Genomic DNA, 112,278 nt, shown 5'->3' with positions numbered 1-112,278 from the left:
TCACCGCCGTCCTGCACCGCGGCATGCCGATCAAGGAGGCGGCCGTCTCGCTGATCTCGCGCTCCCCGAAGCCCGAGCGGTACGGGGTGTGATGTGGGGCCGCGCCCGGATCGCTCGTGGCCGATCCCGGCTGATCACCGGTAGGGTCGGACGTCATGTCCCAGGTTTCTAAGATCCGCGTGGCCGTGGTCTTCGGCGGGCGCAGCTCCGAGCACGCGATCTCGTGCGTCACCGCGGGCGCCGTCATGGCCGCCATCGACCGGGACCGGTACGAGGTGGTGCCGATCGGCATCGCCCGCGACGGGCGCTGGGTCCTCCCGCCCGGTGATCTGCGGCTCGCGATCGAGGGCGGCGCGCTGCCCGAGGTGACCGGCGCCGGCGGCGCCCTCGCGCTGCCGTTCGACCCCGACAGCCGCGGGCTGATGGTCGTGCGGCCGGGCGAGGTCCCCGAGACGCTCGCCGAGGTCGACGTCGTCCTGCCGCTGCTGCACGGCCCCTACGGCGAGGACGGCACCATCCAGGGCCTGCTCGACCTCGCGGGCGTCCGGTACGTCGGCGCCGGGGTGCTGGCCAGCGCCGTCGGCATGGACAAGGGGTACATGAAGCTCGTCTGGCAGGCGCGCGGCCTGCCCGTCGGCCCGTACGTCCTGGTCGGCGACCGGGAGTGGCGGCGCGAGCGCAAGCGCAAGATCGACGAGATCAAGGAGCTGGGTCTCGCCGGCGGTGCCCCGGTGTTCGTCAAGCCGGCCCGCGCCGGGTCCAGCATGGGCATCACACGCGTCGCCGACGAGGCGGACCTGGAGGCGGCGGTCGAGGCGGCCCGCGAGCACGACCCGAAGGTGATCGTGGAGGCCGCGATCGAGGGCCGCGAGATCGAGTGCGGCGTCCTGCAGGGCGAGGACGACGGCCCGGCCGAGGCGAGCCTGCCCGCCGAGGTGCTGATGGCGGGCGAGCACGACTTCTACGACTTCGAGACCAAGTACCTCGACGGCTCCACCCGGATGGCGATCCCGCCGGACCTGCCGCCCGCCGCGATCGAGGAGGTCCGCCGCGTCGCCGTGCAGGCGTTCGAGGCGCTCGACTGCGAGGGCCTCGCCCGCGTCGACTTCTTCCACACGCCCGACGGCCGCTGGATCCTCAACGAGATCAACACCATGCCGGGCTTCACGCCGGCGTCGGCGTTCCCGCAGATGTGGGCGGCGACCGGGCTGGACTACCCGGCGCTGGTCGACCGGCTCATCCAGACGGCGCTGCAGAAGCACCCGACCGGCCTGCGCTAGCCGTAGGGGAGCCAGCCGGCCTTCCTGAGCGTGGACGCGTCGGCGGCGTGGGCGCCCTCGTCGGAGAACGTCCAGAGGGTGTCGCCGACGACGAGGGAGCGGACGATGCCGCCGCGCGGCTGCCGGACGGTCCCGACCTTCGTGATGGACGTCCCGGTGACCTTGAGGGCGAGGGCTTCGGCGGGCGTGCCGTCCCCCCGCGCCGCCGGGACGACGGTGAGACCGGACTTCGGCCAGTACAGGAACGCGTGCGAGTCGAACTCCACCTGGGCGGTGGCTCCGGGCAGCTTGTAGGCGTCGACGCGGCGGGGCGCGCCGGACACGTCGAAGAGCGAGATCTGGAGGCCGGTCGTGCGGCCGGACGTCTCGGCGTCCTGGCCGACGCCGAGGAGCTTGCCGTCCGCCGTGGGGTGCAGGTACGCCGAATAGCCGGTGATCTTGAGCTCGCCGGTGCGGCGGGGACGTCGCGGGCCGGTCAGGTCGAGCACGTACAGCGGGTCGGTCTGCCGGAACGTCACCACGTAGCCGGTGGGCCCGATGAACCGGACGGAGTGGATGCGCTCGCCCTTGCCGAGCCCGTCGATCCGTCCGATCTGGTCGAGGCGGGCGCCGTGCTGGGCGAGGACGTACGCCGAACTCTGGGACGTGGCGCCGTTCCGGTCGGTGGTCGTGGCCAGGCGAAGGTTTCCGTCGTGCTCGGACATGGAGTACTGGTTGAGCAGGAAACCCTTGACGGACCCGTATGCGACGTATCGCGGACGTCCGCTGCCGCTCAGGTCGAACTTGTAGATGTCGGTGTCGGGCTCGGCGGGCTTCTTGGCCGGCGGGCTGAACGGTTGCTGGGGCCTGCCCGTGACATACAGACTCTTGCCCGTGCCGTAGACGGTGGACCCGTCGGCGGTGACCGCGATGGGCTGCGCGTCGCCGAGGCCCTTGCCCATGTCGACGGTCAGCACGGTCAGCACGGACGAACCCTTGTACGCGGACGGGCGGCTGACCTGGTCGCAGGGGATGCGATACGACGTTCCGTCGTCCAGCCGGAATCGCGGCAGCCAGGAGTCGAGCGGGGCCTTCCACACCTCCACCCGGTTCTCCTCGATCGCATCCTCCCGGTCCGTCCCGCCCGGAAAGTCGATCTTCGGCTCGGACCGCACCACGACGCGCACTGTCGAGCCGTTCTGCCTCGCGTCCAGGTACCCGGTGTCGGACGTCATCGTGCCGATGATCCTCGGGGCGCCGGAGAGGTCGACCAGCGTGAGCCGCGTCGCCCGGCCCGTGGATCCCGGCGCGGGCCGGCGGTCGAAGGGGACCGCGGGCGTGCGGTCCGTCAGCACGAGGGCGCGGTCGCCGCTGAGCAGCAGCTCGTCATGGTCGAACCGGTCGGAGCCCGGCAGCCTCAGCGTGTGCGTGATCTCGCGGGTGGCGGGATCGATGACGTGCAGGCGCTGCTTGGCGACCGCCACGATCCGGCGGCCGTCGGTCTTCACGAGGTCGGGCTCGTCCGCGCCCGGCTCGTGGGAGTTCGTCGTGGAGTGCTCCTGCGGCCCGGCGGCCCTGGCGGGCAACTGGCCCTTCTCCAGCGCCCAGATGCCGTCGTTCGGCAGGGTGGGCGCGCCGTACAGCCCGGTCGGGCCGACCCTGTCGGCCGTGGCGCCGCGCAAGTCCTGGAGGAGCTCGGCACAGCCGTCGTAGGCGATGAGCCGCGCCGCCGCCGGCTGATGCGGCGGACTCCCGGAAGGGGGCGATCCGGAGCAGCCGGCCAGCAGCAGCATCACCGCGGCCGGTGCGGAGATTCGACCACGCATGGACGTTGGACGCCCGCCCCGCCCGTCCGGTTTCCATGATCTTTGGATTTTCCGGTGATGCCGGTCTAACGCGGGTGTGAGGCAGGCGAAACCGCCCGGTAACAGCGCCTCGGCACGATCGGGGCATCGCCTGGTCATGACCCGGAAGGAGCACGTCCCGATGCCGTCACCCGCCGTGTTCGATCTCGACGACGAGAGGACGCGGAACGTCCTCGGCCACGACCACTGGCATCCCGACGTTCCCGGCGTCGCGGAGATCATCACCGGCGGCTCCGTCCGGCTCGAATGCTCCGGCCGCGAACCCGGCGCCGGCGTCCTGCTGTGCGGCCCGCTCATGGTCGTCGGCGCCGAGCCCGGCGACGTCATCGTCGTGGACGTCCTCGGCGTCGGACGGCCCGGCGGCACGCGCGACGCCGGCGGGCATCCCGGGATCATCGGCTGCGCGCCGCCCGGCCCCGTGCCCGTGCCCGGCGACGGGCGCGGCCGGGACGTCGGCGGCTGCGGCATCGCCCGGCTCGGCGCGGGCTCGCGCGTCCTGCTGCCGGTACGGGTACGCGGCGCCAAGCTGTCCGTCGGCGACCTGCACTTCCCGGCGCGCCGTTTCCACGACTGCGGCGAGTCCGGGCAGGCCGGCTGGATCGACCTGCGCGTCCACCTCACCCGGCGGGGGGCCGAGCGCTTCGGGGTGCACGGGCCGATGCTGATGCCCGGCCCGTCCTAACCCTCCCTCCGCTTCCGCTTCTCGTGCTTGGCGATCAGCGTGTCGATCTGGACGCTCAGCCGGGAGCCGAGCGGCCAGCCGATGTAGTGGGTCACGAAGATGCCGATCTCGCGCAGCTCGTCCGGCGAGATCTCCCCGTTGGCGAGGGCCGCGGGGATCTGGATGTCGAGGACGTCGTTCAGCCCCTGGCCGGCGAGGACGCCGATCAGCAGCAGGCGCCGCTCGCGCATGCTGAGGCCCGGACGCGTCCAGATGTCGCCGAACAGGTGATCGACGGTGATGCCGAAGAACTCGCCCGGCGCGTCCTCGATGTCCCAGCCGTAGACCCGCCGCATCATCTCCAGGCCGCGCTCGCGCCGCTCACTCCGCTCATTCTGGTTTCCTGTGGGGGGGCGACCCCCCACACCCCCCGGTTCGCTCCGCTCATTCATGGCTATCCCCAGGGCCGAGGCCAAGGCCAGGACCGAAGCGTTCGCGGGCGATGCGGGCGAGCGGCACGTCCACGCCCAGCTCGTCCGCCAGCTCCAGGGCGAGGGACAGGTCCTTCTCGCCGAGGTCCCGGGTGTGGCACAGGATGTCGTACAGGTCGTCGCCCGGCTCCAGCGGCGCCGTCGTCGGGCGGAGCATGATCGAGCCGGCGCCGCCGGTGATCGCGTCGGTGTGCCGGACGACCCGGCCGAGCTTGCGCAGCGACACCCCCGACGCCTCCGCGAGCCGCTGCGCTTCGGCGGCGGCCGTGAACGAGATGAAGTGCAGCATGTTGCGGGCCAGCTTCGTGCGGGTGCCCGCACCGACCGGCCCCATGTGCAGGACGAGTTCCGCCCACGCGCCGAACGGCTCCCGGCAGCGCTCGAACGCCTCGTCCGTCCCGCCGACCATCACCGCGAGGGTGCCCGCGCTCGCCCCCATGAACCCGCCGCTGACCGGGGCGTCCACGACCTCGATCTCGTACCGCCGGGCCCGTGCCGCGAGATCCTCGGCCGTCTTCGCGCGGATCGTCGAGTGGACCGCCAGGACCGTGCCCGGACGGGCGCTGGCGAGCACCTCCTCGCCCACCTCGTTCACCTGGTCGTCGTCCCGCACCATGATGGAGACGAGGTCGGCGTGCGCGGCCACGTCGGCGACGCTCCTGGCCGCCCGCGCGCCCGCCTTCACCAGCGGCGCCATCGCCTCCGGGCGCGCGTCGTAGACGGCCAGGCCCCTGCCGGCCAGATGCCCGGCCATGGGCGCGCCCATCTGGCCGAGCCCGATGAACCCGACCGTCATGCGCGGAACACCTCGCCCCCGTCGACGTTGACGATCTGGCCCGTGATCCAGGCCGCCTCGTCCGACAGGAGGAACAGGCACGCGCCGACCAGGTCCTCGGGCGATCCCATGCGCTTCAGCGCCATCTTGTCCTTGACGATCTTCTGCGACATGTTGCCCGGCACGACCGTGCGGTTGGCCTCGGTGTCGATCGGCCCGGGTGCGATCGCGTTCACGCGGATGTTCATGCTGCCGAGCTCGTGCGCGAGCTGCTGGGTCAGCCCGTTGACGCCGACCTTGGCCAGCCCGTAGAAGCCGGAGTACTGCCAGGCCGCCGTGGACGACTGGTTGACGATGGAACCGCCCCCGCGCTCCTGCATGTGGGGGTAGCAGGCGCGCGCGCACAGCAAGGCGCCGTCCATGTTCACGGACATGAACTTCTTGTAGTAGTCCCAGTCGACGGTGAACAGGAAGTCCAGCTTCATCGTCCCGAAGATGGCCGCGTTGTTCACGAGATGGTCGATCCCGCCGAACCGCTCCTTCGCGGCCGCCGCCATGGCCTCGACCGACGCGGGGTCGGACACGTCCGTCCGGACGAACAGGCCCTTGACGTCGTCGGCCACGGCCTGCCCGCGCTCGTCCACGTCGGCGACGACCACGTGGGCGCCCTCGGCCGCGAGCGCCCGCGCGTACGCCTCGCCGATGCCCTGCGCGGCCCCGGTGACGACCGCGACCTTTCCCTCGAACCTCATGCGCCCTCCGCGATCGACTTGGTCTCCAGGTACTCCTCGAAGCCGGCCACGCCCATCTCGCGGCCGATCCCCGACTGCTTGTAGCCGCCGAACGGGACGTCCGCGCCGTACCAGACGCCGCCGTTCACGCTCACCGTCCCGGCGCGCAGCCGGTGCGCGACCCCGCGCGCCCGCTCCACGTCGCCGCCGTGCACCGCGCCCGACAGCCCGTAGGGCGAGTCGTTCGCGATCCGCACCGCGTCGTCGTCGCCGTCGTGCGGCAGGAGCACCAGCACCGGGCCGAAGATCTCCTCCCGGGCCGCGCGGGCGTCGTTGGTCAGCCCGGTGATCAGCGTGGGCTCGATCCAGAAACCCCTGTCGCGGCCCTCCGGACGCCCGCCGCCGCACGCGAACGCGCCGCCCTCCTTGACGGCCAGCTCCAGATAGCCCTCGACGCGGTCGCGCTGCCGCGCCGAGATGACCGGGCCGCAGATCGTCCGGTCGTCGCCGGGGTCGCCGGCCCCGAGCTTCGCCAGCGTCCCCGCCGTGATCTCGGCGGCCTCGTCGTACCGGGCGCGCGGGACGAGGATGCGGGTCGTGATCGCGCATCCCTGCCCGGCGTGCGCGACCCCGGAGAACGCCGCGTACGAGCACGCGGCCCGCAGGTCGGCGTCGTCCAGCACCACGAACGCGGACTTCCCGCCGAGCTCCAGGAAGACCCGCTTGAGGCTGCCGGCGGCGGTCGTCATGACGTCCCGTCCCGTCGCCGTGGACCCGGTGAACGAGACCAGGTCGACGCGCGGGTCCCGGGTGAGCTGGGCGCCGAGCCCGTGGTCGGACGATGTCACGACGTTGACGACGCCCGGTGGAATGTCGGTCTCCTCGGCGATGACCTCGCCGAGCACCGCCGCGCACCAGGGCGTGTCGGGCGCCGGCTTCAGCACCACCGTGTTCCCGGCCGCGAGCGCCGGGCCCAGCTTGGCCAGGTTGATCTGGTGCGGGAAGTTCCACGGGGTGATGGCGCCGACGACGCCCGCCGCCTCCCGGCGGACCCGCCGGTGGCTCGGCATCCCCATCGGCTCGGCCCGGCCGAGATCCCGTTCCCACTCGTAGGACTCGGCGAGGTCGGCGAACCACCCGAGATCGTCGACGGGCGCGTCCAACTGCGCCCCGAAGGTCAGGAACCGCGGCGCGCCCACCTCCTCGATCGTGAGTTCGCGCAGCTCGTCGGCCCGCCGCCGCAGCCCCTCCCGGAGCTGGCGCAGGCAGCGCACCCGGAAGGCGTGGTCGGTGGCCCAGGCGGTCTCGTCGAACGCGCGGCGGGCGGCGCCGATCGCGCGGTCCATGTCGGCGGCGGTGCCGTCGGCGGCGGTGCCGAGCACCTCCTCGGTCGCGGGATTGATCGTCTCGAAGGCGGCGCCGTCCGTTGCGGGGACGAGTCGGCCGTCCAGCAGCAGCAAGCGATCGGTAGTTCTGGACACTTGTCCAGACTACAGTTCAGGGCACGGCCGAACGCAAGGACTATCCCGGCGAATTCCCCCGAACTTCGGTGTCGGCAGGCGAGGGACCGGCACCGTCAGGCGAGCGTCCGTAACGCACAGAGTGTGTGGGAAAAGCTGAGCGTCCGGAAAACGCGTTGCGGTCCCCGGGCCGCCGATGGCACCGTGAACGACGTCGGCCCGCACGCGACGTTCGAGAGGAGGACCGGCCATGGCTCTGGAGCAGTATCGACTCCGACTGCCCTCGGCGTCGCACGCCCGCCCCGGCCGGTATCCCGCCTCGTAACGAGACCCCGGCCGGGCCGCCGCGCAGTGACGCCGCCTCGCGGGTTCCCGCGGCTCTACCCCAACCGGCAGAGGGGCCACGTTCAGGACGTGGACGTTCCGGGTTCGAATCCCGGGAGCCGCACGCACGCCTCCGTAGTCCAACGGCAGAGACGGCAGCATGAGGTGCTGCGCGCTGGGGGTTCGAATCCCTCCGGAGGTACGTGAGCGGGCCGCCGTGCCCGCGCACGGGGCGGCGCCGACGCTCGGAGAGTCGGGCCTGGCTGTAACCCAGGTGCCTCGCGCTGAGTGGGTTCGAATCCCACCCGCCCCACCGCCCGGTCCGCCGGGTGCGGCCGATGCTCGCGGCCGGCCGTCCGGCGGCCTCGCGCCGCGCCCCCGGTTGTTGCCAACGGGCTGTTGCTGAACTAATGTCTGGACACGTGTCCGGTAAAGAGCAGCTGACGACCGAGCCCACGCGCCGCCGCCTCACCGAGCGGCAGGCCGACACGGTGCGGCGGCTGACCGACGCCGCCGTGGTGGAGGTCGGCGAGAGCGGCTACGAGGGGCTGACCGTCCGCAACGTGGCCAAGCGCGCCGGCGTCGCGCCCGCGACCGCCTACACCTACTTCGCGTCCAAGAACCACCTGATCACCGAGGTGTTCTGGCGCCGGCTCAGCGCGCTGCCCCCGGTGGAGGCGGACGGCACGCTGCTCGAACGCGTGGTCGAGGTGCTGCGCGAGATCGCGCTGCTGGTGTCGGACGAGCCGGAGCTCGCGGCGGCGTGCACCACCGCGCTGCTCGGCACCGACCCCGACGTCCGCGAGCTGCGGGTGCGGATCGGCGTCGCGATCCGCGAGCGGCTGCAGGCCGCGCTCCGCGACCACGACGACCCGAGGATCCTCGGCGCGCTGGAGCTGGCCTACACCGGCGCGCTGGTGCACGCGGGCATGGGCTACACGTCCTACGCCCGCATGGCCGACCGGCTCGCCGAGATGGCCGAGCTCATCCTGCCCGAACCCGCCGAGTGAGGTGACGGCCGTGGACCCTGCCGCGCAGGTCTCCTACAGCCCGTTCGACTACGCCGTCCATGAGGACCCCTACCCCATCTACGAGCGTCTCCGCGAGGAGGCGCCCCTGTACCGCAACGACGAGCTCGGCTTCTGGGCGCTGTCCCGGCACGCCGACGTCTCGGCGGCGTTCCGCGACCACGCGACGTTCTCCAACTCGCACGGCGTCTCGCTGGAGCCGAGCGCCTGGGGCCCGCACGCGCACCGGACGATGTCGTTCCTGGCGCTCGACCCGCCGCGCCACACGCGGATGCGGGCGCTCGTGTCCAAGGGCTTCACGCCACGGCGGGTCAAGCAGCTGGCGGACGGCATCCGGGCGCTGACCCTGCGCCATCTGGAGCCCGCCCTGGACAAGGGCGAGTTCGACTTCGTCGCGGATTTCGCCGGCCTGCTGCCCATGGACGTCATCTCCGAGATGATGGGCGTCCCCGAGGCCGACCGGATGGAGGTCCGCCGCCTCGCGGACATGGTCGTCCACCGCGAGGAGGGCCTCAACGACGTCCCGCCGGCCGGGATGGACGCGGCGCTCACCCTCGTCGGCTACTACCAGGACATGGTCGCCGAACGCCGCCGCAAGCCGTCCGACGACCTGACGTCGGCGCTGCTGGACGTGGAGACCGACGGCGACCGGCTGGACGACACCGAGATCATCGCGTTCCTGTTCCTGATGGTCGTCGCCGGGAACGAGACCACGACCAAGCTGCTCGCCAACGCCCTGTACTGGGGCGCGCGGAACCCCGGCCAGGTCGCCGGGCCGCTCGCCGACCCGGCCCGGGTGGACGACTGGGTGGAGGAGACGCTCCGCTACGACACCTCCAGCCAGATGCTGGCCAGGAAGGTCGTGCGGGACGTCGAGTTGCACGGGCGGCGCGTCCCCGAGGGCGACCGGGTGCTGCTGCTGGTCGGGTCGGCCAACCGCGACCCGCGCGTGTTCGAGGACGCCGACGCCTACGACCTCGACCGCGACACATCGCAGCTCGTCAGCTTCGGCGGCGGCCGCCACTTCTGCCTCGGCGCGAACCTGGCGCGGCTCGAGGCGCGCATCGCCCTGACGGAGTTCGTGCGCCACGTCGGGGCCTACGAGGTCGACTTCGAGCGGTCGGAGCGGGTGCATTCGGTGAACGTCCGCGGTTTCGCGGCCCTGCCCGTGCGCGTGGAGGTGCGGTAGAGATGCCCCGATTCGATCCCCATCCCGAGAGGCGCGTGGCCGTGGTGGCGGGCGCGTCGTCCGGGATCGGCGCGGCCACGGCGACGGCGCTGGCGCTGGCCGGGCACCCCGTCGCGCTCGGCGCCCGCCGGGTCGGCAAATGCGAGGAACTGGCCGCCACGATCCGGGCCGGCGGGGGAGAGGCGCTCGCCCACCCGCTCGACGTCGCCGACCCCGACTCCGTCAAGGCGTTCGCGGCCGCGGCGGCCGACGCGCTCGGCCCGGTCGAGGTCGTCGTGTCCGGCGCCGGAGACCTGTCCGCCGGGCGCCTCCACGAACTCGACACCGCCGAGTTCCTCGCGCAGGTGCAGGTCCACCTCGTCGGCGCGCACCGCCTCGTGTCGCACTTCGTCCCGCAGATGGTGGCGCGGCGGCGCGGCGACATCGTGTTCATCTCCTCCGACACCGTCCCCGCCCCGCGCTCCTGGACGGGCGCCTACGTCGCGGCGAAGAACGGCGTGGAGGGCATGGCCCGCACCATGCAGATGGAGCTGGAGGGGACGGGGGTGCGGGCGTCCATCGTCCGGCCCGGACCCACCGCGACCGGCATGGGCATGACCTGGGACGCGGAGACGACCGGCGCCGTCCTGGAGGACTGGGCGAAGTGGGGCCACGCGCGCCACCCGTACTTCCTGCGCCCCTCCGACGTCGCCGCCGTCGTCGCCGCGGTCGTCGCGACCCCCCGCGGCGCCCATCTGCGGCTCGTCGAAGTACAGCCCGAAGCCCCCCTGGAGGAATCATGACCGCTTTGGTGGAGCCGCGCGTTGTGTCGGGCGGGCCCGACCACCTGGAGGAACTGCGCACCGACCCGATCGGGCTGATGCGGCGCGTCCGGGAGGAGTGCGGCGACGTCGGCGAGTTCCAGATCGCGGGGCGCCGCGTCGTCCTGCTGTCCGGCGCCGAGGCCAACGAGTTCTTCTTCCGCGCCCCGGACGAGGAACTCGACCAGGCCGAGGCGTACCCGTTCATGACGCCGATCTTCGGCGAGGGCGTCGTGTTCGACGCCACCCCCGAGCAGCGCCGCGAGGCGCTGCACAACCAGGCGCTCAAGGGCTCGTTCATGAAGGGGCACGCCGCGACGATCGCCGCCGAGGTCGACCGGATGGTCGCCCGGTGGGGCGACGAGGGCGAGATCGACCTGCTCGACTTCTTCGCCGAGCTGACGATCTACACCTCGTCCGCGTGCCTGATCGGGCGCAAGTTCCGCGAGCAGCTCGACCGCCGGTTCGCCGACCTTTACCACGACCTCGAACGCGGCACCGACGCGCTCGCCTACGTCGACCCGTACGCCGACATCGAGAGCTTCCGGCGGCGGGACGAGGCGCGGGCGGCGCTCGTCGCCCTCGTCCAGGGGATCATGGACGCCCGGCCCCCGAAGCCGCCGAAGGAGGACCGCGACCTCCTCGACGTCCTCATGTCCATCAAGGACGCGGACGGGACGCTGAAGTTCGACGCCGACCAGGTCACCGGCATGTTCATCTCGATGATGTTCGCCGGGCACCACACCACGTCCGGCACCGCCGCCTGGACGCTCATCGAGCTGCTCTGCCACCCCGGCGTGCTGGACGGCGTCGTCCGCGAACTCGACGAGATGTACGACGACGGCCGCGAGGTGTCGTTCCAGGCGCTGCGCGCCATCCCGAAGCTGGAATCGGCGATCAAGGAGGCGCTGCGGCTGCACCCGCCGCTGATCCTGCTGCTGCGCGTCGCGCAGTCCGACCAGGAGGTCCTCGGCCACCGGCTCCCGGCCGGGACGATGGTCGGCTGCAGCCTCGCCGTCTCCAACCGGATCGAGTCCGACTTCCCCGACCCCGACGCGTTCGACCCGGACCGCTACGTCACGCCCCGCGAGGAGGACCTCCTCAACCGGTGGACGTGGGTGCCCTTCGGCGCCGGGCGGCACCGCTGCGTCGGTGCCAACTTCGCGATGATGCAGCTCAAGGCCATCTTCTCGGTGCTGCTGCGGGACTTCGAGTTCGAGCCCGCGCAGCCGCCCGAGACCTACCGCAACGACCACTCGAAGATGGTCGTCCAGCTGGCCCAGCCGTGCGCGGTCCGCTACCGCAGGAGGCGCCGATGAGGGTCGAGGCCGACCTGGACCTCTGCCAGGGACACGCCATGTGCGAGATGGAGGCCCCCGACGTCTTCGAAGTCCCGCGCAAAGGCAAGGTGCGGGTCCTCGACGCCGAGCCGCCCGAGGACATGCGCGCCGAGGTGACCGCCGCCGTCCGCTACTGCCCCACCCAGGCCCTCAGAATTCAGGAGACGTGATGCCGTCCTTCCCCCGAGAAGAACTCGACGCGATGGTGGAGCACTGGCTTGCGGAGAACCGCCGGTGCGAGGAACTCGGCGACTGGCGCCCCCTCGCCGACCTCTACACCGAGGACGCCACCTACGGCTGGAACATCGGCCCCAAGCAGGACTTCATGGCCGTCGGCCGGAACGAGATCCGCGACATCGCGCTCGGCTCGGAGATGGGCGGCCTCGACGGCTGGACGTACCCGTACCAGAGCATCCTGATCGACGAGGTCAAGGGCGAGGTCGTCGGCTTCTGGAAGCAGATCGCCGACGCGGCCCGTCCCGACGGGTCGCCCTACGAGGTGCTGGGGATCGGCGGATCCTGGTTCCGGTACGCGGGGAACCGGCAGTGGTCGTGGCAGCGCGACTGGTTCGACCTCGGCAACGTCACGTCCGTGTTCGTCGAGATGATGAAGGCGGACGTCCTGTCGGACGGGATGAAGCGCCGCCTCGACCGGGCCGCCGCCGGCGAGCCGATCCCCGGCTACTACGCGCGCGGCGAGAGCCCGGTCCCGATCTGGTGATCGGCGGCCCGGTGATCGGCAGCCGCACGATCAGCTTCCCGGTGGGCTGATCAGATCTGGCCCTCGGGCTTGGGCGGGATCGTCGCCTTGATCGACGGCCCCAGCTCGATCAGCACGTCCCCGGCCGGGTTGTACTTCGGCGGCACCGTCACCTCGACGTACGCCTGCCGGCCGACCGCGGTGAAGGTCACCGGGCGGTCGGCGGGCACCCCGAACCAGTCGATCCCGTTGATCGTCACGAGTTCGGACGTGGCCCGCAGCGCGGCGGGCCGGGGCACGCCGCAGCGCAGCGCGATCGCGGGCGAGCCCCACGCGGCGGTCAGCGGCGAGCTCGGGGAGGTGTCGCGGCGCTCCTGCCCGTGCACCTTCTCGGGCAGCCGCAGGCCCTGGCACAGCCGGGTGATCGCCGCGTCCGGGCTCGGCACGGGCACCTGCACGGCCCCGCCGCCGCACCCCGCCGCCAGCGCCGCCACCCCGGCGAGCGCGAAGAACCGCGGGATCCGCCCGGGAGGACGACCCCCCGGCACAAGCCCGTTAGATGTGGACAATCGGGCAGGTGAGGGTGCGGGTGATGCCTTCGACCGCCTGGATCTGCGCGACGACGAGCTTGCCCAGCTCGTCCACATTGCGCGCCTCCGCTCGGACGATCACGTCGTAAGGTCCCGTGACGTCCTCCGCCAGGGTGACGCCTGTCACGCCGGAGATGTGGGCCGCGACCTCGGCGGCCTTACCGACTTCGGTCTGGATGAGGATGTAGGCCTGCACCATCACGTCCTCCCCAAGCGGAGAATCAACCGTCGGACGGTTCACCGTATCGTGTTACCCGCCGCCGCGGGGGCCCGAGGCCCCGGGCGTCGCGGCGGTGCAGGCCGGACGGGCGGACACGGGGGACGGGCGCGGATGGGCACGATCGGCGAGCTGGGCGAGTTCGGGTTGATCGGCCGGCTGACGCGGCGGCTGCCGCAGGGCCCGGCGGTCCGGCTCGGCCCCGGCGACGACGCCGCCGTGGTCGCCGCGCCGGACGGGCGCGTCGTCGCCACCACCGACCTGCTCGTGGAGGGACGGCACTTCCGCCGCGACTGGTCCGGCCCCTACGACATCGGGCGCAAGGCCGCCGCGCAGAACCTCGCCGACGTCGTCGCGATGGGCGCCCGCCCGACCGCCCTCCTCATCGGCTTCGCGGCGCCCGCCGCGACCGGCGCCGGCTGGGCCGAGCGGCTCTACGACGGGTTCGCCGACGAGTGCCGCGCCGCGGGGGCGTCCGTCGCGGGCGGCGACGTCGTGTCCGCGCCGCAGATCACGCTCGCGATCACCGCGCTCGGCGACCTCGGCGGCGCGGCCCCGCTCACCCGGTCCGGGGCGCGCCCGGGCGACGCCGTGGCCGTCCGGGGCAGGCTCGGCTTCGCCGCCGCCGGGCTGGCGCTCCTCACCGAGGGACGCGGCCGGCCAGAAGAGCTGATCGCGGCGCACCGGCGTCCCGAACCGCCCTACGCCGCCGGGGACGAGGCGCGGGGCCACGGCGCCACCGCGCTGCTGGACGTGAGCGACGGGCTCGTCCAGGATCTCGGGCACATCGCGGACGCGAGCGGCGTCCGGATCGAGATCGACTCCGCGGCGGTCCCCGTCCCGGAGATCCTCGGCCCGGACGGGCTGCGGCACGCGCTCACCGGCGGCGAGGACCACGCGTTCGCCGGGACGTTCCCCGGGGACGTGCCGCCGTCCTGGGCGCGGATCGGCGTCGTCGCGGAGGGGGCGGGGGTGCGCGTGGACGGGCGCGAACCGCCGTCCGGGGCATGGGATCATTTCGCCTTCTGAGCGGTGCGCCCCGAACTACGGGTGTCCCTCAACTACCGTGTGCACGCAACTACCGTGTGCACGGAGCGCGTACGGCCGTGTGCGTTGACGCATCCGGTAGGCAGGTTTGGTACGGATTTGGTATACATCCTGTGATCGAAGAAGGATGGGATGGGACGACACACGAGGCACGAGCAACCGGACGACGAACCCGTACCGGGCGCCCCGACGTCCCAGGGTCCGTACTTCGGGGCTCCCGCCGCCCCGTCCTTCGACGCCTTCTCCGGGCCGACCGACGACCGGGTGTTCGTGTCGTCGTACGAGCGGCCGCGGCCGGGCCCGCCGCCCACCGCGGGACACCGGCAACGCCCGCCCGAGGGGTACCGGTTCGACCCCCTCCCCGGGGGCCGTCCGGCTGACCGTCCCGGTGTCCCCGACCCGGCTCCCGGCTCCGCTCCCGCAGGCGCCGCCGCACCCGGGAAGCCGCCTGAGCGGTCGCGCGACCGGGCGAACGAGCCGACCCTCGACGAGCCGTCCGGCGAAGGCGGCTGGGCGAGGCTCCTCTCGAAACTGCCGCTCCCGCTGCTGCCGATCGTCGCGCTCGTCATCGCGGTGGGGATCGTCTCCTACGCGCTGAGCACGCAGCAGATATCGCTCAACTTCGCGGGCGGCGCGCCCCGCGAGACCGTGACCAACCCGCGCGACAGCCAGGTCTCCCAGCGCGGACCGGGCGAGCGCGCGGGCCGGGGCGCCGGCCGTGCCGACGGCCTCATCATCGCCTTCCGGGTCGCCGCCAACGTGCCCGGCGGCTTCAGGGCCACCGCCACCATCGCCAACAAGGGCACGCAGCCCGTCCAGAAGTGGGCGCTCGCCTTCAAGCTCCCGAACGCCTCGGTCACCGCGATCAGCGGCGCCACCGTCGTCAGGACCGGCGGCCTCGCCTTCGTCCGGGGCCGCAGCGCGATCGCGCCGGGCGACACCGTCCGGATCGTGTTCACCGCGCGCGGCACCGCGTCCAGGCCGTCGGCCTGCATCCTGAACAAGCTGCCCTGCGCCCTTGTCTGACCCTGCGCCCTGGTCTGACGACGCCGGCCGGTCCGCGTCGCCATAGGGTGGAGGGCATGTCGCGCATTCCGTCCTCGCCGCAGGCTCCGCCCCTCGTGCTGACCATCGCGGGCTCGGACTCCGGCGGCGGCGCCGGCGTCCAGGCGGACCTGAAGACGATGCTCGCCCACGGCGTCCACGGGATGAGCGTCATCGCCGCCGTCACCGCGCAGAACTCCCTCGGCGTCCAGGGTTACTGGGAGCTGCCGCCCGAGGCGGTGCGCGCGCAGCTCGACTCCGTCCTGTCCGACATCGGCGTGCACGCGCTCAAGACCGGGATGCTGGCGTCCACGGTGCTGGTCGAGATCGTCGCCGAGGCTCTGGCCGCCTCCGACGCGCCCTCCGTCGTCGACCCGGTGGGCGTCTCCAAGCACGGCGACTCGCTGCTGGCGCCCGACGCCGTCCACGCCGTCCGCGAGGCGCTGCTGCCCGCCGCGACCGTCGTCACGCCCAACCTGTACGAGGTGGAGCAGCTCACCGGCGTCAAGGTGGTGGACGAGGCGGGTCTGCGCGAGGCCGCCGAGGCCGTCAAGGCGCTCGGCCCGCGGTGGGTGCTGATCAAGGGCGGGCACCTCCCGGGCGAGCCCGCCGACCTGCTGTTCGACGGCGAGCACGAGCACCGCTTCACCGCGCCCAGGCATGACAACCGCCACACCCACGGCACCGGCTGCACGCTGGCGTCGGCCATCGCGTCCAACCTTGCGCTGGGCGACGACGTCCCCGCGGCCGTGGGGAAGGCCAAGGAGTACGTGACCGGCGCCATCGCCGCCGGCTTCCCGCTCGGCGCGGGCATAGGCCCGGTGGACCACGCCTGGCGGCAGCGGTGACCACCCCGGCCGGCCGAAGGCCCCCGGACGCACAAAAGTCGGCTCACCGGATCACACCGATGAGCCGACCGAAGTCCGCGGGGCTCAGACCGTCGGCTTGACGATCTTGCCGGCCTTGATGCAGGACGTGCAGGCGTTGATGCGCTTGGTGCTGCCGTTCACGACGGCGCGCACGCGCTGGATGTTGGGGTTCCAGCGGCGCGGGGTGCGGCGGTGCGAGTGGGAGACGCGCATGCCGAAACCGGGTCCCTTGCCGCAGACGTCGCAGACGGAAGCCACGGGAAACTCCAAGTGGTGTCGATGCTCTGACCGGAGCGCCGCCCGGTGCCGCCGACGGGGCGGGCCGGGCATCATGGGTGCTCACTGATGAGCGCCTCGGACGAGGCGCACGGATCAGACTAGCCGACAGCCCGCTCGTAGGCGAATCACCCAGGGCGGACCGCGGGCGGCGGTGAGCGAGCAGGGGAGCGGGTTCTTGGGCGAGATGCTCGACGATGCGGCGGTGCGGCGGTGGTGCAGGCTGGCGGCGGACGCGCTCGGCCGCACCAGGGGCGAGATCGACGCGCTCAACGTGTTCCCCGTCCCGGACAGGGACACCGGCGCCAACCTGCACCTGACCGTGGTCGCGGCGGCGGACGCGCTGGACGAGCTGCCGGACGGCGCCGGCCCCGCCGAGACGTGGCGGGCGCTGGCGCGGGGCGCGATGCTCGGCGCCCGGGGCAACTCCGGCGTGATCCTCAGCCAGGTGTTCCGCGGCCTCGCGGACGTCCTCGGCCCGCTGGAGGCGCCGCCGGACGGCGTGGCCTTCGCGGGGGCGCTGGCCCATGCGTCCGGGCTGGCCCGCGACGCCGTCGAGCATCCCGTGGAGGGGACGATCCTCAGCGTCCTCGCCGAGGCCGCCGCGTCGTGCGCGGCGTCCGGGACCGGGCTCTCCGGAGCGTGCCGGTCCGCGGCGGGCGGGGCGCGGCGGGCGCTGCACCGCACGACCGCGCAGCTGGACGTGCTGGCCCGCAGCGGCGTGGTCGACGCGGGCGCGGCCGGGCTCTGCGTGGTCCTCGACGCCCTCACCGCCGTGATCACCGAGGAGTATCCCGAGCGGTACGAGGTGCCCGCCCGCGCCGCCGGGACGGCCGCGCCCGCGCCGGAGCGGCCGGAGCCGCAGGGCCCCGGCTACGAGGTCATGTACCTGCTGGACGCGCCGGACGGCGCCGTCCACGCCCTGCGCGAGCGGCTCGACGCCCTCGGGGACTCGCTCGTCGTGGTGGGCGGCGACGGCCTGTGGAACGTCCACGTCCACGTGGACGACGCCGGGGCGGCGATCGAGGCGGGAATGGCGGCGGGCCGCCCGCACCGGATCCGGGTCGGCTACCTGCGCGCGGGGGAGGGGCCGCACGCGCCGCACACCGGCCGCGCGGTGATCGCCGTGACCGCCGCCGACGGGCTGGCCGCGCTGTTCGAGGAGTGCGGCGCGCGGGTCGTCCGCCGGGAGCCGGGCGCCGTGCCGCCGCTCGCGGTGCTGTCGGAGGCGATCCTCGCGGCGGGCGACGAGGTGACCGTCCTGCCGAACGAGCCGGAGGTCCTTGCGCTCGCCGAGGCCGCCGCGGAGCGTGCGCGTGACGCCGGCGCGCAGATCGCGGTCGTGCCGACGAAGGCGTCGGTCCAGGGGATGGCGGCGCTGGCGGTGCACGACCCGCTGCGCCGCTTCGGCGAGGACGTGATCGAGATGACCCGCGCCGCGGGCGCCACGCGCTTCGGCCATCTGGAGGTCGCCGAGCAGGAGTCGGTGACGAGCTCCGGGCTGTGCCAGGCGGGCGACGTGCTCGGCCTGATCGAGGGCGACGTCGCGACGATCGGCGCGGAGATCACGGAGGTGGCCCGGCGGGTCCTGGACCGGATGCTGTCCGGCGGCGGCGAACTCGTCACGCTGATCGCCGGCACGTACGCTCCGCCCGGCCTGGCGGAGGCTCTCGAAGAGCATCTCCGCCGGGAGCACCCCGATGTGGAGGTCGGGGTCTACGAGGGCGGGCAGGCACGGTATCCGTTGCTCATCGGCGTTGAGTGATTCCCGTCGTCCGCATGGGCTAGAAAGAGTGCGTGGCGAATCTCGACGAGCCGTTGCGCAAGGTCCTCGGCGACAAGACGGCCAAGGCGCTGGAGAAGGGCCTCGACCTGCGGACGGTCGGCGACCTGCTGCACCACTACCCGCGCCGCTACGCCCACCGCGGTGAGCTGACGCAGCTGAGCGGGCTGGAGGACGGCGAGCACGTCACGGTCATGGCGGAGGTCGTGAAGGTCCAGGGCCGCACCCTGACCCGCAATCCCGGCTACGTCCTGGAGATCACCGTCACCGACGGAACCGGGGAGCTCAAGCTGAGCTTCTTCGGCCGCAAGGGCTCCTACCGGGCCGAGAAGGAACTATCGCCCGGCACCCGCGGCCTGTTCGCCGGGAAGATCAGCACCTACCGGCCGCGCAGCGGGAACGTCGTCCGGCAGCTCACCCACCCGCAGTACAAGGTCGTCCACGAGCGGAGCGCCGAGCAGGCCGCGCAGGAGTGGGCGGACGAGATCATCCCGATCTACCCGTCCACGAAGGCCCTGCCCATCGAGACGATCGGCACGTCCGTCGAGACCGTCCTGACGCAACTGGACCTCCCCGCCGACCCGATGCCGGAGGCCCTGCTCGGGCGCCGCGGCCTGATCGGCCTGCGGGAGGCGTACGAGGGCATCCATCGTCCGAAGAGCTGGGACGAGCTGGGCCGTGCGAAGAAACGCCTCAAATGGGACGAGGCGTTCGTCGTCCAGGTCGCTCTCGCCCAGCGCCGCCTCGCCGCCGCCGCGCTCCCCGCCAAGCCGCGCCCGCCGGTCTTCGGTGGCGTCCAGGCGGAGTTCGACGCGCGGCTGCCCTTCGAGCTCACCAAGGGCCAGCGCGAGGTCGGCGACGAGATCGCCGCCGACCTGGCCAAGGAACACCCCATGCACCGCCTCCTCCAGGGCGACGTAGGCGCGGGCAAGACGGTGGTCGCGTTGCGGGCGATGCTCCAGGTCGTCGACGGCGGCGGGCAGGCCGCGCTGCTCGCGCCCACCGAGGTCCTCGCCCAGCAGCACTACCGGTCGATCACCGGGATGCTCGGCGACCTCGCGCAGGCGGGGCAGCTCGGCGGCGCCGAGCACGCCACCCGCGTCGCGCTGCTGACCGGGTCGCAGGGCGCGAAGGCGCGCAAGGAGGCGCTGCTGGACGCGGCGTCCGGCGCGGCCGGGATCGTCGTCGGCACCCACGCGCTGCTGCAGGAGAGCGTCCAGTTCGCCGAGCTCGGCCTCGTCGTCGTGGACGAGCAGCACCGCTTCGGCGTCGAGCAGCGGGACGCGCTGCGCGAGAAGGTCGGCGGAGGGCGCCCGCACGTGCTGGTCATGACGGCGACCCCGATCCCGCGCACGGTCGCGATGACCGTCTTCGGCGACCTGGAGACGTCCGTGCTCGGCCAGCTCCCGGCGGGACGGTCGGAGATCCAGACCCATGTGGTGCCGCCCGAGCGACCCGCCTTCTTCGCCCGCATCTGGGAGCGCATCAAGGAGGAGTCCGCGAAGGGGCGGCAGGTCTACATCGTCTGCCCGCGCATCGGTGAGCAGGAGGGCGACGAAGGCGACGCCGTCGCCGCGGAGGCGGCCGCGGAAGAGGGGGAGCGCAGGTCGCCGCTCGGCATCATGGAGGTGCTCCCGAAGCTGGAAGAACTCCTTCCCGGCCTGCGCATCGGCGTCCTGCACGGCAAGCTGCACCCCGACGAGAAGGACGCGGTGATGCGCCGGTTCACCGAAGGGGAACTGGACGTCCTGCTCGCCACCACGGTCATCGAGGTCGGCGTGGACGTCCCCAACGCCACCGTCATGGTCATCATGGACGCCGACCGGTTCGGCGTCTCCCAGCTCCACCAGCTGCGCGGACGCGTCGGACGCGGCTCGCTGCACGGCCTCTGCCTGCTCGTGACCGACGCCGAGCCCGGCGGCAAGGCCCGCGAGCGGCTCGACGCCGTCGCGTCCACCACCGACGGGTTCAAGCTGTCGCGCCTCGACCTGGAGCAGCGCCGCGAGGGCGACGTGCTGGGCGCCGCCCAGGCGGGCCGCGCGTCCAGCCTGCGGCTCCTCACCCTCCAGCGGGACGAGGACGTGATCCGCGACGCCCGCGAGGAGGCGACGGCCCTCGTCGAGGACGATCCCGACCTGGCGGAGCATCCGGGCCTGGCGACCGTGCTGGCCTCCCTCCTGGACGAGGACCGCGCCGACTTCCTGGAGAAGGCGTGACGCGGATCATCGCGGGCAGCGCGGGTGGACGCCGGCTGGCCGCCCCTCCGGGACGGGACACCAGGCCGACCAGCGACCGCGCCAGGGAGGGCCTGTTCTCCACCGTCCTCGCCCTCCTCGGCCCGCTGGACGGGCTGCGCGTCGCCGACCTCTACGCCGGGTCCGGCGCCGTCGGGTTCGAGGCGCTCTCCCGGGGCGCCGCGCACGCGCTGCTCGTCGAGTCGCATCCCCGCGCGCTGAAGGTGATCCGCGAGAACGCCGGGGCGCTCGGGCTGCCCGGCGCCGTCCCGTGCCCGGACAAGGTGGAGCGTCTCGTCCGGAAGAAGCCCGACGAGCCCTATGACCTGATCTTCGCAGACCCGCCGTACGCGCTGGCGGACGCGTCCGTCACCCGCCTGCTGGAGGACCTGCGCGACCATGGCTGGGCGGCCCCCGACGCGCTGGTCGTCGTGGAGCGCGCCGCGCGCGGGCCCGAGCTGCGCTGGCCGGACGGGTACGGGGCCGAGCGCGACCGGCGCTACGGCGAGGCGATTTTCTGGTACGGCCGTGCGAGCCGTTGACACAGCGGAAGATCGGGTAAAGGCATCCCCATGAAGCCCGGCATAGATCGCGCCGTGGGACGCACCTGGGTCGTCACCCTCGTGCTGGCCGTCGCGCTGATGGCCAACATCACCTATGTCCAGGGCTTCGAGGCGCAGGACCTGCGCGACGACTCGCTCAACGCCCGCCAGTTCGAGGACCGCTTCAAGATCGACCGTGGCCCGATCGTGGCGGACGGCGAGCGCCTCGCCTGGTCGGAGAAGCTCGACGACGACCGCTACCAGCGCCATTACAAGGACGGCCCGGTGTTCGCGCCGATCACCGGCTACTTCTCGGTGTTCTCCCAGACCGGGCTGGAGGCGGCCGAGAACCACTTCCTGGACGGCACCGACGACCGTCTCGCCACCTCGAACCTCGTCGACAAGCTCATCGGCGACCACGTCCCCGGCGGGACGGTCGAGGCGACCGTCGACGTCCGGGCGCAGCGCGTCGCCTACCAGGCGCTGGCGTCCAGCACGGCCCGCCGCGCGGCGGCCGTCGTCCTCGACGCCCGCACGGGCGCGGTGCTGGTGATGGCGTCGACGCCCTCCTACGACCCGGACGAGGTGTCGACCCTCAACCGCGCGAAGGCGACGAACGCCTTCGAGCGGCTCAACCGGGAGAGGCTCAAGCCGCTGCTCAGCAAGGCCACGGGTGAGCTCTTCCCGCCCGGCTCCACGTTCAAGACCCTGGTCGCGGCGTCGGCGCTGGGGGCCGGCGCCACCGCAGACTCGCAGGTCAGGGCCGGACGAAGCTACCGGCCGCCGGGCGCCGGGCAGGCGATCAACAACGACGCGGGCGACATCGGAGGCTCCTGCGACCTGAGCCGGATCCCGCTGGCCGAGGCGTACGCGCAGTCCTGCAACACCACGTTCGCGTTCATGGGCGCGGAGAAGCCCGGCAACGGTGCGGTCCACAAGGAGGCGGGCGAGTTCGGGTTCGGCGACCGGATCGAGTACGCCGACGGCCTGCTGAGCGCCGCCAGCGCGTTCCCGGCGACCGACCAGCCCTCGCTCAGCGCGCTCGGCTCCATCGGGCAGGGCAGCACGGTCGCCAGCCCGCTGCAGATGGCCATGGTCGCCGCCGGCGTCGTCAACGACGGGGAGGTCATGCAGCCGCACCTCGTCGACAGGCTGCGCGCCCCGAACGGACGCACGGTGGACACGATCTCGCCGAAGCGGAGGTCGCGGGCGCTGACGTCCGGCCAGGCGGCGCAGATGCGGGAGATGATGAAGGCGGTCGTCGAGAGGGGCACGGCCAAGTCGCTGAGGGGAACGTCCATCCTCGGCGGGAAGACCGGCACCGCCGACGTCGAGGGCGCCGCCTACAACGACCGCTGGTTCATCGGCTTCGGGCCCCGGCGCGACCCGAAGTACGCGGTCGCGGTGATGACCGAGGCGCCCGGCTACGGCATCGAGTCCGGCCCGATCGCCGCCAAGATCATCGACGCGCTGGGGGACTGAACGGCCCCCGGGCGGGGACGGAACCGGGGCGGTGTGCCGGTCCCGGGTGAAACCGGGCCGAATGCCATTTGGTACGTTCACGCCGCAGGTCAGAAACCGGGACCGAAGGGGTTCGCGCCGTGCGCCGTGTCGTCTGTCCGGGATCGTTCGACCCCGTCACCAACGGGCATCTCGACATCATCATCCGCGCCTCCCGTCTGTACGACGAGGTGGTCGTCGCGGTGCTGATCAACAAGAACAAGAAGAGCCTGTTCACCGTGGACGAGCGCGCCGACATGATCTCCGAGGTCACCCGGGAGTACGGCAACGTCAAGGTGGACAAGTTCTACGGGCTCACCGTCGACTACTGCAGGGAACAGGACATCCCGGTCATCGTCCGCGGGCTGCGGGCCGTCAGCGACTACGAGTACGAACTGCAGATGGCCCAGATGAACCACCGGATCGCCGGCGTGGAGACGCTCTTCATGGCGACGAACCCGGAGTACGCGTTCCTGTCGTCCAGCCTGATGAAGGAAGTCGTGAAGTTCGGCGGGGACATCTCCGGGCTCGTCCCCGACAGCGTCCACGCCCGGCTGGTGGAGCGCCTCCAGCAGCAGAGCTGACCGCCGTCCGGCCGGACGGGCCCGCCGGACGGATCCGCTGGACGGGCCGTGAGTTGGGTCAGTGGTCCGGGGGCGGTACCCTGGGACATCGGCCATCACAGGCGGCCGCCGTTCACCATGCCTCACGAAAGCAGGAATCCGCTGACTCGCCTCGACCCCAACGCTCCTCTCGTGCTCGACACCCGAGCACTGGGCAGGCAGGCCGGGTCGTCGCGGGAGGAGAGCCTGACCGTGCCGGCACCGGAGAACTTCGGCGTCGAGATGGTGGGCGTCCCCGAGGGCGCCGCGATCGAGCTGGACCTCCGGCTCGAGGCGGTCCTGGAGGGGGTGCTCGTCACCGGCACGGCGACGGTCCCCCTGGAGGGGGAGTGCTCCCGCTGCCTCGACCCGATCGCCTCGTCCTTCGAGGCGGACTTCCAGGAGCTGTTCGTCTACGACGACACCCGCTCGGGCGGGAACGCCGAGGACGACGAGCTCCGCCTCGAGGGCGATCTCATCGACCTCGAACCGGTCCTGCGGGACGCGGTGGTGCTCGCGCTGCCGCTGTCCCCGCTGTGCCGGGACGACTGCCCGGGCCTGTGCCCGGACTGCGGTGCACGGCTCGCCGACGTCGGGCCGGGGCACCACCACGACGTCGCCGACCCCAGGTGGGCGGCGCTGCAGGACCTCGCCGGCGACATGGCGCCGGCCTTCCCCGAGAGGGGGAACGGGAGCTCCGGCCCCCGTGGTTCATTCGACCGACGAGAAGGAAAGCAGGAGGGCTGACGTGGCCGTCCCCAAGCGGAAGAAGTCGCGCAGCAACACGCGGCACCGGCGCTCGCAGTGGAAGACCGCGGCGCCCAACCTGGTCGAGTGCCCGACGTGCCGCGACCACAAGCTGCCGCACACCGCGTGCGCGACATGCGGAACCTACGACCGGCGGCAGGTCATCGCCCCGTCGGCCTGAGTACTTCTCGCATCCTGGGGGGCGGATCCGCGCGGACGGCGCGGCCCGCCCCCCAAGGTGCGGGACGGACTTCCCAACCCGACCACCCCGGCGCGCGACGTCGGCGTGGTGACCGGCGCGGAGACCGCGCCCGGAGCCGTGGTGCACGCCGGGATCAGCAGACCGGCGCGCACCTCGTCTTCGCGGACACCCTCCCCGCCGCGCGTCCTCGCCGTCCCGGCCCTCTCGGCCGGCGCGCCGCATCAGCGACCGCGCCATGCGCGGTGCACGGCCTGCGAGGAGGGCCAGTGAGCGCCAGGAAGAGCGAACCCGCGCCGGACCGCGCGGAACTGACCGCCGCGCTCGGCGTCGACGTGGACGCCGAGCTGCTCGAACGGGCGCTGACGCACCGTTCGTACGCCTACGAGAACGGCGGCCTGCCCACCAACGAGCGCCTGGAGTTCCTCGGCGACTCGGTGCTGGGCCTCGTCGTCACCGACACCCTGTTCCGGGGCCACCCCGACCTGCCCGAGGGCCAGCTGGCGAAGCTGCGCGCCGCCGTGGTCAACATGCGCGCCCTCGCGGGCGTCGCCCGCGGCCTCGGCGTGGGCGCCCACATCCGGCTCGGCCGCGGCGAGGAGGGCACCGGGGGCCGCGACAAGGCCTCGATTCTCGCCGACACGCTGGAGGCGCTGATCGGCGCCGTGTACCTGGACCGCGGCCTCGGCGAGGCGTCCGAGCTCGTGCACCGGCTGTTCGACGGGCTGATCACCCGGTCGGCCGGCCTCGGCGCGGGACTCGACTGGAAGACCTCGCTGCAGGAGCTCACCGCCGTCGAGGAGCTCGGCGTCCCCGAGTACCACGTCGCCGAGAGCGGCCCCGACCACCAGAAGACGTTCCGCGCCTCGGTGCGGGTCGGCGGGAAGGCCTACGGGTCGGGCGAGGGGCGCAGCAAGAAGGAGGCCGAGCAGCACGCCGCCGAGGCCGCCTGGAACGAGATCCGCGCGATCGTCGTCCAGCGGGAGGCCGCGGCGCAGGGCGAGCAGGCGGCCCAGGCCGGTGCCTGAGCTGCCCGAGGTCGAGGTCGTCCGGCGCGGCCTGGAGCGCTGGACGACCGGCCGGACGATCGCGTCCGCCGAGGTCCTGCACCCCCGCTCGGTGCGCCGCCACGAGGCCGGTCCGGCCGACTTCGCCGCCCGCCTCGCGGGCCGGACCATGCTGGCTCCGCGCCGCCGCGGCAAGTACCTGTGGATACCCCTCGACGACGGCTCCGAGGCGGTGCTGGCCCACCTCGGCATGAGCGGGCAGCTGCTCGTCGGGGAGCCGGACCGGGAGCGCGAGAAGCACCTCCGGGTCCGGGTCGTCTTCGGGGACGGCGGCCACGACCTGCGCTTCGTCGACCAGCGGACGTTCGGGCACCTCATGCTCACCGGCCTCGTCCCGGACGCGTTCGACGCGGGCTCGCTCGTCCCCGGGCCGATCGGGCACATCGCCGCCGACCCGCTGGAGGACGCCTTCGACGCCGAGGTGTTCTTCCGCGCGCTGCGCCGCCGCAGGACCGGGATCAAACGCGCCCTGCTCGACCAGTCGCTGATCAGCGGGGTCGGCAACATCTACGCCGACGAGGCGCTGTGGCGGGCGAGGCTGCACTGGGCGAGGCCCACCGACACGATGACGCGCGCGGAGGCCACGCGCGTCCTGGAGGCCGCACGGGAGGTCATGGGGGCCGCTCTGGCGGTCGGCGGGACGTCCTTCGACAGCCTCTACGTCAACGTGAACGGTGAGAGCGGCTACTTCGAGCGCTCCCTGGACGCCTACGGGCGCCGCGACGAGCCGTGCCGGCGCTGCGGCGCGCCGATCCGCCGCGACGAGTTCATGAACCGCTCGTCCTTCAGCTGCCCGGTGTGCCAGCCGCGCCCGAGGCGCGCACGCCAGTAGGGTTCCTGAGCGTGACGGACGACGAGGAGATCGTGCGGATCACGGCCTGGGTGCGCGGACGCGTCCAGGGCGTCGGGTTCCGCTGGTGGGTGCGGTCGCGGGCGCTGGAGCTCGGCCTGGCCGGCAGCGCGGCGAACCTGGGCGACGGCCGCGTGGAGGTCGTGGCGGAGGGGCCCCGGTCGAGGTGCCTCCGGCTCCTGGAGCTCCTGGACGGCGACGCACCCGGACGCCCCGGCAAGGTGACGGGCGTCGTCGAACGCTGGAGCGAGCCGCGCGGGGAGGGCCCCGGTTTCCTGGAACGCTGACCGGGTACGGCGCTGCGGTTCGCACCTGCTAAACTAGTAGAGGAAGGTTGTTACCGGCCTGTGATGTTCGGCTTGACCGCGACACCGGCCGGTGCGACTCTAGACGATACGCGCACCGACTTCAGTTGATTCTCGTGCGCGATCCCTGCTGGTTACTCAGCGTGGAGGACCCTTAGTCATGGCGAAGGCTCTACTCGGCCACGTCGGCGGTCCCGACCCCCGGATGGTCGCGGAGATGCGGCGCCTGCAGCAGCGCGTACGTGATCTGGAAGCCGAGCTCGTACGGCTTCAGGCGGAGAACGACGCGCTTGCGACGGCGACGGACGACGATGTGATGTCGCTCGCGGTGAAGGACCGCGAACCCGCGCTGACCTGACATTCGGCGCTGTCATCACCGCTGCACTCATGCTTCGCTCCCGGCGTCGGGCGCCAGGGCGCCTTCCCGCAACGGGCAGAGCGGCGATCGTCGTATCGTTCCGGCTCACCCAGGGGGTCGCTGCGCGATCAGGTTTCTCGCACTCTCGGAACCTGCCTGCGCACGCGATCGCAACGCTCGGGGCTCAGCGAGGCTGAGCTGAAAAACCCATGGCCCAGATGCCGCCTTACCGGGTGGCTCTGGGCCTACGCACGTCGGGCCTGAGCACGTCGGGCCTGAGCACGTCGGGCCTGCACACGCGTCGGGTCTGAGCGCGTCCCGATGGCACGCCCCGGCCGTCCCGTGGCCGGGCGGCCGGCCGGTCAAGCGGCAGTAAGGGTTTCCCTGGTTTCGGGTCGGCCGTATCCGGTCGTGCCGGGTCGATGTTCAAAATCGTGGCATCCAACGGGTGCGGCGGCCGGCGGAGCGCGGCGGCGCCGGCGACGGACGGGCCGTCGGCGCAGGTACGCGATAGCCTCTAGCGTTGCGTTCGAGCTTGGGCCCGGTGCTCGCCGAGGGGGCGCTTCGGGGGCCCGGCGCCGAGGCGGGGCAGGGAGGGTGGCGAGGGTTTGTACCTGAAGACCTTGACGTTGCGCGGCTTCAAGTCCTTCGCGTCCTCCACCACGCTCAAGTTCGAGCCGGGGATCACGGCCGTCGTGGGGCCGAACGGGTCGGGCAAGTCCAACGTCGTGGACGCGCTGGCCTGGGTGATGGGGGAGCAGGGCGCCAAGTCGCTGCGCGGCGGCAAGATGGAGGACGTCATCTTCGCCGGCACGGCGAACCGGGCGCCGCTCGGACGCGCCGAGGTCGTGCTGACGATCGACAACTCCGACGGGGCGCTGCCGATCGACTACACCGAGGTGACGATCAGCCGGCTGATGTTCCGGTCGGGGTCGAGCGAGTACGCGATCAACGGCGACTCGTGCCGGCTGCTGGACATCCAGGAGCTGCTCTCCGACTCCGGCATCGGCCGCGAGATGCACGTCATCATCGGGCAGGGGCAGCTCGACCGCGTCCTGCACTCGGGGCCGGAGGGGCGCCGGGCGGTGATCGAGGAGGCCGCCGGCGTCCTCAAGCACCGCAAGCGCAAGGAGAAGGCGCTCCGCAAGCTGGACGCCATGCAGGGCAACCTCACGCGCGTGCAGGACCTCACCGGGGAGTTGCGGCGCCAGCTGAAGCCGCTCGGGAAGCAGGCCGAGATCGCGCGGCGCGCGGCGGCGATCCAGGCCGACCTGCGCGACGCGCGACTGCGGCTGCTGGCCGACCACCTGGTCACCCTCGGGACGAAGCTGGAGCAGGAGGCCGCCGACGAGGCCGCGATCCGGGAGCGCCGCACCGAGACGGAGCGGGCGCTGGCCGAGGCGCAGCGGCGCGAGGCCGTCCTGGAGGCGGAGGAGGCCGAGCAGGCCCCGAGGCTCGCGCAGGTCCAGGACACCTGGTTCCGGCTCTCCGCGCTGAAGGAGCGGCTGCGGGGCGTCGCCGACCTCGCCGCCGAGCGCCACCGCAACGCCGCCGAAGCCCGCGAGGACGAGCGGCGCGGGCGCGACCCCGAGGACATGGAGCGCGAGGCCGCCGAGATCCGCGAGCAGGAGGAGATGCTCCGCGCCGCGCTGGACGAGGCGCAGGAGGGCCTGGCCGACGCCGTCCAGGAGCGGACGGGCGTCGAGGAGGCCCTGGCCGCCGAGGAGCGCCGGCTGCAGGCCGCCGCGCGGGCCGCCGCCGACCGCCGCGAGGAGCTGGCCCGGCTGCGCGGCCGGGTCGAGGCGCTGCGCAGCAAGGCGCAGGCCGGGCGGTCGGAGATCGGGCGGCTCGCCGACGCGCGCGAGGAGGCGGAGCAGCGCGCCGAGGACGCCCGCGTGGAGTTCGAGGCGTTCGAGGCCGAGGTCGTCGAGGATCCGGCGCTCGCCGCCGAGCACGAGGTCGCGCAGGAGGCGCTCGCGACCGCCAAGGACGCCGCCGAGTCCGCCCGCGCGGCCGTGGACGGTCCGCGCCGGGCCTTGAAGGAGGCACGGGCGGCCGTGGGTTCGGCGCGGTCCGCCGACCAGGGCGCGCAGAAGAAGGTCACGGCGCTGCAGGCGCGGATCGAGGCCCTGAACCTGACGCTCGCCAGCGCCGCCGACGGAGGCGAGGCCCTGCTGTCGGCGGGCGCGGACGGGTCGCTCGACGGGGTGCTCGGCACCGTCGCGTCGCTGCTGAACGTCCGTCCCGGATACGAGACGGCGATCGCCGCGGCGCTCGGCAACGCCGCCGAGGCCATCGCCGTCGGCTCGCTGGACACGGCCGAGGCCGCGCTGGCGCTGCTGCGCTCCCGGGACGCCGGACGCGCCGGGCTGCTCGTCGGCGGGGGAGCGGCGGCGCCGCCGGCGCGGACGCCCGGCGTCGACTACGCGATCGACGCGGTGAGCGTCCCGGACGCGGTGCGTCCCGCCGTCCAGCATCTCCTGCGGGACGTGGCCGTGGTGGACGACGTGCCGGCCGCCGCCGCGCTCGTCCGCCGGGAGGCGTCGCTGCGCGCGGTGACCCGCGAAGGCGAGCTCGTGGGCGCGCACTGGGCCCAGGGCGGCGCGGCGGGCGGCGGCCAGAGCCTTCTGCAGATGCGCGCGACGCTCGACCAGGCCACCGAGGACCTCGCCGCCGCCGAGACGGCGGCCGGCGTGGCCGCCGGCGAACTCGGCGCCTCGGTGGAGCGCGAGCAGTCCGCCCAGACGGCGCTGGAGGCCGCGGAGGTCGCCGCCGGCGAGGCCCAGTCGAGCGTCAACCAGGCCCAGGCCGAGCTCGACCGCGTCCGCGCGCGCCTGCGCGAGTTCGACGCGCAGGCCGCGCAGGAGGCCAAGCGCGCCGCGCGCCTGGAGGCCGATGTCCGTGCCGCGCGCGGCGAGGTGGAGCGGCTGACCAAGGCGCTCGACGCGGCGACCGAGTCGCTGGAGCGGGACGCCCAGGCGGCCGAGGAGCTGGCCGTGCGGCTCGCCGAGTCGGAGGAGGCCGCCGAGGTCGCCGACGAGGCCGGGCACGACACCGAGGCGCGCGACGAGCTGAACGCCCGCTGCCAGGAACTGCGGTCCGCCGAGATGGAGGCGCGGCTGTCGGTCCGCACCGCCGAGGAGCGCGTCCAGGCCATCACCGGCCGCGCCGACGCCCTCGAACGCGGCGCCCGCCGCGAACGCGAGGAGCGCGCCCGCGCCGCTCAGCGCCGCGCCCGCCGCGAGGAGCAGGCCCGGGTCGCCAAGGCCGTCCACCGGGGCGCCCTGACGGCCCTCGACCGGATCGAGCACTCCCTCGCCGCTGCCGTCCGCCGCCGGGAGGCCGCCGAGCAGGCCAAGGCGGCGCGCGAGGCCGAGCTGAAGGTCGTCCGGACGCAGGTCCGCGAACTGTCCGCCACCCTGGAACGCCTGGTCAACGTCGTGCACGGCAACGAGGTCGCGCGTGCCGAGCAGCGGCTCCGGCTGGAGCAGTACGAGCAGCGGGCGCTCGAGGAGTTCGGCCTGGAGGTCGAGTCGCTGGTCGCCGAGTACGGGCCTGACCAGCTCGTCCCGCCCGACCCCGAGAAGGGGGAGGACGCGCGGCCCGTCCCCTACGACCGGACCGTCCAGGAGAAGCGCGCCAGGGCCGCCGAGCGGCAGCTCAACCAGCTCGGCAAGGTCAACCCGCTCGCCCTGGAGGAGTTCGCGGCGCTGGAGGAACGGCACGCGTTCCTCACCTCGCAGCTTGAGGACCTCAAGAAGACCCAGCGTGAGCTGCTGGGCCTCGTCAAGGAGGTCGACGAGCGCGTCCAGGAGGTGTTCGGCGCCGCCTACGAGGACACCGCCCGCGAGTTCGAGCGGATCTTCGCGCGGCTGTTCCCCGGGGGCGAGGGCAGCCTCTCCCTCACCGAGCCCGACGACATCCTCACCACCGGCGTCGAGGTCGCGGCGCGTCCGCCCGGCAAGAAGGTCAAGCGCCTGTCGCTGCTGTCGGGCGGCGAGCGCTCCCTGGTCGCCATCGCCTTCCTCGTCGCCGTCTTCAAGGCCCGCCCGTCCCCGTTCTACGTCCTGGACGAGGTCGAGGCAGCGCTGGACGACACCAACACGCAGCGGCTGATCACCGTCTTCGAGGAGCTGCGGGAGTCGTCCCAGCTGATCGTCATCACCCACCAGAAGCGGACCATGGAGGGCGCCGACGCCCTCTACGGCGTCAGCATGCGCGGCGACGGCGTGACCCAGGTCGTCAGCCAGCGGCTGCACTGATCCGCGCGCCGGTTGATCATCTTGGATGTTGCTGACTTTAAATATCCGTAATATCCGTCATGGATTCCTTGGGGCGTTGCATCGCTCAATCACCTGCAATTCGGGCGGGCAGAAAATATTTGCGCCGAGCGATAACCGATGCATCACGGCGCGTCCTCGCCGGTGGGCGCAATAGGCGCGATCGATGCTCACAGAGTGTGGCATTATGGTTACGCTGGCGGACTTGTGCGGGCCCGCAGACATTCACAACCCATGTGCACCGTGGTTCTCCGGCCCCTCGACGGGCCCGCCTCGCCCGGTACGGAGGACCGGGAGAGGAGTGACGCCCCGTGGACGCCCGGAAACTCAAGGACAATTTCGCCCTGGTCGGCGCGAACGGCGTGGACGTCGCCGAATATTTCTACGCCGACCTCTTCTCGCGTTCTCCGCAGCTCAGGTCGATGTTCCCGGTGGCGATGTCCAGGCAGCACGAAGTACTGCTCGCCGCGCTTTCCCAGATCGTCTCCTCGGTCGACGATCCGGACGCGCTCGTCCCGTTCCTGCGGGACCTCGGCCGGCGCCACCGCGGCTTCGGCGTCGCCGCCGACCACTACGCCCCCGTCGGCGCGAGCCTGCTCGCGACCCTCGGCCACTTCAGCGGCCCCGCGTGGAACGCCGACCTCGAACGCGATTGGACGGCCGCCTACGGCGTCGTCTCGAAGGTCATGACGGAGGCCGCCGCGGAGCCCGTCTCCTGATCCGGCGTGGACGCCCAGCGCCTGAAGGACAGCTTCGACCGGGTCGCCGGGCAGGGCGACGCCGTCGCCCTGTTCTTCTACTCCGACCTGTTGCGCGGGCCGTCGGCGATGGTCGGGCACACCGTCGAGCAGCTGGCGCGGCTCGGCGTCGCGCGGGACCGCATCCGCCTGGAAACCTTCGCAGACGCACAGAGGTGAGCGCGTTGATCTCCCCGAACCTTCCCGTCGTCTCGGCGGGCTCGCGGCTGACCCCGGGAGAACTCCACTCAGTAGTGTTCTCCCGCGCCGCCCTCGGGCGCCGCGGTTACGACGAGGAGCAGGTCCGCAACTTCCTTCAGTACGTCGAGGGCGAGCTCGTCCAGATCTTCACCGACAAGGCCGCCCTCGCGGAACACCTCCTGGAGGACGCCCACCGCAAGGCGGCCGCCGTCGCGGACGCGGCCGTCCGCTCTGCGGGGGAGACGCAGCCGGCGCGCCCTGCGGCACTGCCGGACGACGAACGCCGCGCGATGGAACGGGAGATCGCCTACCTGCGCACCTACAGCGACGTCTACCGGACCCACCTGCGCTCCTACCTGGAGGCCCTCCTCCGCAACGTCGACGAATGGGAATCCTCCGAACGGGCATCGCTACCAGGCGGGACACCGGACGCACTCTGAGCTCCCGGTTCCCGGACGAGTCACACCACCCTCTTGGAGCAGACCTGAGCCGGCGGTCACGGGCAGGCACGCGGAGCGAGCGCCGGCGAGCGCAGCGGGCATGCCCGCCGACGCAGGCGACCGCAGCGACACCGCGCACGCCCGCACGGGCGAGACAGACCGCAACGGCGCGAGGATCGCCTGCGTCGCCGACGGGGGTTCCAGGGGGCCGCCCCCCTGGGGAACATGGAAAACTGGGGGCGCTATGGAATATCTGATCGTCATCGCCGCGCTGGCCGCCGTCGCTTTGATCATCGGCGGGATCACGCTGCTGCGGCCGCGCCGTACACGTCCGCGCCCGCCGGTCGAGCGGGAGGCCGAGAGGTCCGGCGGCGCGACCGCCGCCGGGGAGGCCGAGGCCCCGACCGTCGAGCGGGCGCCGCCGACGGAGGTGCCCGCGCCGCGGCCCACGCTGGAGATCGAGAAGCCGCCGCCGGGCGCGGGCCGGCTGGTCCGGCTGCGGGCGCGCCTCGCGCGTTCCCAGAACACGTTCGGCAAGACCCTTCTCGGTCTGCTGTCGCGCGACACGCTCGACGAGGACGCCTGGGAGGAGATCGAGGACACCCTGATCACCGCCGACATGGGCACTGCCGTGGCCCGCCAGGTCACCGACGACCTGCGGACCCGCGTCCAGGTCCTCGGCACCCGCACCCCGGAGGAGGTCCGGGCGCTGCTCAAGGAGGAGCTGATCAAGCAGATCGGCCCCGACCTGGACCGCTCGCTGCGCACGCAGGCGCACGGCGACCGTCCGGCGGTGCTGATGGTGGTCGGCGTCAACGGCACCGGCAAGACCACCACCTGCGGCAAGCTCGGCCGGGTCCTCGTCGGCGACGGCAACACGGTGCTGCTCGGCGCCGCGGACACCTTCCGCGCCGCCGCCGCCGACCAGCTGGAGACCTGGGGGACGCGCGTCGGGGCGCAGGTCGTCCGCAAGGACGAGGGCGCCGACCCGGCGAGCGTCGCGTTCGACGCGGTCAAGCAGGGCATCGAGACCAAGGTCAACGCGGTGATCATCGACACCGCGGGCCGGCTGCACACCAAGACCGGGCTGATGGACGAGCTTGGCAAGGTCAAGCGCGTCGTGGAGAAGCAGGCCGAGGTGGACGAGGTCCTGCTCGTCCTGGACGCGACCACCGGGCAGAACGGCATGCAGCAGGCGCGCGTCTTCGCGGAGGTCGTGAACGTCACCGGCGTGGTGCTGACCAAGCTGGACGGCACCGCGCGGGGCGGCATCGTCGTCCAGGTGCAGCGGGAACTGGGCGTTCCGGTCAAGCTGGTGGGCCTCGGGGAGGGGCCGGACGACCTGGCCCCGTTCGAGCCCGAGGCGTTCGTGGACGCGATTTTGGGCGACTGAAATGACTGGTTAATCGGTCAAAGGCGGCATGTGAGGATTTAGTAACACCCGCGAAACACCCCGGGGCCGGTTTTCACACCTGCGAAACGTGGGAGCCCCGCGCGCGAAACCGCCGAGGTCGAGTCTCTGAGCAGTTCGAAGTTCCTGGCGAGGAGGGACTCTCTCAGAGATGAAGATCGATAGCGGTAGTACCGCATGGATGCTGACGAGCACGGCGCTCGTCCTGCTGATGACACCCGGGCTGGCCTTCTTCTACGGAGGCATGAGCCGCGCGAAGAGCGTGCTCAACATGATGATGATGAGTTTCGTCAGCATCGCCGTGGTGGGCATGGCCTGGGTCGTCTACGGCTACTCCCTCACCTTCGGCGACGGCGGCGCGCTCAGCTCGTTCATCGGCGGGTTCGGCGACTGGGGGCTCGTCGGCCTGGAGAAGGTGGCCACCGCCGACGACGGCACGGGCATCCCGCAACTGGTGTTCGTGGCCTTCCAGGCGACGTTCGCCATCATCACCGTCGCGCTGATCAGCGGCGCAGTCGCGGACCGCGTCAAGTTCGGCGCCTGGGTCGTGTTCACCCTGGTGTGGGTCACGCTCGTGTACTTCCCGATCGCGCACTGGGTGTGGTGGTCGGACGGTGAGGACGGCGGCAAGGCGGGCTGGCTGTTCGACCTCGGCGCGCTCGACTTCGCGGGCGGCACGGTCGTCCACATCAACGCCGGTGTCGCGGCGCTCGCGCTGGCGCTCGTCGTCGGCAAGCGCAAGGGCTGGCCGAAGGAGCCGATGCGCCCGCACAACCTGCCGTTCGTCCTGCTCGGCGCCGGGCTGCTGTGGTTCGGGTGGTTCGGGTTCAACGCCGGGTCCGCGCTGGCGGCCGGCTCGACCGCGGCCGTCGCGTTCATCAACACGCTCGTCGCGACCTGCGCCGCCGCGTTCGCCTGGATCGTCGTCGAGAAGCTGCGGGACGGCGCGTCCACCACGCTCGGCATCGCCTCCGGCGTCGTCGCCGGGCTGGTCGCCATCACCCCGGCCTGCGCGTACATCACCCCGCTCGGCGCCATCGCCCTCGGCCTCATCGCCGGCGCGGTGTGCGCGTTCGCGGTCGGCCTGAAGTACCGGCTCGGCTACGACGACTCGCTCGACGTGGTCGGCGTCCACATGGTCGGCGGCATCGTCGGCGCCCTCCTGATCGGCTTCCTGGCCACCACCGCCGTCAACGACGGCGGCGCGGACGGGCTGTTCGCCGGCGGCGGCGTCGAACTGCTCGGCAAGCAGGCCGTCGCGGTCGTCGCGACGCTCGTCTACTCCTTCGTCGTGACCTACGTGATCGCGAAGGTCCTCGACCTGGTGATGGGCCTGCGGATCAGCGAGGACGACGAGGCCACCGGCATCGACAGCACGGCGCACGCGGAGACCGCCTACGACTTCGGCACCATCCGCGCGGGCATCGGCTCCGGGGCGACCGCGGCGGCGCCCGCCGCCCCCGCGAAGAAGGTTGAGGCGTAGGGATGAAGCTCATCACGGCGGTCATCAAGCCGTTCAAGCTGGACGAGGTCAAGAAGGCCCTGGAGACCTTCGGGGTCAAGGGCATGACGGTCAGCGAGGCCAGCGGCTACGGACGGCAGAAGGGCCACACCGAGGTCTACCGGGGCGCCGAGTACCAGGTCGACCTCGTGCCCAAGGTGCGGGTCGAGGTCCTGGTCGACGCCGCGGACGCCGACGACATCATCGACGTCATCGTCCGCGCCGCCCGCACCGACAAGATCGGCGACGGCAAGGTGTGGGCGGTCCCCGTCGACACCGTCGTCCGGGTCCGCACCGGCGAGACCGGCCCGGAAGCCCTCTAGGGGACACGGTGAGCCTCGCCCACCCGCCGGCCGGAGAGCGGGCGCCCGCGCCCGCTCCGGCCGGCGGCACCGGAGCGGTGGAGACGGCTCGCGCGGCCCTCGCGGCGGCGCGGGCCGCGCGGGCCGACGATCTGGACCGCAGCCTGGCCGCCCTGCTGACCACCGGCTCCGCTCCGGAGCCGGATGCGCCCGCGCCGGGGAACGGCGCCGCCCGGGACGGCGTGGCCCGGGACGGCGTGACCCGGGGTGGTGGGACGGTTCCGTCCGGAACGACCCCGGCCGGGGCCGTTCCGGACGGGGTCGCGCTCGTCGCGGTCGGCAGCCACGCGCGCCGCGAGCTGACGCCCGGCGGCGACCTCGACCTCGTCCTGCTGCACCGCGGCCGGGCCGACGTCGCCGGGATCGCCGACCGCGTCTGGTACCCGCTGTGGGACTCCGGGATCCGGCTCGACCACTCCGTCCGCACCGTCCACGAGGCCCGGACCGTCGCGCGCGGCGACATGAAGGCCGCGCTCGGGCTGCTGTCCGCGCGCCGCATCGCGGGCGACCACACGCTGGTGGACGAACTGCGCGCCGCCGTCCTCACCGACTGGCGCGCCGACGCCACCGTCCGGCTGCCCGAGCTGTCGGCGATGTGCCGGGAGCGCTGGCAGGCCCAGGGCGAGCTCGCCTTCCTTCTCGAACCCGACATCAAGGAATCCCATGGCGGGCTGCGCGACGTGCACGTGATGCACGCCGTGGCCGCGTCCTGGGTGGCGTCCGCCCCCGACGGCCGGGTCCGGGCCGCCCATGACCTGCTCCTCGACGTGCGGCACGCGCTGCACGAGGTCACGGGCCGCTCCACCGACCGTCTCGTCCTCCAGGAACAGGAGGCGGTCGCCCGCCTCCTCGCCCTGCCGGACGCGGGCGTCCTGCAGCGCTCGATCGTGGAGGCGGCCCGCACGATCACCTACGCGGGCTCCAACCTGTGGCGCCGCATCGACCGTCTCAGCAGAGCCAGGACCGTCCACCCCGCGCCGCTCCCCGCCGGCGGCGCGGGGCGGCGGCGGGGGGTCGAGCGGCGTCCCGTCGGCGACGGCGCCGTCGAGCACGAAGGCGAGGTCGTCCTCGCCCGGAACGCCGATCTCGGCGACCCCGTCCTCGTCCTCCGGGTCGCCGCCGCCGCCGCTCAGGCCGGCCTGCCGCTCGCTCCCGCGACGGTGGCCAGGCTCGCCGAGCACGCCGCGCTGCCGCCGGTGCCGTGGCCCGCCGCCGCCCGCGACGCGCTCATCTCCCTGCTCGGCGCCGGTCCCGCCGCCATCGCCGTCTGGGAGGCCCTGGACCAGGCCGGGGTGATCGTCCGCCTCCTGCCCGACTGGGAGCATGTCCGCAACCGGCCGCAGCGCAGCCCCGTCCACCGCTTCACCGTGGACCGCCACCTCGTGGAGACCGCCGCCGGCGCCGCGGCCCTCACCCGCGAGGTCGCCCGCCCCGACCTGCTCCTCGTCGGCGCGCTCCTGCACGACATCGGCAAGGGACGGCCCGGTGACCACTCCGCCGCCGGTGCCGCCGCCGTCCGCGACATCGGCGCGCGCCTCGGCCTCGACCGGGACGACGTGCGCGTCCTCGAAACGCTCGTCCGCCACCACCTCCTGCTCCCCGACACCGCCACCCGCCGCGACATCGACGACCCGGTGACCATCCAGACCGTCACCGCCGCCCTGTCGGCGGTGCCCGGCCGCGAGCGCGAGATCCTCGACCTCCTCGCCGCGCTCGCGATCGCCGACGGCACCGCCACCGGCCCCGCCGCCTGGACGACCTGGAAGGCCGGCCTCGTCGCCGAACTCGTCCGCCGCACCGCCGCCGCCCTGTCCGGCGGCACGCCCCCGCCGTCGCCCGTCCTGGACCCCGCCCACCTGGCTCTGGCCCGCCACGACGGCGCCGCCGTCCGCGTCACCGGCTCCCGCATCACCATCGCCGCCCCCGACCGTCCCGGCCTCCTCTGGCGCGCCGCCGGCGTCCTGGCCCTCCACCGCCTGGCCGTACGAACCGCCCGCACGATCTCCGCTCCGTCGGCCTCCGCCCCGTCGGCGTCCGCACCGCCCGCCGAGGGGCCCGCGCCCGCCGGCGGGGGCGCGGCCGGTGAGGTGAACGGGTCTTCCGGAGCGGTGCTGACCTCGGACGCGGATCCGCCGGGAGGCGATCCGCCCAGCCGAGGCGGAGAGACGGCCGTGCTGGACTTCACGGCGGTGCCGGAGTACGGGACGCCACCGGATCCGGCCGGCCTGGAGGCGGACCTGCGGCGCATGCTCGCGGGACGGCTCGACGTCGCCGACCGCCTCGAACGGCGAGCACGGTCGGTGCGGGTCCGCCCAGGGGTAACCGTTCCGCCGCCACGCGTCATGGTCCTGAAGGACGCTTCGCGGACGGCGAACGTCATCGAAGTGCGCGCCCACGACCGTCCCGGCCTCCTGTGGAGGATCGGGCAAGCGCTGGGCGCGTGCGGCCTCCAGATCCGCGCCGCCCAGATCGACACCCTGGGAGCCGAGGCCGTGGACGTCTTCTACGTGGTGGACGACGACGGACACCCACTCGATGATCTCTCCGCCCTGGACGCCGTCCGAGCCCAGATCCTCGAATCCCTCCACTGACCGGCCCACGGCGCCGAGCCCGGTCAGTGAACGGAGCGGGGTGCTCCCAGGGCCCGGCGGCGAGGGCGACACAAGCAACAGGGTGACCCGATACGCTGATAGGCGATCCCAGAAGCTTTCCAAGGACGGTCCAGACACGTGTTCGAGACGCTCTCCGACCGGTTGACGACGGTCTTCTCGTCGCTGCGAAGCAAGGGCCGGCTCTCCGAGGCCGACATCAACGCGACGGCCCGCGAGATCCGGATCGCGCTGCTTGAGGCCGACGTCGCGCTCCCCGTCGTCAAGGACTTCATCGCGCGCATCAAGGAGCGGGCGGCGGGCGCGGAGGTCTCGCAGGCGCTGAACCCGGCGCAGCAGGTCGTCAAGATCGTCAACGAGGAGCTCATCGCCATCCTCGGCGGCGAGACCCGGCGGATCCGGCTGGCCAAGACGCCGCCGACGGTGATCATGCTCGCGGGCCTGCAGGGCGCCGGCAAGACCACGCTCGCGGGCAAGCTGGCGCGGTGGCTGAAGCAGGAGGGCCACACCCCGATGCTGGTGGCCGCCGACCTGCAGCGGCCCAACGCCGTCCAGCAGCTCCAGGTCGTCGGCGAGCGGGCCGGGGTGCCGGTGTTCGCGCCCGAGCCCGGCAGCGGCGTCGGCGACCCGGTGGACGTGGCGCGCCGGTCGATCGACCAGGCCCGGCACGCCCAGCACGACGTCGTCGTCATCGACACCGCCGGCCGGCTCGGCGTCGACACGGAGATGATGCAGCAGGCCATCGACATCCGTGACGCCGTCCAGCCCGACGACATCCTGTTCGTCGTCGACGCCATGGTCGGCCAGGACGCGGTCAACACCGCCCAGGCGTTCATGGACGGCGTCGGCTTCGACGGCGTCGTCCTCACCAAGCTCGACGGCGACGCGCGCGGCGGTGCGGCGCTGTCGGTCCGGCACGTCACCGGACGTCCGATCATGTTCGCCTCGACGGGCGAGAAGCTGGAGGACTTCAGCGTCTTCCACCCGGACCGCATGGCGGGCCGGATCCTCGACATGGGCGACATCCTCACCCTGATCGAGCAGGCCGAGCAGGCGTTCGACGCCGAGCAGGCCGAGAAGATGTCCACCAAGTTCGCCTCGGGCGAGGACTTCACGCTCGAGGACTTCCTCGAGCAGATGATGATGATCCGCAAGCTCGGCCCGATCGGGAACCTGCTCGGGATGATGCCGGGCATGGGGCAGGTCCGCGACCAGATCAGCCAGATCGACGACCGGGACCTGGACCGCATCGCCGCGATCATCCGCTCGATGACCCCGCAGGAACGCGCCCAGCCCAAGATCATCAACGGCTCCCGCCGGGCCCGCATCGCCAAGGGCTCGGGCGTCGGCGTCGGCGATGTCAGCAGCCTCGTCACCCGGTTCTTCGACGCGCAGAAGATGATGCGCCAGATGGCCGGCGGCATGGGGCTGCCGGGCATGCCCGGCGGACGCAAGAAGGCGGCGAAGGCGGCCGCGAAGAAGAACAAGAAGGGCAAGCAGCGCAGCGGCGACCCGCGCAAGCGCGCCGCCGGCAAGGACCGGCAGCCCGCGGCCGACGGCATGCCCCAGGGGCTCCCGCCCGGCCTCGGCGGCGGTCCGGGCGGCGCGGGCGGCGGTCCGGGCGGGCTTCCTCCCGGTCTCGGCGGCCAGCTCCCGCCCGGCTTCCAGATGCCGGACCTGAACAAGCTCCAGGGGCGCAAGAAGAAGTGAGCGCGGCGCGTCGCATCGCCCGCCGCTCCGGCGGGCGATGCGGTGATCGCCGTGTCGCCCGCGGCGGACGCTCGCGCACCTGACGGGGCGGCGGCGAGACACCCCGTGGCGCGATTGCGCTTTCACGCCGAACGTCTGGCAGAATGAGACGCTGGAAACCCGGACCCGCGAGGCGCCCTCTCTCGTCCTGCGCGGCCGGAGTCCATCGGGCGGCCGTGAGCCGGTGTTCCCCACCTGGCGCGGGCCCGCCCACCCGGTAATGAAATCGGAGTACACCACACCCGTGGCAGTCAAGATCAAGCTCAAGCGTCTGGGGAAGATCCGGAACCCGCAGTACCGGATCGTCGTCGCCGACGCCCGCACCAAGCGGGACGGGCGCGCCATCGAGGAGATCGGGCTCTACCAGCCCAAGCAGGAGCCGTCGCTCATCCAGATCGACTCCGAGCGTGCGCAGTACTGGCTCGGCGTCGGCGCGCAGCCGACCGAGCCCGTGCTCAACCTGCTGAAGATCACCGGCGACTGGCAGAAGTTCAAGGGCGAGCCGGGTGCCGAGGGCACCCTCAAGGTCGCCGAGCCGAAGCCCGACAAGAAGGTCGCCTTCGAGGCCGCCGTCAAGGAGTCGATGGGCGACGACGAGGCCGCCGGCACCGCGACCCGCGGTAAGAAGAAGGCCGAGCCGAAGAAGACCGAGGCCAAGGCCACCGAGACCGACGAAGCCAAGAGCGAGGGCTGACAGTGCTCGAAGAAGCGCTCGAGCACCTGGTCCGCGGGATCGTGGAGAACCCGGACGACGTCCGGGTCCGCGCCCGGCGGATCAGGGGCGGCCGGGTCCTGGAGGTGCGCGTGCACCCCGAGGACCTCGGGAAGGTCATCGGCCGCAGCGGTCGCACCGCCAAGGCCCTCCGCACGGTGATCAGCGCCCTGTCCGGGGGCCGCTACGTGCGCGTTGACCTGCTCGACGTCAACGAGGTCCGCTGAGTGGCGTCCCGATGAGCGAACCGCTCGTGGTGGGACGGATCGGACGGCCGCACGGGATCCGTGGCGAGGTCACCATCGACGTCCGCACGGACGAGCCGGAATCCCGGTTCGCCGCGGGCACCGAGATCGCCACCGACCCCGGCGCCGCCGGTCCGCTCACCGTCGAGCGGACCCGCTGGCATTCGGGACGCCTGCTCGTGCGCTTCGCCGGGATCGGCGACCGGCACGCCGCCGAGGCTCTTCGCGGCACGTGGCTCGTCGTCGACCCCGGTGACATCCCCCCGTCCGCCGACCCGGACGACTTCCACGACCAGGAACTGATCGGCCTCTCCGTGGTCACCGCGGACGGCGCCGACATCGGCGAGGTCGCGGACGTCCTGCACCACGGCCAGGACCTGCTGATCGTGCGCGGGCCCGGCGGGGAGAAGCTCGTGCCCTTCGTGGCCGCGCTCGTCCCCGAGGTGGACGTTCCCGGGGGGCGGCTCGTCATCGACCCGCCCCCCGGACTGCTCGACGAATCATGAAAATCGACATCGTCACGATCTTCCCCGAGTACTTCGCCCCCCTGGACATCTCCCTTCTGGGCAAGGCTCGGCGCGCCGGGCTGCTGGACGTTCGCGTCCACGACCTGCGCGACTGGACCCACGACCGGCACCGCACCGTCGACGACACCCCTTACGGCGGCGGCCCCGGCATGGTCATGAAACCCGGCCCCTGGGGCGAGGCGCTCGACACCCTCGTCCCGCCGCCCTCCGGTGGCGCGGCACCTTCCTCGCACGCGCCTCCCGCTTCGCCGACGGCGGGCCCGCCCCCATGGGCGACGCCGCCCGAGGACACCTCGGCCGCAGGCTCGTCGCCCCCGGGGACATCGCCCAGTCCGTCGCCTCGCGAGGCTTCCAGCGCGACACCGGTCGACGCGGCGCACGGCCAGTCCGGCGCGAGACCATCTGGGACCCCACTGGATGAGGCCGCGTCCGGTGAGAGCGCGCCCGAGGGGCCGCTCGGAGCGGGCGCCGGGGCGGTGCCGCGGCTGATCATCCCGACGCCGAGCGGACGGCCCTTCACGCAGGCGGACGCCGTGCGGTACGCCGCCGAGCCCTGGCTCGTGTTCGCCTGCGGACGCTACGAGGGCATCGACACCCGCGTCGCCGAGGAGGCCCGCACACGGATGCCCGTGGACGAGGTCAGCCTGGGCGACTTCGTCCTCGCCGGCGGGGAGGTCGCCGTGCTGGTGATGGTCGAGGCGATCGGCCGTCTCCTGCCGGGCGTCCTCGGCAACGCCGATTCGGTCGAGGACGACTCCTTCGCCCCCGGCGCCATGGAGTCCCTCCTGGAGGGCCCCGTCTACACCAAGCCGCCCCTCTGGCGCGACCGGCCGGTTCCGGACGTCCTCCTGTCGGGTCACCACGGGGCGATCGCCCGCTGGCGGCGCGACGAGGCGCTCCGCCGGACGGCCCGGCACCGTCCCGAACTGCTCGCCCGTCTCAAACCGGAGGACCTCGACAAGCGGGACCGCGCCGTCCTGCACGAGGCCGGTTTTCCGGTTGACGGCGAAGATATGGCAGACTAGAGCGTCCGTGCGTCCAGAGCGCACGGCGCCCGACGACCACTTCCCGCGGCGCGACGCCCCCACGAAAGTCCCACCGGGGCCTCTCGACGCCCGCGTTCGACCATGAGGAACCGCTGCGATGCACACCCTGATCCAGGAGATCGAGAAGGCCGCGATGCGCGCCGACGTCCCGGACTTCCGTCCGGGCGACACGCTCAAGGTGCACGTGCGCGTCACCGAGGGCAACCGTAGCCGTATCCAGATCTTCCAGGGCGTGGTGATCAGGCGGCAGGGCGGCGGCGCCCGCGAGACGTTCACCGTCCGGAAGGTCAGCTACAGCGTCGGCGTCGAGCGGACCTTCCCGATCAACAGCCCGTCGATCGACAAGATCGAGGTCGTCACCCGCGGCGACGTGCGCCGCGCCAAGCTCTACTACCTGCGCAACCTGCGCGGCAAGGCCGCTCGCATCAAGGAGAAGCGCGAGCACTGAGCCGATGAACGACGGCGCCCCGGGAATCCTTGACGGTGACCGGGGCGTTGCCCATTCCGGACGGGCGCGACGGGTATGGGAGCGATGTGCTCCGGCGGCGACACGCCCGCAGGCGGCGTCCAGCGGGCGTGTCGCCGCTAGGCTTTCGCTCTGATGACTGACGAGGACGATCGGAGAGACGTGCGATCCGAGGCCGAGGGCGCGGTGCCCGAAGAGAAGGAGCCCGTGAACTCGGCCGGGGAGTCGACCGACGACTCCGAGGACGACGGCAAGGGCGACAAGAAGCAGGGATCGTTCTGGAAAGAGCTCCCTGTCCTCATCGTCGTGGCCGTCGCGCTGGCGCTCGTCATCAAGGCGTTCGCCGTCCAGGCGTTCTACATCCCGTCGGGTTCCATGGAGAACACCCTCCAGGTCGGCGACCGGGTCCTCGTCAACAAGATCGTTTACCACACGCGGGACATCGCCCGCGGCGACGTGATCGTCTTCAACGGCCTGGACTCCTGGGACCCCGAGGTCCAGGTCGACGAGCCCGGCAACCCGGTCTCCAAGGCGCTGCGCGCCGTCGGCACCGCGTTCGGCGTGGCGCCCAACGAGAAGGACTACATCAAGCGCGTCATCGGCATCCCCGGCGACCACATCAAATGCTGCGACGCCAAGGGCCGCGTCACCGTCAACGGCGTCCCGCTGGACGAGAAGTCCTACCTCTTCACCGACCCGATCACGCACGAGCAGAACAAGCCGTCCAACGACCCGTTCGACGTCACCGTGAAGCCGGGCCAGCTCTGGGTCATGGGCGACCATCGCGAACTCTCCTACGACTCCCGCTCCCACCGCGGCGACCCGGGCGGCGGCACCATCCCGGTCGACCGCGTCATCGGTCGCGCCTTCGTCATCGTGTGGCCCCTCGACCGTGTCGGCAACCTGCCGATTCCCGGCACCTTCAAGCAGCCCGGCCTGAAGAAGGCGGCCGCCGTCGCCGTCCCCGCCACCCCGTACGCCATGGGCGTCCTCTTCACCCTGCCTCTCGCCTACCTCCGCCGCCACCGCCTCAGATCCACCTGAGGGGCACTGCCGGGGTGCTCGCTTCGGGCAGCCTCGGCGCCGGTCGGTGAGTGAGCACATTTCTCTGGATCTTGAGACCCGGGATCGGATCGCGCCCCCCCGCCGACGCTCTGGGGGCCTTGATCGCTGATGGGATGCGCGCCCACCCGAGGGTGGGCGTGCGACCGGCCATAGGTCACCGGTCGGCCTGTTCGTCGTTAAGGCGGTCATGTGCCGTCTGTCGGGGATGGCCGGGCCGAGGAGGTCAGCGACGAGATGGGCACAGTCCCGGTTGCCCGAAAGGGATGGCCCGCAAGTTCCGGTTTTATAGGCTGGTGGGCAGGTCCGTGCCTGAAGACGCCGTGCCGTCCGATGTCGAGATCTCTGTCGAGACTGCCCGGGGCCCCGTGGGCGCGGGTCTTTGCGGTTTCCGGGCGTTGAGCGGCCCTGCCCGCGGACATGGCGGGTGATCACGGGCATTCGGGGAGCGGTGGAGGGGCGCGGCGACGTACGCTGCGGAACATGAAGGGACGTCCACTCCGCTTCACCCCGCGCCGGGACGCAGGGCTGTTCGCGTATGAGCGCGCCCTGGCGCACGGGGGGTTCAGCCCCGTGGCCGGCGTCGACGAGGCGGGCCGCGGGGCCTGCGCGGGGCCGCTGGTGGTCGGCGCGGTGATCCTGCAGGGCGGGCGTGGCCGGATCGACGGGCTCAACGACTCCAAACTGCTCACTCCGGGACGCCGTGAAGAGCTCTACGCCGAGATCACCGAACGGGCCCTGGCATGGAGCGCGATCGTCATCCCGTGCCACGACATCGACCGGATCGGCCTTCACCGGTGCAACATCACCGGGATGCGGCGGGCCCTGGCCGCCCTGAACCAGCGGCCCGCCTACGTGCTGAGCGACGGCTTCCCCGTCCCCGGCCTGGACGTCCCCGGCCTCGCGGTGATCAAGGGCGATCAGGTCGCGGCCTGCATGGCCGCCGCGTCCATCGTCGCGAAGGTCACCCGAGACCGGATCATGGTCGGCCTCCACGAGCGCTATCCCGAGTACGGCTTCGACGTCCACAAGGGCTACGTGACCCGCGCGCACGGCGAGGCGCTCGCCGCGCACGGTCCATGTCCGGAGCATCGGTTCTCCTACGTCAACGTCGGGCGGGCCTTGCGTAACAATGGAGACGTGGCCTTGGAGGAGGAGACCGAAGGGGAGGTCTCCGGCGAGGAGCGCGCGGAAGGGGCACGAGCGTGAGCGCCGAGGATCTCGAGAAGTACGAGACCGAGATGGAACTGCAGCTCTATCGCGAGTATCGGGACGTCCTCGGGCTGTTCAGCTACGTCGTCGAGACCGAGCGCAGGTTCTACCTCACGAACTCCGTCGACCTCCAGGTGCGCGGCGCCGACACCGGCGATGTCTTCTTCGAGGTCACGATGCAGGACGCGTGGGTCTGGGACATGTACCGCCCCGCTCGCTTCGTGAAGAACGTGCGTGTCGTCACCTTCAAGGACGTCAACGTCGAAGAACTCGCCAAGAGCGACTTCGAACTCCCCTCGGACGAATAACCCGCGAGGCTCCCACCCACGGTGTCGGCAATCTCCTATCGCCGACACCCGGCCGCACCGCCACCGCCACCGCCGTGACCGGCGCCGCCGTTTGGTCGGCCGGGTCATTGCGGCTCGTTGGTGGCCGGAGGGCCGCCGGCGTCGTGAGCGGCCGCTGGCGGCTGGCGGCTGGTTGGAGGGTCATTGCGGCTCCTCGAAAGGGGCTGGCGGAGGCTGTCGCCTATCCGGTTCCATGGCCGGACCTTTGGGGGATTTCCCGGACTTCGTCAGGCGCCAGCCGGACGAAGTCCGTTCGATGAAGCCGGCCGCCGACAGGAGGCCCAGCTTGGCGTTGACCGTGGTCAGGTCGACGCCGGCTTTGACGGCGAGTTGCGCGGGCCCGGTCATGCCGCGGGCGGGGAACGCCTCCAGCACCGACCTCGTCACCGGTTCCAGGCGGTCGCGGGGGAGCACGGGTGTGTCCGGCGGCGGCGCGAGGTCGGCGCCGATGCGTCCCACGGCTTCGATGATCTCCGCTGGGCGGGTGACCAGCACGACGCCCTCCTCGCGCAGGAGCCGGTGGCAGCCGACCGAGGAGCGGGAGGTGATCGGGCCGGGCACGGCCATGACCACGCGGCCGAGCTTGGACGCCCAGCCGGCGGTGTTCAGAGCGCCGCTGCGCGCCTCCGCCTCGACGATGACCGTGCCCCGGGACAGGGCCGCGATGACCCGGTTGCGGACGAGGAAGCGGAGGCGGTGCGGATGCGTGCCCGGCGGGGACTCGCTGACCAGCAGGGACCGCCGGGCCATCTCGGCGAACAGCCCTTCGTTGGACGCCGGGTAGGGGACGTCCACCCCGTTGGCGAGAACCGCGACGGTGGGGCCGTCGGCGGCCAGCGCGCCGCGGTGGGCGGCCGCGTCGATCCCGAGGGCGCCGCCGGAGATCACCGTCCAGCCGTCGTCGGCCAGGTCGGAGGCGAAGTCGGCGGCGGCGCGCAGCCCGTAGGGGGACGCGGCGCGGGAACCGACGATGGCGACCGAACGCAGGCAGCCGTAGCGCAGGTCGCCGGGGCCGCGTAGCCACAGGGCGTAGGGGCGCCCGGCGCCGAGATCGTCGAGGGTCGTCGGCCATTCGGGATCTCCCGGGCAGATAAGGCGGCCGCGGAACCGGGCGCAGACGGCCATGTCCTGATCGGGTTCCGCGGCGATCAGGCGGATCCGCCACTGTTCGAGGCGCCGAAACTCCTTGGGGGAGGCTTCTACGGCGCCGGAGAGACGGCCGGTGCGGATCGCTTCGAGGGCCTCTTCCGGGCCGCACCGGCCGATGATGCGGTTGAGGAAGGCGTCGCCCGGTTCCGCGACGGCGGTGAGGGTGGCGCGGGCGGTTCTCTCGTCGCTCATTGGCGCCCCGCCGACCAGAGGGCGAGCGCGCCGCCGACGTCGTCCGGGCCGGGCTCGTCGTGGCCCGCCAGGTCGGCGATGGTCCAGGCGACCCGAAGGATGCGGTCGAGCCCGCGCGCGCTCAGCGTGCCCCTCTGCAAGGCCTCGTCGGCCCCTTGCATCGCTTCGGCGGACGGTGTGAAGCGTCTGCGCAGTTCCGGGCCGGGGACCTCGGAGTTGGAGCGCCACGGGGTGTCGGCGAGGCGGTGGCGGGTCCGTTCCCTGGCGAGCTGGACGCGTTCGGCCACCACCTTGCTGGTCTCGGCGAACTCCAGGTCGTACCGGAGTTCGGCCCGGCTGGCCGGTGTCAGTTCCAGCTTGAGGTCGATGCGGTCGAGGAGCGGGCCGGTCACGCGGCTGGCGTACTTGCGGCGGACACCGGGCGCGCAGGAGCAGTCGATCTGCTTCGCTGCTGCGCATGGGCAGGGGTTCGCCGCGAGGACGAGCGTGAACCGCGCGGGGAAGTGCGCTATGCCCTCGATGCGAGAGATGCGTACCTCGCCCTCCTCAAGGGGCTGGCGCAGGGCGTCGAGCGTCCCCGCCATGAACTCCGGGGCCTCGTCCAGGAAGAGGATTCCCCGGTGGGCGAGGGACACGGCGCCCGGCTGGAGCACGCGGCCCGACCCGCCGCCGACCATCGAGGCGCGCGAGGCGGTGTGGTGCGGGGCGTGGAACGGCGCCTGGGTGATCAGCGGCTGCCCCGGCCGGAGCGTTCCGGCGACCGAGTGGATCGCGGTGACCTCCAGCGCGACCTCGGGTTCCAGGGGCGGCATCAGCGTCGGCAGCCGCTCCGCGAGCATCGTCTTCCCGCAGCCCGGAGGTCCGGCGAAGAAGAGGTGGTGTCCTCCCGCCGCGCTGATCTCCAGCGCACGGCGGGCCTCGGCCTGCCCCCGGACGTCGGCCAGATCGAGATCGGGCCGGGACTCCTGCTGCCTGATGGCGTAGCCGTCCGCCGGGAGGGGGAAGTCGTCGTCCTCGCCCTCCTCGACCGGCGGCGGCTCGTCGCGCAGGAGGCACAGCAGCCCGCGAAGCGTGCTCGCGGACACGACCTTCATGTCGGGGACGAGTTCGGCTTCGGCGGCGTTCGCCTGGGGCACGACGACCGTCCGGCAGCCTCGGTTGGCCGCGGCCAGTACGGCGGGCAGTATGCCCTGAATCGGGCGTATGCGGCCGTCCAGGCCGAGTTCGCCGATGAGCACCAGCCCCGCACAACTGCGTGGCGGGACGACCTCCGCTGCGGCGAGCAACGAAATGGCGATCGCCAAATCGAAGGTGGAGCCCTTCTTCGGCATGCTCGCCGGGAACAGCGACACCGTGACGTGGCGATTGGGCCAGTCTTCATTCGAGTTGAAGATCGCGGCGCGGACGCGGTCGCGGGCCTCGCTGAGCGCCGTGTCGGGGAGGCCGACCAGGTGGAGGCCCGGTACGCCGCTGGTGATCGCGGCCTCCACGTCCACGACGAAGCCGTCCACCCCGACCAGAGACACCGAGCGGGTCTTCGCCAGCGTCATCAGCACACCTCCCGCAGGTGGTCGATCGAGAAGCCGTCGTTGTCGCGGTCGCCGATCAGGCCGAGGACGTCCACTCGCATGGGCGCGCCGCCGACCCCGTGCGCGGCGGCCCACTGCCAGGCCAGCCGCCGCAACCGGGCCGCCTTCTCCGTGGTGATCGCTTCGAGGGGGTCGCCGAACCGGGCGGACCGGCGGGTCTTCACCTCGCAGACGATGTGCCTGCGCCCGTCATGGGCGACGATGTCGAGCTCGCCCTCGCGGCATCGCCAGTTGCGGTCGAGGATCCGCCAGCCGAGGCCGACGAGGTAGTCGACGGCCGCGTCCTCGCCCTGCCGCCCGAGGCTGATGTGAGCGTTCATGAGTGCCTCACCTCCGGCCTCTGACGCTGCCCGAGTGTGACGAAGTGTGGGCGGAGAATGACTTTCTGTGGATAACTCGCTGAAGAATCGCGGCAATTCACGTGAAACCGCTGGTCGGTGCTTGCGCCGGCGGGGGCGGTGGCGCAGCGTGGCGCCTGTGACCAATGCGCTGGAGGACGCCGTAGCCGACTTCGGCCGCCATCTTCGCGCCGAACGCGCCGTCTCGCCGCACACGCTGCGGGCCTATCTCGGGGATCTGGCCGATCTGTGCGCCTATGCCGCCGCCACCGGCGTCGCCGAACCCGCGGACCTGGACGTCTCGCTGCTACGGGCCTGGCTCGCACGCCAGCACGCGCTCGGCCGCTCCCGCGCCACCCTGGCCCGCCGGACGGCCGCCGCCCGAGCGTTCACCCGGCACTTGTACAGGCGCGGCCTTCTCCAGGACGATCCCGGTCTGCTGCTGGGGACCCCCAAACGGCAGCGTGATCTCCCTGGCGTCCTCACCCAGGACGACGCAACGCGCCTGCTCGACACCATGGACACCCAAGGTCCTCTTGGGCTCCGCGACCTGGCCGTCCTGGAGGTGCTTTACGGGACGGGCGTCCGCGTCAGTGAACTGTGCGGACTCGACGTCGACGATATGGACATGGGGCGCCGGACTGTTCGCGTCCTGGGCAAGGGTGGACGAGAACGCATCGTCCCGGTCGGGGAACCGGCCGTCCGCGCCGTCCAGGACTGGCTTCGCGCAGGGCGGCCCTCCCTCGCGAACGAAGACAGCGGCCCGGCGCTTTTCCTTGGCGCTCGCGGGGGTCGCCTCCACCCGACGAGTGCGCGCCGCATCGTCCACGGACGGATTTCCGAAGTCGGAGAAGTCCCCGACCTAAGCCCCCACGGACTCCGCCACAGCGCCGCCACCCACCTTCTGGAGGGCGGCGCCGACCTGCGCAGCGTCCAGGAGATCCTCGGCCACGCCTCTCTCCAGACGACCCAGCTCTACACGCACGTCTCGGCCGAACGCCTGAAACAGGTCCACCGCCAAGCCCACCCGCGCGGCACCCGCTTCGAATGACGGCGGCCTCTCGCTTCCAGAAGCAAATCCCGTCACCTCCGGCAGGTCACCCCAATGAGCCGCCCTAGCCAACGCTCCAACCGCCCCAACCGGCCGTCCCGAAACCGGCCGTCCCAGCCGGCTGCCCGGCAGGCCGTCCAACCGGCTGGCCCCGGCGAGGCGGTGCAGGCAGCCTGGCCTGGCTGGGGGACGTCTTGCGGGTTGGTGGCCTGCTGTTGCGGAGGCCGGGGCCGGCCGCCCGGCCCCGTGCGGGGGCGCAGGCGGCGGGCGGGCAGATCAGGGGATTCGGCGTAGGCGGCGTTCCTGGGAAAGGTTGATCACGCCCGGGGGCGGACGCCGGCGGCCGTGAAGGCGGAAGCGGATGCGGGTGCGGCGCCAGGCGAAGGCCGCGCTCAGCGTGAGGACCATGCCCGTCAGCGCTCCGCCCGTCGCCGTGGTGGCGTCGCGCAGGGCCATCCGGGGACGTGGCGGCTCCGGAGAAGGGCTTGCGGACGAGGAGGGCTGGGAGGGACGCGGCCAGCGGGGGAGGAGGCGTACCTGGCGCTGGACCAGGTTGAGCGGGTCCAGATAGAGGGCGCCCCGGCGCAGCCCCCAGTGCAGGCAGGGCACGGTGCAGTGGAGCAGGCCGCCTTCCAGAACGCCGATCCGGGTGCCGGACGCGACCCGGCGCCCCGTGTGCACGCTCGGCCGGACGGGCAGGTACGTCGTGCGGAGCGCCCCGTGATCGACCGCAACGACGCCTCGTCCCGCCAGGGACGCGGCGTAGGAGACGCGCCCCGGCCCGGCGGCGTAGACGGCCTGCCCGGGACGGCCCGCGAGATCCACACCGCGGTGGCCGGAACCCCACGGGGTGGACGGCGGCGAGAAGGCCCGGAGAACCCGCGGAGCGGGCGGGCCTAACGGCCATCGCCAGGCGTCCAGGCCCGGTGCGCCAGCGGCGAGCATGCAGGTGAGCAGCAGCGTGAGCAGCGTCATGCACCGCAGCCTGCCGGGTACCCGGCAGCGCGTCGACAGGGTCGGTGAACTGTGGATAACCGCGCGGAACCGTTGATGCCCGGACGCGTCGGCGCCCTGATAATCTGTAACCGTGCCCGGAAGGACACCGGCCAGGGCCAGGCCGTCATCGATTCACCACGGTGGGTCGGCGAGAAGCCGCTCCCAGAGCGGGCAGGCTCAGACCCGGCAACGGGCCAGCCGCCTGGGGCACCCCACGGCGGCTGATTTCACGCGTCCGCATGCCACCACACGTCTGGTGGGGCGCAGTCCCTCGGTCCGTCGTCTCGGCGACGGTGGGACGGCACCCGGGCGCAGGCAGACAACCAAATGCGGCCCGGCAGGGCCAGAGAAGGAGAACACGGGCAATGGCACCCGTCGTCACCATGCGGCAGCTCCTTGAGAGCGGCGTCCACTTCGGCCACCAGACCCGCCGGTGGAACCCGAAGATGAAGCGCTTCATCCTCACCGAGCGCAACGGCATCTACATCATCGACCTGCAGCAGTCGCTGTCCTACATCGACCGCGCGTTCGAGTTCGTCAAGGCCACGGTGGCCCACGGCGGGACGATCCTGTTCGTCGGCACCAAGAAGCAGGCCCAGGAGTCCATCGCCGAGCAGGCCGCCCGGGTCGGCATGCCCTACGTGAACCAGCGCTGGCTGGGCGGCATGCTCACGAACTTCTCCACCGTCCACAAGCGGCTCACCCGGCTCAAGGAGCTGGAGGAGATCAACTACGACGACGTGGCCGGCTCCGGCATGACCAAGAAGGAGCTGCTCGGCCTGCGTCGCGAGAAGGACAAGCTGGAGCGCACCCTCGGCGGTATCCGCGACATGGCGAAGGTTCCGAGCGCCATCTGGATCGTGGACACCAAGAAGGAGCACATCGCGGTCAACGAGGCCAAGAAGCTCGGCATCCCGGTCGTCGCGATCCTCGACACCAACTGCGACCCCGACGAGGTCGACTACCCGGTCCCGGGCAACGACGACGCCATCCGCAGCGTCAGCCTGCTGACCCGCGTGGTCGCCGACTCCGTCGCCGACGGCCTCCTCGCCCGCGCGGGCGCCGCGACCGGCGGGGACGAGAAGCCCGCCGAGGGCGCCGCCCCCACCGGCAACGCCGAGCCGCTGGCCGAGTGGGAGCGCGACCTGCTGGAGAACAAGCAGGCCGAGGGCACCGAGGCGCAGGCCCCCGCCGAGGCCCCCGCCGAGGCTCCGGTTGAGGCCGAGGCCCCCGCCGAGGCCCCCGCCGAGGCCCCCGCCGAGGCTCCGGTCGAGGCCGAGACTCCCGCCGAGGCTCCCGCGGAGGCCGCCGCCGAGCAGGCCGCCGAGGCCCCGAAGGCCGCCGAGGCCGAGCAGGCTTGATCCCACGGTCCCGGTGGCGCCGCACGGGTGCCGCCGGGACCGTCGCGGGTCCCACGACCAACGACGAGAGAAGCGAAGAGAGCGATGGCCAACTTCACCGCCGCTGACGTCAAGCGGCTGCGCGACCTGACCGGCTCCGGCATGATGGCCGTGAAGAACGCCCTGACCGAGGCGGACGGCGACTTCGAGAAGGCGACGGAGCTGCTGCGTCTCAAGGGCGCCAAGGACGTCGGCAAGCGCGCCGAGCGCACCGCCGCCAACGGGCTGGTCGCCGAGCACTTTGCGAACTCCGGCGACGGGGCGCTCCTGGAGCTCAACTGCGAGACCGACTTCGTCGCCAAGAACGCGCAGTTCATCGAGCTGGCCCAGCGCCTGGTCGAGTTCGCCGCCGGCAGCGGCGCGGCCGACGCCGCCGCCCTGCTGACGGCCGAGATCGAGCCCGGCAAGACCGTCCAGGCCCTGATCGAGGAGAACAGCGCCAAGATCGGCGAGAAGCTGGAGCTGCGCCGCTTCGCCCACTTCCAGGGCGCCTACGTGGCCAGCTACCTGCACAAGTCCGACCCGTCCCTGCCGCCGACCACCGGCGTGCTGGTCGAGCTCGACTCCGAGAACACCGAGGTCGCCAAGGACGTCGCGCAGCAGATCGCCGCGATGGCGCCGAAGTACCTCACCCGCGAGGAGATCCCCGCCGAGGCGATCGAGAAGGAGCGGGCGCTCGCCGAGCAGCTCACCCGCGACGAGGGCAAGCCCGAGCAGGCCATTCCCAAGATCGTCGAGGGCCGGGTGAACGCCTACTTCCGCGACTTCGTGCTCGTGGAGCAGGCGTTCGTGAAGGACAACAAGAAGACGATCGCCAAGGTCCTCGACGAGGCCGGGGTGAAGGTCGTCCGCTTCGCCCGGTTCAAGGTCGGGCAGGCGTAAGGGCACTCTGGAGACGGGTACCCGAGAGACATCGCAACGCCAACGAGGAGGCCGCCGACGTGCCGGACAAGACGACCACTAGCGCGACGGCGGCCTCGCCGTCCGATCGGACGGCGTCCGGCGGGCGCGCCACCGGCGGGCACGCGCCGCGCGCGGGCTGGAAGCGGGTGCTGCTGAAGCTCTCGGGCGAGGCCTTCGCCGGGCGTGATCCGCTCGGCATCGACCCCGAGGTCGTCCAGCACGTCGCCGAGGCCATCGCCGAGGCCGTCCGGGACGGCGTGCAGGTGGCGGTCGTCTGCGGCGGCGGCAACATGTTCCGCGGCGCCGTCATGGCCGAGCGCGGCATGGACCGCGGCCGCGCCGACTACATGGGGATGATCGGCACCGTCATCAACTGCCTCGCCCTCCAGGACTTCCTGGAGAAGCTCGGGCTGGACACGCGCGTGCAGACCGCCATCACCATGAGCCAGGTGGCCGAGCCGTACATCCCGAGGCGCGCCATCCGGCACCTGGAGAAGGGGCGCGTGGTCATCTTCGGCGCGGGCCTCGGACAGCCGTTCTTCTCCACCGACACCACCGCCGCCCAGCGCGCGCTGGAGATCGGCGCGGAGGCGGTACTGAAGGCAACCCAAGTGGACGGCGTGTACGACGCCGATCCACGAAAGAATCCAGACGCGGTCAAGTTCGACCGTTTGGATTACGGTGAAGTTCTACAGCGGGGCCTGAAGGTCATGGACGCCACGGCCATCAGTCTCTGCATGGACAACGTCCTCCCCATCGTGGTCTTCGACCTCATGGGGCAGGGCAACATCGTCCGGGCCGTCCGGGGTGAGAAGATCGGCACGCTGGTCAGCCCGGCACAGGGCTGACGGCAGCCCGTGCAGGCGCCCGGCACGCCGGGCAACCGCAGGACCAGGGCCGACCAGATGACATGGGAGTCGCAGTGATCGACGAGACCCTCCTCGAGGCCGAGGAGAAGATGGAGAAGGCGGTCGCGGTCGCCAAGGAGGACTTCCAGGCCATCCGCACCGGCCGGGTCAGCCCGGCGATGTTCAACAAGATCACGGCCGAGTACTACGGGACGCCGACGCCGATCAACCAGCTCGCGTCGTTCACGCTGCCGGAGCCGCGGATGGTCATCGTCCAGGTCTTCGACAAATCGTCCATGCAGGCGGTGGAGAGGGCGATCCGCGACAGCGACCTCGGCGTGAACCCCACCAACGACGGCAACGTGATCCGGGTCGTCTTCCCCGAGTTGTCGGAGGAGCGACGCAGGGACTTCATCAAGGTCGCCGGGACGAAGGCGGAGGACAGCCGGATCTCCATCCGCAACATCCGGCGCCGCGCCAAGGACACCCTCGACAAGCTCGCCAAGGACGGCGAGGCAGGCGAGGACGAGGTGCGGCGTGCCGAGAAGGAACTCGACGACACCACGCACCGTTACGTGGCGCAGATCGACGAGCTGCTCGAGCACAAGAAGGCCGAACTGCTCGAGGTTTGATGGAACTCGACGATGCCGGGGAGCCCTCGGGTTCCCCGGATGAGCCGGAGGTCGACATGGCCGGCCCGCCCCCCGGAGAAGCTCTGGACTCGCCCTCCGAACAGGACGGTTCCCGTGAGGACGCCCCGTCGGTGGACGTGCCGCCCGTCGGCGCCACCGCTGTGACGCCCCCTGAAGCCTCTCCCGGTGCTTCCGGAGGGAAGCGGGAGAGCAGGACCGGCCGTAACCTGCCGCTCGCCATCGGCGTCGGTGTCGGCCTCGGTGCGCTGGTGCTGGTGTCGCTGTACACGGTCAAGGAGATCTTCCTTGCCGTGATGATCGTGTTCCTCTTCCTCGGCATGCGCGAGCTGACCGAGGCGTTCAAGAGCCGCGACATCCGCGTCCCGTTCATCCCCGTCGCGACGGGGATGGTGGGCACGCCGGTCGTGGCGTACGTGTGGGGGCCCACGGCGACGGTGGCCGCGGTGTCCCTGACGGTGCTGGCCCTGCTGCTGACACGGATGATGGAGGGCGCCGCCGGGTACGTGCGGGACGTCGCCGCCGGGTCGTTCGTGGCCGGCTACCTGGTGCTGATGGGCGGGATCGTCGCGCTCCTCCTGCGCCCGGACGACGGCGACCACCGCATCGTCATCTTCATCGCCACGACCGTCGCCAGTGACATCGGCGGCTATTTCGCGGGCTCGTTCCTGGGCAAGCACAAGCTGGCCCCCACGATCAGCCCCAAGAAGACGTGGGAGGGCGTCACCGGCTCGGCGATCACGTGCATGGCCGTCGGCGGGTGGCTGGTGTGGTGGCTGCTGGACGGCGGGCACGTCTGGCAGGGTGTGATCATCGGGCTGGCCGCCGTGGTCACCGCGACCGCCGGCGACCTCGTCGAGTCGATGGTCAAACGTGATCTCGGCATCAAGGACATGGGAACGCTCCTTCCCGGACACGGCGGTGTGATGGACCGCCTCGACTCCCTGGTCGCGACGGCCCCCGTCGTGTGGCTTCTCCTGGAGTTGTTCCTCCCGAGCTAGGACGCCGCTGGACGCCCGCCGCTAGGACGCCCTAGGACGTCCTGCGCCGCCGCTCGGGCGTCCTAGGAGATGACCCAGGAACGGCCCTGCTGTGCAAGGCGCTTAATGAGCGCGTCCGACCCCTCGCTCTTCGCGTAGCGGTGTTCTTCACCGGTGATGGGCACGAGCCAAAGCCACCGGACGGCGTCGCCGTTGAGGGTGAGGCCGCCCAGGGCAGGAGCCTCAGGGCCTGCGAGACGGCTCGGATCGTCCAGGAGCAGTACGCCTTCCCAGGACGACTCTCCGCCGCCCAGCGGGAACGTGCGGGCCTCGTGGTACCACTTGACGACGTCCCCGGGGGCGAACCACGTCACCGACCGCCATGGGTACTGCGCCAGCCAGGGGAAGATACTGCCGGCCTTCTGGCTGGGGAGCGTGCTGGCGACGGCGAGTTCGCTCCGTCCGTATGGGGCGACGTCGTCTTCGTACAGTTCCACCGTGGGCATGCGCTGGCGGCTCATCCCGACCGTGCTCAGCACGGTGAAGTCCCGCCCGGCTCTTGCGGGACGCTCCGACACGCCCACGGTTGGGGCCGCGCCAGCTCTGCCGCTCGCCAGTTGCCGTCCGACGTCGTGCCAGTAATGGCCGCTAGGGCCGAGGCGCTGCAGCAGGTGGCCGAGCACCGATTGCTGGAACTCGGCCCAGGAACCATCGGCCCGGCATCGCTTCCAGTGCTCGCGGGCCTCGTCGATGCGGGGGCCGAAGTCCTCGATCTCCTCGTCCAGGGGGAACGCGAACGGGCTCTGCAGCGCGGCGTCGCGCGCGTATCCGGGGATGCCGCGCCCCATGTCCGACCAGCCGGGAATCACGAACAGCGGGTCGCCCGCCTCCAGGACGGCGACGCCGTCGCCCTCCTCGAACCACACGACCTCCAGGGAGTCGCCGTCCAGCGCCTTGCGTCCCGACGGATGGCGCACATGGGACTCCGGCAGGAGCGGCGCACGACCCCCGTCCAGCCGGGACTGGTCGAGTTCCTGCGGAGCCTTCCGGTGGTTGGCGACCCATGCCGCCCCGACCACCGAGTCCCGCGCGTCCTTCAGGTAGGCCACGGTGACGTCGCCGTCGGTCTCGACGACGAGCCGCCGGCTGCCGTACGGGCTCGCCGCGGCGTGGACGACCTTGGCCGCGGACCCCCGGGACGAGGCAGCGGCCCTACGCAATACCGACATGATCGAGACCTTAGTAGCACACAAGGTCATGTGCAGGAATGTCGTCCCACGCGGCAGGGCATCGATCCGCTGACGGACAATGCACGCGCCGGTGTTTGCCACACTGGGAGGACCATGTCTACGACCCAGCCCGCCGCCGCCGGTACCGCGCCCAAGAAGACTCCGGCGAAGCTCGTCTTCGCCGCCCCGAGGCGCGGCAAGCCGCCGAGGCATCTCGCCGACCTCACCACGGCGGAGCGCCGCGACGCGGTCGCCGAGCTGGGGGAGAAGCCGTTCCGCGCGGACCAGCTGTCCCGGCACTACTTCGCCCGCCTGGTGGACGATCCCGCGAAGATGACGGATCTGCCCGCCGCCGTCCGCGAGCGTCTGGTCTCGGAGCTGCTGCCGTCGCTGCTGACCCCGGTCCGCGAGCTGGACTGCGACGGCGGGACGACGCTCAAGACGGTCTGGAAGGCGTTCGACGGCGTCCTGTTCGAGTCGGTGCTCATGCGCTACCCGGACCGGGCCACGATGTGCGTCTCGTCCCAGGCGGGGTGCGGCATGAACTGCCCCTTCTGCGCGACCGGTCAGGCCGGGCTCACGCGCAACCTCTCGACGGCCGAGATAGTCGAACAGGTCGCTGCGGGCGCTCGCGCTCTCGCTCGTGGACGTATCCCAGGCGGGACCGGCCGAGTGTCCAACATCGTCTTCATGGGCATGGGCGAACCCCTGGCCAACTACAAGGCCGTGATAGGCGCGGTACGCCGCATCACCGATCCGGCACCCGCCGGATTGGGCATCTCCCAGCGTTCGGTCACCGTTTCCACGGTCGGGCTGGTCCCGGCCATCGAGAAGCTCGCCGCCGAGGACATGTCCGTCCGGCTGGCGGTGTCCCTGCACGCACCGGATGATGAGCTTCGGGACGACCTGGTGCCCATCAACAACCGGTGGAAGGTGTCCGAGGTCCTGGAAGCGGCGTGGGCCTACGCGGACCGGAGCGGCCGCCGGGTCTCGATCGAGTACGCCCTCATCAAGGACGTCAACGACCAGGGGTGGCGGGCCGATCTTCTCGGCAGGCTCTTGCGCGGGAATCTCGTACACGTCAATCTGATCCCGTTGAATCCGACGCCGGGTTCCAAGTGGACCGCCTCGCGGCCCGAGGACGAGCGGGAGTTCGTCCGGCGCCTGGAGGCCCACGGGGTCCCGGTCACGGTGCGCGACACTCGGGGCAGGGAGATCGACGGGGCCTGCGGGCAGCTGGCCGCGTCGACCAGGGACTGAGCGCGCCGCGGGGGCGCCCCCGGCGCCCCGCAGGCGCGCGGGTGGAGGAGCACGGTGCCGGTGAGGACGGGTGCGCGGTTGCCGGTGGGCTTGCGCGGCTACGACCGAGACCAGGTCGACGCCCTGCTGGAGCGGATCTCGCAGGCGCTGGCGGGCGGGCCGCCGATCTCCGCCGACGAGGTGCGCGAGACCCGCTTCGACATCGTCCTGCGCGGCTACGACAACCGCGCGGTGGACGAGCTGCTGCGTGAGTGCATCAGGGAGCTCCAGGCCAGGGCGCCGATCTGGGAACGCTCCAGGCGGCCGCGCGCGCAACCGGCCTGGTTGATCAACTGGATCCAGAACACCCGGTTCTCCGGCGCCGGCCTGCGCACGGGCTACGACGTCCGGGACGTGGACGCGTTCCTCGCCCGCGTGGTCGCCGGCCTGCGCGGCGCGGCCCCGCCCGTGACCGCCCGGGACGTGCGAGAGAGCGCCTTCCGCGTCGTCCTGCTCGGGCCGGGTTACGACGAGCAGGAGGTCGACCGCTTCCTGGTGCAGCTCGCGGGCGCCCTGGAACGCTGACCGAAGTTATCCACAATTTCGCCGGGCGCTGCGCTCCGCCCCTCACCCGCGTAACCCTACGTGCATGGACTACTTCATTCCGCACTTGCGTCGGCTGCGCGTCCTGCTCGACGCCTTCCTCGCCCCGGAGATCACCGCCGTCCTGCTACCGCTGGCCCGGCCGGCGCTGCGGCTCGGCGCCGGGGACGGCGTCCCCGTTCACCTGGGCGGCGCACCGCTCCTCCCGCCGACCGAACCGTGGCCGGAGTGGAACGGGCGTCCCCTCGACTTCCTCGGCGCCATCGACTTCTCCGGTTTCGCGCGGTTCGGCAAGATCCCCGGCCTGCCGACCTCCGGCACGATCGCGTTCTACTATGCGTCCGAGATCCCGCGTCCCTGGGGTGACGCGTCCGCGCAGCGGGACGGCTGGCGCGTCTTCACCGGCGCCTTGCGGACGACGACGCCACCGCCCGGGGTGACCTCCTACCCCAAGACGACCTTGGACGCCGCCCCGTTCCTTTCCCTGCCCTCGCCCCAGGAGCATGTCGTCCAGCGGCTGGAGACGATCTACAGCGGCGTCCTGCCCGTGTATGCGCAACTTCACGCCGCATGGACACGGCACACCTGGCAGGGGAACGCGCCGGCGCACCAGTTGGGCGGGTGGCCGGCCCTCGTCCAACGCCCGGTGGGCCCCGACTGCCTGTACGCCTCGACGGGCCGCGCCCTGGACTCCCCGAAAGCCCCGGCTCTCACTCCTGACGAGCAACGCACGGCGGAAGACTGGCGCCTGCTGCTCCAACTCGACTCCGATCCCCGGCTCGGCTGGTACTGGGGAGACCCAGGCCGCGTCTACTTCTGCAACCGCCAGAACGCCCCTCTGGAGGAAACCTGGCTGAACCTCCAAGCCGCCTGACCCCGGCCCACAGTTCATTGACGATCACGGACGGTCTGGTCGTCCAGGGGCGGGCCTCTTCGGAGATCCGGCAGCGCTTTGTGTCAGCCCCGGGGGTTTGTGGCAGCAGTTGTTACGGGAGGGGCAGGGGCCGCTTCAGGGACGGTGGCGTGAGGTCATGACGTAGAGGGCGCCGACGGTCACCGACCAGAGGAGCAGATGAAGAGCGATGGCGGGGAAGGCGGCGGTGAAGGCCCCGGGGCCGTCGTGGGCCGCGCGCAACCATTCGATCATCGGGACGGAGAGCCAGCCGAGGGGGCCGATCCCGAGCAGGAGAAGGGCGAGGGCGCCGCCGAGGAGCGCGAGCAGCGAAACGCCGGGATCGGGGATGAGAGCCCGGCTCGTCCATGCGCCGAGCAGCGTTCCGGGGACGGCGACGAGGAGGTTCAAGCCATAGCCGGCCAAGATCGCTGAACCGGGCGAGCCTGCCTGGACGGCCTGGAGGAGGGGGATGGTCAGTGCCAGGAAGCCCAGGCAGAGGTTCACCATGTACGCCGCGACGAGCCCCGCCCAGATGGGACCGGACGGGCGGCGGACGGCGGTGGCCGTCAACGCGCGCTGCTCGTCCGGCTGCGTGTCGAGCAGCGCGCGCGCCGCCCAGGCCCACACGGGGAACATGATGGCCGCCACGTCCGCGAACGTCATGGCGGCGAGATCGGAGGCGTCAGGCCCGCTCGGTCCCTGAACGAGGATCAGCGCCACGAACAGCGCGACCACGATGAACGGCTGCAGGGCGCGCAGCGAACGGACGTAGCCCGCGATCTGGAACCGGATGAGCGCGATCACCGCTCGGTCCTCCGCACGCGGTAGCCGTCCGCGCGCAGTCTGCTCTCCAGGGCATCGGCCTCGTCCCCGGGCACCTCGACCTCCAGGACCGCCGTGGCCGCGGTCCTGCCGGCTGCCACACGGGTCACCGCGGTATCGGCCACCCGTAGCCGGTCGATGCCCGGCAGCGCCTCGACGCACCGCTGATGGTCGCTGACAACCACGGTGGTGCCGTCGGCCGCGAGCCCGGAGATCAGTCCGGGAAGCGCATCGCGGGTGGCCGCGTCCAGGCCCGCGAAGGGCTCGTCCAGGATCAGGAGCTCCGGGTCGGCCATGAGGGCCTGAGCGAGCCCGACCTTCTGCGCGCTGCCCTTCGAGAGTTCGGGCAGCCGCACATCGAGGAGGTGATCGAAGCCGAGCCGCTCCGCCCACGCGCCGACCGCGTCCCCGGGCACCCGGCGTACGGCGGCCATGTGCCCGAGGTACGCGCGGACACTGAACGGCTGATCCACGGGGAAACGCTCGGGCGCGTACCCCACCCGTGTGGGGCGGTCACTGACGATGCCCAGGCGTGGCCTGCGCAAACCTGCGATCACGCGAAGCAAAGTGGACTTCCCGGCGCCGTTCCGCCCTGTCACCTCGGTGACGCTGCCGACCGCGAGGGACACCGTGACATCCCTGAACACCCAGGGATCCCTCCGCCGATAACGAAAGGCGACATTCTCCAGCCGCATGAGACCCACACGCTAGGGACGCCACCGTAAGGGCGGCGTTAGCCGGGCCGGGCCGTCCGTCCGAATGTCCTCCCCTCCGGGACGCCAACCGTGAGGACGGCGCCGGTGGGGCGGGTGGTGGCTGCTCGTGGCGGGCGCGAGCTCGTGAGGAAAGGCCCCCGGGAGTCGGCGGCGTTCAGTCTCGCTGGGGTTGGGGCTCTTTTGAGGCGGTGCTTCCCGGAGGGAGGATGGGGGGATGGCTGAGGGGTGTTTGTTCTGCGAAATCGTCAGCGGGGCCCGGGATACGCATGTGGTCCTGGATGCGCCGGAGGCCGTGGCCTTTCTTGATGCGCGGCCCTTGTTCAAGGGGCACACGTTGCTGGTTCCCCGTGTGCACTTCGAGACGCTCGTGGATTTGCCAGGTGAGCTTTTGGGGCCGTTCTTCGGGCACGCGCAGCGGCTCGCCGCCGCGATGGAGTCGGTCCTCGGGGCGGCGGGGTCTTTCGTCGCCATGAACAACAGGATCAGCCAGAGCGTGCCGCACCTGCATGTTCATGTCGTTCCGCGCAACCGCAAGGACGGGCTTCGCGGGTTCTTCTGGCCGCGGCAGAAGTACGAGTCGGACGCGGAGGCGGCCGCGTACGCGGAGCGCCTGTCCGGTGCGCTCAAAGGGTGAGCTCAAAGGGTGAGCTCGGAGGGTGAGCTCGGAGGGTGAGCTCGGAGGGTGAGGTCGTCAGGTCGACAGGGCCGTCAAGAGGGCGACGTAGGGAGTCGCCGCCGTGGGGGCGGGGGGCGGCGCCTGGACGGCGGCGTGTTCGTGGAGGTCTCGTTCGGCGCGGTCCAGGGCGGCGGACAGGACGTAGTCGGCGACCGTCCAGCCGATCAGCTCGGCCGCCTCACGGATCACGAGGAACTGGTCGGCGGAGGTCGGGAAGGCGATGTGCTCGGTGGCGGGAAGGTCCTGGCGGACCGACTCGGGCATGGCCGGTCTCCCTCCTAACGGCATCTCAAAGTACGCCGGGAGGTGTCGCCACGGCATCCCCACTGAGAACGAGAATCGTCGGGTGTGCGGAAGAGCATGCACTACACCGGACCCCTGGCGACCGAACCTTCCGGAGACTGGTCAAACAGGAGCACGAGCGCAACGATGGGTGTTGTGACGGAGCGAAAAGCACCAAAAAAGGGTGCCGATACATCGGCGGACGGATCAGGCCCGTCCGCCGGGTTCGTGTTCGCGGAGCTGGCGGACGCGGGCGCCGAGATCGCACACCGGTTCTATGAGCGCGTGCTCGAACCGGCGTTCCCGCCTTCCGAGCTGGTGGGGGTCGCGGAGTTCCGGACGGCGTGGCAGAGCCCGCTGCCCGGTTTCCACGGAACGCTCATGCTGGAGGACGGCGAGCCCGTCGCCGGTGCGCTCGGCGAGTTCTCCGCCGACACCGAGATCATGCTCCTGTCCTACCTGGCCGTGTCGGAGGCGATGCGGGGCCGCGGTGTCGGCCGTGAGCTGCTCGGCAACGTGCTGCCGCGGTGGCGCGAGGAGTTGCGTCCCCTCGCCACGCTCGCCGAGATCGAGGACCCGCGCTTCCACCGGGCCGGTCCGCACGGCGACCCGGTGGCGAGGGTGCGCTTCTACGACCGGCTGGGGGGACGGCTCCTGCCCGTCCCGTATTTCCAGCCGTCGCTGCGGCCCGGCCAGCCACGCGTGAGGGACATGTTCCTGATCTCCTTCGACGTGGACCGGGACCGGGTCCCGGCCGAGCCTCTGCTGCGCTACCTGGAGCACTATGTCCGGGAATGCGAGGGCGAGGACGTGGTGCTTCGCGGCGACCCGGGCTACAACGCGCTGCGCACGGCCATCATGGCGTGGGGCGACTGGATCCCGCTGTGGCCGCTCTCCCGGCTGGACGAGGTGCCTCGGCTCGACGACGGGACGAACGGTGCACGGGCCTGAGAGCGCCGGCCGAGAGGTGCCCGAGGAGGAGACCGCCGAGCTGGAGAGGGGCCGGCGCATCCATGCCGGCGACGAGGCTGCGCTGGATGCGCTGCTCCAGCGCGATCACCCTGTGGTGGACCTGCTCGCCCGCGTGCTCGCCTCGGACGCCGGGCCCGGCGACAGCGCGGCGCGGGCCTGGGAGCGGCTCGTCACCGGACTCGCCGCCGCCCGTTTTCCGGAGCTGGGCCTGCGAGCGGCCGTGCTGGACCACCTGGTGGACGTCCTCGACGAGGACGGGCTGCTCGACACGGCGAGTCGTGAGACCGTCTGGTCCGGGACGTTCCTGGGCGAGGGCGACCCTTGGGCCGGCTGGTGGGAGGAGGAGCCGCCGGTGTGGCCGCCGGATCTGACGCTCGCGCCCGACCAGGTGCTGGCCGCGCTGCGGGCCGTGCCGCCCGGACCGCGACTCCTGCTGGTGCTGCGGGACGTGGCCGCGCTGCGGGAGGACCAGGCTGAGATGGTTTCGGGGTACACGGAGAAGGAGCAGGAGATCCTGCTGGAGTCTGCCCGGGAGAGCTATGTTGTAGCGCTGGACATGCTCGTGAAGGAGGGCGCGCATGCGTGCGGTTGACGTGAGCTGCGAGGTGATCTCGGGGCTGCTGTTCCGCTGGCAGGGGGGCGCGCTTCCGGAGGCCGACCGTGACGCCTACGAGCAGCACCTGCTCTTCTGCCCGCCGTGCATGGCGCAGAACGACAAGGCGCACGTGGCCCTTTCGGCGCTCGGCGCGGTGCCCGCCGCGCGACCGGATGAGGCCCTCCGGCGCCGGCTGGCCGGCATCGTGAACCCCGGGCCGGAACGTTGACCTACTGGAAATTCCTGCGCGCCGGGACGGTCAGCCCGTTCACCGGCCATGTCTGGGAACCCGGCACGTGGTACACCGCCGAAAGGACCGAGCCGTGCTCGGCCGGGTTCCACGCCTGCCGCACGGCCGACCTCCCGTACTGGCTGGGGGAGGAGCTCTGGTCCATCGAGTTGGCGTCGCCGGTCGCCGAGCTGCCCCACAAGGTGGTCGCGCCGTCCGCCAGGCTCCGTCACCGGGCCACGGAATGGACGCCGTCCGCCGCGGCGGAGTTCGCCTTGGCCTGCGTTGGGCGCACCGCCGTCCACGCCGCCGGTGAACTGCGCGAGGCCGGGCTCACCGGGGAGGCGGCGCGGCTGGAGGACGCTGCCTCCGCTGCCCCCGCTGACCTCCCTGCCCCCGCTGACCCCGCGGCCGTCGCCGACGTCGCCCGGGCGGGTGCCGAGGCCGCTGGTTTCGCCTCGCGAGCGGCGCGCCTGTGCGGGCTCGTCGTGGACGCCGCGGAGGCCGCCGAGATCTATCCCGTCGCGTCCGTGGCCTACATCGCCGCCCGCGCGGCCAACCACCGCACGGACGGCGGCGGCGCCGACCTGTACGAGCGGGAGCGTCAGTGGCAGGCGGCGTGGCTCGCGGAACGGCTCCGGCTCAGGGACTGACCTCGGAGTTCGCCACCAGCACGTCCAGGCCGGCCGCCGGGTCCGCGGCGTCCTCGAAGAGGACGTTCCAGTCGTCCATGAACGGTGACTCCTCGAGCCGCATCTCGTCTGCGGTGGGACCGGCAGGGAAGAGCCGGGATCGGACCCTGGCGAGGTCGGTGCGCAGGCCGGTGACGTCCGGGACTTCGCTCTGCTTGTCGCGAGGGACCTCCTCCAGGAGAAGGTCCACGAACCGCCGGAGCAGCGGCGGCCGGTCGGCGAGGTCGGCCACGCGTTCGGCGGCACGCGTGGTGATCTCTACGTAGAACTGCTGCGTGTACTCGTCGGGGGCGTGCGGTTCTCCCTGGAACCAGTACGCGTGCGCGATCGCCCTGCCGTACGCGGCTGCCGCGCGCGGCAGGTCTTCGCGGGCCCAGAAGACGTCGGCCTGTGTACGGTGGGCGTTCGCCAGCAGTTCGTGGTCCCATTCCTCGGTCCGCTCCGCCAGGGCCCGGGCCCGCCGCCCGCATTCGGCGATTCTCGACATGGTCTGGTCGAGGTCGTGGCGTTCGAGCGCGAGGTCGGCGTGTTCGTAGTACATCCAGGCGGTGTTCCACTCGTCGTCGAGTTGCTCGAAGCGGTTGATCGCCTCTTCGTAGTAGCTCTCCGCGCGCGGGTCGGACGGGTCCTTGAACCGCCGGGTGTGGGCGAGGAACACGGTGATGAGCGCGTCGGTCCTCGCCATGTCCTCGGCCTCTTCAGGGGTCGTGTCCTGGCGCGTCGTCCCGCGCAATCCGCACAGCCTGCGAATGAGGAGCAGCTTGCTGCGGAGGGCGTCCCAGGGCGCGCTGGCCGGTTTGAGGTAGCTGACGGGATAGTTGTCGAGCAGGAACGTCAGCGCGTCGGTGAGTTGCTGGTCGTCGCTCTTGCGTCGCTCAAGTGAGACGGGCGCTGTGCTTCTGGTGCCGCTCCACACCTCCGAGGCGCGTCCCCAGTCCTCCAGGAGCCGGCGGGTCAGCGGGAACGGCAGGTAGGACGCCCACCACCACACGGACTCGAGGAAGACCAGCGTGAACCTGGCCCGGGTCACGGCGCGTCGGCTGCTCAGCATTCCGGAGTGGAACAGCCATTCGCGTTTCTGCTCCTGCCATGCGGGGTCCTCGAAGCGGTACCACGACCCGTAGGAGTCGTAATTCTCGTCTTCCCATCCCCGGAGGATGGTGTAGTAGTGCTCGGCCGCGGCGCGGTGCAGCGGGAGCCAGCGCTCGTGGCGGTGGTGGGTCCGCAACCGCAGCGAGACGGAACGGCGGATGAACTCGTGCAGCCGGAACCGGTCCGACGGCTCGCCCGAGAGGGCCGGCACCTGCTGGAGGAGGCGGAGCCCGCGCAGCTTCCCGATGATGTCCCCGGTGTTGCGGCCGTCGTCGACCCCGTCGGCGCGCATGAGGTCGGCGAGCAGTTTCCCGTCGAAGGTGCTGGTGATCGAAGCGGCCTCCACCCCCTGGCGCAGCCGAGGTTCCCGGACGGCCTCCAGGATCATGTTGACCAGCTCGGCCCAGCGCTGCTCGGGATCGGAGGGCAGCCGGTCCAGCAGCCGGCGGAGCGCCGGCGGGTCGAGCGTCGAGGGGCCCTTCTCCGCGATCAGGTCGGCGACGAGGGTCACCCCGCCGGGATGCCCGTCGGTGAAGGCGTGCGCGACGTCCGCGATCCCGGGAATGAGCGCCTCGGGGTGGAAGCGCCGGGCGAGGTAGTCGCTCACTTCGGCGGGAGTGAAGTTGTCGAGCGGTACCTGCTGGAACTGCGCGGAGTAGGTGCCGAGGGTGTGGTCGGACGGCGTCCGGGCGATGGAGATGAGGGTCCGCGGGAGGCGCAGCGCGAGCCGGGTCATCCACTGGCCCATCTCGTCGTCGGCGATCAGCTCGAAGGTGTCGACCGTGATGAGGACGCGGCGGTTCAGCGTGAACTCGGTCCAGGCCCGCAGGAAGGCGTCGTCGATCTCGTTCTGCGCTTCGCGGATCTGCCGCCGGACCTCCTCGTCACCGACCTCGACGACGTTGGTGATCTCGGCCTTCTCGACCCGGCCGCGCCGTCCGATGTTCAGGGCGTTGCCGTACAGGACCCGGTCGGCGCGGCGGCTCTGGAACTGCGCGGCCTCCCGGAAGGCGTCGAACTCGTGGTACGGGGGGTCGGCGAACAGCTTCATCAGCTCGCGCGAGCGGTTGAACGTCTCGACGAGGACGGCCGTGCTGGCCCGCGCCCCGAAGTCGTTGTGAAAGCCCTCACCGAGACCGTGCCGCTTCATGTCGACCGAGAACACCTGGGTCCTGTCGAGCTGCGCCGCCTCCTCGGCGAGCATGTTCAGGAAGAACGACTTGCCGATGCCGTGCACGCCGACGACGTCTTGCACCACGCCGTCCCTGGATGTGGCGAGCAGATCGAGGGACTTGCGCAATTCGGCCGTACGGCCGACGAACAGGGTCATTTCTGGTTATCCGGGTGGTCCGCCCTGATCCGGTCCGATCGAGTCGACGGTTCCGATTCCGCGTCCGCGGCGGGCGGCTGGATGGCCGCGTGGCCGGCGTCAGGCAGTTCCCGAGTCGTCGGGACCGGCGGGGCCGCCGATTGGGGCCGCGCGGGCGGCGGTGAGGTGCCGGCGTGCATCGTGATGTTGCCGACCACGCCCTTCTTGCCGATCCGTGCCGCGTTTCCCCGGGTGGAACTCAGATCGACCCCCTCGGCTTTGACCTTTGCTCCCAGATCCAGCCGGTTCGTGCCATCGGCGTCGCCGAACAGGTGCTTCATCCGCTCGGTCTCCGTGTCGCGGAGTTCCCGCAGGCCGAGGAAGACGGCGCGTACAAGGCAGAGGACGAACATCAGCCCCGCCACCACCCAGGCGTAAGGGCGTCCCGTCTGCGGCAGCGAGAAGGCGATGACCGCCACGATCGCGCTCGCGCCCATTCCGCCGAGCAGTACCGGCTCACCCTTCAGGAGACGGACCACCTCGACCGGGACGCGCAGCAGCGAGCCCGGCGCCTGGGGCGGCGGCTCGGGGGCTTGTTGGGTCATGCCGAGAATCTTCACACGGCAAGACCGGAGAAAGGTTGCTACACGACACAAGTGCGTCAAAGCAGCCCTGACCGAATGCGGTCGGCAGCGTGCCGAGCGACCGGGAATTGCGGCGTTCGGCCGTTCCAGCAGGGCCCGGAGACGTCCGCTCAGTCGGGGGAGGCGTCGGTGCTGCCGAAGATGACGGAGGAGACCTCCAGGTAGAGCTGCTCCGGGTACGGCATGAACGGGATGCTCTGGAGCCACTTCTTCTGGCCGGCGCTCTCGGTGCGGAACTCGCCGTAACCGAGCACCCGGCCGACCATGGAACGGGCCAGCGTGATGTCGGTGACCTTCGCCAGAGGCATCATCACGACGTCCCGGTTGAGCACGCCCTTGATCACCATGACCCGGTGCTCGGTGACCAGGAAGAACTCCAGCGACCAGGCGATGACCTTCCAGGCCAGGTAGCCGACGGCGATCAGCCACAGCCACCAGACCCAGACGATGCCGGCCACCGCGCTGACCGCGCCGCACGCGATGAGCCCGGCGACGACGACCCCGACGGGCAGCAGCAGGACGGCGGGGTGCCGGCGCACCGCGATGACGCGTCCCTCGTAAGACATCAGGTATTTGTCGACGGTGCGCGAGGAGGTGTCGCGGTGCACCATCATGTCCTGCAGATTCACGGCGGCGTCCTCGTCATGATCCGGTTGGCTCAACGGTAGCCGACGCGCCGCCGGCCGCGCAGGGCCCGCGCGGTAAGGGCTCTGGCGCCCAAGAGGATCTTGTGGGCGGGGGAGCCGGAGCTCGATGATGGAACCCATGGAGTTCACGCCGGACGTGACGGGACGTCCCATCTGGCGGCTGCTGCTGCGGGGCCTCGGCGTGTACCTGCCGGGCTGGGAGATGCCGGCGGGCGCGCTGCGGGTCCGGCCGGGGACGCCGGCGGGGGGCTTCGGGCCGCCCGCCTACCTGGACGGCGACGCCGGGTTCGGCGTCCAGATCCCGGACCGGCGGCGCGGCCTGGAGCCGGACCGGGAGATCTACGTCCGCGGCAGGGAGAACCCGAGCTTCGGCATCGTCGTCGCGGGCCCGGCCGCGGCGATCGGCAGCCGGGTCGTGGACGCCGGGGTGCTGATGCGGTTCGCGCGGCGGCTGACGTTCGAGGAGCTCTTCGACGCCGGGGATGCCGACTCCGTCCCGTACGCGGTGCGCGGTGCGCGGGCCGTGGAGAACGTGGTCTTCCTCGACCGCGCGGCCGGGATCGGGCTGTGCGCCGAGGTCGACCCGCTCACCCGCACGGCCGGCTGCCCGCTCTACGTGCGCATCGGCAGCCCGGCGGAGCGGACCGTGCGGGCCTACGGGCTCGCCCAGCCGGTGAGGTCCCACAGCTGATGGGACGGCAGCCGCCGCAGCCGGACGGTCGCGGCGGCCGGGTCCCAGAACACCTCGTCGCTCTCCAACTCCAGCGACTGCGCGGCGGTCAGCACCGCGCACAGCAGCTCGTCCCGCGTCCGGACGGCCATGAGCGGGCCGATCTGCGCGACGGCGCCGGAGCATTCCGAGAGCGTCCGCAGGAGGGACTTGAGGGCCGCCTCGTCCTCCGGCGGACGGACCGGCTCCACCCCTGACGGGACGCCGGGCTCCACCCGGGCGAGCCCGCGCCTCGGCTCGTGGACGCCGTTGTGCGGCAGGTCGGCGCCCGTGGAGATGAGCAGCGCGCTGAACGACCCGGCGAGGTCCTCGGAGGCGTGCCCGCCGAGGAAGTAGCGGCGGCGCTCGGGCGCGCCGGGCGCGGGGCCGTCCGCGCCCTCGGCCGTGCGGAACCGGACGTTCAGCCGGCTCGCTCGCACGCACCGCTCGTACATCTCCTGGAGGATGTCCTCCAGCTGGTCGTCGCGCGTCCAGAGCCGTCCCGTGGCGGTGACGGCGTCGCCGTGGGCGCGGGGACGGCCGGTGAGCGCGGCGGTGACGGTGTCGTCGAGCTCTCCCTCGGTGAACTGGAGCAGTTCGGCGACGACGTCCTCGACGTCCTCCAGGGTGCGGGTGAGGGTGCGCTGCAGCTCCAGGATCTCCGCGCCGCCGCGCTCCAGCTCGGTGAGCCGGTCGAGGGCCGCGTCGACCTTCCCGGCGGCCGACTCCCCGTGCGCGCGGGTGACGGCGCGCACCGACGTCTCGACCTCGCCGAGCTTGCGGCGCAGCGCCGCGAGGGTGATCCGCTGCTGCTCCAGCTCGTGCAGCCGGCCCGCCTGCGTCCGCAGGTAGTCGTCGGCCTGGTGGACGAGGCCCGCCAGCTCCTCCACCTGCCCGGTGTTCTGCCGGAGCCGGTTGTCGAGCGCCGGCAGCACGTCCTGCTTGACCCGCGACAGCTCGGCGGTGAGCTGCTCGCCGACGGTGACCAGGACGTTGTTCTGCTTGGTGACCTGGTCGTTCAGCTCGTCGATCCGGCGGGTGAACGCGTTGGCCTGGTCGCGGCTCTGCTTGCCCGCGTAGAGTTCCAGCGCCCCCACCACGACGCACATCACCACCAGGATGACCGTCGTCATGGCACTCCTCGGGCGTGACGGTGTCCGGACCGGGTTTTGATCGCGACCATAACTTACGATCATGCGCGCGGACCGGAACTTACGTAACCGTCTGATCTCCATGACCAGCCGGTCTGAACCACCCTTCCCATGACATTGCGTAACCGGTTCCGTGCTAGCGGTGGCGGGCCGTTCAGACGCAGCCCTCGAACTGCGGGACGGTGGTGGTGATCCGCAGCCCGGACGCCCCGAACCATCGCTTCAGCAAGTCCGGCGCCGTGCCGTCCTGGTACATCCCGGTGATCGCCTTGTTGACCGCCTCGCAGCCGTCCACGTCGCCCTTCCGGAGGCCGACGCCGTACGGCTCGTCGGTGAAGGGCGCGTTGACCAGGGTGAGCTTCTGGCCGCTTCCGGACGCCTTGGCCGCGAGGCCCGCGAGGATCAGGTCGTCGGTGGAGACCGCGTCCAGCCTGCCCGAGACGAGATCGGTGAGGCAGTCGGAGTAGCCGTCCTTTTCCACCGGCAGCGCGGCGACGCCCTGCTCGTCGTGGATGCGCGGGAACGACACCGACCCGCGCACCTTGCAGAGCCGCCGCCCCTTCAGGTCGCGGATGCTCCGGATCCTCCGGGCGTCCGGCGCGCGGACGAGGATGTCCTGGTGGGCGACGTAGTACGGGCCCGCGAACGACACGTCCACCTTGCGTTCGGGGGTGACGGAGTAGCTCGCCACCACGAGGTCGACCTCGCCGTTCCGCAGCATCTTCTCGCGCGTCGCCGAGTACACGCGCTTGAACCGCAGGTTCGCCGCGGAGACGCCGAGCCGTCCGGCGATCTCCTTCGCGATGTCGATGTCGAAGCCCTCGTACCCGCCGCCGTCCTTGCTCGCACCGATGCCCGGCTGGTCGGCGTTGACGCCGATGACGAGCCGGTTCTTGCCGGCGACGGAGTTCTCGGCGTCCGCGATGCCGCACGCCGCGCCCGTGCCGAGGACCGCGGTCGCGGCGAGGAGGGCCGCCGCGGCGCGCCGCGCCCTCACTTCGACCACCGGTACTCCGCCAGGCGGGGACGCACCCCGGCGAGCACGAGCAGGGCGATCACGACGCCGGCGACCGGCAGGACGGCGTACCAGCCGCTCGTCCCGCCGTCCCCGTCCTCGACCGCCTCGTTGAAGGCCTTCTGGTGGACGTTTACCAGTTCCTGGAGGGAACGGTCGTAGGCGGCGAAGTCTGCGGAGGCCGTGCCGCGGGCCGCGACGGCCTCGTCCCGCTGACCCACCCTGACGCGGTCCCTCATCTGACGGTCGTTCGCCTGGACCTTCTGGTAGGCGCTCAGGGTCTTGTTCATGACGTTCGCCATCTGAGCCTCTCGCTCGGACGACTCCGTGGGCCGGTTGGCCTCGGTGCCGAGGAACCCGAGGAACGGCGCCCGTCCGGGCTCGAACGAGAGGCCCTTCTGCACTGCGGCGTTGTACTGGGTCAGGTTGCCCGCCTTCAGGTACAGGACGGTCTGGGACTTGCTCAGGTACACCTGCTCGTAGGCGTCCGCACGTCCGGGATCGAGCAGGAAGCGGGTCTCGTCGGCGTTCGCGCTGTTGCTGATGGCGCGCGTCCGCGAAAGGGCGAGGATCGAGTCGAACCCCTCTTCCTTGGCCTTGCGGAGATGGTCCGCCTGGCCGGACAGCATGAGGGTGCCTGCCGCGACGAGGACGAGCGTGCCCAGCGTGGCCAGCGCGAGCGGCACGTTCAGCAGGCGGCGGAAGCGCTTGGCGAGGTACAGCTGGAAACCGGCCAGGGTCACGAGCAGCGCGACGCCCACGACGAGGATCCAGGCGCGGCCCGCGAGGACCGCCGACCGCTTCTCCTCGTAGGTGTGCCGGACGAGCGTCCCGTTGTCGAGCGTCAGGTTGTACGCCTTGGGGAGCAGGTCCAGCTTCATCAGGTCGGTCGCCTGCCGGTAGAGGTCGATGACCTTCTGCGACGGAGGACCGGACGCGTGCGGGGACTGCCGGTCGAGCAGCAGCGCCTGCCCGGCGAGGCGCTCGTAGCGGCCGAGCGCGTCCAGCACGTCCCGGGCGGTGTTGTCCTCCGTCGTCTCGTCGGCGAGCTTGGCGGCCTTCAGCAGCGCGTCCCCGGCCTTGCGCCGGTTGTCGTCGTAGCGGGCGAGGGCCTGGTCGCGCCCGCCGCCCGCCGCGCCGCCGATCAGCAGCGCGTTGGCGAGCTGCGCGTCCATGTCGGTGAGCTGGAAGTACAGGTCGCCCGTCGCGACGACCTGCGGGCCCGCGTCGTGGCCGATGACCCGCACGCCCTCGCGGGCGTTCGCGATCGCCGCCCAGCCGGCGCCGAGCAGGACCACCAGCAGGACGAGCGACAGCGCGGTCAGCGTCCGGACGCGGGCCGCGACCGTGCGGGGCAGCAGCCGGCGGGCACCGGTCGGCGGCGCGCCCGGCGCCCGCCGGAGCGATCCGGCGGAGCCCTGCCGGGCGGGCGGCGGCGCCTGCGCCGGAGGGGCGGGAGACCCCGCCGAAGGAGCCTGCTGAACGGCCGTCATGTCGCCTCGCCTCGGGTGAGCGTGATGGTGGTCCAGGCGCCCACGTGGATGCGGTCGCCGTCGGAGACGGGGACCTCCACGTTGTACGGGATGGGGACGGTGGACCCGTTCACGCAGGTCCGGTTGGTGGAGCCGGGGTCGACCAGCGTCCAGGTGCCGTCCGGCTTGGCCAGCAGCACCGCGTGGACGTGGGAGACGCCGGGGTCCTCGGGCGGCTCGCGCAGGTCGATCTCGGGCGGGGACGGCTGGGACGAGCTGCGCCGCCCGATCCTGATCTGCCGCGCGGTGAGCGGGATCCGCCGTTCGGGCGCGTACGGCGGGAACGCGAGCGCCGCCGCGTCGGGTCCCTCCTCGGCGACGATCGTGCTGAAGTACTCGCGATCGGCCGTCACCACCGCCGTCCAGGCGTTCGCGGGGACGGGCGGCGCTGGGACGGGCGGCGCTGGGACGGGCGGTGCAGGGACGGGCGGTGCTGGGACGGGCGGTGCAGGGACGGGCTGTGAGACGGGCGGCCGAGGGGCCGGGGGCACGGGCCCCGGCGTGGCCGGCAGGGGAGCGGGCCGCGGATCGGACGGCCCGCGGTCCGCCGGATCCGGCGGAGGCGGGGCCGGCGGGCCGGGCTGCGCGGGTTGGGCAGGTTGAGCGGGTTGGGCCGGTTGAGCGGGAGCCGTCCTCGGCGTGGGGAGGCCGCCGCCGGTCGCGAAGTCGTAGCCGCACGCCTCGCAGAACCGGTCGGCTCCGGACGTCCCGCAGTCGGGGCACGGCGTCGCGCCGCCCGCGGCGGCCCGCGGGGCGGGCGCGCCCGGGGCGGCGGCCGGCGGCGCGGCCCCGTCGGCCGGGTCGCCGCCGATGCGCTCGCCGCAGACGTCGCAGTAGTCCGGCGACTGCGAGGTGTGTCCGCTGGGGCAGCTCGCCATGCTCAGCCCTCGCCCCGCCGCGTGGTCACCGTCTCGTCCTTGCGGGTCCGGACGGTCTTGGTGGACCGGGTCTCGATCTCCATCTCGGCGACCTTGTCGATGTCGCGCTTCAGCCGGACGGTGCCGGTCGCCGGGTCGACGACGTCCACGACCTTGCGCAGCATCGCGGTGATCGCCTCGTTGCCGACCTCGTCGGCGAGCGCCACCGCGCGGCCGAGCCGCGCCGTCGCCGTGTCGAGGTCGCCGTCCCGGCGGGCCTGCAGCCCCTCCTGGATGACGGCCGCCAGCTCGGCCTGCCCGGTGTAGTCCGCCACCCGGGGGTTGATCCGGGTGGAGCGGGCCTCGTCGTCGGTCCACTGGGCGAGGATGTTCCCGGTGGCGAGGACCTGCGCCTCCTCGCCCGGCCCGCCCGGCACGACCAGCTTCACCCACGCGGCGCGCAGCTCCTTGCCGCCCACCTGGCCGGGCGGCAGCTCGACGCAGACGTGGTAGTCGCGGCTCTCCGCGCCCCACGAGCCCAGCGGGTAGTCGCCCGCCTGCGGCGCCGCCTCGACGCGCTTGCCGGTCAGGTCCTCCACCGACGGCATCACCTGCTTGACGAACCGCACCCTCGCCGTCTGGGGCGTCCACACCCGCAGCGCGACGTCGGCGACGGACTTGCCCATCGCGGCCTCCGTCATCGCCCGGAAGTCGGCGACCAGCCCGGCCGGGTCGGCGACGATGTCGACGCTGCCGAGCATCGCGGAGGCGACCTTGCGCAGCTCGGCGACCTCCCAGTCGGTGCCGACGCCGCGGCAGTCGCAGACGAACCGGCCGCCGCAGGCCGCCAGCGCGGCGTCCAGCTCCTCGGGCGTCTCGTGCTGGTTCTTGCCGTCGGTCAGCAGGATCGCGTGCCGGATCCCGCCCTGCACGGTGCCGAACAGCTGGGTCGCCAGCCGCAGCCACGATCCGATCGCGGTGCCGCCGGACGCCCTCAGCCTGCTCAGCGCGTGCTTGGCCTCGGCGCGCGTCTCCGCCGACGCCGCGACCAGCCCGGCGTGCTTCGGGAAGATCATCGTGGCGTTGTTGGAGCCGGAGACCACGGCGAACTCCACGCCGTCGCGCAGCGTGTCGACCGCGACCTGCGCCGCGGCGACCGCCGCGCGCAGCTTGGTCTCGGGATAGGACATCGAGCCCGAGGTGTCGATGATGATGACCTCGGACGCCCGGGTGCCGGACGGGACGGGCACGCCGTCCGCGGCGGCCGCCTCGACGGACACGATGGCGTGCATCTCGCGGCCGCCCTCGGGCAGGAACTGGTTCTGGTCGATCTTGACGGTGAACTGCGGCTGCTCGCTCATCGGGGCTGCTCCGTGCTCTGCGAGGTATCGAGGCTCTGGGCGGTGACACGGTGGTCGGCGGAGGCCGGGGCCGGGAGCGGGATGACGGCGACGGTGATGTTGTCGCGGCCGCCCGCGTCCAGGGCGTGCCGCACGAGCGTCCTTGCCGCGCCGAGCGGGTCGGCGTCCGCGCTCTCGCGCTCGCCGGCCAGCAGCGCGGCCAGGTCACCGGCCGCCGGGAAGTAGTTCCACAGGCCGTCGCTGCACACCAGCAGCGTGCCGGGACCGGCGGGCCGGAACGTCGCGACGTGCGGGCGGACCTCCCCGGCGTCCACGCCGAGCCACGCCGTGATGACGTGCGCGTTCGGGTGCGCCTCGGCCTCCGCCTCGCTCAGCGACCCCTCGGCGACCATGAACGCCGCCCACGAGTCGTCCTCGGTGAGCCGGCGGGACGGGCCGAGCTCGGCCATGTCGCCGGTGCTGGCCTCGGCGTCCGGGGCGATCTCGTCCGGAGCCGGGCCCTGCGAACCGTTCTCGCCGGGCTCCGCGGTGCCGTCGGCGGACAGCCAGTAGGCGCGGCTGTCGCCGACCCAGCCGACGGTGACGGTCGAGCCCCGCGTCACCGCGGACACGTACGTGCAGGACGGCGCGTCCGACGGGGAGGTGGCCAGCGCGGCGACGGCCGCCGCCGCGCGCAGCGCCGCGTGCCGGGTGGCGTCCTCGGGATCGTCGCCGGCGTCGAGCCGCGCCACCAGCTCGGCGGCGCCGGTGTCGGCGGCGGTGCGGGAGGCGTCCTCGGGGCGCTGCGAGGACCCGACGCCGTCGGACACGACCGCCGCGATCCCGGAGCCGTGCGCGGCGAGGGCGAGCGCGTCCTCGTTGCGGCTGTAGCGGCGGCCGCGGTCGCTGGCGCCCGCCGCGATCAGCGGCCGGGCGCCGTTCCCGCCGGGGGCCGCGAGCTCCAGCTCGACGTGGTCGCGCTCGGCGGGCTGGCGCAGCCCGCAGTGCTCGCAGTAGCCGTCGGCGTCGATCGCCGTCCCGCCGCAGCCGGTGCACGGGCGGCCCGGGGGCGGTTCCGCCGCCGTGCCGGACGTGGACGTGGACGGGGGCGGGGCGTCGGTGAGCCGCTGCCCGCACTCCTCGCAGAAGACCTCCTCCGCGTAGACGATCTCGCCGCAGGAGGGGCAGGACAGCTCGGCGGCCTTCGCGTGGTCGGCTCCGGCTCGGTCATCGGTCACAGCATCGTCCTCGGGCGTACGGCATTGGCGGAGTCGACGAGCCGGCGGCACTCGTCCCGGTCACGGGTGCGGCGCGCCAGCTCACGGTACGTGGCCTCCAGCAGGCGGCGCAGCGAGGTCTCGGTGAACGGGGCGCCGAGCAGCGACCCACCCTGCGACCGGTTCGGCGCGCCGGCCCCGGCGAGGAGCCAGTCGAGCGCCGCCTCCAGCACCTCGGCGGCGAGCCGGTCGCGGCGCTCGGCGTCCAGGTCGAGGGCGGCGAGCCGGTCCCCGGCGGCGACCAGCTCGGCCGCCGACAGCTCGGCGGGCGGGCGGCCGCGCACCGCCGTCGCCACGGCCGCGACCTGGGCGGGCACGTACCGGATGGAGATCCTCGGCACCGAGTCGAGCGCCGCGACGGCCGCGCCCCGGTCGCCCGCCGCGAGATGCACGCGGGCCAGGCCGAACGCGGCGTTGAGGTAGCTCTGGTCGGTGCGCCACACCGTCTCGTACAGGCGGATCGCGGCGTCGGGCGCCGTCCGCTCGCGGCAGTAGGCGAGCGCGAGCTTCGGCGCCGCCTCGCCCGGCAGCAGGCCGTACAGGCGGTCGAACAGCGGCTCGGCCTCGGCCACCTGGCCGCGCGCGAGCAGCGCCACCGCCCGGTACCAGTCGACCCGCCAGTCGCCGGGACGCTCGGCGGCGAGCTCGCCGAGCAGCTGGTCGGCCTCCTCGCCCGCGCCCAGCTCGATCTTCGCGCGGGCCTGCGCGAGCCGGACCTCCGGCGTGCGGGACGGCGCGTTCGCCGCCGCCTCCGCGACCTGCGCGGGCTCCAGCGCGGACAGCCCGGAGACGAAACCGGCGGCGGGGTCGCTCCCGTCCACCAGCGGCACCGGCAGCGCCGCCGCCGCCGTCTCCGGCGGGATGGGCGGCAGCGCCTGCTCGCCGGCGGCACCGCCCGCCATCCGGGTCGTGAACCGCTCCGGCCCGAACAGCCCGGACGGGGCGGGACGCGGTGTGCCGTCCTCGGCCGCGAGGACCTCCCGCAGGACGCCGGTGAGCTGCTCGGCCATCTCCGCCGCGTCCTGGAACCGCGCGCCCGCGTCGGGGTGCGTCGCGCGCAGCAGGAACCGGTGGAACGACTCGAACCGCCGGAACACCGGGACGTCCGAGCTCGGCGGCAGCGAGTGGACGTACTGCCTCGTGTAGCCGCGGAACGGGAAGCTCAGCACGGCCAGCGTGCGGCCGACCGTGTACAGGTCGGAGGAGATGGACGGCCCCGCGTCGGCGATCTCGGGCGCCTGGTAGCCGACCGTGCCCCAGATGGCGCCGTCCGGGTCGTCCAGCCGCCGGACGCCGCCGAGGTCGATCAGCCGCAGCTGCTCCTCGGACTGGATCACGTTGTCCGGCTTGAAGTCGCAGTACACGAGGCCCTGCGCGTGCAGGTACTCGAACGCCCGCAGCGACTCCAGCCCGTAGGCGATGGCCTGCGCGAGCGGCAGGTGCTTCTCGCCGGGAGGCTGCGGCTGGCGCAGCAGGATGTCCTTGACCGCCTCGCCGCCGACGTACTCCATGACGATGTAGCCGTCGCCGTCGTGCTGGACGAAGTTGTAGATCTTGACGATGTTGGGGTGCTCGACCTCGGCGAGGAACGCGCGCTCGGCGGCCGCCGCGGCCATCGCGTCGGCGTCGCCGCTGTCCAGCAGGCCCTTCAGCACGACCCAGCGGTCGCTGACGTTGCGGTCCTTGGCCAGGTAGATCCAGCCGAGGCCGCCGTGCGCGAGGCAGCCGAGCACGCCGTACTGCCCGCCGACGAGATCGCCGGGGGCGAGCTTCGGGGTGTAGGAGAAGCGGGTGCCGCACTTCGGGCAGAAGCCCTCGGTCCGGCCGGGCCGGTCGCCGCGCCCCCGGCCGACGGGCTCGCCGCAGCTGCTGCAGTACCGCTTGCTCTCGGCGACCTGCGGGTCGCTCATCACCGCGCTGGACGGGTCGCGGTACGGGACGCGCGGCACCTCGACCAGCCCGGCGCCGAGCATGCCCCGGCGGGCGGACGAGCGCGACGACCCGGTGCGGGTGCTGCCCGTGCGCGTGCTGCCGGTGGAGGAGCCGCCGGCCGCGCCCGCGCGCGAGGTCGCCACGCGGGAGGTGTGCGCGGGCGGCGAGCCGCACACGTCGCAGTAGCCGTCCATGATCGTCCCGGTGCAGCCCGCCTGCGCGCACGCGTCGGGCCGCTCGGCCGCCGGCCGCGGGGCGGGCACGCCCGGCGCGGCGCTCTCCGGAGGATTGCCGCAGACGTCGCAGTAGCCGTCCGTGATCGTCCCGCCGCAGCCCGGCTGCGCGCACGTGCCCGGCGCGGGGGCGCCGGGCGCCGGGGGTCCTGGCGAGGCTGCCACGCCGCATAGGACGCAGTAGCCGCCGTCGACGGTTCCGCCGCAGCCCGGCTCGGTGCACTGGCTCATCGTTCCGCTCCCTTCGCCCGCGACATGATGGCCTGCTGGTATCCGGACAGCGACACGGTCGCGCTCCGCAGATCGCAGGGGGAGGTCCACAGCAGCTCGCGGGCCTGCTGGTAGATCCGGGCGAGTTCGGGGTCCTCGGCGTGGCCGAGCCGCGCGGCCTTCACCCGGTAGGCCTCCAGCCGGCCGCGCAGCTCCTCGCGGCGGTCCAGCAGCCCGCGGATCACGCCCGCGGTCTCGCGGGCCCGGTCCAGCGCCGCGGCGGACGCGCGCTCGAGGCCGGCGACGCGCTCGGCCAGGTCGTGCCAGCCGCCGCGCGTCGGCGCGCCGACCGCGGCGAGCCGGTCGGCGAGGCTCGCCGACAGGTCGGGCAGGTCGGGCAGCACCGGGGAGGCGATCTTGGCGAGCACCTCGTCCCGGACCTCGCGCGCCTCCGCCTCGGCCTCGCGCAGCAGGTCGAGGACGGCGGCGACCCCGTTGATCCGGTCGGCGAACCCGTCGCGCAGCCGCTCCGCCTCCGCCAGCCTGCGCCGCGTCCCGGTGAGGCCGGCGAGGATCGCGTCCAGCCGCGCGGTGTCCGCGCGTCCGTCCCGGGCGAGGGCCAGCGGGTCGCCGCGCACGACGGCCGCGGCCGACTCCAGTTCGCCGCGCAGCCGCTCGAACTCGGGATCGGCCCCGCCCAGGGACGCGAGCAGCTCCCCGGCCGCCCGCCGCTCCGCCTCGACCTCGGCGAGCCGGGAGAGCAGCGTCGACCAGACCGTGTCGAGCGCGGCGACCGACCGCGCGATCTCCTCGTACAGCGGCGTCATCCGGTCGACTGCCGCCCGCAGCGTCAGCCTCTCGCCGGACGGGACGGCCAGCAGCGTCCGCCGCTCCAGCGGCACCTCGGTGACGGGCAGCTCGACCGACGGCCCGGTGAGCAGCCGGGTCAGCTCCGCGAGCTGCGCCTGCCCCGGCTTCGGATGGCGGGCGCGCAGCTCCCCGGCCGCGTCGACCGCGCTCCCGTACAGGTCGAACAGGCTCCACAGGGACGCCATGCGCGTCCGCACGTCGGACTGCAGGCGCTGCGACTCCCCGCTCAGCGCCGCCCCCTCCAGCAGCTGGTACCCCTGGTGGGCCTCGAGTTCGAGCAGGGCGGAGCCGATGCGGTCCTTCTCGTCCCGGAGCCGTGCGAGCGTGCGGTCCGCCTCCTCACGGCTCATCGGGGGGCCGTTCACGCGCGCGTCACTCAACGCCGGTCCACGCTTGACCCATCTTCGCCCCCGATTCCCCCGAATAGAGCACGTTTTTGGAGCCTCAGTTTTCCCCATGCACGGCCGCCTTCTCAACCGGAAGCGATCACCGGCCCGCCGGCCGTTGCCGCGGTGCGTCACGCGACGCGATCCGGCCGTGCCCGAAGGCTGCAAAATGTCAGTGTTCGAACGTATGATCGAACCATGGCGAACGTTGCGACGCACCCCCAGACCGCGCCCACCGCGCCGGCCCCGCTCACCGCGGCCGAGATCGCCGCCCTCGCGCTGTCCCTCGCGCACCTCGGCACCGGCCCGCAGGCCACGACCGCGCGCCGGGCCCTGCACACCCTCCTCGACGCCACCCCCCACGACGACGTCGTCACCACCACCCTCGCCACCCTCACCGCGCCGCTGGACGGCTCCACCTCCGACCGCGCCCGCGTGATCGCCGCCGCCATCACCGAGCACCGCGTCGTCCGGCTCTGCTACGGCGACGCCGGCGCCAACGTCACGATCCGCGAGGTCGAGCCCGTCACCTGCCTCGTCCACCGCGACCACTGGTACCTCGTCGGCTGGTGCCGCATGCGCCGCGGCGTCCGCGCCTTCCGCTTCGACCGCATCCTCGCCGTGGAGTCCACCGGCCTGCGGTCCCGTCCCCGCCGCGCCGACCGCTACCTCCCCTTCCAGCGCAAGGCGGCCTGACGCCCCGCCGCCGGCCCGCGGCGCCCCCTCCCGCGCCGCGGGCCAGGCCCCCAGCTCAGACCGCGCCCACCAGCGCGTAGAAGGCGGCGTCGTCCATGGGGGCATGGGGGCATGGGGGCATGGGGGAAGCTTGCCGGATCAGATCGCCAAGGTGTGGTCGACGGCGCGGGCGACGACGGCCGCGACGTCGTGGGTCCGGGCGTGGACGTCGCGTTGGAACCGGGCGCCGTTGCCGCGTTCCAGCAGGCCGTGCAGGAGCCGAGTAACGGTGTCGAGGTCCCCGGAGCGGTCGAGCGCCGGGGTGAGGTGGTCGAGCAGCGCGGCCACGACCGCGAAGGCGGGGGCGGCGCGCCGGGTGCACGGGTGGATGAGGTCGCCGCGCAGCCCCGACCGCCCGGCCCGCCACATCGCGAGGCGCATCAGGTCGGCCCGCACCGGGTCGGGCGGTTCGCCGGCGCGCCAGGCGAGCGCGGCGGTGTCGACCAGGGCCCGGACGAAGGCGGCGATGAGCACGGCGTCGTCGGCGTCCAGGCACACGTCCGGCACCCGGACCTCCACGGTCGGGTAGTTGCGGGACAGCCGGGCGTCGAAATAGATCATGCCCTCGTCGACGAGCGCGCCGGTGGCGAGCAGCGCCTCGACCGTCGCCCGGTACGCCGCGGCGGAGCCGAACAACTCGGTCGGGCCGCTGGAGGGCCAGCGGCTCCACACCTGGTGCCGCCAGCTGTCGTAGCCGGTGTCGGCGCCCTGCCAGAACGGCGAGTTCGCGCTGAGCGCGAGGAGCGGCGGCAGCCACGGCCGGATGCGGTCCAGGACGGCGACGCCCTCCTCCGGGGACTCGATGCCGACGTGCACGTGGCAGCCGCAGGTGAGCTGCTCGCCCGCGGCGGGCCCGTAGGCGTCCAGCATCCGCAGGTAGCGGTCCGTCGGGGTGAGCGACGGGCGGACGCTCACCGGGGACGTGCCGAGGGCGGCCACGTCCGCGCCGATCCCGGCCGCCGACTCGGCCGCCGCCAGCCGCGCCGACCGGACGTGCTCGGAGAGCTCGCCGAGCGACGTGCAGACTGGCGTCGCGGTTTCGAGCTGCTCGCGCTGCAGCTCGGTCTCCAGGGGCCCCGACCGCCGGCCGCCGGTCAGGAACAGCTCGTCGTGGCGCTGGGCGTGGCTGATGACGGAACCGGAGACGGCCTGCGGCACACCGGTCACCGGGTCGACGAGGAGCAGCTCCTCCTCCACCCCGAACGTGCGTGGAGCCGTGTGAAGTGTCACCAGGATCTCCTTCCCGGCAGTGCACCGTTCAACGTCCCCGGAGGGCATCGTCCTGGTCGGAGGGGCCTGCCTACAATGCGCGCGCACGTGACCGGGCACCTCGGGGAAAGCTGGTGGTATGTCCTATCTCGTCGGCCAGTGGGGCACCGGAGCCGTCGGCAGGCGGACGCTCGGGGCCCTCATCGAGCACCCGGACCTCGAACTCGCCGGCGTCGTGTCCGACGACCCCCGCCAGGCGGGCGTGGACGCCGCCGAACTGGCCGGAACCGGCCGCCGCTTGGGCGTGCCGGTCAGCGGCGACCCCGCCGGGCTCCTGGCCGTGCGGCCCCGGGTCGTCTGCCACACCGGCGGCTCCGCCGACGATCTGTGCCGCGTCCTGGAGGCGGGCGTCGGGGTGATCTCGAACGTCCTGCCCATGCTGGTGGACCCGCCGTCCGCCGACCAGGGCCTTGTCCGGCGGCTCCGCTCGGCGTGCGCGACCGGCGGCGCCGCCTGCCTCACCCTCGGCCCCGGCCTGGTGGGCGACGTGCTCCCGCTGCTGCTCAGCGGTGCCTGCCGGCGCATCGACGGGATCAAGGTCACCGAGTTCCACCGCGTGGACGGTCCCGGGACCGCAGGGCGGTTCGGGTTCGGCGAGCCCATCGGCCGCCGCCCGCCGATCGTGCGGCCGGGCGCGCCGGCGCGCCGGTGGGGGCCCGCCGTCCGGCTGCTCGCCCGGCACCTGGCCGTCCCGCTGGACGACCTCGCCGAGACCCACGAGCCGTGCGCGGCCCCGGAGGCGCTGGAGGTGCCCGGCGGCCGGATCGAGAAGGGCGCCCTGGCCGGCCTGCGGTTCCAGGTGGCGGGCGTGCTGAACCGCCGTCCCGTGATCACCGTGGAGCACGTCGTCCGGGCCCGCGCGGACCTGGCCCCGCACTGGCCCGCCGCTCCGTTCGGCGAGGCGGGCGGCTACCGCGTCGAGATCGCCGGCGAGCCGGCCGCGCGGATGGACCTCGCCGGCCCCGGCGGCGCGGACGCCACTGCGCTGCGCATGGTCAACGCCGTCCGGGCGGTCGCCGAGGCCCCGCCCGGCCTGCACACTCCGCTGACCCTGCCGGTGTTCACCGGCCGGCGCCTGCTCCGCTGAGCCAGCGCGCGATCAGCGTCCCGGTCTCCTCCGGGCGGTCGACGTAGAGCATGTGCCCGGCCTCGATCTCGCTGATGACGAGCCCGGAGCCGAGCGCGGCGCGGCATGCCACCACGAACTCGGGCCGGACGAGGTCGGCCCGCGTCGCGATGACCAGGTGCGTGGGCACGCCCCCCGGCGGCGTCAGGTGGGGGCGGGCCATCTCCGAGTACGCCGTCACCACCGCCGCGGGCTCGAACCGCCACCGCAGCCGTCCGTCCGAGGCGGGTTCGAGGTGCTCGGCGACCTCCTCGTCCACTGCGTCGGCCGGAGCGCCGGGCCAGCGCGCCGCCCGGTAGGCGCGGGCTTCGGCGACGTCGCCGAACGACACGGGGGCCAGGTACGCGCGGGCCTCCCGCGCGGCGACCTGCGGGGCCAGCCCGATCGCGGGGTCGAGCAGGAGGAGCCGCCGCACCCGCCGCGGCGCCGTCCGCGCCAGATGCAGCGCGATCATCGCGCCGTAGGAGTGCCCGACGAGGTCGGTCCGCTCGACGCCTTCGGCGTCCAGGAGGGCGAGGACGTCCGCCACGTGCCGCTCGACCGTCCAGGGCGGCTCGTGCGGTGACCGTCCGTGGCCGCGCAGGTCGGGCGCGAGGACGGACCGGTCCGCCAGGTACGACTCCGCCGTCCGCCGCCAGCGCGCCCCATGCCCCGTGACCCCGTGCAGCAGGACGGCGGGCGCCCCCGCCGGATCTCCATATCGATGCACATGCAACGCCGCGTCCGTCATGGAGTGAAGCGTATGCGCGCGGGGCCAGGCCCGGACGTCCTTCACCGGCCATCGCGGGGGCCGGTCAGGGACGCTCCCACCGGACGGAGCTCAACGCCAGCAGGGCGACATGGAGCGACACGCACGACTCGACGTCGTCGAGATCGGCGTCGAGAACGCGCTCGATGCGGCGCAGCCGCTCGTAGAACGCGGGGCGGGAGAGGTGCGCCCGCTGCGCGGCGACGGCCTTGTTGCGCCCCGCTTCGAGGTAGAGCTCCAGGATGCGGGTGAGGCCCGCGCCGCGCTGGGCGTCGTACTCCAGCAGCGGCCCGAGTTCGCGTTCGACGAACGTCTGGACGCGCGCGTCGTCGCGGAGCAGGTGCAGGAGGCCGCGGAGGCGCAGGTCGGGGAGGCGGTAGAACAGGCGGGCGCCCGAGCCCCGGGCGGCGACGCCGGCGACCTGCTCGGCCTCCAGGAACGAGCGGCGCACGTCGCGGATCGTCTCCACCACCGACCCGGCGGCCATGACCGTGTCGCCGGACTGCTCGCGGATGCGGGTGGCGACCTCGGTGAGCGCCGTCTCCACGTCCGCGCGGGCGGGCAGCGAGGCGAGGACGCCGACGCGGGCCTGCGGGCCGCCCTCGTCCAGCACGCCGACGAGGGCGGCGAGGCGGGCGTCCCTGCAGGCGGCGGCGGCCGCCTCGGCGAGCGCGGACGGCTCCCCGGCCGGCGGCGCCTGCGGGCCGGGCCCGCGGTGCCGGAGCACCACGCCGAGCAGCCGCCGGCCGGACAGCGGCACGCCGAGCGCGCGGGCGCGGGCGGCGGCCTCCTGCGGGTCGGAGTAGGCGTGCGCGAGGATGCGGGCGATGATCGTCCCGTGCGCCTGGCGTTCGATGCTCTCGGCGTGCCGGTCGAGCAGCCGGCCGAGGGCGAGGGTGGTCGCGGCCCGCTCGACCAGCACGGTCTCGCGGGGCGACGGCGGCGCGCCGAGGTCGATGATCAGCCGGCCCCAGTCCTCGCCGCGGGCGCCGACCATGGTCACCAGCCAGCCGGACGCCGGGTCGTAGCCGGTGCGGCGGCCGGGCCGGACGGCGCGCGAGCGGGTCTCCCACGCCGACAGCAGCTCGGCGGGGTCGCAGCCGCCGGCGTCGGCGGCGAGCACCTGGTGGGCGAGGTTCTCCAGCACGACCGGGTGCCCGCCGAGCGCGGCGACCTGCCGGACGACCTCGTCGGTGGAGGCGCCCTCGACCGACAGCTGGGTGAAGATCTCGTGCAGCCGCTCGGAGGCGCGCAGCTCGGCGAACTGCTCGCGCACGATCCGGGCGTGCACGGACTCGGTGATGTCCACGAACGCGGGCTCGTGCGCGAGGACGATCACCGGGAGGCCGTGGTCCTCGGCGGCGGCGATCAGCGCCGGCGGCAGCACGCTGGCGTAGCGCCGGCCCAGTTCGATCATCAGCCCGCTGACCCCGACCTCGGCGAGGTCGGCGATGTAGGCGCGCAGCCGCTCCGGCTCGTCCGGCAGCGCGATCCCGGTGGTCAGCACGAGTTCGCCGCCGTGCAGCAGGTGCGCGATGTCGGTGACCTCGGCGACGTGCACCCAGCGGACGCGGTTGCCGGTGCGGTCCGCGCCCGCGACGACGTGCGGCTGGCCGCGGCGGACCGCGTCGAGCTGGAGGACGTCGTCGACGGTGGGCAGCATCGTGTTCGCGATGATACCGGACAGGGTGTCAACGACACCGACCACAGCGTTACAGGATGTCAGTCATCGGCAGACCGTCAACGGGGGCCGCGCGCTCCTGACACTCTGCGGGTGGCCGCGCGCGTCCGCTCGGCCGAGACTTGTCTCATGTCGGAACACGCGAACCTGCTCCGGCGCCACAGGGCGGTCATGCCGTCGTGGATGGCGCTCAACTACTCGGACCCGATCGAGATCGTCGGCGGCAAGGGCGCTCGGGTGACCGACGCCGAGGGCAACGGCTACCTCGACTTCTTCACCGGAATCCTCACGAACATGCTGGGCTACGACGTTCCCGAGGTGCGGGACGCGGTGGAGCGCCAGCTCGCCACCGGCGTCGTGCACACCTCCACCGGCTACCTGCTGCGCGGGCAGGTGGAGCTGGCCGAGAAGATCGCCCGGCTGTCCGGCATCCCGGACGCGAAGGTCTTCTTCGCCAACTCCGGGACGGAGGCCAACGAGACCGCGCTCCTGCTGGCCGCGTACGCGCGGCGCAGCGGCCAGGTCCTCGCGATGCGGCAGAGCTACCACGGCCGGTCGTTCGCCGCGGCGGGCGTCACCGGCAACCGGGCCTGGCGGAACCTGTCCCTGTCGCCGCTGGACGTCCACTTCCTGCACGGCGCCGACCGGCACCTCCCGCAGTTCGCCGGCATGTCCGACGGGCAGTACGTCGACGCGTGCACGCGGGACCTGCGGCACGTGCTCGCCACCGCCACCGGCGGGGACGTGGCCGCGCTCATCGCCGAGCCGATCCAGGGCGTCGGCGGCTTCACGATGCCGCCGGACGGCCTGTTCGCCGCCTACAAGGACGTCCTGGACGAGTTCGGGATCCTGTTCGTCTCCGACGAGGTGCAGACCGGCTGGGGACGGACGGGCCAGGGCTTCTGGGGCATCGACGGCCACGGCGTGACCCCGGACATGATGACCTTCGCCAAGGGTCTCGGGAACGGCTTCACCATCGGCGGCGTCGTCGCGCGCCGCGAACTGATGGACGCGCTGCCCGCGCTCGGCATCTCCACGTTCGGCGGCAACCCGATCTCGATGGCCGCCGGGAACGCCACGCTCGACTACGTCCTCGACCACGACCTCCAGGCCAACGCGGCCCGGCAGGGCGCGACGATCATCGGCGGGCTGCGCGCCGCCGCCGAGCGGCTCCCGATCGCGGCGGACGTGCGGGGCAAGGGCCTGATGTTCGCGGTCGAGCTGGCCGACCCGCGCACCGGCGAGCCGAGCCCGCCGCTGGCCGCCGCGCTCATGGAGGCCGCCCGTGAGCGGGGGCTGCTGATCGGCAAGGGCGGCCTGTACGGCAACGTGGTGCGCATGGCGCCGCCCCTGAACCTGACCGACGCCGAGGCCGCGGAGGGCCTCGGCATCCTGATCGCGTCCCTCGAAGCCGTGAGCGCGGCCGCCGGCGCGGGGGGACGCCGGGGGTCGTCCCCCGGCGAGGAGGAAGCCAGATGACCAGGCACGTCACCCACTGGATCGGCGGCAAGCCGTTCGACGGGGAGGCCGCGCGGCGGGGCGACGTCTACGAGCCCGCGTCGGGGCGCGTCGCCGGGACGGTCGACTTCGCCGGCCGGGACGAGGTGGACGCGGCCGTGGCCGCCGCGAAGGGCGCGTTCCCCGGCTGGCGGGACGCCTCGCTCGCCCACCGCGCGAAGGTGCTGTTCCGGTTCCGCGAGCTGGTGAGCGCGCACGGCGAGGAGATCGCCCGGCTGATCTCGGCCGAGCACGGCAAGGTGATCTCTGACGCGGCGGGCGAGGTGGCCCGCGGCCTGGAGGTCGTGGAGTTCGCCTGCGGCATCCCGCACCTGCTGAAGGGCGGGTTCTCGGAGAACGTGTCGACGCGCGTGGACGCCTACTCCATCCTGCAGCCCCTCGGCGTGGCCGCCGGGATCACCCCGTTCAACTTCCCGGCGATGGTGCCGATGTGGATGTTCCCGGTGGCGATCGCCTGCGGGAACACGTTCGTCCTGAAGCCGTCGGAGAAGGACCCGTCGGCGTCGGTCCGGCTCGCGGAGCTGTGGGCCGAGGCGGGGCTGCCGGACGGGGTGTTCAACGTCGTCCACGGCGACAGGGACGCGGTGGACGGGCTGCTGCACCATCCGGACGTCAGGGCGGTCAGCTTCGTCGGCTCCACCCCGGTCGCCCGCCACATCTACGCGACGGCGGCGGCGAACGGCAAGCGGGTGCAGGCGCTCGGCGGCGCCAAGAACCACATGCTGGTCCTGCCGGACGCCGACCTCGACCTCGCCGCCGACGCCGCCGTGTCGGCGGGGTTCGGCTCGGCGGGGGAGCGGTGCATGGCGATCTCCGTCGTCGTCGCCGTGGACCCGGTCGGGGACGAGCTGATGGCGAGGATCCGCGAGCGGGTCGCCGGGCTCAGGGTCGGCCCCGGCGACGACCCGGAGGCGGAGATGGGCCCGCTGGTCACCCGGGCGCACCGCGACAAGGTGGCGTCCTACCTGGACGGAGGGGTCGCGCAGGGCGCCACTCTCGCGATCGACGGGCGCGACCCGGACGTCCTCGGCGGCGCGGGCGACGGGTTCTGGCTCGGCCCGAGCGTCCTCGACCACGTCACCCCGGAGATGGACGCCTACCGGGACGAGATCTTCGGCCCGGTCCTGTCGGTGGTGCGGACCGGATCGTACGAGGCTGCCATGGAACTGCTCTCCGCCAATCCGTACGGCAACGGCACCGCGATCTTCACCAACGACGGCGGGGCGGCGCGCCGCTTCCAGAACGAGGTGGAGGTCGGCATGGTCGGCGTGAACGTCCCGATCCCGGTGCCGATGGCGTACTACTCCTTCGGCGGCTGGAAGGACTCGCTGTTCGGCGACAGCCATGCCCACGGGATGGAGGGCGTCCACTTCTACACCCGCACGAAGGCGGTCACCGCCCGCTGGCTCGACCCCAGTCACGGTGGAGTGAACCTCGGTTTCCCGACGAACGGCTGACGCGCGTCTCCGGTGCGTACGGCCGGTGGCCCCCGCGGGCACCGGCCGTACGTCCGCGCAGGTCACCGTCGTTTGGGACTTTCCCACCCGCGTCGTATTTCGTCGTTAATTTTTGTCCGGCACCGCTGTGCGAATAATGCCAACACCCATTGACGTGCTCTGTGTCCGGCGACACAATCTGACTGTCCCAATTAATTGGGACGAAATTGAAAAGTCAGGGTGGGCAGTCAAGGGGAGTCGCGCTATGGCCGCAGGCGACCACGCCGCAGAGGTGGAGGCGCTGGGAAGGCGATTTCCGGGCTGGACCATTTGGTTCGGCCCGTTCACCGGCCACTGGTGGGCACTGCCGCCCAAGGACCGCGACGTCGGCGACTTCCTCGAGGCCGACACCCCGCAACGGCTCATCGCACGGATCGAGGTGGTCGAGCACGCCGCCCCGCGGCGGCCGCCGGCGCAGCAGCCGGCCCTCCAGCACGACGGCCCCTCGCGGCCGTCCCGCGACACCCGACCGGACGTGCGGCGTCCCTCGAACCTCCTCCGTCTCGAGGGCGTCACACCGCCGTCGTTCGGCCGGGTACCGGTGGTCGCGTGGCCGGGCAGCACCGCACGGTGATCCGCTGTTCCCCACCCTCGCCACGCCCGCCGGTGCCGCCGCGGCCCCGGGAAGTACGGCAGCCCGCGCCATATCCCTCTCCAGCAACCTCCGTGTATGGCGCGGACGCCAGCACCCGCCGTCCCCCGGGGCCCCGGCGGTTTCTCCGTTAACGGCCCGCCCGAAAAGCCGCACATCATCGTGCGGTAATGGTCAGATGATTCTTAACCTTTAAGCGCAAGGGCGGACGCGACCCGCTCGCGATCTTCGGTAATTGGCTGCCGGTTCGCTCTATTCCGGAAGAATTATCGCGGGATGCTTGCGATCAAATCGTGCGCACCCGTCCAGACGATCGGAATGGCGGCGCGGCCGGGTCGTGGGCGTCCGCTCCCGGCGGGTACGCGCCGTCCCGCCGGGCCGGACGCGCTACGCTGCGCCGATGGGCCCGTTCGCGAGGGGGAGGGCCCTGAGCGCGGATCGGGAGCGACATGCGGCGGACGGCCACGGCACGGGCCAAGGCGGCACGCGTCACGGCGGCACGCGTCAGGGCCGCGGCGGCCCTGGCGGCGGCAGCGGCGATCGCCGCGGCGGGCCTCGCCGCCTGCAGCGAGGACGAGGACGAGCCGGTCGGCGCCGCCAGGGTGGCGAGCACCCTGGGGCCCGGCGAGGGAGTGGTCAACCTCGTCACGCTGCCGGGCTCCATCGAGAGCGGCAGCACCGACCCTCGCGTCGACTGGGTCACCCCGTTCCAGGAGCGCACCGGCTGCAAGGTCGCCCTGAAGGTCGCGAAGACGCCCGAGGAGATGGCGGCGCTCATGCGCGACGAGGACCGCCGCTACGACGGCGTCGCCGCGCCGCCGGAGGTCGCCGGCCGGCTGATCGCCGAGAAGCGGGTCGCCCCCGTCAACACCGATCTCGTGGACGGCTACAAGAAGCTCGAGCCGAAGCTCCGCGGGCTGCTGGAGCGGGACGGCAAGCAGTACGGCATCCCGTACGTATGGGGTTCCAACCTGCTGATGTACGACACGCGGACCGTTCCGCCGCCGTCGAGCTGGGCCGCGGTCTTCGATCCGGACCAGGCCCGCCGCCACTCCGGCAAGATCACCATGCGGGACAGCCCGCTCGCCATCGCCGAGGCCGCGCTGTACCTCAAGGGAAGCGAGCGCAAGCTCAAGATCCGCGACCCGTACTCGCTGACGCCCGAGCAGCTCGCCGCCGCCGGGCGCGTGCTGGCCGGACAGCGCCCGCACGTCGGGGAGTACTGGGACGACCCCGCCGACGCGGTCAGCGCGTTCGCGGGCGGACGCGCCGCGCTGGGCCAGGCGTGGCCCTACCAGGTGGACGTGCTGAACCGCGCGGGCAGGCCCGTACGAGGGGCCGTCCCGGCCGAGGGCGTGACCGGCTGGATGGACGCGTGGATGATCGGCGCCCGCGTCCAGCACCCGAACTGCATGTACCAGTGGCTGCAGTGGACGGCGTCGCCGGACGTCCAGCAGCAGGTCGCCGAGTGGGCCGGAGTCGCGCCCGCCAACCCGCAGGCGTGCTCGGGCGACCGGCTCCGGCCGGTGTTCTGCGCCGCCTACCGCGTCGGCGACCGGGCCTACCTCAGCAAGGTCATCTTCGCGCACGCCCCGTCGAAGGCGTGCGGCCGCAAGTCGAAGGACGACGACTGCACCGACTACGCCGAGTGGACGAAGGTCTGGGTCGGGGCGACGCGACCGGAGTCGGTGAACCCCTCGGCCAAGCCGTAGCCGCCGGCCCGGGCACGGCGGCCCGCGCTCCGGCGAACGGCGCTAAAGGTCTCTCCGGCGCGCCCGGCCGCCCCCAGCCGGGCGCGCCTGTGGGGTGGCCCCGGGCTTCCCCCCGAACGCCCGGGTCACCCTTCTCCCTGGAGAGACCTCCATGACGACGGACTCCAGGCCCGTCGCCTTCGCCGGCGGCGGCAACACGGCCGACCGTCCGGCGTCCGTGCGCGACTCCCTGGAGCCCCGCCGCGGGCGGGGTGCCGGCGGGGCGGGTGCGCATTCGTCGCACGCGAGCACCCCGGACGAGTCCGGCAGGCGGCCGACGCGGACGCGCGGCCGGGGCCACTTCTTGTGGCAGACGACGCAGGCGTCGCCCAGGAGCTGGGCTGTGGTCAGCCCGCCCGGGTCCACCGTCGGCTCGCCTGTCTGGCCCATGTTCATCCCCCTGAAGGGAGTCGCCTTCACGTGACTCCATTTATAGGCGTGACCGGGTGTTGCCACCGTTACCGAAGGTGAAAAGGGCGGCAAAGCCTCACGTGTCGTCTCCCCGTCCGAGGGCGGACGGTCTATGCGCGCGGACCGGGATGACCGGAACCGGGCTGGTCGAGGACTTTGCAGACCAGGGCTATGTGGCGACCGGCCGGGTGCTTTGCTGTCTTTTGGCGGCGTTCTGCGTACAAAGGAGGCATGTCGGCTCAGAAGGGCGGGTCTTCGCGCGCCCGGCCGCGCGGGCCCCGGTTCGCACGGACGGGCGCGACGCCCGCCGCGGCCGGCCTGCTCGGTGCCCTGCTGGTGGCCGCGGTGGTCCTGGCGGCCGTCCTGCTGGCCCTGCTCGCCGACGTCCACCGCACCGGCGTTCTCGTGATCGTCACGGCCGTGCTGTGCGCGGTCGTCGTCGGGCTGGCCGTCTGGGGCGTCCGGCGCGCCGTCGCCCGGACGCTGCGGCCGGTGGCGCGGCTCAGGGAGGAGCTGACCGACCTCGCCGACCCCGGGCCCGGCGCCCGTGTCGGCGTTCCGGCCACGGGCGACGACGTCGAGCGACTGGCCGGCCGCGTCAACCTGCTCCTCAGTCGGCTGGAGGAGTCGGTGGAGCAGCGGCGGGCTTTCTTCGCCGACGCCTCGCACGAGCTGCGCACTCCCCTGACCGGCCTGCGGACCCGCATCGAACTGGCCCTGCACGACCCCGAGGAGGCCGACCTCGCCGGCACGCTGCGGGACGCCATGGCAGACGTCGACCGCCTGCACCACATCGTCGAGGACCTCTTCGTCCTCGCCCGCCTCGATTCGGAGGGCAGGCCGGCCCGGACGCGAATGAACCTGCGGTCGCTGGTGGAGATGCAGCTCGCCCGGCAGTCCTCGGCGGTCCCGGTGACGGTCGAGGTGGAGCCGGGCATCGAGGTCATGGTCAACCCGCCGCGCCTCGGCCGCGCCCTCGGCAACCTGCTCGCCAACGCCGAGCGGTACGCCGTCACGCGGATCGAGGTGAACGCGCGCGCCGTGGGCGAGGAGGCCGTCATCGAGATCCGCGACGACGGTCCCGGCATCCCGCCCGCCGACCGCGACCGCGTCTTCGAGCGCTTCGCCCGGCTCGACCCCGCCCGGAGCCGTGACAAGGGCGGCAGCGGCCTCGGCCTCCCGATCGCGCGGCAGATCGCCATGTCCCACGGCGGGAGCCTGCACGTCGCCGACGACGCGTGCGGCGCCCGCCTCGTCCTGCGGCTGCCCCTCGCCCGCTGACCCGTCGGGGTGAGCGGGCGCGGCGAGCGGGCGTCGGCAGGCGGGCGCGGCGTGCGGGCGTCGGCGTGCGGTGCGGGGGAGACCTGGGCGGGGCGATGCCCGAGAATGGAACGGTGACGTCTCCTTCAAGCCCCGACGCGTCCACCCGCGAGGTGGTCGTCCTCGGCTCCACCGGTTCCATCGGCACCCAGGCGCTGGACTTGATCCGCCGCAACCCCGGCAGGTTCCGGGTGACCGGGCTCGCGGCCGGCGGCGGGCGGGTGGAGCTGCTGGCCGAGCAGGCGCTGGAGTTCCGGCCCGAGATCGTCGCGGTCGCCAAGGCGTCCGCCGCGCAGGAGCTGCAGCTCGCGTTCTATGCCGAGGCGAAGCGGCGCGGCTACGCCTCCGGCGACTTCGCCATCCCGAAGATCGTCGCCGGCCCGGACGCGGTCGCCGAGGTCGCCGCCTGGCAGTGCGACGTGGTGCTGAACGGGGTGACCGGCGCGCTCGGCCTCGCCTCGACGCTGGCCGCGCTGGACGCCGGGCGGACGCTCGCCCTCGCCAACAAGGAGTCGCTCATCGTCGGCGGCCCGCTGGTCAAGGAGCGGGCGCGGCCGGGGCAGATCGTCCCGGTCGACTCCGAGCACTCGGCGCTCGCCCAGTGCTTGCGCGGGGGGCGCGCCGAGGAGGTGCGACGGCTCGTGCTGACCGCGAGCGGCGGCCCGTTCCGCGGCCGGAGCCGCGCTGAGCTGGCCGGCGTCACGCCCGAGCAGGCGCTGAACCACCCGACCTGGGACATGGGCCCGGTCATCACGATCAACTCGGCGACCCTGGTCAACAAGGGGCTCGAGGTCATCGAGGCGCACCTGCTGTTCGACGTCCCGATGGACCGGATCGAGGTCATGGTCCACCCGCAGTCGGTCATCCACTCGATGGTCGAGTTCACCGACGGCGCCACGCTCGCGCAGGCGAGCCCGCCCGACATGCGGCTGCCGATCGCGCTCGGCATCGACTGGCCCGACCGCGTCCCGGACGCCGGTCCGGGGATCGACTGGACGGCGGCCCACACCTGGGAGCTGTTCCCGCTCGACGACGAGGCCTTTCCCGCCGTCGCGCTGGCCCGGCACGCCGGTGAGCTGGGCGGAACCGTCCCGGCCGTTTACAACGCCGCCAATGAGGAATGTGTGGACGCGTTCCGTGCGGGACGGCTCCCGTTCCTCGGGATAGTCGACACGGTCGCGCGGGTAGTGGACGAGCACGGTTCGGGCACGCCCGGGGAGCTGACGCTGGAGGACGTCCTCGCCGCCGACGGATGGGCGCGGGCCAGGAGCAGGGAACTGACCGGAACCGACTGACCCGGGTACCTCCCGGGAACGAGCCCCGAGAGGATCCCCGGATGGCCTTCTTGCTGGGCGCGGTGGCGTTCGTCGTCGCGCTGCTGGCGTCGGTGATGCTCCACGAGGGCGGGCACCTCGTCACCGCCAAGCGCTTCGGGATGAAGGCCACGCAGTACTTCGTCGGGTTCGGGCCGACCCTGTGGTCCACCCGCCGCGGCGAGACCGAGTACGGCGTGAAGGCGATCCCGCTGGGCGGCTTCGTCAAGATCGTCGGCTACACGCCGCTGGAGGAGATCGACGAGGCGGACCGGCCCCGCGCCTTCTACCGGCAGCCCGCCGGGCGCCGCGCGGTCGTCATCGCCGCGGGCGTCGTCGCCAACTTCGTGTTCGCGTTCCTGCTGCTCCTGGCGATGGCCGTGACGATCGGCGTGCCCCAGTCCGGCACGGTGACCAGCACGGTCGACAAGGTGTCGAGCTGCGTTCCGGCCACGCTGCGGGAAGGCTGCGGCGGCGGCCGCCCGCCCTCCCCGGCGGCGCGGGCCGGGCTGCGGGCCGGTGACCGGATCGTCGCGTTCAACGGCATGCAGGTCTCCGACTGGGCCGACCTCACCAAGGCGATCAACGCGGCGAAGCCGGGGGAGACGGTGCCGGCGGTGGTCCAGCGGCCGGGCGCGGGCCATCCCGTCACGCTGCCGATCACGCTCGCGGACGCGGGCGGCGAACCGTTCGTCGGCATCTCCGCGAAGGTCGTCGGCGGCGGGTACGAGCGGGCCGGGCCGCTCGACGCGGTGGTGTTCGCCGCGCGCGGCATCGGCCGGACGGTCCAGGGCATCGGCGTGGTCGCGGCCGACCTGCCCGCGGCGATACCCAAGCTGTTCTCGCCCGAGCGGGAGAGCACGCCAGGCGGCCAGGTCGGCAGCGTGGTCGGCGCGACCGAGGTGTCCGGGCAGATCTTCTCCTCCGACAACACCGCCCGGGACAAGGTCGCCCTGTTCCTGTCGCTGGTCGTGTCGGTGAACATCTTCCTCGGCGCGCTGAACGTCCTGCCCCTGCTGCCGCTGGACGGCGGGCATCTCGCCGTCGTCGCGTACGAGCGGGCGCGGGCGGGCGTCAACCGGATCCGGGGGCGGCCGGATCCGGGCACGGTCGACATCGCCAAGCTGATGCCCCTGACCTATCTGGCGGTCCTGCTGCTGGTGGGGTTCGGCGTGCTGCTGATCCTCGCCGACGTGCTCAATCCGCTCCAGTTGCCGGGGTGACCCGAAATGTTTACGGAGCGTGCGTGCGCGGTCACACTGTTCGGTACCGGGTGCCGTCAATACAGCCGCACCGGGCGCTTAGGCTTTGTACGGGGCCGAAAGTAAGAGGAGAGGGATGAGCGTTTCACTGGGAATGCCGAATGTCCGCGGCGAGGGCGACGGGCCGGGGGCGCAGGGTCCGAGCACGCCCCGCCGCAAGTCCCGGCAGATCATGGTCGGGAACGTTCCGGTCGGGGGGGATGCTCCGGTGTCGGTGCAGTCCATGACCACCACCCTCACCGCCGACGTGAACGCCACGCTCCAGCAGATCGCGGAGCTGACCGCGTCCGGGTGCCAGATCGTGCGGGTCGCGGTGCCGTCGCAGGACGACGCCGACGCGCTGCCGGCGATCGCCCGCAAGTCGCCGATCCCGGTCATCGCCGACATCCACTTCCAGCCCAAGTACGTGTTCGCGGCGATCGAGGCGGGCTGCGCGGCCGTCCGGGTGAACCCGGGCAACATCAAGAAGTTCGACGACAAGGTCGGAGAGATCGCGCGCGCCGCCACGGACGCGGGCGTGCCGATCCGGATCGGCGTGAACGCCGGCTCGCTGGACAAGCGGCTCCTGGAGAAGTACGGCAAGGCCACGCCCGAGGCGCTGGTGGAGTCGGCCCTCTGGGAGTGCTCGCTGTTCGAGGAGCACGGCTTCCGCGACATCAAGATCTCGGTCAAGCACAACGACCCGGTCGTGATGATCGACGCCTACCGGCGGCTGGCCGCGGCGTGCGACTACCCGCTGCACCTCGGCGTGACCGAGGCGGGCCCGGCGTTCCAAGGCACGATCAAGTCGGCCGTGGCCTTCGGCGCGCTGCTGTCGGAGGGGATCGGCGACACGATCCGGGTGTCGCTGTCGGCGCCTCCGGTCGAGGAGGTCAAGGTCGGCGCGGCGATCCTGGAGTCGCTGGGGCTGCGCAAGCGGGGCCTGGAGATCGTGTCGTGCCCGTCGTGCGGGCGCGCGCAGGTGGACGTCTACACGCTGGCCGAACAGGTCACCGCCGGCCTGAAGGACTTCCCCGTCCCGCTGCGCGTCGCGGTGATGGGCTGCGTGGTGAACGGGCCCGGCGAGGCCCGCGAGGCCGATCTCGGGGTCGCGTCCGGCAACGGCAAGGGCCAGATCTTCGTCAAGGGCCAGGTCGTCAAGACCGTCCCCGAGGCCGAGATCGTCGAGACGCTGATCGAGGAGGCCATGCGCATCGCCGAGGACATGGGCATCGAGATCGCCGAGGACGGCTCGGTGAGCGGGCCGGGCGCCGACGTGGTGGTCGGCTGATCTGACGCGGTAGCGAACGCCGCAGGGCCCCGGGTGCGAACCCGGGGCCTTTTCGCGTGCGCGTGAAAGGTGCGTGAGGGGAGCCGTATCCGGTCCCGCGACCGGAACGTCCGGACTTATCACGAAGTTCCGCTGATCTTGTTACGATTCGGCATCCACTTGCGCGAGGTCTTGTGGGGACCCGCGGCAACGACGTCACAATCTCCTGTCATTTACCCGTATGTCTGACTCATTCGGAGTCGGCACGATAGGGGGATATGTGAAGAGGATCGTTGTCGTGGCCGCGGTGGCCGGGCTCGGCCTCACCGGCCTCGGCGCCACGGGCGCGCAGGCCGCGGGCCCCTCCGCCGGAGCGGCCGGAGGTTTCACCCCCGCCGCGCTGAACTGGCACGACTGCCCCGCGGACTTCGTCCAGACGGTGCACGACCTGTACGACGGCCTGTACCCGGTCTCCGAGATCGTGCAGTGCGCCGAGCTGTCGGTGCCCCTCGACTACGCCAGGCCGAACGGCACGAAGATCACCCTCCAGCTCACCAAGACGCCGCACACGGGCAGCGGTGCGGCCAAGGGCGACATCATCGTCAACCCGGGCGGACCGGGCGGCGGCGGCGCGCTCTTCGGCCCGCGCGTGTTCGCCCAGAACTCCGCCGCGATGCGCGACGCCTACAACGTCATCGGGTTCGACCCGCGCGGCGTCGGCATGAGCGTCCCGGCGATCAAGTGCGACCCGACGTGGTCCAACGCCCCGCGCCCCGACTACGGCACCGGTGACCGCAAGTCCGTCGGCATCTGGCTGAAGAAGTCCAAGGGCTACGCCGACGACTGCGCCGAGGGCGACAAGATCGGGCTGCTCAACCACGTCAAGACGATCGACTCGGTGAACGACATCGAGACGATGCGCAAGGCGCTGGGCAACGACAAGATCGACTACTACGGCGCCTCGTACGGCACCTACCTCGGCTCGGCCTACGCCACCGTGTACCCGAAGAACGTCGACCGGATGGTGCTGGACGGCAACGTCGGCCCGTCGGACGTCTGGTACGACGCCAACCTCAAGCAGGACGTCGCGTTCGACAAGAACATCGAGTACTACTTCGGCTGGATCGCCAAGTACGACTCGGTGTACCACCTGGGCGACACCCAGCGTAAGGTGCGCGACTTCTTCTACGACCTGCGCGGCGAGCTCAAGAAGAAGCCGGTCTACTACACCGACCCGGACAGCGGGCAGACCCTCGCCGTCGGGCCGGACGAGCTGACCGACGTCATCCTGAACGCCGGATACCGCCGCAGCCGGGCGATCTGGCACGGCTACGCCGCCGGGCTCGCCGCCTTCAAGGACGGTGACACCGCCACCTTCGCCGGCACGTTCGGCGCGCAGACCACCGGTGAGTCCGACGACAACGGCACCGCGATGTACCTCGCCACCGAGTGCACGGACGTCCAGTGGCCGCTCAGCTGGAGCAAGTGGCAGCGCGACAACGAGCGGATCAACCGCAAGCACCCGTTCGAGACGTGGGGCAACGCCTGGTTCAACGCGCCGTGCCTGTTCTGGCCCGCCAAGGCGGGCAAGCCGGTCGACATCGGGAACACCCGGGACCTGCCGAAGAACATCCTGATGTTCCAGTCCACCGCCGACGCGGCCACCCCGTACGAGGGCGCGCTGGACATGCAGCGCCGGCTCAAGGGCTCGCGCCTGGTCGTCCAGGACGGGGACCGGACGCACTGCATCGTGCACCGCGGATCCGCCGAGGTGGACGCCTACTTCGACGCCTACTTCCTGCGGGGAGAGCGTCCGGAGCAGCGCACCGTGCACGTCCCGCAGCTCGGTGACCCGGTTCCGCCGTCGCAGGTGTCCGCCCGGACGCTGAGCGGCGCGGCGGCGCCGAACGCCGCGCGGCTGGAGGTCGACGTCATCCGCTGACCGGCGCTTGACGGCCTGTGACGGGGCCCCGGGGAGCGATCCCCGGGGCCCTCGCGCATGCCGCGGGCCGTGCGCCTGGTGCGGACGGCGGGCTCGGTGGGCTCGGCTGGCTCGCGCGGAGCGGGGCAAACGCGCGGCGATATCACGAAGTTCCGTTGATCTTGTCACGATTTCGCAACCAGTCATGCGGCGCTCTGCCGTCATAAGCGACATAACCGCCACAATCTCCACGCAATCCGCATCCGCTATGCATCGGCGTGGCTCCCCTCTCCGGCTCGACGACGGGGCGTCCGGAGCCGCCGATCCGAGGGGGTCAAGTGAGGAAGATCGTTCTCGCCGCGACCGCGCTGGTCGCGGCGGCGGGGGGCGGCACCGTCGCCGCCGTCTCCGCGAGCGCGCAGACCGGCCCGGCCGGTCCCGCCGCGGTCGCGGGCATCGACTGGGGCGCGTGCGAGGTCAGCGGCCCCGGCGACCCGATGAACCGGGCCCAGTGCGCCGACGTCGAGGTCCCGCTCGACTACGGCCGCCCCGGCGGGCGCAAGATCTCCGTCGCGGTGTCGCGCTTCCGGCACACCGACGAGAAGAACTACCAGGGCGTCCTGTTCGTGAACCCGGGCGGTCCCGGCGGCTCCGGTCTCGCCTACGCGCCCGCCCTCGCCCGCTGGATCGGCGGCGTCGGCCACGCGGACGTCGCGGCCAAGTACGACATCATCGGCTTCGACCCCCGCGGCGTCGGGGCCAGCCGGCCCGCGCTGACCTGCGACCCGAACTACAGCGACCCGGTCCGTCGCGACTACGTCCCGGGCTCGCGCGGTGACGAGGCCGCCTGGGTCGCCAAGTCGAAGAAGTACGCGCAGGACTGCGCCAGGAAGTTCGGCTGGATGCTGCCGCACATGCGCACCAGCGACGCCGCGCGCGACGTCGACGCGATCCGCGCCGCCCTCGGCCAGGACAAGATCAGCTGGTACGGCTTCTCCTACGGCACCTACTTCGGCGCCACCTACGCCACGCTCTTCCCCAACCGCGTGAAGCGGATGGTGCTGGACGGCAACGTCAACCCGAAGACGGTCTGGTACGACGCCCAGCTGGAGCAGGACAAGGCGTTCGAGCACAACATCCGCGCCTGGTTCGCCTGGGTCGCCAAGTACGACTCGGTCTACCACCTCGGCACGTCCGAGAAGGCCGTCAGCGCCAAGTACTACGCGGCGCTCGACGGGGCCAAGAAGTCTCCCATCGGCGGCCAGATCGGCCCGGCCGAGCTGACCGACATCGTGCTGAGCGCGGGCTACAACACCGGCTACTACATCCCGTTCGCCGAGGCGCTCTCGGCGTGGGTCAACGACGAGGACCCCTCGGGCCTGCTCGACTGGCTCAACACGGGCGGCCAGGACAACGACTTCGCCGTCTACAACGCCGTCCAGGCGGCGGACGCCCGCTGGCCCCGCAACTGGAGCAAGTGGCACAACGACGCGGCGAAGCTCTACCGCCAGGGCTACAAGTTCGAGACGTGGGGCAACGTCTGGTTCAACGCCCCGATCGCCTTCTGGCCCTTCCAGGGCGGGCCGGCGCTCAAGCTGAAGGGCGCCGGGGGCCTGCCGGGCATGCTGCTCGTCCAGTCCACGCAGGACGCGGCCACGCCGGTCACGGGCGGCCTGGAGATGCACAAGGTCTTCCCGTCCTCGCGGCTGGTGTTCGAGGTCGGCGGCAAGACCCACGCCAACACGCTCAACGGCAACGCGTGCCTGGACGACAAGGTCGCCGCGTACCTCGACACCGGTGCGCTGCCGGCGAGCCACCGCGGCCCGGACGCCTACTGCAAGGCGGTCCCGGAGCTCAACGACCCGGACCCGACGGCCATGTCGCTGAAGGCCGCCCGCGCCACCGCGGGCAAGGACCTTCCGGTCGGACGCCGCTAGGACCCCGGTCGGACGCCGTCCCGTGGCGTGCCCGGCCCCTCCGGGGGCGGGGCACGCCACGATTCGTGTCGTGACAAGGGACGCCCCCCGAGGTCCGCGATTCATTTCGAGGTCGGTGACCCGTTCAGGACGGAATCGCGCGATCCGGGGTTCCCGCGGTTCACGGTGCCCGGCCGGTAGAAAGCGGGGGTGCTGAACGACGCTGGAAGAAGGGCCGCCGCCGGAACGGCCGCCGCTGCGGTCGCGCTCGGGGCCGCCATCGGAACGCCCGCGGCCGCCACCGCCCTCCCCGCACCGGAGACCGCGCTCAAGCCGCGCGGTCTCGCCTGGAGGCCGTGCCCCGCCAAGGACCCCGTGGAGGGCGCCCGCCTCAAGGGCCTGCAGTGCGCGTCCCTCCGGGTGCCGCTCGACCACGCCCGCCCGGACGGCGAGAAGATCACCCTCGAACTGACCCGGGCCCGGCACACCGCGCGCGAGTTCCGCGGCGTGGCGCTGCTCAACCGGGGCGGGCCCGGCGCCCACGGGCGCGACCTGCCCGCCTTCTTCAGGAAGTCGCTCCCGAAGAAGGTCGCCGCGTCCTACGACTGGATCGGCTTCGACCCGCGCGGCGTCGGCGCCAGCCGGCCCGAGCTGATCTGCGATCCCGCCTACCAGGACCCGGGCCGCGCGCGGCCCGACGCGATCCCCGCGAACGCGGCGGAGGAAGGGGCCTGGGTGGCGAGGGCCCGGGCGTACGCCGACGACTGCGCCCGCAAGTACGGGAAGGTCCTCCCGCACATGGGGACGGCCGACGGGGCGCGCGACATGGACGCGATCCGCCGCGCCCTCGGCCAGCGGAAAATCAGCTACTTCGGCTACTCGTACGGCACCTACCTCGGCGCCGTGTACGCGACGATGTACCCCGGACGCGTCCGCCGCATGGTGCTCGACAGCATCGTCAAGCCCAGCGGCGTCTGGTACCAGGACAACCTCGACCAGAACGTGGCGTTCGAGAAGCGCATCCGCGCGTACTTCGCCTGGATCGCCCGCCACCACAAGGTCTACAGACTCGGGAAGACCGGACGGAAGGTCGCCGCCTCCTACGCCAGGGCGCGGGCCGCGCTCACCGCGAAGCCGATCGACGGGAAGATCGGCCCGTCCGAGCTGGACGACGTGTTCCTCTCCGACGGCTACGCCGACTACTCCTGGCCGGCGCACGCGCGCGTCCTGTCGGCGCTGGTCGTCCGGCACGACGCCGGGCCGCTGCGCAAGGCGTGGCGGCCGCCGGGACGGCTCGACCAGAACAACTACACCGTCTACAACGCCGTCGGGTGCCGCGACGCGGCATGGCCGCGCGACTGGGCCCGCTGGCACGCCGACAGCGAGCGCCTCTACCGCCGGGGCTACCGCTTCGAGACCTGGGGCAACACCTGGTACAACGCGCCCTGCGCGTTCTGGCCGGTGCAGGGCGGCCCGCCGTCCCGGCTGGGGGGCGCGTCCGCGCTGCCGCCGATCCTGCTCGTCCAGGCCACCGGGGACGCGGCGACCCCGTACCCGGGCGCGCTGGAGACGCACCGCAGGTTCCCCACGTCGAGGCTGCTCGTGCAGGCGGGCGGGCACAACCACGGCGTCTCGCTGTCCGGCGACGGGTGCGTGGACAGGAGGGTCGCCGCCTACCTCGGCAGTGGCGCGCTGCCCGCGAGCCGGCCCGGCCCGGACGCGAAGTGCGAGGCTGGACCGCTGCCCGAGCCCGCCTCGGGCAAGAGGCGCGGCATCGCCGGCGAGGCGGCGGCCCACCGCTGACCCCACCTCGGTATGGCGGCCGCTGGGGTACCCGGGCTCCGGACCACATAGGCTTGACCGCGTGGAGCTTTCAGTGGTGAGGGCCGAGCGGGGGCCGTTCCCGTCGTGGGGCCGGTAGCCATGCGCATGCTGGGCTCGATGCCGGTGCGCGTGCTGGACGACCGGTACCGGGCGGAGGCCCTCGCGATCCTGGACGCCGACCCGGTGGCCAACGTGTTCGTCAGCTCGCGGGTGCACGCCGCGGGGCTCGACCCGCGGCGCCTCGGCGCCCAGATGTGGGGATACCTGCGCGACGGGCGGCTCGTCTCGCTGTGCTACTCGGGCGCCAACCTGATCCCGGTCGCGGCCGGCCCGGAGGCGATCCGCGCGTTCGCCGAGCGGGCGCAGGCGCAGGGACGGCGCTGCTCGTCCATCGTCGGGCCCGTCGGCGCGGTCGGCGAGCTGTGGGAGATCCTCGCGCCGTACTGGGGGCCGCCGCGGGCCGTCCGCGCGTCCCAGCCGGTGATGGCCACCTCGGCGGTCCCCGACGTGCCGGCCGACCCGCGCGTCCGGCGCGTCCGGATGGAGGAGTTCGACATCGTCTACCCGGCCTGCGTGGCGATGTTCACCGAAGAGGTCGGGGTGTCGCCCAACACCGGCGACGGCGGGGTGCTCTACCGCGCTCGCGTCGCCGAGCTGATCCGCGACGGCCGCGCGTTCGCCCGCATCGAGGACGGCCGCGTCATGTTCAAGGCGGAGATCGGCGCCGTCACCCCGCGCGCCTGCCAGGTGCAGGGCGTGTGGGTGCCGCCCGACCTGCGCGGCCGCGGCCTGTCGGAGACCGGGATGTCCGCGGTGGTGCGCGAGGCGCTGCGCACCGTCGCGCCGACCGTCTCGCTGTACGTCAACGACTTCAACACGCGGGCGCGGGCCGCCTACCGCCGGGTCGGGTTCGGGGAGCTCGGGTCCTTCATGTCGATCCTGTTCTGACCCGTTCTGATCGTTGCCCGGCTTGTCACTGCTTGCCTGATCCGGCCCGGCAAATGAATTGATCTTGCCTGGCGGGTACCATCCCGCCGTGGAGTTCGCCGGGGCATTGCGGCAGGCCGTCCAGGCGAGCGGGCTGACCCTGGAACGGATCCGCCACCGGCTCGGGCGGCGGGGCCTGACGGTCAGCGTCGCGACGCTCAGCTACTGGCAGCGGGGCCGCAGCCGGCCGCGCTCGCGCGCCGTCATCGCGGCGCTGGAGGAGATCCTCCAGGTCCCGGCGGGCGCCCTCACCGAACTGCTGGACGATCCCGCGCCCACCGCGGCGCCCGCGCGGTCCGCGCCCGGCGCCGGACCGGGCGCGGGGGACCGGAGCCGCACGGCGCGTGACCTGTGGCCCGACCCCGAACGCTACGCATGGCTCGTCGGGCAGCTCGACCGGTCGGGGGACCACCGGCTGGAGCGGCTCAGCATCCACGACGTCTACCGGCTGGACGAGGCGCGCCGCTCCTGGACGCTGTCGGTCCGGACCGTCCTGCGCGCGGCGGGCGACGGCATCGACCGCGTCGTCTGCGTCCACCAGACGGGCGGCGGTCACGCGGGGGGCGAGGCCGCCGTCGGCCCGGCGGCGGCCGGCCCGGCCGGTCTCGCGAGCGTGCGGTACTGCCGGCCCGGCCGCATCCGCGCCGCGGGCGGCCTGATGGCGTTCGAGCTGGTCTTCGACCGGGTGCTGGCGGCGGGGGACACGGCGGTCGTCGAGTACGAGCTGGGGCCGGTGGGGGAGCCGCCGCCCGACAGCTACGACCGGCGCTTCTCCCATCCCGTCCACGACTACGTGGCGATCGTCCAGTTCGACAGCGGCCGGCTCCCCGCCCGCTGCTACGGGTTCACCGCCGAGAGCTCGCTCGCCCCGCGGCGGCGGCTCGGCGAGCTGTGGGTCGGCACGTCCGGCAGCGCCAACATCGCGGTCGGCGCCGTCCGGCGCGGCATCGTCGGCGTCGAATGGGAGTGGCACTAGCGCGGCCGGGCCCCGAGTGTGACGAGTCGCCTGTTGGCAACGGGGGCCAAGCGCTTTACAGTGAGCGCGGAAGTTGCAATTCCAGGAGTCAAGGCCGTTGGACGGGGGCCGGCCGGAGCCGATCCGGAGGCCGCAAGTGCAGAGTGTCGCAGAGGACGATCTCCTACAGGTTCTGCAGTACGGTCCGTTCAACGTCGCCCTCCACGCGGCCATCCAGGCGCGCGGCCTCAGCCTCGACTCGCTGCGCCGCCGCCTCGAGGAGCAGGGCATCGCCGTCAGCCTGTCCACGCTGAGCTACTGGCAGCGCGGCCGGACCAGGCCCGAGCGCGCCGACTCGCTGCGCGCCGTCCGCGGCCTGGAGGTGATCCTCCAGCTGCCGCGCCACTCGCTGCTCACGCTGCTCAGGCCGGCGACCGAACGAAGCGCCGGGCCGTGGCTGCCGGTGGAGGAGCTGTGCCCCGAGCCGGGCGTCCGCGACCTGCTGGACGAGATCGGCGACCGCGGCGAGCGGATGCTCACCGGGCTCAGCCTGCACGACCAGTACATCGTCGGCCGCCGCCGGGAGCTGCGCGAGGTCCGCTGCCGGGCGGTGTTCCAGGCGCAGCAGCGCGGCGTCGACCGGTGGATCGCCGTCTACCACCACCCGCAGGGCGTCCTGCCGTCGTCGCGGAGCGTGCGCGGCTGCCGGTTCGGGCGCGTCCGGATGGACGAGGCCAGCGGGCTCATCGCCGCCGAGTTGCTGTTCGACCGGGCGCTCGGCCGCGGCGAGACCTACCTGCTGGAGTACGGCTTCGGGTTCGAGGAGACCGGGCCGCCGATCACCGAGGAGGGGCGCGGCTTCCGGACTCCGCAGCACGAGTACCTCATCGAGGTGCGGTTCCACCCGTCCGCGCTGCCCGCCCGCTGCCACCGGACGTGGCGCCCCGACGGCCACACCGCGCTGAAGGACACCGCCGACCTGCGCCTGTCCAGCTACCACAGCGTCCACTTCATCGAGTTCGGCATGGCCGCCGGCTACCACGGCATTCGCTGGGAGTGGGACTGAGCTCTCCGCGCCCGGACGCGGGTGGTCGCTACATCACCAGGAGGTGGAGGAGGCGGTCGAGTTCGGCCTCCGGGGCGTCGGTGAGGCCGGCGTGGACGGGACCAGGCTGGACGATCGTGCTGCGCGGCGCAGTCAGCCACCGGAAGCGTGTGCCCGGGGTCTCCCGCGCGGCCTGCCCGGCGTGCTCGCCGCCGCAGCAGACGGCGTTCACGGCCTTGAGCGCCGACCGCACGCCCTCCAGATCGAGGGTCGGGTCCAGGGCCAGGAGGCGCCGCTCGTCCAGATGCGCGCGGCACCCGAGGTAGTCGAGCGCCCGGCAGTACACCACCACGCCCACGTTCATCGACTCGCCCCGCTCGACGCGCGGGACGACGCGCAGCGCCGCGTACTCGAACACCGTCGGCTCGCCGGCCGTCCTGATGTTGCTCACGCGGGACCACCGAGCCAGCCGGGACGGTTCTCGCCCCGCCGCGCCGACGTGTCCGGGGCGCGTCCGCCGGCGTCGAGGTCGGGCAGCCAGTCGCGCGGCTTGCCGGCGCGCGGCAGCAGGATGTCGACGTAGGCGTCGCGGAGCGCCTGCGGCCCGGCGAACCCGGGCTCGCCCTCCAGCCACCGGTCGGGCACGAGCCCGGTCACCTCGCGCAGCAGTCCCTCGGTGATCTTCGGCGCCAGCTCGGCCTCGGCGGTCTCCAGCCGGGTCGCGAACGGGGTCAGCACGTGGTCGTCCACGTCGTACGGGCCGGAGAACAGCCGGGTCGCGTTCGTCCACGCGTGGTGGAAGATGAGGCTCGCGCCGTGGTCGATGAGCCACACGTCGCCGTGCCAGACGAGCATGTTCGGGTTGCGCCAGCTGCGGTCCACGTTGCCGATGAACGCGTCGAGCCACAGCACCCGGGACGCGAAGTCCGGGTCGGGGCTCCAGCCGAGCGGGTCGAAGCCGAGCGACCCCGGCAGGAAGTCGACGCCGAGGTTCCAGCCGGGGCTGGCCTTGAGGAGGTCCTGCACGTCGGGGTCGGGCTCGTGCCGCCCGATGGCCGGATCCAGGTCGATGAGCACCTGCTCGGGAACCCGGAAGCCGAGCCTGCGGGCCAGCTCGCCCGCGATCACCTCGGCGATCAGCGCCTTGCGTCCCTGCCCCGCGCCGTGGAACTTCATGACGTAGGTGCCGAGATCGTCGGCCTCCACGACGCCCGGCAGGGAACCGCCCTCGCGGAGCGGCGTCACGTATCGGATGGCCGTCACATGTGGCAACACGTCGCAACGCTATCGGGTGGGGGCGCGCGCGGGATAATCGATGGCATGGGCGTTGAGCTGCTGGACCTGTCCGTGCCGATCATCACGGGCATGCCGGTCTATCCGGGCGATCCCGAGGTCGAGGCGGTGCCCGCGCTGACCGTCGCCGGCTCCGGGGTGAACGTCCTGCGGCTGCACATGGGCTCGCAGACGGGCACGCACGTGGACGCCCCGTTCCACATCGACGACGCCCTGCCCCGGCTGGACGAGCTCCCGCTGACCCGCTTCACCGGACCGGCCGTGGTCATGGACGTCCGCGGCCTCCCGCCCCGGACGCCCATACCGCCGGACGCGCTCCCTCCCGGCCTCGCTCACGGCGACGTCCTGGTCATCGCGACCGGCTGGTCCGCCCACTGGGGCACGGACGCCTACCTGGCCCACCCGTATCCCGCCCCGGAGACGGCCGAGGCGATCATCGCGGCCGGCGTCCGCACGGTGGCCGTCGACGCCCTCAGCGTGGACCGCACGCCGCCGCCCGGCTCCGGCGGCTTCTCCCTGGCGGCGCATCGCGTCCTGTGCGGCGCGGGCGCGGTGATCGCCGAGAACCTGACCGGCCTGGACCGCCTCGTCGACGCCGAGGACGAGGGCTGCGCGATCGAGGTCTCCCTCTTCCCCATCCCGCTGGCCGCCGCGGACGGCGCCCCGGCCCGCGCCGTGGCCCGCGTGGACGACCGGGCCGTCCTGGTGTGACGCCACCGCCCTAGGCTGTCCGCAAGCTCGGGAGACGGGGGGCGCATGCGGCTTGGGATCACGATGTTCGCGACCGACCGGACGATGGCGCCGCACGAACTGGCCGCGGAGGCGGAGCGGCGCGGGTTCGCCTCGCTGTACGTCCCCGAGCACACCCACATCCCGGTGTCGCGCGAGACCGCGCCCCCGACGGGGGACGCGAGCCTGCCCGAGGAGTACGCGCGGACGCTCGACCCGCTCGTGTCGCTGGCGGCGGCGGCCGTGACGACCGAGCGGATCACGCTCGGGACGGGCATCCTGCTGCCCGCGCAGCGCGACCCGATCGTCACCGCCAAGGCCGTCGCGACGCTCGACCGCCTCGCCGGCGGACGGGTCGCGCTCGGCGTCGGCTACGGCTGGAACGCGGAGGAGGGCGCCGGCCACGGCGTGCCGTGGAAGCGGCGGCGGGCCGTGGCGCGCGAGCACGTCCTCGCCATGCGGGCCCTGTGGACGGACGAGGAGGCGTCCTTCAAGGGGGAGTTCGTCGACTTCGACGCGAGCTGGTCGTGGCCCAAGCCGTCCGGAAGGGTGCCGGTGCTGCTCGGCGGCGCGCCGGGCCCGACGCTGTTCGCGCACATCGCCGAGTACGGGGACGGGTGGCTGCCGGTCGGCGGCGCGGGCATCCGGGAGGCCCTGCCCGCGCTGCGCCGGGCCTGCGAGGACGCGGGGCGCGACATGGTTCCCGTGATCCCGTTCGGGACGCGGCCCACCCCGGAGAAGCTCGACTACTACGCCTCGCTCGGGGTCGGGGAGGTCGTGCTGCGCGTCCCCGCCGGCGAACGAGACGCCGTCCTGCCGGTGCTGGACGAGTACGCCCGCGCGTACCTGTGAGTCAGCGGATCATGCGGAGGCAGAAGAAGGTCGGGAAGCGGTAGTACTGGCCCTTGCCCGCCTTCACCGCGCCCAGGATGATGAACGTCCACCCGCCGAACACCAGCTCCAGGTAGGGGATGAGCAGCGGGGCGAGGAAGACCGGCTCCTTCAGGGCGATCGCCGGCGGGACGCACACCGCCAGCATCACCAGCAGGTGGATCAGCATGGTGAGCTGCTGGTTCATCGACTGCGCCGCGTGGAACCGGGTGAACGGCGAGGTGTTCTTCTTCGCCAGGTAGACGATCAGCGCCGGCAGGAAGCCGATCAGGGCGTTCCCGACATAGGCGAAGATCGCCCAGGTCGTCTCCTCCGGGGGGCCCTGCTGGGGCACGCCGTAGGGCACGCCCGGCGGCCCGTAGCCCCAGCGCGGGTCGTATCCGCCGGGCGGCTGCCCGTAGGGCTGCCCGTGCGGGGGCGGGTCGTGCGGTGGCGGCGGGGGCTGGTCCGTCACGTGCTGTCCTCGGGCTGCGTTGAGCGGTCAGGGAGATAGTGCAGAAACCTATCGGAACCGGCCCCGGTCGTCCGGTGCATCGGGCGTCCGCCCGCCTGCCCGGCCACTGAGCGGGACCGGTGTCCGCTGCGGTCGGCCGACTATTCTAGAATTTCGTTCGGCCAATGGGGTGGTGGTGCGGGGGACGCCCCCGCGAGGAGGCTGCATGAGCGGGATCCCGATGGAACGGCCCGAACTGGGGGAGGACGAGACGGCGGTGCTGAGCGGCCTCGCCGACCGCGTCCGCGAACTGGTCGAGGCCACCGTCCTGACGTCGGTCGACTCCGCCGAGGTCGCGGCCGTCGCCGCCGAGGTCGAGGCGCTGACCGCGCGGCTCGCCGCCGAGCGCCGGGACGCGCCGCCGTTCGTCCCGTCCAGCGAGCGCCGGATGGACCGGCAGATCGGCAACCCCGTCACCGGGGCCCTCAACCCCGTCGCGCCGCCCGTCGAGTTGACGGTCAGCTCGGACGGCATCGTCCGCGGCGAGTTCACGCTCAGCCCCGTCTACGAGGGCCCGCCGTCGTACGTGCACGGCGGCGTGTCCGCGATGGTGCTCGACCAGGTCCTCGGGATGGCGGCCGCCGCGTCCGGCACGCCCGGCATGACCGCGACCCTGGAGACGCGCTACCGGCGCCCGACCCCGCTCGGCGTCCCGCTGTCGGTGGAGGCGAAGGCGAGCCGGGTGGAGGGACGCAAGGTGTACGCGTCCGGTACGATCTCCGGGCCGGACGGCCGCGTCACGGTGGAGGCCACCGCGATGTTCATCATGCCGCAGCGGTTCGTCCCGCACTCCTGACCCGGCTCGGTACCGGCTCGGCTCAGTACTCGTAGACCTTCACGTTCGGCGCGTGCTCGTACCAGGACGCGATGACCGACGAGGTGTGCTCGTCGTCGAGGAAGTCGACGCGAAGCCAGCCCTCGGCCTGCGTCACGCGCGTCTCGTACCCGGGATTCGGCGTCGCCGAGACGAGCCGTACCCGGTCCTTCTCGATCGACATCGCGGCGCGCCCGCCCCGGGTGGCGTAGCTGCGCACGTTGTCGGGCGTTCCCGGGGTCTTCTCCGGCTTGTCGGGGGGCGGTTTCGCGGACTTCGACGGTCTGGGCGCCGTGTCCGCGCCGTCCGGCGGGCGCGCGGTCGCCGACCCGACCGTCGTAGGGCCGGGCGGCGTCGCCGGGCTGGAGTGGATGACGGGCCCCGCGATCGGTGGCGGCGCCGACCGTTCCGACACCGCGCTGCGCACGACGTCGCGCACGCCGAGCCATGAGAGCCCCACCGCGAGCGCGGTCACCCCCGCCCACGGGGCAACATACGACATCGCGCGACGCATGGGCACATGGTGGCATACGGTTCCGCCATGGCGAGTGTTCTGGTGGTCGAGGATGACGCGAATGTCCGGACTGCCCTGATTCGTGAACTGAGTGTGCGGTCGCATGTCGTGCGCAGCGTCGGGACCGCGATGGACGCGCTGCGCGAGGTCACGCAGTCGCCGCCCGACGTGGTCGTCCTCGACCTCGGGCTCCCCGATCTCGACGGCGCGGAGGTGCTGAAGATGCTGCGCGGCATCTCCGACGTCCCCGTCATCATCGCGACGGCACGCGACGACGAGCCGGAGATCGTCCGGTTACTGAACGCGGGCGCCGACGACTACCTGATCAAACCGTTCTCCATCGAGCACCTCAGCGCCCGGCTCGCGGCGGTGCTGCGCAGGTCGGCGCGGTCCGGGCCCACCGCGGAGCTCAGCGTCGGCGGCCTGCACATCGACCTCGACCGGCGGGAGGCCACGCTGGACGGCGCGCCGCTGGAGCTCACCCGCCGCGAGTTCGACCTGCTGGCCTACCTCGCCGCGCGGCCCGGACGGGTGGTGGCGCGGCGCGAACTGCTCGCCGAGGTGTGGCGGCAGGCGTACGGCGACGACCAGACCATCGACGTCCACCTGTCCTGGCTGCGCCGCAAGCTCGGCGAGACCGCCGCCGCCCCCCGCTACCTGCACACGGTCCGCGGCGTCGGGGTCAGGCTGGCCGAGCCCGACCCGCGGCCATGAGGAAGACGCTGGTCCTGGTCTCGCTGGCGGTCACCTCGATGGTCGCGCTGGCGTTCCTGATCCCGCTCGCGCTCACCGTCCGGGAGATCGCCCGCGACCGCGCCCTCACCACTGCGGAACGGCAGGCCAGCGCGCTCGGCCCCGTCCTCGTCGTCACCGAGGACCCCACCGCCCTCGAACGCGCCGTCGCGAGCACCCAGGCCGGCGCCGCCGGGCGGATGACCGTCCACCTGCCGGACGGCGGGCTCGTCCCGAAGGACGCCCACGGCGACTTCAGCGCCCGACCCGAGCAGCTCACCGAGGCCGGCCGGCGCGGACGCTCCTACACCGCCCGCGTGAACGGCGGCTACGCCCTCCTGCAGCCGGTGTCGCTGGACGCCGGCCGCACCGCCGTCGTCGAGGTCTTCCTGCCCGACGAGGACCTGTCGCGCGGGGTCTGGAAGGCGTGGCTCGTCATGACGACGGTCGCCTGCGCGCTCGTCGCCGGGTCCGTCGCCGTCGCCGACCGGCTCGGCAACCGCATGATCCGCTCCACCCGGCGCCTCGCGGAGGCGGCGGGCGCGTTCGGGGACGGGGAGCTGTCGGTCCGCATCGAGCCGGACGGGCCGCCCGAACTGGTCGAGGCCGGGCTCGCGTTCAACGCGATGGCCGACCACGTCGTCCAGCTCCTGTCGGCCGAACGCGAGATGGCCGCCGACCTGTCGCACCGCCTCCGCACCCCGCTCGCCGCGCTGCGCCTCAACGCCGAGGCGCTCGGGGACGGGCCGGTCGCCGAGCAGACCCGCGAGGCCGTGGACCGCATCGAACGCGAGGTCGACCAGATCATCCGGACCGTCCGGCGGCCCACCGGACGGGGCAGCTGCGACGCGTCCAAGGTGCTGCGCGACCGGGTCGCGTTCTGGTCCGTCCTCGCCGAGGACGAGGGACGCTCCTGCGAGCTGATCGGCGCCGAGGGCCCGGCGCCGCTGCCGATCCCCGGCACCGAGCTGGCCGCCGCCGTCGACGCGCTGCTCGGCAACATCTTCCGGCACACCGCCGAGGGCACCGGCTTCGTCGTCACCCTCCACCAGGGGCAGGGCGTCACCGGCATCCTCGTCGCCGACGGCGGCCCCGGCATCGCCGACCCCGACGCGGCGCTGAAGCGCGGCAGCAGCGGCGGCGGGTCCACCGGCCTCGGCCTGGACATCGCCCGCCGCGCCGCCGAGTCGAGCGGCGGCTACCTGCGCATCCACCGCAGCGTCCTCGGCGGCGCGCAGGTGCAGATGTGGTTCCGGACGCGCTGGCTGCCGCCGGCCCGCCGGGCGCGCCGCTCCCGCCGCCTCGTCGGCCGGCGCCTCGTCGGCCGGCGCCGCCACTCCCGCGTCTAGCGTCCGCCCTAGCGGCGGTTCAAGACCGCCTTGACCACGAGAACCGCGGTTCGGGACGGTTCTAACGTGACCCCCATGAAGCACCCCCGTCCCCAGCACGTGGCCGCCTGCGTCATCGGCGTGGTCGCCTTCAGCAGGGCGTTCGCCTAGTGCGGTGTCCACCAAGGTTCACCGGTGCGTCGACTTGCGGCGTGTTGTTGGTATGAGCGCGGGCGATGTCAAGCGGCTGTTGCAACGAGGTACTCGTTGAGTGTTTGGGCTGGGGTTTTCCAGTTCAGGGTGTGGCGGGGGCGTCCGTTGAGCTGGCGGGCGATCTCGTCGAGGTCGTGCTGGG

The 112,278-nt window shown here is 72.6% G+C and carries 110 protein-coding genes, 3 tRNA genes and 3 pseudogenes (1 of these 116 only partly in view); 81 read left to right on the top strand and 35 right to left on the bottom strand.

Annotated elements, in window-relative coordinates:
• Positions 1-92 carry the end of an NAD(P)H-dependent glycerol-3-phosphate dehydrogenase gene (locus tag SM418_RS24920; RefSeq protein ID WP_371943656.1) on the top strand. Its footprint begins 898 nt before the window's first position, so the window shows 92 of its 990 coding nt (coding positions 899-990); its start codon lies beyond the left edge, outside the window; its stop codon occupies positions 90-92.
• Positions 93-155: 63 nt separating this feature from the next.
• Positions 156-1,280 carry a D-alanine--D-alanine ligase family protein gene (locus SM418_RS24915; protein WP_371943579.1) on the top strand — a complete coding sequence of 375 codons (1,125 nt, stop codon included), beginning with the start codon at positions 156-158 and terminating at the stop codon, positions 1,278-1,280.
• On the opposite strand, the gene SM418_RS24910 is transcribed toward SM418_RS24915, so the two are convergent.
• The gene (locus SM418_RS24910; RefSeq protein ID WP_371943578.1) at positions 1,277-3,085 is read right to left on the bottom strand and encodes a beta-propeller domain-containing protein; all 1,809 of its coding nucleotides are present in this window, start codon (positions 3,083-3,085) and stop codon (positions 1,277-1,279) included. The genes SM418_RS24915 and SM418_RS24910 overlap by 4 nt on opposite strands.
• Before the next feature lie 160 nt (positions 3,086-3,245).
• On the opposite strand from SM418_RS24910, the gene SM418_RS24905 reads away from it, so the two are divergent.
• On the top strand, positions 3,246-3,806 hold the full coding sequence (locus SM418_RS24905) for an acetamidase/formamidase family protein (RefSeq protein WP_371943577.1): 561 nt from the start codon (positions 3,246-3,248) through the stop codon (positions 3,804-3,806).
• Here SM418_RS24905 and SM418_RS24900 read toward each other — a convergent pair.
• The 4 genes from SM418_RS24900 to SM418_RS24885 form a co-directional block, all read right to left on the bottom strand.
• A complete protein-coding gene (locus SM418_RS24900; protein WP_371943576.1) occupies positions 3,803-4,144 on the bottom strand; it encodes a carboxymuconolactone decarboxylase family protein in 342 nt (113 codons plus the stop codon). The two genes, SM418_RS24905 and SM418_RS24900, sit on opposite strands and share 4 nt — an antisense overlap.
• Positions 4,145-4,229: 85 nt before the next feature.
• Positions 4,230-5,072, bottom strand: a complete 843-nt coding sequence (locus SM418_RS24895; RefSeq protein WP_371943575.1) for an NAD(P)-dependent oxidoreductase — start codon at positions 5,070-5,072, stop codon at positions 4,230-4,232.
• The gene (locus SM418_RS24890) at positions 5,069-5,803 is read right to left on the bottom strand and encodes an SDR family oxidoreductase (RefSeq protein WP_371943574.1); all 735 of its coding nucleotides are present in this window, start codon (positions 5,801-5,803) and stop codon (positions 5,069-5,071) included. The genes SM418_RS24895 and SM418_RS24890 overlap by 4 nt, the downstream gene beginning before the upstream one ends.
• Positions 5,800-7,263 carry an aldehyde dehydrogenase gene (locus SM418_RS24885; protein WP_371943573.1) on the bottom strand — a complete coding sequence of 488 codons (1,464 nt, stop codon included), beginning with the start codon at positions 7,261-7,263 and terminating at the stop codon, positions 5,800-5,802. Before SM418_RS24885 ends, SM418_RS24890 begins: the two co-directional genes overlap by 4 nt.
• A 353-nt stretch (positions 7,264-7,616) precedes the next feature.
• Between SM418_RS24885 and SM418_RS24880 the strand changes: the two genes are divergently transcribed.
• The 9 genes from SM418_RS24880 to SM418_RS24840 all read left to right on the top strand — a co-directional run bounded on the left by SM418_RS24880 (position 7,617) and on the right by SM418_RS24840 (position 12,644).
• Positions 7,617-7,690: transfer RNA gene (locus SM418_RS24880), tRNA-Leu, on the top strand.
• Between the two features lie 5 nt (positions 7,691-7,695).
• Positions 7,696-7,768, top strand: a tRNA-Leu gene (locus SM418_RS24875).
• Positions 7,769-7,795: 27 nt separating this feature from the next.
• Positions 7,796-7,879 (top strand) — tRNA-Tyr (locus SM418_RS24870).
• Between the two features lie 109 nt (positions 7,880-7,988).
• Positions 7,989-8,576 carry a TetR/AcrR family transcriptional regulator gene (locus SM418_RS24865; protein WP_371943572.1) on the top strand — a complete coding sequence of 196 codons (588 nt, stop codon included), beginning with the start codon at positions 7,989-7,991 and terminating at the stop codon, positions 8,574-8,576.
• A 10-nt stretch (positions 8,577-8,586) separates the two neighbouring features.
• On the top strand, positions 8,587-9,783 hold the full coding sequence (locus SM418_RS24860; RefSeq protein ID WP_371943571.1) for a cytochrome P450: 1,197 nt from the start codon (positions 8,587-8,589) through the stop codon (positions 9,781-9,783).
• Between the two features lie 2 nt (positions 9,784-9,785).
• A complete protein-coding gene (locus tag SM418_RS24855; RefSeq protein ID WP_371943570.1) occupies positions 9,786-10,565 on the top strand; it encodes an SDR family oxidoreductase in 780 nt (259 codons plus the stop codon).
• Complete coding sequence (cyp51, locus tag SM418_RS24850) at positions 10,562-11,902, top strand: lanosterol 14-alpha demethylase (RefSeq protein ID WP_371943569.1); 1,341 nt, start codon at positions 10,562-10,564, stop codon at positions 11,900-11,902. Before SM418_RS24855 ends, cyp51 begins: the two co-directional genes overlap by 4 nt.
• A complete protein-coding gene (locus SM418_RS24845; RefSeq protein WP_371943568.1) occupies positions 11,899-12,093 on the top strand; it encodes a ferredoxin in 195 nt (64 codons plus the stop codon). The genes cyp51 and SM418_RS24845 overlap by 4 nt, the downstream gene beginning before the upstream one ends.
• Positions 12,093-12,644: a hypothetical protein gene (locus tag SM418_RS24840; RefSeq protein ID WP_371943567.1), complete on the top strand. Its 552-nt coding sequence runs from the start codon at positions 12,093-12,095 to the stop codon at positions 12,642-12,644. Before SM418_RS24845 ends, SM418_RS24840 begins: the two co-directional genes overlap by 1 nt.
• Before the next feature lie 50 nt (positions 12,645-12,694).
• Here SM418_RS24840 and SM418_RS24835 read toward each other — a convergent pair whose 3' ends face one another.
• Both SM418_RS24835 and SM418_RS24830 read right to left on the bottom strand, forming a co-directional pair.
• Positions 12,695-13,171: a DUF3515 domain-containing protein gene (locus SM418_RS24835; RefSeq protein ID WP_371943566.1), complete on the bottom strand. Its 477-nt coding sequence runs from the start codon at positions 13,169-13,171 to the stop codon at positions 12,695-12,697.
• Between the two features lie 7 nt (positions 13,172-13,178).
• Complete coding sequence (locus SM418_RS24830; protein ID WP_371943565.1) at positions 13,179-13,412, bottom strand: Lrp/AsnC family transcriptional regulator; 234 nt, start codon at positions 13,410-13,412, stop codon at positions 13,179-13,181.
• A gap of 132 nt (positions 13,413-13,544) precedes the next feature.
• Here SM418_RS24830 and SM418_RS24825 point away from each other — a divergent pair, with 132 nt between their 5' ends.
• From SM418_RS24825 to thiD, 3 genes are all read left to right on the top strand, one after another.
• A complete protein-coding gene (locus SM418_RS24825; protein ID WP_371943564.1) occupies positions 13,545-14,459 on the top strand; it encodes a thiamine-phosphate kinase in 915 nt (304 codons plus the stop codon).
• A gap of 150 nt (positions 14,460-14,609) precedes the next feature.
• Positions 14,610-15,503, top strand: coding sequence for a cellulose binding domain-containing protein (locus SM418_RS24820; protein ID WP_371943563.1), 894 nt, complete (start codon positions 14,610-14,612; stop codon positions 15,501-15,503).
• 56 nt (positions 15,504-15,559) lie between these two features.
• Complete coding sequence (gene thiD / locus SM418_RS24815) at positions 15,560-16,369, top strand: bifunctional hydroxymethylpyrimidine kinase/phosphomethylpyrimidine kinase (protein ID WP_371943562.1); 810 nt, start codon at positions 15,560-15,562, stop codon at positions 16,367-16,369.
• Positions 16,370-16,453: 84 nt separating this feature from the next.
• On the opposite strand, the gene rpmB is transcribed toward thiD, so the two are convergent.
• Positions 16,454-16,648 carry a 50S ribosomal protein L28 gene (gene rpmB, locus SM418_RS24810; RefSeq protein WP_067632165.1) on the bottom strand — a complete coding sequence of 65 codons (195 nt, stop codon included), beginning with the start codon at positions 16,646-16,648 and terminating at the stop codon, positions 16,454-16,456.
• A gap of 205 nt (positions 16,649-16,853) precedes the next feature.
• On the opposite strand from rpmB, the gene SM418_RS24805 reads away from it, so the two are divergent.
• The 29 genes and pseudogenes from SM418_RS24805 (at position 16,854) to SM418_RS24665 (ending at position 45,721) form a co-directional block, all read left to right on the top strand.
• Positions 16,854-18,431 (top strand): DAK2 domain-containing protein, encoded by a 1,578-nt coding sequence (locus SM418_RS24805; protein WP_371943655.1) that lies wholly within the window; start codon positions 16,854-16,856, stop codon positions 18,429-18,431.
• Between the two features lie 32 nt (positions 18,432-18,463).
• Positions 18,464-20,665 carry an ATP-dependent DNA helicase RecG gene (gene recG, locus SM418_RS24800; RefSeq protein ID WP_371943561.1) on the top strand — a complete coding sequence of 734 codons (2,202 nt, stop codon included), beginning with the start codon at positions 18,464-18,466 and terminating at the stop codon, positions 20,663-20,665.
• On the top strand, positions 20,662-21,225 hold the full coding sequence (gene rsmD, locus SM418_RS24795; protein WP_371943560.1) for a 16S rRNA (guanine(966)-N(2))-methyltransferase RsmD: 564 nt from the start codon (positions 20,662-20,664) through the stop codon (positions 21,223-21,225). Before recG ends, rsmD begins: the two co-directional genes overlap by 4 nt.
• A 30-nt stretch (positions 21,226-21,255) precedes the next feature.
• Positions 21,256-22,707, top strand: coding sequence for a penicillin-binding transpeptidase domain-containing protein (locus SM418_RS24790; protein ID WP_371966111.1), 1,452 nt, complete (start codon positions 21,256-21,258; stop codon positions 22,705-22,707).
• 119 nt (positions 22,708-22,826) lie between these two features.
• Positions 22,827-23,309, top strand: a complete 483-nt coding sequence (gene coaD / locus SM418_RS24785) for a pantetheine-phosphate adenylyltransferase (protein WP_371943558.1) — start codon at positions 22,827-22,829, stop codon at positions 23,307-23,309.
• A gap of 117 nt (positions 23,310-23,426) precedes the next feature.
• The gene (locus SM418_RS24780) at positions 23,427-24,074 is read left to right on the top strand and encodes a YceD family protein (protein ID WP_371943557.1); all 648 of its coding nucleotides are present in this window, start codon (positions 23,427-23,429) and stop codon (positions 24,072-24,074) included.
• 1 nt (position 24,075) lies between these two features.
• Complete coding sequence (rpmF, locus tag SM418_RS24775; RefSeq protein ID WP_067632153.1) at positions 24,076-24,255, top strand: 50S ribosomal protein L32; 180 nt, start codon at positions 24,076-24,078, stop codon at positions 24,253-24,255.
• A 287-nt stretch (positions 24,256-24,542) separates the two neighbouring features.
• Positions 24,543-25,301 carry a ribonuclease III gene (gene rnc / locus SM418_RS24770; RefSeq protein WP_371943556.1) on the top strand — a complete coding sequence of 253 codons (759 nt, stop codon included), beginning with the start codon at positions 24,543-24,545 and terminating at the stop codon, positions 25,299-25,301.
• The gene (mutM, locus tag SM418_RS24765) at positions 25,294-26,172 is read left to right on the top strand and encodes a bifunctional DNA-formamidopyrimidine glycosylase/DNA-(apurinic or apyrimidinic site) lyase (RefSeq protein WP_371943555.1); all 879 of its coding nucleotides are present in this window, start codon (positions 25,294-25,296) and stop codon (positions 26,170-26,172) included. The genes rnc and mutM overlap by 8 nt, the downstream gene beginning before the upstream one ends.
• A gap of 11 nt (positions 26,173-26,183) precedes the next feature.
• Positions 26,184-26,477 (top strand): acylphosphatase, encoded by a 294-nt coding sequence (locus tag SM418_RS24760; RefSeq protein ID WP_371943554.1) that lies wholly within the window; start codon positions 26,184-26,186, stop codon positions 26,475-26,477.
• A gap of 178 nt (positions 26,478-26,655) precedes the next feature.
• Complete coding sequence (locus SM418_RS24755; protein WP_021598747.1) at positions 26,656-26,853, top strand: hypothetical protein; 198 nt, start codon at positions 26,656-26,658, stop codon at positions 26,851-26,853.
• A 608-nt stretch (positions 26,854-27,461) separates the two neighbouring features.
• Positions 27,462-31,115 (top strand): chromosome segregation protein SMC, encoded by a 3,654-nt coding sequence (smc, locus tag SM418_RS24750; RefSeq protein WP_371943553.1) that lies wholly within the window; start codon positions 27,462-27,464, stop codon positions 31,113-31,115.
• Positions 31,116-31,444: 329 nt separating this feature from the next.
• Positions 31,445-31,852, top strand: coding sequence for a globin domain-containing protein (locus SM418_RS24745; protein WP_371943552.1), 408 nt, complete (start codon positions 31,445-31,447; stop codon positions 31,850-31,852).
• Between the two features lie 6 nt (positions 31,853-31,858).
• On the top strand, positions 31,859-32,050 hold the full coding sequence (locus SM418_RS24740; RefSeq protein ID WP_371943551.1) for a hypothetical protein: 192 nt from the start codon (positions 31,859-31,861) through the stop codon (positions 32,048-32,050).
• The gene (locus SM418_RS24735) at positions 32,047-32,511 is read left to right on the top strand and encodes a DivIVA domain-containing protein (RefSeq protein WP_371943550.1); all 465 of its coding nucleotides are present in this window, start codon (positions 32,047-32,049) and stop codon (positions 32,509-32,511) included. Before SM418_RS24740 ends, SM418_RS24735 begins: the two co-directional genes overlap by 4 nt.
• Positions 32,512-32,755: 244 nt before the next feature.
• Entirely contained in the window at positions 32,756-33,904 is a 1,149-nt protein-coding gene (gene ftsY / locus SM418_RS24730) for a signal recognition particle-docking protein FtsY (protein ID WP_371943549.1), read from the top strand.
• A 169-nt stretch (positions 33,905-34,073) separates the two neighbouring features.
• Entirely contained in the window at positions 34,074-35,405 is a 1,332-nt protein-coding gene (locus SM418_RS24725; protein WP_371943548.1) for an ammonium transporter, read from the top strand.
• A gap of 2 nt (positions 35,406-35,407) precedes the next feature.
• Positions 35,408-35,746, top strand: a complete 339-nt coding sequence (locus SM418_RS24720; protein ID WP_371943547.1) for a P-II family nitrogen regulator — start codon at positions 35,408-35,410, stop codon at positions 35,744-35,746.
• Between the two features lie 8 nt (positions 35,747-35,754).
• Positions 35,755-38,376, top strand: coding sequence for a [protein-PII] uridylyltransferase (locus SM418_RS24715; RefSeq protein WP_371943546.1), 2,622 nt, complete (start codon positions 35,755-35,757; stop codon positions 38,374-38,376).
• Positions 38,377-38,514: 138 nt separating this feature from the next.
• Entirely contained in the window at positions 38,515-40,104 is a 1,590-nt protein-coding gene (ffh, locus tag SM418_RS24710; RefSeq protein ID WP_371943545.1) for a signal recognition particle protein, read from the top strand.
• A gap of 283 nt (positions 40,105-40,387) precedes the next feature.
• Positions 40,388-40,837: a 30S ribosomal protein S16 gene (gene rpsP / locus SM418_RS24705; RefSeq protein ID WP_371943544.1), complete on the top strand. Its 450-nt coding sequence runs from the start codon at positions 40,388-40,390 to the stop codon at positions 40,835-40,837.
• Between the two features lie 2 nt (positions 40,838-40,839).
• On the top strand, positions 40,840-41,082 hold the full coding sequence (locus tag SM418_RS24700; protein WP_021598307.1) for an RNA-binding protein: 243 nt from the start codon (positions 40,840-40,842) through the stop codon (positions 41,080-41,082).
• An 11-nt stretch (positions 41,083-41,093) separates the two neighbouring features.
• Entirely contained in the window at positions 41,094-41,606 is a 513-nt protein-coding gene (gene rimM, locus SM418_RS24695; protein WP_371943543.1) for a ribosome maturation factor RimM, read from the top strand.
• Positions 41,603-41,842: pseudogene (locus SM418_RS24690) on the top strand (tRNA (guanosine(37)-N1)-methyltransferase TrmD); the annotation flags it as partial. The gene rimM and the pseudogene SM418_RS24690, both read left to right, overlap by 4 nt.
• 216 nt (positions 41,843-42,058) lie before the next feature.
• Positions 42,059-42,652: pseudogene (gene trmD, locus SM418_RS24685) on the top strand (tRNA (guanine(37)-N(1))-methyltransferase); the annotation flags it as partial.
• Between the two features lie 118 nt (positions 42,653-42,770).
• Positions 42,771-43,121: a 50S ribosomal protein L19 gene (gene rplS, locus SM418_RS24680; protein ID WP_176407107.1), complete on the top strand. Its 351-nt coding sequence runs from the start codon at positions 42,771-42,773 to the stop codon at positions 43,119-43,121.
• A 180-nt stretch (positions 43,122-43,301) separates the two neighbouring features.
• Entirely contained in the window at positions 43,302-44,183 is an 882-nt protein-coding gene (lepB, locus tag SM418_RS24675; protein WP_371943542.1) for a signal peptidase I, read from the top strand.
• Between the two features lie 501 nt (positions 44,184-44,684).
• On the top strand, positions 44,685-45,410 hold the full coding sequence (locus tag SM418_RS24670) for a ribonuclease HII (RefSeq protein ID WP_371943541.1): 726 nt from the start codon (positions 44,685-44,687) through the stop codon (positions 45,408-45,410).
• Positions 45,407-45,721 (top strand): DUF2469 domain-containing protein, encoded by a 315-nt coding sequence (locus SM418_RS24665; protein ID WP_371943540.1) that lies wholly within the window; start codon positions 45,407-45,409, stop codon positions 45,719-45,721. The genes SM418_RS24670 and SM418_RS24665 overlap by 4 nt, the downstream gene beginning before the upstream one ends.
• 180 nt (positions 45,722-45,901) lie before the next feature.
• Here SM418_RS24665 and dprA read toward each other — a convergent pair whose 3' ends face one another.
• The 3 genes from dprA to SM418_RS24650 are packed head-to-tail and all read right to left on the bottom strand — an operon-like array spanning position 45,902 to position 49,010.
• A complete protein-coding gene (dprA, locus tag SM418_RS24660) occupies positions 45,902-47,101 on the bottom strand; it encodes a DNA-processing protein DprA (RefSeq protein ID WP_371943539.1) in 1,200 nt (399 codons plus the stop codon).
• Positions 47,098-48,651 carry a YifB family Mg chelatase-like AAA ATPase gene (locus SM418_RS24655; protein ID WP_371943538.1) on the bottom strand — a complete coding sequence of 518 codons (1,554 nt, stop codon included), beginning with the start codon at positions 48,649-48,651 and terminating at the stop codon, positions 47,098-47,100. The genes dprA and SM418_RS24655 overlap by 4 nt, the downstream gene beginning before the upstream one ends.
• The gene (locus SM418_RS24650) at positions 48,651-49,010 is read right to left on the bottom strand and encodes a YraN family protein (protein ID WP_371943537.1); all 360 of its coding nucleotides are present in this window, start codon (positions 49,008-49,010) and stop codon (positions 48,651-48,653) included. The genes SM418_RS24655 and SM418_RS24650 overlap by 1 nt, the downstream gene beginning before the upstream one ends.
• Before the next feature lie 157 nt (positions 49,011-49,167).
• On the opposite strand from SM418_RS24650, the gene SM418_RS24645 reads away from it, so the two are divergent.
• Complete coding sequence (locus SM418_RS24645) at positions 49,168-50,079, top strand: tyrosine recombinase XerC (protein WP_371943536.1); 912 nt, start codon at positions 49,168-49,170, stop codon at positions 50,077-50,079.
• Between the two features lie 276 nt (positions 50,080-50,355).
• On the opposite strand, the gene SM418_RS24640 is transcribed toward SM418_RS24645, so the two are convergent.
• Positions 50,356-51,054, bottom strand: coding sequence for a murein hydrolase activator EnvC family protein (locus SM418_RS24640; RefSeq protein ID WP_371943535.1), 699 nt, complete (start codon positions 51,052-51,054; stop codon positions 50,356-50,358).
• A gap of 386 nt (positions 51,055-51,440) precedes the next feature.
• On the opposite strand from SM418_RS24640, the gene rpsB reads away from it, so the two are divergent.
• The 5 genes from rpsB (at position 51,441) to SM418_RS24615 (ending at position 55,877) form a co-directional block, all read left to right on the top strand.
• The gene (gene rpsB, locus SM418_RS24635; protein ID WP_371943534.1) at positions 51,441-52,436 is read left to right on the top strand and encodes a 30S ribosomal protein S2; all 996 of its coding nucleotides are present in this window, start codon (positions 51,441-51,443) and stop codon (positions 52,434-52,436) included.
• An 84-nt stretch (positions 52,437-52,520) separates the two neighbouring features.
• Positions 52,521-53,357, top strand: a complete 837-nt coding sequence (gene tsf / locus SM418_RS24630; protein ID WP_371943533.1) for a translation elongation factor Ts — start codon at positions 52,521-52,523, stop codon at positions 53,355-53,357.
• Positions 53,358-53,524: 167 nt separating this feature from the next.
• A complete protein-coding gene (gene pyrH / locus SM418_RS24625) occupies positions 53,525-54,226 on the top strand; it encodes a UMP kinase (RefSeq protein ID WP_371943654.1) in 702 nt (233 codons plus the stop codon).
• Positions 54,227-54,300: 74 nt separating this feature from the next.
• A complete protein-coding gene (gene frr / locus SM418_RS24620) occupies positions 54,301-54,858 on the top strand; it encodes a ribosome recycling factor (RefSeq protein WP_371943532.1) in 558 nt (185 codons plus the stop codon).
• On the top strand, positions 54,858-55,877 hold the full coding sequence (locus SM418_RS24615; protein WP_371943531.1) for a phosphatidate cytidylyltransferase: 1,020 nt from the start codon (positions 54,858-54,860) through the stop codon (positions 55,875-55,877). Before frr ends, SM418_RS24615 begins: the two co-directional genes overlap by 1 nt.
• 62 nt (positions 55,878-55,939) lie before the next feature.
• Here the strand turns inward: SM418_RS24615 and SM418_RS24610 are convergent, their stop codons facing one another.
• On the bottom strand, positions 55,940-57,085 hold the full coding sequence (locus tag SM418_RS24610; RefSeq protein ID WP_371943530.1) for a suppressor of fused domain protein: 1,146 nt from the start codon (positions 57,083-57,085) through the stop codon (positions 55,940-55,942).
• Between the two features lie 114 nt (positions 57,086-57,199).
• Here SM418_RS24610 and rlmN point away from each other — a divergent pair, with 114 nt between their 5' ends.
• The 3 genes from rlmN to SM418_RS24595 all read left to right on the top strand — a co-directional run bounded on the left by rlmN (position 57,200) and on the right by SM418_RS24595 (position 59,801).
• Positions 57,200-58,345: a dual-specificity RNA methyltransferase RlmN gene (gene rlmN, locus SM418_RS24605; RefSeq protein WP_371943529.1), complete on the top strand. Its 1,146-nt coding sequence runs from the start codon at positions 57,200-57,202 to the stop codon at positions 58,343-58,345.
• Positions 58,346-58,405: 60 nt separating this feature from the next.
• Positions 58,406-58,909 (top strand): DivIVA domain-containing protein, encoded by a 504-nt coding sequence (locus SM418_RS24600; RefSeq protein WP_371943528.1) that lies wholly within the window; start codon positions 58,406-58,408, stop codon positions 58,907-58,909.
• A gap of 64 nt (positions 58,910-58,973) precedes the next feature.
• The gene (locus SM418_RS24595; protein ID WP_371943527.1) at positions 58,974-59,801 is read left to right on the top strand and encodes a DUF1963 domain-containing protein; all 828 of its coding nucleotides are present in this window, start codon (positions 58,974-58,976) and stop codon (positions 59,799-59,801) included.
• Positions 59,802-59,936: 135 nt separating this feature from the next.
• Here the strand turns inward: SM418_RS24595 and SM418_RS24590 are convergent, their stop codons facing one another.
• Entirely contained in the window at positions 59,937-60,626 is a 690-nt protein-coding gene (locus SM418_RS24590; RefSeq protein ID WP_371943526.1) for a hypothetical protein, read from the bottom strand.
• A complete protein-coding gene (locus SM418_RS24585; protein WP_371943525.1) occupies positions 60,623-61,339 on the bottom strand; it encodes an ABC transporter ATP-binding protein in 717 nt (238 codons plus the stop codon). The genes SM418_RS24590 and SM418_RS24585 overlap by 4 nt, the downstream gene beginning before the upstream one ends.
• 235 nt (positions 61,340-61,574) lie before the next feature.
• Here SM418_RS24585 and SM418_RS24580 point away from each other — a divergent pair, with 235 nt between their 5' ends.
• Entirely contained in the window at positions 61,575-61,994 is a 420-nt protein-coding gene (locus SM418_RS24580) for an HIT family protein (RefSeq protein ID WP_371943524.1), read from the top strand.
• A gap of 57 nt (positions 61,995-62,051) precedes the next feature.
• On the opposite strand, the gene SM418_RS24575 is transcribed toward SM418_RS24580, so the two are convergent.
• The gene (locus SM418_RS24575) at positions 62,052-62,300 is read right to left on the bottom strand and encodes a type II toxin -antitoxin system TacA 1-like antitoxin (RefSeq protein WP_371943523.1); all 249 of its coding nucleotides are present in this window, start codon (positions 62,298-62,300) and stop codon (positions 62,052-62,054) included.
• A 174-nt stretch (positions 62,301-62,474) separates the two neighbouring features.
• Between SM418_RS24575 and SM418_RS24570 the strand changes: the two genes are divergently transcribed.
• Genes SM418_RS24570 through SM418_RS24555 form a run of 4 tightly spaced genes read left to right on the top strand, consistent with a single transcriptional unit; the run spans position 62,475 to position 64,767 of the window.
• Positions 62,475-63,269 carry a GNAT family N-acetyltransferase gene (locus SM418_RS24570; protein WP_371943522.1) on the top strand — a complete coding sequence of 265 codons (795 nt, stop codon included), beginning with the start codon at positions 62,475-62,477 and terminating at the stop codon, positions 63,267-63,269.
• Complete coding sequence (locus SM418_RS24565) at positions 63,256-63,882, top strand: hypothetical protein (protein ID WP_371943521.1); 627 nt, start codon at positions 63,256-63,258, stop codon at positions 63,880-63,882. The genes SM418_RS24570 and SM418_RS24565 overlap by 14 nt, the downstream gene beginning before the upstream one ends.
• Positions 63,869-64,114: a zf-HC2 domain-containing protein gene (locus tag SM418_RS24560; protein ID WP_371943520.1), complete on the top strand. Its 246-nt coding sequence runs from the start codon at positions 63,869-63,871 to the stop codon at positions 64,112-64,114. Before SM418_RS24565 ends, SM418_RS24560 begins: the two co-directional genes overlap by 14 nt.
• The gene (locus tag SM418_RS24555) at positions 64,111-64,767 is read left to right on the top strand and encodes a hypothetical protein (RefSeq protein WP_371943519.1); all 657 of its coding nucleotides are present in this window, start codon (positions 64,111-64,113) and stop codon (positions 64,765-64,767) included. Before SM418_RS24560 ends, SM418_RS24555 begins: the two co-directional genes overlap by 4 nt.
• Here SM418_RS24555 and SM418_RS24550 read toward each other — a convergent pair.
• The 3 genes from SM418_RS24550 to SM418_RS24540 form a co-directional block, all read right to left on the bottom strand.
• Positions 64,757-67,228 carry a hypothetical protein gene (locus SM418_RS24550; RefSeq protein ID WP_371943518.1) on the bottom strand — a complete coding sequence of 824 codons (2,472 nt, stop codon included), beginning with the start codon at positions 67,226-67,228 and terminating at the stop codon, positions 64,757-64,759. The two genes, SM418_RS24555 and SM418_RS24550, sit on opposite strands and share 11 nt — an antisense overlap.
• Positions 67,225-67,827, bottom strand: a complete 603-nt coding sequence (locus SM418_RS24545) for a hypothetical protein (protein ID WP_371943517.1) — start codon at positions 67,825-67,827, stop codon at positions 67,225-67,227. The genes SM418_RS24550 and SM418_RS24545 overlap by 4 nt, the downstream gene beginning before the upstream one ends.
• 134 nt (positions 67,828-67,961) lie before the next feature.
• Positions 67,962-68,480, bottom strand: coding sequence for a PH domain-containing protein (locus SM418_RS24540; RefSeq protein ID WP_371943516.1), 519 nt, complete (start codon positions 68,478-68,480; stop codon positions 67,962-67,964).
• A 136-nt stretch (positions 68,481-68,616) separates the two neighbouring features.
• Here SM418_RS24540 and SM418_RS24535 point away from each other — a divergent pair, with 136 nt between their 5' ends.
• Positions 68,617-69,189, top strand: coding sequence for a hypothetical protein (locus SM418_RS24535; protein WP_371943515.1), 573 nt, complete (start codon positions 68,617-68,619; stop codon positions 69,187-69,189).
• On the opposite strand, the gene SM418_RS24530 is transcribed toward SM418_RS24535, so the two are convergent.
• The 8 genes from SM418_RS24530 to SM418_RS24495 all read right to left on the bottom strand — a co-directional run bounded on the left by SM418_RS24530 (position 69,153) and on the right by SM418_RS24495 (position 79,974).
• Positions 69,153-70,340 (bottom strand): hypothetical protein, encoded by a 1,188-nt coding sequence (locus tag SM418_RS24530; RefSeq protein WP_371943514.1) that lies wholly within the window; start codon positions 70,338-70,340, stop codon positions 69,153-69,155. The genes SM418_RS24535 and SM418_RS24530 overlap by 37 nt on opposite strands.
• Positions 70,341-70,512: 172 nt before the next feature.
• Positions 70,513-71,355 carry a glutamate ABC transporter substrate-binding protein gene (locus SM418_RS24525; RefSeq protein ID WP_504230348.1) on the bottom strand — a complete coding sequence of 281 codons (843 nt, stop codon included), beginning with the start codon at positions 71,353-71,355 and terminating at the stop codon, positions 70,513-70,515.
• A complete protein-coding gene (locus SM418_RS24520; RefSeq protein ID WP_371943512.1) occupies positions 71,352-72,866 on the bottom strand; it encodes a GlnX family signal transduction membrane protein in 1,515 nt (504 codons plus the stop codon). Before SM418_RS24520 ends, SM418_RS24525 begins: the two co-directional genes overlap by 4 nt.
• Positions 72,863-73,783, bottom strand: a complete 921-nt coding sequence (locus tag SM418_RS24515) for an FHA domain-containing protein (RefSeq protein WP_371943511.1) — start codon at positions 73,781-73,783, stop codon at positions 72,863-72,865. Before SM418_RS24515 ends, SM418_RS24520 begins: the two co-directional genes overlap by 4 nt.
• 2 nt (positions 73,784-73,785) lie before the next feature.
• On the bottom strand, positions 73,786-75,123 hold the full coding sequence (locus SM418_RS24510; protein ID WP_371943510.1) for a vWA domain-containing protein: 1,338 nt from the start codon (positions 75,121-75,123) through the stop codon (positions 73,786-73,788).
• Positions 75,120-76,340, bottom strand: coding sequence for a protein phosphatase 2C domain-containing protein (locus tag SM418_RS24505; protein ID WP_371943509.1), 1,221 nt, complete (start codon positions 76,338-76,340; stop codon positions 75,120-75,122). Before SM418_RS24505 ends, SM418_RS24510 begins: the two co-directional genes overlap by 4 nt.
• Entirely contained in the window at positions 76,337-78,352 is a 2,016-nt protein-coding gene (locus tag SM418_RS24500) for a tetratricopeptide repeat protein (protein WP_443098395.1), read from the bottom strand. Before SM418_RS24500 ends, SM418_RS24505 begins: the two co-directional genes overlap by 4 nt.
• A 419-nt stretch (positions 78,353-78,771) precedes the next feature.
• Complete coding sequence (locus SM418_RS24495; RefSeq protein WP_371943507.1) at positions 78,772-79,974, bottom strand: hypothetical protein; 1,203 nt, start codon at positions 79,972-79,974, stop codon at positions 78,772-78,774.
• A 234-nt stretch (positions 79,975-80,208) separates the two neighbouring features.
• Between SM418_RS24495 and SM418_RS24490 the strand changes: the two genes are divergently transcribed.
• Entirely contained in the window at positions 80,209-80,706 is a 498-nt protein-coding gene (locus SM418_RS24490) for a helix-turn-helix transcriptional regulator (RefSeq protein WP_371943506.1), read from the top strand.
• A 138-nt stretch (positions 80,707-80,844) separates the two neighbouring features.
• Here the strand turns inward: SM418_RS24490 and SM418_RS24485 are convergent, their stop codons facing one another.
• The gene (locus SM418_RS24485; RefSeq protein ID WP_371943505.1) at positions 80,845-81,975 is read right to left on the bottom strand and encodes a carboxylate-amine ligase; all 1,131 of its coding nucleotides are present in this window, start codon (positions 81,973-81,975) and stop codon (positions 80,845-80,847) included.
• 118 nt (positions 81,976-82,093) lie between these two features.
• Between SM418_RS24485 and SM418_RS24480 the strand changes: the two genes are divergently transcribed.
• Positions 82,094-83,101, top strand: a complete 1,008-nt coding sequence (locus SM418_RS24480; protein ID WP_371943504.1) for an NAD(P)H-dependent amine dehydrogenase family protein — start codon at positions 82,094-82,096, stop codon at positions 83,099-83,101.
• Here the strand turns inward: SM418_RS24480 and SM418_RS24475 are convergent.
• Positions 83,076-83,870, bottom strand: coding sequence for an alpha/beta fold hydrolase (locus tag SM418_RS24475; RefSeq protein ID WP_371943503.1), 795 nt, complete (start codon positions 83,868-83,870; stop codon positions 83,076-83,078). The two genes, SM418_RS24480 and SM418_RS24475, sit on opposite strands and share 26 nt — an antisense overlap.
• A gap of 64 nt (positions 83,871-83,934) precedes the next feature.
• A complete protein-coding gene (locus tag SM418_RS24470) occupies positions 83,935-85,551 on the bottom strand; it encodes a PucR family transcriptional regulator (protein ID WP_371943653.1) in 1,617 nt (538 codons plus the stop codon).
• A gap of 147 nt (positions 85,552-85,698) precedes the next feature.
• Between SM418_RS24470 and SM418_RS24465 the strand changes: the two genes are divergently transcribed.
• The 15 genes from SM418_RS24465 (at position 85,699) to SM418_RS24395 (ending at position 105,150) form a co-directional block, all read left to right on the top strand.
• On the top strand, positions 85,699-87,048 hold the full coding sequence (locus SM418_RS24465) for an aspartate aminotransferase family protein (RefSeq protein WP_371943502.1): 1,350 nt from the start codon (positions 85,699-85,701) through the stop codon (positions 87,046-87,048).
• Positions 87,045-88,544 carry a CoA-acylating methylmalonate-semialdehyde dehydrogenase gene (locus tag SM418_RS24460; protein WP_371943501.1) on the top strand — a complete coding sequence of 500 codons (1,500 nt, stop codon included), beginning with the start codon at positions 87,045-87,047 and terminating at the stop codon, positions 88,542-88,544. Before SM418_RS24465 ends, SM418_RS24460 begins: the two co-directional genes overlap by 4 nt.
• 244 nt (positions 88,545-88,788) lie before the next feature.
• Positions 88,789-89,157 (top strand): hypothetical protein, encoded by a 369-nt coding sequence (locus tag SM418_RS24455; protein ID WP_371943500.1) that lies wholly within the window; start codon positions 88,789-88,791, stop codon positions 89,155-89,157.
• A gap of 467 nt (positions 89,158-89,624) precedes the next feature.
• A complete protein-coding gene (locus tag SM418_RS24450) occupies positions 89,625-90,887 on the top strand; it encodes an ABC transporter substrate-binding protein (protein ID WP_371943499.1) in 1,263 nt (420 codons plus the stop codon).
• A 151-nt stretch (positions 90,888-91,038) separates the two neighbouring features.
• On the top strand, positions 91,039-91,350 hold the full coding sequence (locus tag SM418_RS24445) for a hypothetical protein (RefSeq protein ID WP_371943662.1): 312 nt from the start codon (positions 91,039-91,041) through the stop codon (positions 91,348-91,350).
• Between the two features lie 218 nt (positions 91,351-91,568).
• Positions 91,569-92,618 carry a sensor histidine kinase gene (locus tag SM418_RS24440; protein WP_371943498.1) on the top strand — a complete coding sequence of 350 codons (1,050 nt, stop codon included), beginning with the start codon at positions 91,569-91,571 and terminating at the stop codon, positions 92,616-92,618.
• A 95-nt stretch (positions 92,619-92,713) separates the two neighbouring features.
• On the top strand, positions 92,714-93,952 hold the full coding sequence (gene dxr / locus SM418_RS24435; RefSeq protein WP_371943497.1) for a 1-deoxy-D-xylulose-5-phosphate reductoisomerase: 1,239 nt from the start codon (positions 92,714-92,716) through the stop codon (positions 93,950-93,952).
• A gap of 41 nt (positions 93,953-93,993) precedes the next feature.
• Positions 93,994-95,193, top strand: coding sequence for a M50 family metallopeptidase (locus SM418_RS24430; protein WP_371943496.1), 1,200 nt, complete (start codon positions 93,994-93,996; stop codon positions 95,191-95,193).
• 115 nt (positions 95,194-95,308) lie between these two features.
• Positions 95,309-96,502: a flavodoxin-dependent (E)-4-hydroxy-3-methylbut-2-enyl-diphosphate synthase gene (ispG, locus tag SM418_RS24425; RefSeq protein ID WP_371943495.1), complete on the top strand. Its 1,194-nt coding sequence runs from the start codon at positions 95,309-95,311 to the stop codon at positions 96,500-96,502.
• A gap of 259 nt (positions 96,503-96,761) precedes the next feature.
• On the top strand, positions 96,762-98,423 hold the full coding sequence (locus tag SM418_RS24420; RefSeq protein ID WP_371943494.1) for an alpha/beta hydrolase: 1,662 nt from the start codon (positions 96,762-96,764) through the stop codon (positions 98,421-98,423).
• 317 nt (positions 98,424-98,740) lie between these two features.
• Positions 98,741-100,339, top strand: coding sequence for an alpha/beta hydrolase (locus tag SM418_RS24415; RefSeq protein ID WP_371943493.1), 1,599 nt, complete (start codon positions 98,741-98,743; stop codon positions 100,337-100,339).
• A 189-nt stretch (positions 100,340-100,528) separates the two neighbouring features.
• Positions 100,529-102,121, top strand: a complete 1,593-nt coding sequence (locus SM418_RS24410; RefSeq protein WP_371943492.1) for an alpha/beta hydrolase — start codon at positions 100,529-100,531, stop codon at positions 102,119-102,121.
• Positions 102,122-102,247: 126 nt separating this feature from the next.
• Entirely contained in the window at positions 102,248-103,090 is an 843-nt protein-coding gene (locus SM418_RS24405) for a GNAT family N-acetyltransferase (protein ID WP_371943652.1), read from the top strand.
• Between the two features lie 88 nt (positions 103,091-103,178).
• Positions 103,179-104,105 carry a helix-turn-helix domain-containing protein gene (locus SM418_RS24400; protein WP_371943491.1) on the top strand — a complete coding sequence of 309 codons (927 nt, stop codon included), beginning with the start codon at positions 103,179-103,181 and terminating at the stop codon, positions 104,103-104,105.
• Between the two features lie 136 nt (positions 104,106-104,241).
• Positions 104,242-105,150 carry a hypothetical protein gene (locus SM418_RS24395; RefSeq protein WP_371943490.1) on the top strand — a complete coding sequence of 303 codons (909 nt, stop codon included), beginning with the start codon at positions 104,242-104,244 and terminating at the stop codon, positions 105,148-105,150.
• A gap of 28 nt (positions 105,151-105,178) precedes the next feature.
• On the opposite strand, the gene SM418_RS24390 is transcribed toward SM418_RS24395, so the two are convergent.
• Together SM418_RS24390 and SM418_RS24385 are read right to left on the bottom strand one after the other, a co-directional pair.
• Positions 105,179-105,580 carry a DUF3037 domain-containing protein gene (locus SM418_RS24390; protein WP_371943489.1) on the bottom strand — a complete coding sequence of 134 codons (402 nt, stop codon included), beginning with the start codon at positions 105,578-105,580 and terminating at the stop codon, positions 105,179-105,181.
• Positions 105,577-106,404, bottom strand: coding sequence for a HipA family kinase (locus SM418_RS24385; protein WP_371943488.1), 828 nt, complete (start codon positions 106,402-106,404; stop codon positions 105,577-105,579). Before SM418_RS24385 ends, SM418_RS24390 begins: the two co-directional genes overlap by 4 nt.
• Before the next feature lie 45 nt (positions 106,405-106,449).
• Between SM418_RS24385 and SM418_RS24380 the strand changes: the two genes are divergently transcribed.
• Positions 106,450-107,133, top strand: coding sequence for a cyclase family protein (locus SM418_RS24380; RefSeq protein WP_371943487.1), 684 nt, complete (start codon positions 106,450-106,452; stop codon positions 107,131-107,133).
• 45 nt (positions 107,134-107,178) lie between these two features.
• Entirely contained in the window at positions 107,179-108,003 is an 825-nt protein-coding gene (locus tag SM418_RS24375; protein WP_371943486.1) for an LLM class F420-dependent oxidoreductase, read from the top strand.
• Between the two features lies 1 nt (position 108,004).
• Here the strand turns inward: SM418_RS24375 and SM418_RS24370 are convergent, their stop codons facing one another.
• Positions 108,005-108,496, bottom strand: coding sequence for a DUF4870 domain-containing protein (locus SM418_RS24370; protein ID WP_371943485.1), 492 nt, complete (start codon positions 108,494-108,496; stop codon positions 108,005-108,007).
• A gap of 205 nt (positions 108,497-108,701) precedes the next feature.
• On the opposite strand from SM418_RS24370, the gene SM418_RS24365 reads away from it, so the two are divergent.
• Positions 108,702-109,331 carry a PaaI family thioesterase gene (locus SM418_RS24365; protein WP_371943484.1) on the top strand — a complete coding sequence of 210 codons (630 nt, stop codon included), beginning with the start codon at positions 108,702-108,704 and terminating at the stop codon, positions 109,329-109,331.
• A 22-nt stretch (positions 109,332-109,353) separates the two neighbouring features.
• Here SM418_RS24365 and SM418_RS24360 read toward each other — a convergent pair whose 3' ends face one another.
• The gene (locus tag SM418_RS24360) at positions 109,354-109,863 is read right to left on the bottom strand and encodes a hypothetical protein (RefSeq protein WP_371943483.1); all 510 of its coding nucleotides are present in this window, start codon (positions 109,861-109,863) and stop codon (positions 109,354-109,356) included.
• Between the two features lie 27 nt (positions 109,864-109,890).
• Between SM418_RS24360 and SM418_RS24355 the strand changes: the two genes are divergently transcribed.
• Together SM418_RS24355 and SM418_RS24350 are read left to right on the top strand one after the other, a co-directional pair.
• Positions 109,891-110,577, top strand: coding sequence for a response regulator transcription factor (locus tag SM418_RS24355; RefSeq protein ID WP_371943482.1), 687 nt, complete (start codon positions 109,891-109,893; stop codon positions 110,575-110,577).
• Positions 110,574-111,944, top strand: a complete 1,371-nt coding sequence (locus SM418_RS24350; RefSeq protein WP_371943481.1) for a sensor histidine kinase — start codon at positions 110,574-110,576, stop codon at positions 111,942-111,944. The genes SM418_RS24355 and SM418_RS24350 overlap by 4 nt, the downstream gene beginning before the upstream one ends.
• Positions 111,945-112,162: 218 nt before the next feature.
• Here the strand turns inward: SM418_RS24350 and SM418_RS37980 are convergent.
• Positions 112,163-112,278: pseudogene (locus SM418_RS37980) on the bottom strand (IS30 family transposase); the annotation flags it as partial.

The organism is Actinomadura chokoriensis (genome assembly GCF_041463665.1).
Taxonomy (GTDB): domain Bacteria; phylum Actinomycetota; class Actinomycetes; order Streptosporangiales; family Streptosporangiaceae; genus Spirillospora; species Spirillospora chokoriensis_A.
This window is presented reverse-complemented; position numbering and strand designations above follow the sequence as displayed.

Excerpts from the sequence above, each read along its gene's own strand:
- SM418_RS24825 (WP_371943564.1), top strand. The coding sequence starts at position 13,545 with ATGGGCACGATCGGCGAGCTGGGCGAGTTCGGGTTGATCGGCCGGCTG.
- thiD (WP_371943562.1), top strand. The coding sequence starts at position 15,560 with ATGTCGCGCATTCCGTCCTCGCCGCAGGCTCCGCCCCTCGTGCTGACC.
- SM418_RS24480 (WP_371943504.1), top strand. The coding sequence starts at position 82,094 with ATGTCCTATCTCGTCGGCCAGTGGGGCACCGGAGCCGTCGGCAGGCGG.
- SM418_RS24805 (WP_371943655.1), top strand. The coding sequence starts at position 16,854 with ATGCTCGACGATGCGGCGGTGCGGCGGTGGTGCAGGCTGGCGGCGGAC.
- ftsY (WP_371943549.1), top strand. The coding sequence starts at position 32,756 with ATGGAATATCTGATCGTCATCGCCGCGCTGGCCGCCGTCGCTTTGATC.
- SM418_RS24530 (WP_371943514.1), bottom strand. The coding sequence starts at position 70,340 with ATGACGACGGTCATCCTGGTGGTGATGTGCGTCGTGGTGGGGGCGCTG.
- SM418_RS24500 (WP_443098395.1), bottom strand. The coding sequence starts at position 78,352 with ATGCTCGGCGCCGGGCTGGTCGAGGTGCCGCGCGTCCCGTACCGCGAC.
- SM418_RS24520 (WP_371943512.1), bottom strand. The coding sequence starts at position 72,866 with ATGACGGCCGTTCAGCAGGCTCCTTCGGCGGGGTCTCCCGCCCCTCCG.
- SM418_RS24670 (WP_371943541.1), top strand. The coding sequence starts at position 44,685 with ATGAAGGGACGTCCACTCCGCTTCACCCCGCGCCGGGACGCAGGGCTG.
- SM418_RS24375 (WP_371943486.1), top strand. The coding sequence starts at position 107,179 with ATGCGGCTTGGGATCACGATGTTCGCGACCGACCGGACGATGGCGCCG.
- dprA (WP_371943539.1), bottom strand. The coding sequence starts at position 47,101 with ATGAGCGACGAGAGAACCGCCCGCGCCACCCTCACCGCCGTCGCGGAA.
- SM418_RS24450 (WP_371943499.1), top strand. The coding sequence starts at position 89,625 with ATGCGGCGGACGGCCACGGCACGGGCCAAGGCGGCACGCGTCACGGCG.
- SM418_RS24820 (WP_371943563.1), top strand. The coding sequence starts at position 14,610 with ATGGGACGACACACGAGGCACGAGCAACCGGACGACGAACCCGTACCG.
- dxr (WP_371943497.1), top strand. The coding sequence starts at position 92,714 with ATGCCCGAGAATGGAACGGTGACGTCTCCTTCAAGCCCCGACGCGTCC.
- SM418_RS24475 (WP_371943503.1), bottom strand. The coding sequence starts at position 83,870 with ATGACGGACGCGGCGTTGCATGTGCATCGATATGGAGATCCGGCGGGG.
- SM418_RS24440 (WP_371943498.1), top strand. The coding sequence starts at position 91,569 with ATGTCGGCTCAGAAGGGCGGGTCTTCGCGCGCCCGGCCGCGCGGGCCC.
- SM418_RS24640 (WP_371943535.1), bottom strand. The coding sequence starts at position 51,054 with ATGACGCTGCTCACGCTGCTGCTCACCTGCATGCTCGCCGCTGGCGCA.
- SM418_RS24455 (WP_371943500.1), top strand. The coding sequence starts at position 88,789 with ATGGCCGCAGGCGACCACGCCGCAGAGGTGGAGGCGCTGGGAAGGCGA.
- SM418_RS24350 (WP_371943481.1), top strand. The coding sequence starts at position 110,574 with ATGAGGAAGACGCTGGTCCTGGTCTCGCTGGCGGTCACCTCGATGGTC.
- SM418_RS24495 (WP_371943507.1), bottom strand. The coding sequence starts at position 79,974 with ATGAGCCGTGAGGAGGCGGACCGCACGCTCGCACGGCTCCGGGACGAG.
- SM418_RS24515 (WP_371943511.1), bottom strand. The coding sequence starts at position 73,783 with ATGGCGAGCTGCCCCAGCGGACACACCTCGCAGTCGCCGGACTACTGC.
- rplS (WP_176407107.1), top strand. The coding sequence starts at position 42,771 with ATGCACACCCTGATCCAGGAGATCGAGAAGGCCGCGATGCGCGCCGAC.
- SM418_RS24560 (WP_371943520.1), top strand. The coding sequence starts at position 63,869 with ATGCGTGCGGTTGACGTGAGCTGCGAGGTGATCTCGGGGCTGCTGTTC.
- SM418_RS24380 (WP_371943487.1), top strand. The coding sequence starts at position 106,450 with ATGGGCGTTGAGCTGCTGGACCTGTCCGTGCCGATCATCACGGGCATG.
- SM418_RS24845 (WP_371943568.1), top strand. The coding sequence starts at position 11,899 with ATGAGGGTCGAGGCCGACCTGGACCTCTGCCAGGGACACGCCATGTGC.
- SM418_RS24405 (WP_371943652.1), top strand. The coding sequence starts at position 102,248 with ATGCTGGGCTCGATGCCGGTGCGCGTGCTGGACGACCGGTACCGGGCG.
- SM418_RS24720 (WP_371943547.1), top strand. The coding sequence starts at position 35,408 with ATGAAGCTCATCACGGCGGTCATCAAGCCGTTCAAGCTGGACGAGGTC.
- SM418_RS24365 (WP_371943484.1), top strand. The coding sequence starts at position 108,702 with ATGAGCGGGATCCCGATGGAACGGCCCGAACTGGGGGAGGACGAGACG.
- SM418_RS24615 (WP_371943531.1), top strand. The coding sequence starts at position 54,858 with ATGGAACTCGACGATGCCGGGGAGCCCTCGGGTTCCCCGGATGAGCCG.
- SM418_RS24355 (WP_371943482.1), top strand. The coding sequence starts at position 109,891 with ATGGCGAGTGTTCTGGTGGTCGAGGATGACGCGAATGTCCGGACTGCC.
- SM418_RS24610 (WP_371943530.1), bottom strand. The coding sequence starts at position 57,085 with ATGTCGGTATTGCGTAGGGCCGCTGCCTCGTCCCGGGGGTCCGCGGCC.
- SM418_RS24895 (WP_371943575.1), bottom strand. The coding sequence starts at position 5,072 with ATGACGGTCGGGTTCATCGGGCTCGGCCAGATGGGCGCGCCCATGGCC.
- SM418_RS24360 (WP_371943483.1), bottom strand. The coding sequence starts at position 109,863 with ATGCGTCGCGCGATGTCGTATGTTGCCCCGTGGGCGGGGGTGACCGCG.
- SM418_RS24780 (WP_371943557.1), top strand. The coding sequence starts at position 23,427 with ATGCCTCACGAAAGCAGGAATCCGCTGACTCGCCTCGACCCCAACGCT.
- SM418_RS24905 (WP_371943577.1), top strand. The coding sequence starts at position 3,246 with ATGCCGTCACCCGCCGTGTTCGATCTCGACGACGAGAGGACGCGGAAC.
- rlmN (WP_371943529.1), top strand. The coding sequence starts at position 57,200 with ATGTCTACGACCCAGCCCGCCGCCGCCGGTACCGCGCCCAAGAAGACT.
- SM418_RS24510 (WP_371943510.1), bottom strand. The coding sequence starts at position 75,123 with ATGAGCGAGCAGCCGCAGTTCACCGTCAAGATCGACCAGAACCAGTTC.
- SM418_RS24445 (WP_371943662.1), top strand. The coding sequence starts at position 91,039 with ATGACGACGGACTCCAGGCCCGTCGCCTTCGCCGGCGGCGGCAACACG.
- ispG (WP_371943495.1), top strand. The coding sequence starts at position 95,309 with ATGAGCGTTTCACTGGGAATGCCGAATGTCCGCGGCGAGGGCGACGGG.
- SM418_RS24900 (WP_371943576.1), bottom strand. The coding sequence starts at position 4,144 with ATGATGCGGCGGGTCTACGGCTGGGACATCGAGGACGCGCCGGGCGAG.
- rpsB (WP_371943534.1), top strand. The coding sequence starts at position 51,441 with ATGGCACCCGTCGTCACCATGCGGCAGCTCCTTGAGAGCGGCGTCCAC.
- SM418_RS24910 (WP_371943578.1), bottom strand. The coding sequence starts at position 3,085 with ATGCGTGGTCGAATCTCCGCACCGGCCGCGGTGATGCTGCTGCTGGCC.
- SM418_RS24830 (WP_371943565.1), bottom strand. The coding sequence starts at position 13,412 with ATGGTGCAGGCCTACATCCTCATCCAGACCGAAGTCGGTAAGGCCGCC.
- SM418_RS24460 (WP_371943501.1), top strand. The coding sequence starts at position 87,045 with ATGACCAGGCACGTCACCCACTGGATCGGCGGCAAGCCGTTCGACGGG.
- SM418_RS24550 (WP_371943518.1), bottom strand. The coding sequence starts at position 67,228 with ATGACCCTGTTCGTCGGCCGTACGGCCGAATTGCGCAAGTCCCTCGAT.
- cyp51 (WP_371943569.1), top strand. The coding sequence starts at position 10,562 with ATGACCGCTTTGGTGGAGCCGCGCGTTGTGTCGGGCGGGCCCGACCAC.
- rimM (WP_371943543.1), top strand. The coding sequence starts at position 41,094 with ATGAGCGAACCGCTCGTGGTGGGACGGATCGGACGGCCGCACGGGATC.
- SM418_RS24490 (WP_371943506.1), top strand. The coding sequence starts at position 80,209 with ATGGCGAACGTTGCGACGCACCCCCAGACCGCGCCCACCGCGCCGGCC.
- SM418_RS24465 (WP_371943502.1), top strand. The coding sequence starts at position 85,699 with ATGTCGGAACACGCGAACCTGCTCCGGCGCCACAGGGCGGTCATGCCG.
- SM418_RS24650 (WP_371943537.1), bottom strand. The coding sequence starts at position 49,010 with ATGAACGCTCACATCAGCCTCGGGCGGCAGGGCGAGGACGCGGCCGTC.
- SM418_RS24535 (WP_371943515.1), top strand. The coding sequence starts at position 68,617 with ATGGAGTTCACGCCGGACGTGACGGGACGTCCCATCTGGCGGCTGCTG.
- SM418_RS24755 (WP_021598747.1), top strand. The coding sequence starts at position 26,656 with ATGGCGAAGGCTCTACTCGGCCACGTCGGCGGTCCCGACCCCCGGATG.
- SM418_RS24580 (WP_371943524.1), top strand. The coding sequence starts at position 61,575 with ATGGCTGAGGGGTGTTTGTTCTGCGAAATCGTCAGCGGGGCCCGGGAT.
- SM418_RS24655 (WP_371943538.1), bottom strand. The coding sequence starts at position 48,651 with ATGACGCTGGCGAAGACCCGCTCGGTGTCTCTGGTCGGGGTGGACGGC.
- SM418_RS24890 (WP_371943574.1), bottom strand. The coding sequence starts at position 5,803 with ATGAGGTTCGAGGGAAAGGTCGCGGTCGTCACCGGGGCCGCGCAGGGC.
- SM418_RS24575 (WP_371943523.1), bottom strand. The coding sequence starts at position 62,300 with ATGCCCGAGTCGGTCCGCCAGGACCTTCCCGCCACCGAGCACATCGCC.
- SM418_RS24725 (WP_371943548.1), top strand. The coding sequence starts at position 34,074 with ATGAAGATCGATAGCGGTAGTACCGCATGGATGCTGACGAGCACGGCG.
- SM418_RS24470 (WP_371943653.1), bottom strand. The coding sequence starts at position 85,551 with ATGCTGCCCACCGTCGACGACGTCCTCCAGCTCGACGCGGTCCGCCGC.
- SM418_RS24855 (WP_371943570.1), top strand. The coding sequence starts at position 9,786 with ATGCCCCGATTCGATCCCCATCCCGAGAGGCGCGTGGCCGTGGTGGCG.
- SM418_RS24430 (WP_371943496.1), top strand. The coding sequence starts at position 93,994 with ATGGCCTTCTTGCTGGGCGCGGTGGCGTTCGTCGTCGCGCTGCTGGCG.
- SM418_RS24840 (WP_371943567.1), top strand. The coding sequence starts at position 12,093 with ATGCCGTCCTTCCCCCGAGAAGAACTCGACGCGATGGTGGAGCACTGG.
- SM418_RS24915 (WP_371943579.1), top strand. The coding sequence starts at position 156 with ATGTCCCAGGTTTCTAAGATCCGCGTGGCCGTGGTCTTCGGCGGGCGC.
- SM418_RS24790 (WP_371966111.1), top strand. The coding sequence starts at position 21,256 with ATGAAGCCCGGCATAGATCGCGCCGTGGGACGCACCTGGGTCGTCACC.
- SM418_RS24585 (WP_371943525.1), bottom strand. The coding sequence starts at position 61,339 with ATGCGGCTGGAGAATGTCGCCTTTCGTTATCGGCGGAGGGATCCCTGG.
- SM418_RS24595 (WP_371943527.1), top strand. The coding sequence starts at position 58,974 with ATGGACTACTTCATTCCGCACTTGCGTCGGCTGCGCGTCCTGCTCGAC.
- tsf (WP_371943533.1), top strand. The coding sequence starts at position 52,521 with ATGGCCAACTTCACCGCCGCTGACGTCAAGCGGCTGCGCGACCTGACC.